This is a genomic window from Pseudomonas sp. TH21 (assembly GCF_016651025.1).
Taxonomy (GTDB): domain Bacteria; phylum Pseudomonadota; class Gammaproteobacteria; order Pseudomonadales; family Pseudomonadaceae; genus Aquipseudomonas; species Aquipseudomonas aylmerensis.
In genome coordinates, this window is record NZ_JAEKEQ010000001.1 from 2,920,689 (window position 1) to 3,036,031 (window position 115,343).

Sequence of the window (115,343 nt, forward strand, 5' to 3'; positions counted from 1 at the left end):
CCCAATAAAAAACAAGGATCGGTCCATGCTCTTCAACTTTCCACGTACCCTCCTGGCCGCCACCCTGGCCTTATCCTTCGCGATGCCGGCCTACAGTGCCGAACCTCACAAACAGATCCAGGCAGACGCCGAACAGTACAAGGCCGAGGCCCTGAAACTGCTGGAGCGCCTGGTGAACATCGACTCGGGCTCCGGCTACGAGCCGGGCTTGACCCAAGTGCGCGACATCGCCGTTGATGAACTCAAGCAACTGGGCTTCACGATTGAGCTGGTGCCGGACAAGGCCGCCAATAACAGCCATGTGATCGCCACCCTCAAGGGCACCGGCAAGGCCAGGATCCTGCTGATGGCGCACATGGACACCGTGTTCAAGGAAGGCTCGGCCGCCGAGCGCCCGTTCCATATCAAGGACGGCCGCGCCTATGGCCCCGGCGTGATGGATGACAAGGGCGGCATCGTCGCCGGCATCTATGCGCTCAAAGTCCTGAAAAACCAGGGCTTCAAGGACTACGCGCAAATCACCTTCCTGCTCGACGCCAGCGAAGAAACCGGTTCCGACGCCGCCTCGGACCTGATCCGCAAAACCGCCAAGGCCCACGACGTGACCCTCAACCTCGAACCCGGGCGCCCGGCGGATGGCCTGGTGGTATGGCGCAAAGGCAGCGCCACCGCCGTGGTCGAAGTCAAAGGCAAGGCCGCCCACGCCGGCGTCGCGCCGGAACTGGGGCGCAACGCAGCCATGGAAGCCGCGCACCAGATCCTGCAACTGGGCAAGCTGGGTGACGAAGAGAAGAAAACCACCATCAACTTCACCGTGCTCAAGGCCGGCGACCGCGTCAACGTCATCCCCGACCAGGCCACGGCCAAGGCGGATGTACGCGCGGCGCTGCCGGAAGAGTTTGATCGGATCGAAAAAGACCTCGCGCGAGTGTCGGCGAACAAGCTGATCCCCGACACCGAAGTGAAGACCAGCCTGTTGCGGGGCCTGCCACCGATGCCGCAGACGCCGGAGTCGGACAAACTGGTCGCGATTGCCCAGGGCATCTATGGGGAATTGGGCAAGAAGCTGACAATTGAAGGTAGCGGCGGCGCGGCGGATGCGAGTCTTTCCGCCGGCGTGGGCACCCCGACACTGGATGGGTTTGGGATTGTTGGCGGGAATATCCACACACCGGAGGAATACGCGGAAGTGGAAAGCGTGGCGCCGCGTATTTATCTGCTGAGCCGGATGATTATGGAGCTGTCGAAGCGCTGATTTTCCGCTGAGCGACTCTCTTTTGTGGTGAGCAGGCTTGCCCTGCGTGGGGCTGCGCAGCAGCCCCAGAATCGACAAATACTGATTTACCTGAAAGTACCCACTGCCTGCACTGGGGTCGCTTCGCGGCCCAACGTGAGCACGCGAAGGTTGGTACTAAGTTGACCGGTCTTCGAGGTTTGCTATTTGAGGTAATACTATTCATTTCCTACGTTTATTTGATTATGTGATTCTGTCTTGCTGCGGTAACTCTTGAGGCGTTCAAGCAATACTGTCATGAACGCTCTTTTGTTAGTTATGTTGTCTTCGAAGTATGTGTCAAATAGATAAAAGACAGATTCAAAATCTTCCTCTTTCGATAGGTAATGCTCAATAGTTTCTATAAACCAAACCTGCTCATCCTCCTTGTAGGAGAGGAATTCCGGCTTGGTTAAAATGTCGAATAGCTCTGAAAGTTCAGTTGTGCTATTTACATTTTTTGAAGTTATGACTTCTTCTCTTTCTAGGTTTTTGGTGTTTTCTGTGCTGTAAGTAAATAATAATCCTTGCAAGATCGCGAGGTCTGGTTTTCTTTTCATCTGTCGAATTCCGTATAGGCTGTGATCGGTTTTCCATCTGTATTTAAATGCACGACTGCTTTAGTTTGCTTTCCATATTCTAGTCCTTCTCTTTTATATCCTTCGCCGATAATTTTCCCTATGTCCATGGGTCTTGAGGTTCCTGCTCGGCCATTGAGTTTAAATATCAGAACAGCTCGCTCAATTGCATTAAATTGATCTCTGTGACTCAGAAAATGCGTGGCAGCACTTGGTGGTCTTGGTGTGCCTGCTCTTCTTCCTCTGTCAAAGGTCTCGATCTCGCCCGTAGTCGGATTTCTAGCGGTTGTTACCCGCTCAAGTTGAGACTCCAAAGTGGTTTGAGCTCCATGTTTTTCCAAAAAGTGTGCTCCTGGAATTGATGTCTCAAGCTCCGATAATCGCCGATGAATGTTTGACTCAGCCAGCTCATCAATTCTTGCTTGACGCTCAGCGTGCGTTAGTTGTGGTAAAGCAGGCTCTCCGTCATTGACGTTTGGCGCAGAACTTTGAGAAATGGCGCCTTGCTTGCAACCCTCTCCCCCAGGACATGAGCTTAACCCTAACGGATCAACCCATCCCGTAGGATTGGGCACGTATTGGTAGGCGTTAATCCCTCCCGCCAGCTTCACCGGATCCGGCGTCAGGTAGCGGCCAACATCCGGATTGTAGTAGCGATGGCGGTTGTAGTGCAGCCCGCTTTCCTGGTCAAAGTACTGGCCTTGGAAACGCAGTGGGTTGTCGACTTTTCCGACGTCTAGGCGGCTGATTTCTCCGTAGGCACGGTAATGCGCGGACCAGACGATTTCACCATCCGGGGCGGTGAGTTCCTGTGGGGTGCCCAGGTGGTCGAGTTGGTAGTGATAGGCCTTGGTTTCTTTTGGGCCGAAGCCTTCCAACAGGGCCAGCGGGCGGAAGCTGTCAGGTTCGTAGAGATAGCTGCGATGACGATCCGCGTGATGTTCGGCAATCAGCTTGTCGCCTTGCCAGAAAAACTCCGTGGTTGTCCCATCAACGGTTTTGCTGATCCGCCGCCCAAACGGGTCGTAGCGATAGCTCGCGGTTTGGCCGTTGGGTTGGGTGATTCCGATGAGGCGGTGCTGGCAGTCGTAGCGGTATTCGGTGATCAGCGCGTGCCCACGGCCACGTCGTTCGCGAATCAAGTTACCGAAGGCGTCATAGTCGTAATGGCGGTCGCCCTGGATCATCAGCCGGTTACCAGCAACGATGTCCGGCCCTGGGCGGTCTTGCATCAGCAGGTTGCTGGCCGGGTCGTGGCCGAAGCGTTCTTGCACATCTTGCGAGTGGTCGGCGCGGGTCAGGCGGGCGAGGGGGTCGTAGTGGTAGTGGTGTTCGCCTTTGCGGGTGTCGAGCAGGCGGGTGAGGTTGCCGGATTTGTCGTAGTCGTACTGGCGTTGGTAAAGGGTGTGCTGCTGTTGACTGACGGCATGGGCGTGCAGGCGCTGCTGGTCGTCGTAGTGGTAGTGACTGATCAACTGGCCTTGTTGGCGTTGGTGTTCCTGGCCAGCTTTGAATAGATGAACAGTAAGGACTTCACCGTTCAGTTCGACGGTGGACAGGTGGCCGCCCTTGGCGTGATTGAACACCACGCGATTGTTGTCGGGCAGACGCAAGTGTTGCAGCTGCCCGCAGGCATCGTAGCCGTAGCGCAAGGTGCCCCAGCCCTGGTGTTCGGCGATGAGGCGGTTTTGTGGGTCGTATTCGTAGGCGAGCGCCCAGTGGCCATCGTCGACGCTAAGGAGGTTGCCTTGGCGGTCGTAGGCATAATCGACGACGCTGGCATCGGGAAGTACTTTTCTTACGAGACGGCCAGCGTGGTCTCGCTCATAACGGGTAACCAACTGACTGCCATCGTCGCCGTGCTCGGTTTTTTCCTGCAGGTTGCCGTTGAGGTCGTAGGCATAAGCCGTACGTTGGCCGTAAAAGCCGATTTCCTGCTGGATCAGGCCATTGAGGTGATAGTCGAGTGTGTAGGTCTCGCCAACCTCGTTTTCGATCTCGGTGAGCAACAGCCGCACGTTGTCGTAACGGTATTTGACCTGGCTGCCATCGGCATTGATGCGCCGGCTGATCAGGTGCAAGCCATCGGCATATTCGTAGCGGGTGACATGCCCCAGCTCATCACGCTCGGAGGTGATCTTTCCGTAGGGGTTGTAGCTGTATTCCCGCGCCGCACCACCTGGCAACATGACACGAGTCAATCGACCGACGCTGTCCCACTGATACTCGGTCAGCGCCCCATGCTCATCCTCACGCGCCACCTGCCGCCCGAGATCGTCATAGCGGTAGCGCTTGACGCCGCCATTTGGCAGTTGTTCTTCCAGCAGATGACCACGCTCATTCCACACCAGTCGATGGCAGCTGTTGTCGGGAAACCAGACCCCGGTCAGTTGTCCCTGCTTGTCGTAGCTGTAGTCCGTTACGTTGCCGTCGGGATCAGTCTTACGAACGATATCGCCCTGGTCATTACGCTCGTATTTCCAGGCGGCGAGGCCCTGCCTTACCACCCGTACGAACCCATTGTCATGCTCGTAGGACGTCGGCTCATCGTCCCCCGGAAACACCGCCACCAAACGTCCGGCGTCGTCGTACTGATACGCCGTCACCGCCCCCAGCGGATCCTGCTCGACCGTCAACCGGCCTTTGTCGTCGTAGGATCTGAAATGCTCGGCACCATCCGGATCAATGCGCTGCACCAGCCGCGCCCGCTGGTCATGCACGTAGACTTCCTGGCTGCCATCAGCGTTAAACACCGTGACCTGCCCGTGGTCATCCCAGGCATAACGCGTATCCATCTGCGAAAAGCTCGCCCAGTGGCGGACACAGCGCGCGGCCTTGCCAGCGCGTTCCCACGCCCAAAAGAAACTCGCGCCACCGGCCAACTGCCGCTCAAGAATGACGTGCTGATCGTCGTACCGATAAACCTCGCGTTCGCCGACGGCATTGGTCGCCGAGACCAGTCGGCCAGCGTCGTCGTAGACGTAGGAAACAACGTTGTGCTCAGTCATCCACTCGAAAGGACCGTGGCCCTTGGCGCGCTGGATCTGGTAGTCCACCGCCACGATGCGACCCAACTCATAACGCAGGAACAGCGAACGCCCGACACCGTTATCCAGCCGCTCAATGCGCCCCAAAAGATCCCGGGCAATGCGCAGGCGGTTGTCATACGCATCGCTGATAGCCGTCAGCACACCGTCGCGAAAGTGGTAAAAGCGCGACGCCTGCGCCAACACCAGTTCATCCGGCAACGTCCCCAGGTAAATCGCCGCTTCGGCCAGGCTATTGGTGATTGCGGGGCGAGAAACAGATGGCAAGGGCAGGGTGGTCGAGCGGTTTTCATGATCGGTCCACACCACCGAATCACCGGAAACACTCAGCCGATGCGCCAACGAGTGACTCCAGCCAAACCCCAACCCGCAATCCATTTCCACCGCACTGGTGCGGTACACCCTTGTCCACTCAAACGGCAAGATCCCATCCAACGTGCCATCGGTGAGAGTGAGCAATTCCTCTCCGGTAACCATCGACACCGGACAGCCGTTAGTGGCGGTCTTATCCGCAGGCGCCGCCGAGTCCCCGTTTGGATTCTTGCCAGCAGCAGGCACATCGTCGACATGCTCCTGCCGAATCAACGTCGTCCGCTGCGTCTTGCCGCGAACCGCCGGCACCGGGTTGGAAATCAGCTGATCCCCAGCCTTCAACGGCACATCCGGAATCACCTTGATCGGCGTCGCCGCGCTCCTCAGCAACAACGGTGTGGCCGCCTCGACATGGCCCTGCACACGAGATTTCCCAAATTGCCTGGCCACCTGTTTGAACCACTGGCGCGCACGACGAGACTTGATGCCGTCCAGGACCTTGGCGCTCATGCCTATCGCCACGCCCATCGCACCGGTGGCGAGGGCCAGCAGCAGGTTGATCAGCACTTCGGCGCTGATTTCCCCGAGCAATTCGTTCATGTACGGCGGCGGCATCATCCGCATCCAACTGACCAATACCGACAAGTAAATGAACAGCAGCGGCTCATCGCTGAGTATCAAAATGCCTTTTGCGAGAATTTCGGCGCTGAGGTTCAGGAGCTTTTCGAGTTCGGCGCGGGACAGGTAATGCAGCAGCTTCTCGGCATTGGCAAGCGGGTCCATAAGCCACTGAAGCAGCTGCTTGAGGGAATCCCAGAGCTCATACAGCGCATTGCCAAATCCCCGGGCGTAGGCTCGGTGCAGCATCAGGTAGCGCTTGAGGAAATTGGCCTCGGAGTAGTTCGCCCACAGCGGTGCAAACGTGGCGTCCCACTCGCTGCGCAGCCAGCCCTCCAGTGGCCCGATGACCGACTGATAGGAGGCATACAGCGCCTTGAAATGCTCTTTGGAGACGTTGGGGAAGAAGCTGATGCGGTACTGCTGGTTACGATCGCACTCGGTAACTTCCAGAATGCCGCTGGGCCCGATGGTTTTATGGATGGGCGCCCCCAGCGGGCCGCCGTGTGGGTCGATACGCTGCAACATCACGGGCGTATTGCCGATGGGCACGAATCTCGAACTCTGGAACATGTGCACCAGCGTCAATGTGCCGTTGGCCTGGCACGCGGCGACGGTACTGCTGGGAAGGATCGAACGGTTGATCGGGGCGACAAGCGCCACCTCACGGCCGACCTTGAATACCTGCTCGACATCCAGCGCCGAAGAGCTGAGGACGCTTTGCGCCAAGGTTTCGTAGGAATTGAGGCAGCGCCTGAAATCGCTGAGCACGGCTTCGACGTCACGCGTCTTGGCATCCATGGCCGTCAGCAGCAGGAGGCCGATGGTTTGGCTGGTGGCGTTGATCAAGGCGCACCCACCAAAACGGCGGGGCTATCGAAAAAAAACATCTGCAATCCCTCGCACTGTGTGATCAGGCGAGGGACTTTGCAGCGGTTTTTAAGTGATATCTGTAGTGCTTATCCGGCAGTCAGGTGGGATGTTTCAGCGGCAGTTGTCTTCTCCCGGCCCAGCACCAGGCTGCAGAGTGCCGGCAGGAACAGCAGCGTCAACACCGTGCCCACCAGCACCCCACCAATCAGCACATACGCCAGGGACGACCAGAACACCGACAGCGTCAGTGGAATGAACGCCAGTGCCGCCGCCAGTGCCGTCAATATCACGGGCCGCGCACGGCGCACGGTGGCTTCGATGATCGCCTCGCGAATCGGCATGCCGTGGTCCTGGTTCTGACGAATCTGGTCGGTAAAGATCAGCGTGTTGCGCATCAGGATCCCGCCGATCCCGATCAGCCCCAGGATCGCGTTAAACCCGAACGGCTGGTTGAACAGCAGCAAGGTCGGCACCGCGCCGATCAAGCCCAGAGGGGCAGTGGCGAAGACCATGAACATCACGCCAAACGAGCGCACCTGGAACATGATCACCGTGAGGGTCAGCAGGATCATGATCGGGAACAGCGCCGCGAGCGCGACGTTGGCCTTGGCGCTTTCTTCTACCGGGCCACCGATGTCGATCTGGTAACCGGCAGGCAGCTGCGCGATCAGCGGCTGCAGGTCTTTGTACACGGCCATTTCCACGTCGGGCGGCTGCACGCCGTCGATGATGTCGGCGCGTACTTCCACGGTGGTCGCGCGGTTGCGGCGCTTGAGGATCGGTTCTTCCATCACCGCCTGGAAATGCCCGACCTGGGCCAGCGGCACCGAAGTGCCCGCGCTGTTGGTCAGGGTCATGTTGTTGAGATTGCCGAGGTTCTCGCGCTGGTTGCCCTGGGCGCGGGCGACCACCGACACCGTGCGGTTGCCTTCGCGCACCTCGGTGATCGGGTTGCCGCTGAGCAAGGCGTTGAGCTGTGATTTGACCTCGTTCGGCGTGAAGCCGAGCAGGCGCAGGCGGTCCTGATCGAGGACCAGGCGATAGCCGCTGGTGCGCTCGCCCCAATCGAGGAACGCGTCCTTGGTCAGCTTATTCGCGGCGACGACCTTGCGTACCTGCTCAGACACCCCGCGCAGTACATCCAGGTTCGGGCCGCTGACGCGAAACACCACCGGGAACGGCACCGGCGGGCCGAACAGCAGTTGCGTCACGCGCACTCGTGCCGCTGGAAACTCACCTGCGGCAATCCGCTCGCGCATGCGCAATTTCAGTGCGTCGCGGGCGTGGGAATCCGGGGTCTGCACGATCAGTTTGGCAAACGCCGGGTCCGGCAGTTCGGGGTTCAGCGAGAGGAAAAAGCGTGGCGCGCCGCCGCCCACGTAGGTGTCCACCAGGTGGGTCTGCGGCTCTTGCAGCAGCGCTTTTTCCAGCTGCGCGGCCACCGCCTCGGTGCTCTTGAAGGCACTGCCGGGCGGCATGTACACCTCAAGAATCAGCTCGGACCGATCAGAGTTGGGGAAGAACTGCTTCTTCACCACGCCCATGCCCAGCACGCACAACACAAACGCCGCGACCACCAGTCCCGTCACCAGCCAGCGCCGCTGCACGCAGGTTTGCACCAGGTTGCGCAGTGTCTGGTAGTAACGCCCGGCATAAATCGCGTCGTGGCCGCCGGGTACCGGCTTGATCTGCGGCAGCAACTTCACCCCCAGGTACGGCGTGAACACCACCGCCACCAGCCACGACGAAATCAGCGCGAAGCCGACGATCCAGAAAATATTGCCGGCATATTCCCCGGCGCCGGAACGCGCGAAACCCACGGGCAGGAAGCCGATGATGGTCACCAGCGTGCCGGTCAGCATCGGCGCGGCTGTCGAGCTCCAGGCGAAGGTGGCCGCGTGGATGCGGTCGAAGCCTTCTTCGAGTTTCACCACCATCATCTCGATGGCGATGATCGCGTCATCCACCAGCAACCCGAGGGAAATGATCAGCGCGCCGAGGGTAATGCGGTCGAACTCGCGCCCGGTAAGCAGCATGATCACAAACACCACCGACAAGGTCAGGGGCACCGCAGCGGCCACCACCAGGCCGACGCGAAAGCCCAGCGCCAACAGGCTGATCACCATGACCACCGCCAGGGCGACGAAGAATTTCAGCATGAATTCGTTCACCGCCAGGCTGATGTTTTTTGCCTGGTCGGAGACTTTGGCGAAGTTCACGCCGAGCGGCAGGTCCGCCTGGATTCTGGCTTCCTCGGCCTTGAGGCTCTTGTCCAATTCCAGGCCGTTCCAGTGTTTCTCCATGATCACGCCGAGCATCAGCGCCGGGTCGCCCTGGTGGCGGATGCGGTAACTGGGCGGGTCCTCATAGCCGCGGCTGACGGTGGCCACGTCGGCGATGCGTAGCACGCGGCCGTTGACTTCCAGGGGCACGTTTTCGATCAGCGCCAGGCTGTCGAACGCGCCGTCGATACGGATATAGGCACGCGCACCGGCGGTTTCCACAAAGCCCGACGGTGCCACGGCATTTTGCGCGGCGAGGGCAGCGAAGATCTGGTCCGGCTTGATGCCCAGGGTCGCCAGGCGTTCGTAGGAAAACTCGACAAAGATCCGCTGGGCCTGCTCGCCGAGGATATTGACCTTCTTCACGCCCGGCAGGTTGAGCAGGCCCTGGCGCAGGTCTTCGGCCATCTGCACCTGTTGCCGATGGGGCAGGTGCTCGGCTTCCAGGGCGTACAGGGCAAAGTACACATCGGAATATTCATCGTTGAAAAACGGCCCGATCACGCCCTTAGGCAGTTTCGCCGCTTCATCGCTGAGCTTTTTGCGCGTCTGGTAGAACAGGTCCTGGATTTCGCTGGGGCGCGTGGACTCCTTGTAAGTCATGCGCATCGACACAAAACCCGGCTGGGCAATGGTCTCGACGCGGTCGTAGTAATCGAGTTCCTGCAGGCGTTTTTCCAGGCGGTCAGCGACTTGCTCCTGCATTTCCTGGGCCGTGGCGCCAGGCCAGGCGGCGGTGATGGTCATGACCTTGACGGTAAACGACGGGTCTTCGGCGCGCCCCAGTTTGCCGAAGGAGAAGATCCCGGCGGCGAGGATCGCAATGATCAGAAACAGCGTGACCGCACGGTGCTTGACCGCCAGTTCGGAGAGGTTGATCCCGCGCATGCTCAGTGGTCCTGTTTGCGGTTGAGGGCCAATACCTGGGCGGGCAGCAGGCGCACGGCGTCGCCGCTGTGCAGCAGGTGCGCGCCGAGGGCGACGATGGTTTGGCCGGGGGCCACGCCGCTGTCGAGCAGGGCATCCTCCTGGCCGAGGCTGGCGACTTTCACCGGGGCGAAGCTGACCTTGTCATCAGCGCCGATCAGCCACACGCCAGTGCCTTGCCCTGCGTCTTGCAGTGCGCCGATCGGCACGCGGGTTTGCTGGGCCTGGCCGTCGCCTTGCAGGCGCACGGTGATGGTCGAGCCGAGGGCAAAGCGGTCGACAGCGCCGTGCAGCACATAGCGGGCGCGGTAGGTACGGGTCACGGGGTCGGCGCTGGCCGAGAGTTCGCGCAAGGTCGCGGTCACCGCCTGGTCGGGGGCGCCAAACGGGAAGGCCAGGGCTTTCTGCGAGGCCAGGTCGCGCTGGTTTTCCGGGAGATTGACGATGGCTTCGCGCGCGCCGTCATGGGCCAGGCGCGCGACGATTTGCCCTTCGGCGACCACTTGGCCGCGATCCACGCGCACGTCGGTGATGATGCCGTCCCCGTCAGCCTTGAGCACGGAGTAGGTGCGGCGGTTTTCAATCTGGCTGGCATCGGATTGCGCCGCGGCCAATTCGGCTTCGGCGACACGCAGGTTGGTGGCCGACTGGTCGAAGATCTGCCGCGACACCGCGCCGGTATTGGCCAGGCGCTGGTAGCGGTTTTCATCATCGCGGCGCTGGCGCAGCTGCGCCTGGGCGGCATTCACGCGGTTTTTGGCCGAGCGCAGGGCCAGCTCGAAGTCGCCGATGTCCAGCACCAGCAGGGTATCGCCACGGGACACGTGCTGGCCGGGGTCGACCTTGCGCTCGATGACCTTGCCGCTGACGCGGAAACCCAGGTCACTCTCGGTACGCGCCGCGACCACGCCGGTGTAAGCGTTCTGTTGCGTACCGGCAGCCTCGACCTTGGCGGCGAGAATCGGGCGCGGTGGGGGCACCTCGGCGGCGGTGTCGGCTTTGCTGTTACAGCCGCTGATGACGATCATCAGGGCCAGGGGCGTGAGAAGACGCAGGGGGAGAGGGTGCATGGCGGGCTCCGGGGAAAACCTGTGGGGAAAAAATTATGGACATAATTTTTTACTCATATTATGGTCGAAATATAAATTAATCCAGCCCCCGGATATTCCCCATGGCAAACGCCCCGGCACCCTCGCGAAGCCTGCTGTTTTTACTGGTGGCCCTGACGGCCCTGGGTGAAGTCTCGACCCAATTGATCATCCCGGGCCTGGGTGTGATCGAGCAGGCATTGGTCGCACCGCCGGGTTCGGCATTGATGGCGCTGTCGGCGTTTGTCGCCGCATTCGGCCTGGGCCAACTGGTGTTCGGGCCGCTGTCGGACCGCATCGGCCGCCGTCCTGTGCTGATCGGCGGGCTGGTGCTGTATGTGCTGGCAACCTTGTCGATGCTGCTGGTCAGCGACATCCAGCAATTTATCGCGGCCCGCGTGGTGCAAGGCCTTGGCGCCTGCGCTGCACTGGTATTGGCGCGCACGGTGGTGCGTGACGTGTGGAAGGCCGAAGCGGGGCCGGCCCTGGCGCTGACCATGATCGGCATGCTCTACGCCATTGTGGTGGCGCCGATGGTTGGCGGCCTGCTGATCAAACTGCTGGGCTGGCACGCACCGATCCTGCTGGCGCTGGTGATTGGCAGCGTGGTGTTGCTGCTGGCCCTGATGTTTTTTCGCGAAAGCAACCACTACCTTGACCCCAAGGCCGGCCATTGGCGCACCCTCGGGGGGCAGTACCTGGATTTGCTCAAGGGCCGCCAGTACCGCGCGTTCGCCGTGGCCCTGGCGTGCACCTATGGCGCCATGTTTGCGGTGATCGCCGGGTCGTCAGCGGTGTTTATCAACCTGCTCGGCTTCAGCAGCCTGGAGTACGGCATCAATTTCGGCCTGATCGTGTCGATGCTGATCGTCGGCTCCACTTATACCCGGCGAAACATCCTGCGCCTGGGACCGCAGCGGATTGTAGCGATGGGCGTGACGCTGGTGGCCATTGGCGGTATCGCGGCCATGGGCATTTATGCGGCGTTCGGCCTGTCTGTGCTGGGGCTGGATATTCCGATTGCCCTGGTGACCCTCGGCGGTGGCCTGGTACTGCCCGGTGCGGTCACCGGCGGGGTGATGCCCAACGCGCACCGCGCCGGCTTGGCCGCGGGGCTGATGGGCTTTGCGCAGATGTTCGGCGCGACCGGCAGCGGCCTTTTGCTGAGCCAGTGGCGCGACGGCAGTGCCACGCCGATGATCATCATCCAGGCGTGTTTTGCGTTGACGGCATTCGTGGCTTTCCACCTGCTGCGCCAACGTCCGGCCAAGGGATTGTCCTATACATAGGACGTTCAGGGCCGCTTTTGCCGGCTAGTACTCAACACTTTGTGGACTTATGGTGTACTCACTTTGGAGGTACACCATGAAAAAGTTGATCGGCATCTACACCAGCCCGCGCGCCCATTGGGTCGGCGACGGCTTTCCGGTGCGCACGCTGTTTTCCTACGATTCGATGGGCAAACACATCAGCCCATTCCTGCTGCTGGACCACGCCGGACCGGCAGATTTCACCCCGACCGAGCAACGTCGTGGCGTCGGGCAACACCCGCATCGCGGCTTTGAAACCGTGACCATCGTCTATGACGGTGAAGTCGAGCACCGTGATTCCACCGGCGCCGGCGGCAAGATCGGCCCTGGTGACGTGCAATGGATGACGGCCGCCAAGGGCATCCTGCACGAAGAGTTCCATTCCGAAGCCTTTGCCCGCAGCGGCGGGGTGATGGAGATGGTGCAACTGTGGGTCAACCTGCCGGCCAAGGACAAAATGGCCGACGCGGGCTACCAGACGATTGTCGACGGTGACATCCCGGTGCTGCCGCTGCCCGACGACGCCGGGCACCTGCGCCTGATCGCCGGTGAGTTTGCCGGCTCCCGTGGGCCTGCACGCACCTTCACCCCGATCGACGTGTGGGACCTGCGCCTCAACGCCGGCAAACCCGTGACATTGGTGCTGCACGCAGGACGTAACACCGCCCTGGTGATCCTCAGCGGCACGCTGTTGATCAACGGCGAAGAGGTTGCGCGCCCAGGCCAATTGGCGTTGTTCGAGCGTGATGGCAGCCAACTCACCCTGGAGTCCAATGACGACGCCAAGGTGCTGCTGCTCAGCGGCGAGCCCATCGACGAACCGATCGTCGGCCACGGCCCGTTCGTGATGAACACCGAGCAGGAAATCCATCAGGCATTTGCGGATTTCCACTCGGGCAAGTTCGGGCAGATGCACGCCTGACGACCCGCTGCAAAAACCTGTGGGAGCTGGCTTGCCGGCGATAGCATCAGCGCGGTGTAACGCATACACCGAGGCGCCTGCATCGCCGGCGAGCCAGCGCCCACATTTTGTTTCCAGCGTTCCGATTTCATGCGATCTTCCCGTCATTCGCCCTGGAGTCGCCTGGATGCCCTCATTTATCGCTGATCACCCGATGTTGTGCGCCGTGGCGCTGATCTTTATCGACATCGCCGTGTGGCGCCTGATCTCCGCCAATCTCGCCAACTGGAAGCTCGCCGCGCGCCTGGCGATCTTCGCGGTGTTCAGCGCCGTGCTGTTCAACGACGGCATGAACCCCATGCAACTCGCGCCCTACACCGACAACACCGCCTTGCACCTGGCCGCCACGGCCTTGCAGATCGGTTGGTGGCTGTTTGCGGCGCGCACGCTGACGGTGTTGCTGGGCACCGTGATGATGCAACGGGTCGGGCATACCGGGCGGTTGTTGCAGGATTTGATGGGCGCGGTGATTTTCCTGATCGCGATCATCGCCGCGATGGCCTACGTGCTCGACCTGCCGGTCAAGGGCGTGCTCGCCACGTCCGGGGCAGTGGCGATCATTGTCGGCCTGGCCTTGCAAAGCACCTTGAGCGATGTGTTTTCCGGGATCGTCCTCAACACCACCAAGCCCTATCAGATCGATGACTGGATCTCGATTGACGGCACCGAAGGCCGCGTCACCGATATCGACTGGCGCGCCACGCGCCTGCAAACCTCCCAGGGCAGCATGGCGGTGATCCCCAACTCGCTGGCGGCCAAGGCCAAGATCATCAATTTCTCGCGCCCGGCGGACATGTTCGGCCTCGCGGTAAGCCTGCAGGTCAGCCCCCATGCACGCCCGCAAACCGTGATCGAAGCACTCGAGCGCGCAATGCAGGGCTGCCGGCCGCTGTTGTCGACGCCCGCGCCGAGCGTCGCGTTCAAGACCTCCGCCAGTGGCGGCGTCGAGTATGAAATCAGCGGGTTCGTGCCGGCCATGGCCCTCAAGCGCGAGGTGCGCAACCAGCTCTACGACCTGGCGTTCCGGCACCTGCAGGCGGCGGGCGTGGGGTTGCTGTCGGCCACGGAAAGCGGCGCGCCACCGGCCATGTCCGCCGCGCGGGCGTTGCTGGAGCGTTCGTCGATTTTCTCGACCTTGCGCCAGGAGGAGAAAGACACCTTCAGCCAGAACATGACCCTGCACACTTACCGCGCCGGCGAGATGATCCTGCCGGCCGGGGAGGTCAGCGATCATTTGTTTATCGTCGAGTCGGGGGTGGTCTCGGTGATGCTGACCAAGGGCGGGCGCAAATTCGAAGCCGGGCGCATGGGCCCGGGCGAAGTGATTGGCGAGGCGGGGATCCTGTCGGATGAGGCCGCGTTGGCCGACTTTTCGGCGAAGACCTTTTGCACACTGTACCGCATCGAGAAGGAATACTTGAAGCCGTGCCTGGATGCGCGCCATGACATCAGCGAAGCCATGAAGGCGCTGCTGGATTTCCGCGTCCACGCCGCGCAGGCCTTGACCCAGGAGGCGCCGGTGGTGCCGGCCAAGAAGGGCTTCCTGCAGTGGCTGCGCCAACGCGGCCTGTGAGGTGTAAAACCGACTAACCTGCGTTTTTCGCACGTTACCCCGCGCAATAAATCGTTTGTCCAACGGCTGGCCGATGACAAAACTGCATGTCACTCGGATAACAACAACGTTGGGCGAACCACATGCAACTCGAGCGAAATTTTTTCAACGGTCACTTTGTCGAACCTGCCAGCGATGCCCTGATCGCCGTGTATAACCCGGCCACTGCAAGCGTGGTCGGCCATGTCAGTGCCGCCACCGCCGATGAGGCGATTGCCGCCGTCGATGCCGCCGCCGTCGCGCAGAAAACCTGGGGCAAACTCACCAGCATCGAACGCGCCGAACACCTGCGGGCATTCGCCGATGCCCTGGATGCCTGTGCCGAGGCCATCGGCACAGCGCTGGCCAGCGAGTCGGGCAAAAGCCTCAGCGACGCCAGCAACGAAGCGCGCTACGCCGCGCAGATCACCCGCTACCACGCCGAATGGGCGCGGCGCATCGAAGGCGAGATCATCCCCAGCGATACCCCGGACGAAAACCTGTTCCTGCAACGCGAGCCGATTGGCGTCGTCGCCTGCCTGATCCCGTTCAACTACCCGGTCTACACCCTGTTGCGCAAAATCGCCCCGGCGCTGATCGCCGGCAATACCGTGGTGGTGCGCCCGAGCAACAACACCCCGCTGTCGGCGTTTGCGATTGCCAGGGCAGTGGTCAAGGCCGGGATTCCAGCCGGGGTGATCAACATCCTGACCATGGACCACGCCACTGCCGCCAGCGTCTGCACGCACAAGGCGGTCGGGCTGATTACGCTCACCGGCAGTGTGAATGCCGGGCGCATCGTGCTGGACTACTGCAAGGCCAATATTGCCAAGCCGTCCCTGGAATTGGGCGGCAAGACGCCGGCGATCATTGAGGCGGACGCCGACCTTGAAACCGCCGCCAGCGCCATCGTCGCCTCCAAGACCACCCACTGCGGCCAGCTGTGTACGGCGGTTGAGCGCGTGTACGTGCACGAAGCCGTCTACGACCGCTTCCTTGCCTTGCTCAAAGTCAGGATCAGCGCGGTGAAATTCGGCGACCGCGCCCAGGACCCAAGCCTGATGGGGCCGCTGGTCAATGCCAGCGCGCAAAAGACTGTCCATGCCATGGTCGAGCGCGCCGTCGCCGCCGGTGCTGTACTGGAAAGCGGCGGTGTACTGCCAGACGGCCCGGGGCATTTCTACCCGCCGACCTTGCTCAGCGGTTGCCGCCAGGACATGGAGATCATCCAGGAGGAAATCTTCGGCCCGGTGCTGCCAGTGCTCAAGTACCGCGACATCGACGAAGCCCTGGCGATGGCCAACGACCATCAGTTCGGCCTGTCATCGGTGCTCTATACCGAGAACTACCGCACGGCAATGAAGGTGGCGAATGCCATCGAGGCCGGCGAGTTGTACGTCAATCGCACCCCGGCGGACCCGTACCAGGGCTTCCACGCCGGTTGGAAACGCTCAGGGCTGGGCGGCGATGACGGTAAGCACGGGATGCTGGAGTTCACCCAGACCCGCCTGGTGGTCATGAAGTACTAGCCAAGCAGCTACAAGTGTTGAGCTGCAAGCTCCAAGTCAAGGCGCGCAAGATTTACTGGCCGCCTGAAGCTTGAGGCTGGCAGCTGCCTCTATAAAAACAATTATCAGGGCATCCGCACAGTGGGTGCCCGAGGTCATCAAGATGTCCAAGCCTGCACCCGTTGCCCCGGGTTTCGCTGCCGTGCCCGCGGCAAAAAACAGCGACACTGCCAGTCGCTACTTCCAATTGATGTTGCTGGTTCTCGCCGCCGGAGCGATCTACCCGATCCTCTACCTGCGCCAGGTCTACCAGACCACCATGCTCGACGTATTCCAGATCAATCACAGTCAACTGGGCTACCTGTACTCGATGCTCGGCACGATCTTTCTGCTCAGCTACCTGCCCAGCGGCTGGCTGGCGGACCGACTGCCGCCGCGCTTTCTGATCTTCTTCTCACTGGTCGCCACCGGTGCGCTGGGCCTGTGGTACTCCAGCGTGCCGTCCATGACCGGCCTGATGATCATCTTCGGCTGCTGGGGCCTGACCACCGGCCTGACCTTCTGGGCCTCGGTGCTCAAGCGCGTGAAGATGATTGCCCACCACAGCGAGCAGGGCCGCTTCTTCGGCATCCTCGATGGCGGTCGCGGCCTGGTGGAAGCGCTGCTGGCGACCGTGGCCCTGGGCCTGTTCGCCTTTGCCACCGAAACCCGGGGCGAGTCGGCGGGCGAGGGCTTCAAGCAGGTGGTGTACCTGTATTCCTTCACCTGCATCGCCATCGGCTGTGTGCTGGTGCTGTTGAAAGACCCGAAATCCATGGCTGAAACGCCAGCGGTCGAGAAGGGCAAGTTCAACCTGATCGCCGACCTGGCGACCCTGGTGAAGATCCCCGAGCTGTGGCTGGTCACCGCGATTGTGTTCTGCGGCTACCACATGTTCTGGGCCACCTACAGCTTCTCGGACTACCTGCAAGGCAGCGGCATGACCGCCGTGATGGCCGGCACCATCACCACCATCAAGCTGTGGATGCGCCCCATCGGCGGCATCGGCGGCGGCTGGCTGGGTGACAAGTTCTCGAATATCTCGGTACTGATCGTCGCGCTGGCCCTGGTAACCCTGGCCATGCTCGGGCTGATCGTGTTCCCGGCCTTCAACAGCCTGGGCCTGCTGATCGGTACGGTGATCTTCATCGGCCTGATGACCTACGCGATTCGCGGCCTGTACTGGGCCATCCTCGACAGCTGCGACATTCCGCTGCGCATCACTGGCCTGGCCATCGGCATTGTCTCGGTGGTGGGGTACCTGCCGGACACCTTTATCCCGCTGATCAACGGCTACCTGACCGACACCTACCCAGGCAAGGCCGGCTACAACCTGTATTTCGGCTACATCGCCTTCATCGGCGTGCTCGGCACCCTTGCGGCCCTGACCCTGCGCGCCCGAATCAACCGTAAAAAATTCAACCAGACAGGTGCCTGAGATGAAAATCGTCGCCCTTGAAACCCATATCGTTGCTGTCCCGCCGCCGCACATCGGTGGCATGTACTGGCTGTTCGTCAAACTCAAGACCGACTGCGGCATCGAAGGTGTCGGCGAGATCTACGCCGCGACGTTCGGCCCCAAGGCCATGCTGCCGATCATCGAGGATGTGTTCGAACGCTACCTGCTCGACCATGACCCGCACCATATCGAGCGCTTCTTCCGCCAGGCCTACTCGAGCGGTTTCACCCAGCGCCCGGACCTGACCATGATGGGCGTGGTCAGCGGCCTGGAGATGGCCTGCTGGGACATCATCGGCAAGGCCGCCAACAAGCCGGTCTACGAGCTGCTGGGCGGCAAGGTCAACGAGCGCCTGCGCTCCTACACCTACCTGTACCCGGTCAATAGCAAAGGCGAGTACGACTACGACGATCCGGACCTGGCCGCCGAATGCGCCATCGACAACATGAACAAAGGCTTCACCGCCGTGAAGTTCGACCCGGCCGGCCCTTACACCGCGTACTCCGGCCACCAGATTTCGCTGGAAGTGCTGGAACGCTGCGAAACCTTCTGCCGCAAGATCCGCGAAGCGGTGGGCGACAAATGCGACCTGCTGTTCGGCACCCATGGGCAGATGGTGCCGTCGTCGGCAATCCGCCTGGCCAAGCGCCTGGAAAAATACGACCCGCTGTGGTTCGAAGAGCCGGTGCCACCCGGCCAGGAAGACGCCATGGCCCAAGTCGCGGCCAAGACCAGTATCCCGATTGCCACCGGCGAACGGCTGACCACCAAGTATGAATTCTTCAAGCTGCTGCAGGCCGGCGGCGCGTCGATCCTGCAGATGAACGTGGCGCGCTGCGGCGGGCTGCTCGAAGCCAAGAAAATCGCGAGCATGGCCGAGGCGTACTACGCGCAGATCGCACCGCACCTGTACAACGGGCCGATTGGCGCGGCGGCGAGTTTCCAGCTGGCGACCTGCACGCCGAACTTTCTGATCCAGGAAAGCATCATGACCTGGGGCGGCTTCCACGCAGAAGTGCTGACCAAGCCGCTGCAATGGGAGGACGGCTACATCATCCCGTCCACCGAGCCGGGCCTGGGCGTGGAACTGAACATGGACGTGGTGCGCAAACACACGCCGTACAGCGGTCAGCGCCTGCACCTGCAAATGGCGCCGACGCCGGCTGACGTCAAAGACACTTCGCCCGCCAAGGGCTAAAAAAACGACTTACGCGGTAACCGTGAATGACATATGACTACATCATCGCCGGCGCTGGCGCCGCAGGTTGCATCCTCGCCAACCGGCTGTCCGCCTCGGGCGAATACTCGGTGTTGCTGCTCGAAGCCGGCGGCAAGGACAGCTCCTGGTGGTTCAAGATCCCGGTCGGATTCGCCAAGATGTATTACAACCCGACCTTCAACTGGATGTACTACAGCCAGCCGCAAAAGCAGTTGGCCGGGCGCGAAATCTACGCGCCACGCGGCAAGGTGCAGGGCGGCTCGGGCTCGATCAACGCGATGATCTACGTGCGCGGCCAGGCCCATGACTTCAATGACTGGGCCGCGAACGGCAACGACGGCTGGGGCTTTGCGGACGTGTTGCCGTACTTTCGCAAACTGGAGAATCATCCGCTGGGCGACACCGAGTACCACGGCGGCAGCGGCCCCATCAGCATCACGCCGATGAAGGGCCAGACCCACCCGATCTGCGACGTATTCCTCAAGGGTTGCGAACAGCTCGGCTACGCCCACAGCGACGACTTCAACGGCCCGCACTTCGAAGGCGCTGGCCTGTATGACGTCAACACCCGCAACGGCGAACGCTGCTCCAGCAGCTTTGCGCACCTGCACCCGGCGCTCGGCCGGCCGAACCTGACGGTGGAGCTGCATGCACTGGTCGACCGCGTGCTGTTCGACGACCAGCAGCGCGCCACCGGCATTGCCGTCACCCAGCACGGCGTGGCGCGCACCTTCAGCGCGCGCAAGGAAGTGATCCTGTGCGCCGGTGCAGTGGACACGCCGAAGATCCTGCAATTGTCCGGCGTTGCCGACCGGCACCTGCTGGCCGAGCATGCGATCCCGCTGGTCAAGCACCTGCCGGCGGTGGGCGAGAACCTGCAGGACCACCTGTGCGCGAGCTACTACTACAAGGCCAATATCCCGACCCTGAACGACGAACTCAGTTCGCTGTTCGGCCAGTTGAAACTGGGCCTCAAGTACCTGCTGACCCGCAAGGGCGCGCTGGCCATGAGCGTGAACCAGGCGGGCGGATTCTTTCGCGGCAACGAGGCGCAGAAGGACCCGAACCTGCAGCTGTACTTCAATCCGCTGTCGTACCAGATCCCGAAAAACAACAAGGCCAGCCTCAAGCCCGAGCCGTATTCCGGCTTCCTGCTGTGCTTCAACCCGTGCCGGCCAACCAGCCGCGGCACCATTCGCATCGCCTCGAAAAACCCACGGGACGCGGCACTGATCGACCCCAACTACCTGAGCACCGAGAAGGACATCGACGAGGTGATCCAGGGCAGCCGGTTGATGCGCAAGATCATGCAGGCGCCCGCGCTCAAGGGCATCACCGTGGCCGAAGTATTGCCCGGCGATGCGGTGCAGACCGATGAGCAGATGCTGCAGTACTTCCGCGAAAACAGCGGCTCGATCTACCACCTGTGCGGCTCCTGCGCCATGGGCTCGGACCCGCAGGTGTCGGTGGTCGACAAACGCTTGAAAGTGCACGGCCTGCAGGGCTTGCGCATCGTCGATGCATCGATCTTCCCCAACGTGACCTCGGGCAACACCCACGCGGCGGTGCTGATGGTGGCAGAGAAGGGCGCTGACCTGATTCTCGAGGATGCTTGAGTGTGGGAGTGGCTTTGCTCGCGAAAGCGAGGTGTCAGTCGACATTTCCAGCGACTGACACACCGCCTTCGCGAGCAAGCCCGCTCCCACATTTTTGATTGGTGTGAGGCCTGGATTTTGGCGGGGTGGCTGAAATTTCCGGGCCTTGCGCCGCATCAGTGGCCGATGCATCCCCCAATGTGGGAGAGGGCTTGCTCGCGAAAGCGGTGGATCCGTCGACACTTCCAGCGACTGACACACCGCCTTCGCGGGCAAGCCCGCTCCCACATTTTTGATAGGTGTGAAGCCTGGATTATGGCGGCGCGGCTGAAATGGCCGGGCCTTGCGCCGCATTAGTGGCCGATGCATCCCCCAATGTGGGAGCGGGCTTGCTCGCGAAAGCGGTGGATCCGTCGACACTTCCAGCGACTGACACACCGCCTTCGCGAGCAAGCCCGCTCCCACATTTTTGATTGGTGTGAAGCCTGGATTATGGCGGCGTGGCTGAAATGGCCGGGCCTTGCGCCGCATCAGTGGCCGATGCATCCCCCAATGTGGGAGCGGGCTTGCTCGCGAAAGCGGTGGCTCAGTGAGCACTTCCAGCGACTGACACACCGCCTTCGCGAGCAAGCCCGCTCCCACAATTTTGATTGGTGTGAGGCGTGGATTTTAGCGGCGTGGCTGAAATTGCCGGGCCTTGCGCCGCATCAGTGGCCGATGCATTCCCGAATGTGGGAGCGGGCTTGCCCGCGAAAGCGGTGGATCAGTCAGCACTTCCAGCGATTGACACACCGCTTTCGCGAGCAAGCCCGCTCCCACACTTTTCAGGGGCAGGACAGATCAGTGCCCGACCAATTCTTCCAGCAACTGCTCCTTGTAGCCCTGCAACACCGGCGAGGCGCGGTCGCGCGGGTGCGGCAGGTCGACCTGGATTTCATGCTTGATCCGCCCCGGATGGGCATCCATCACGATCACCCGGTCGCCCAGGTACAGCGCTTCTTCGATGTCGTGGGTGACCATGATCACCGTGCAACGCTGCTGCACCCAGATGCGTTGCAACTCACGCTGCAGGTGCACGCGGGTCAGGGCATCGAGGGCGCCGAGGGGCTCGTCCAGCAGCAACACCTTGGGCTTGTTGATCCACGCCCGGGCAATGGCTGCGCGCTGGGCCATGCCGCCGGAAAGCTGGTGCGGGTAGGCGTTTTCAAAGCCGCTGAGGTTGACCAGGGCGATATGTTCGGCGACCTGGCGGTCTTTTTCGGCCGCGGGCAGCGCGTGGTTTTTCAGCGCCAGGGCGATGTTCTGGCTGACGGTCATCCACGGGAACAGTCGGTGGTCCTGGAACACGATGCCGCGCTCCAGGCTGGTGGACGCGATGCGTTTACCGTCGAGCAGGATGTCGCCTTCGTATTCGGCTTCCAGCCCGACGATCAGGCGCAGCAAGGTGGATTTGCCGCAGCCGCTGGCGCCGACGATGCTGACGAATTCACCCGGGCGTACGTCGAGGTGGATGTCCTGCAGCACCGGCAAGGCGCGGCCTTCGATTCGATAAGCTTTGTTCAAGCCGCGAATCTGCAGGGCGCCGGTCTGCACGTGTTGATGAAGGGAAGCGTGGGCGATTGCATTCATATCGAGGCCTTTCAACGGAGGTTGCGCCAGCGCAGCAGGTGGCGGCTCAGCAGGGTGAACAACAGGGTCATCAGGTAGCCGAGCAAGCCGATGCACAGCACGCTGAGCACGATGACTTCCATGCGCGAGCCGGCCTCGGCGTTCATCATCAGGTTGCCCAGGCCGGCACCCGAGGACAGGAAGAGCTCACTGCCGATCGCCGTTACCCAGGCAAACGCCAGCGCGTGCAGGACACCGGTGGCGATGCTCGGCAAGGCTGCCGGCAACAGCACCTGGGTAAATTGCTGCAGCGGGGTGAGGACCAGCACCTGGCCGACTTCGCGGTAGCGGCGCTCGACGTGGCTGAAGCCCTGGTAAGTGTTGAGCACCATCGGGTAAAACGTCGCCAGGCTGACGATCAGCACTTTGGAGAACTCGCCATTGCCGAACCACATGGCAATCAGCGGGATCCAGCCGAGCATCGGCACCTGGCGAATCGCATGGAACAACGGACCGATCAAGCGGTTGGCCACGCTGGACAGCGCCATCAGCACCCCCAGCGTCACCCCGAACAGAATGCCCAGGGCCAGGCCACTGCTGGTGCGCGCCAGGCTCGCCAGCAGGTTGACCAGCAGTTCGCCGTTGCCAAGCATCTCCAGCAGCGCCGAGCCAATTGCCGACAGTGGCACGAACGCATACGCGCCGGCGGCGTCCTGGCGAGAGGCATATTCCCAGGCGAGGATCAGCAGCAGCGGCAGCAACAGCCCACGGGCTTTTTTCAATACAGGCACCATCGGAACTCCTAGCGGGTTTGCCAGCGGAACAGGCGTTGTTCGATGCGGCGAAAGCCATAGTCGAGGGTAAAACCGATCACTCCGGTGACCACCACGCCGACCATCACCACGTCGATGCGCAGCATCTGCCGCGCCATCTCGATCATCTGGCCCAGGCCACTGTCGGCGGCCAGCAACTCAGTTGCCACCAGCACCACCCAGGCGCGGGTCAGGCTGATGCGAAAGCCGGTGATGATCGGCGGCGCCGCAGCGGGCAGGGCCACCATGCGCACAAAAGTCGGCCAGCGCAGGCGATACACGTCCGCCACTTCGAAATAGCTGCGCGGGATGCCCCGTACACCTTCGCCAGCGGCCAGTGCCACCGGGAAGAATGCGGTCTTGGCGACGATGATGATCTTGAAGGTTTCGTCAATGCCGAACAGCAGCACGAACATCGGGATCAAGGCGATGCTGGGGATCTGGCGCAGGGTATGAAACAGCGGGCCGCAATACGCCTCGACGTTTTTCGACAGCGCCATCAGCACGCCGAAGGCCAACCCGCACAGCGAGCCGATGCCAAAGCCGAGGCCCAGGCGCGACAGACTGTTGCCGAGGTGCTCGAGCAGCTCGCCACTGGCCAGCAGGTCTTCGAAGGTCTGCAGCACCTGGGCGGGCGGTACCAGCAGATTGCGCGGGAAAATCCCGAGGTGGGCCACCAGCGTCCAGACGGCCAGCAGGGCCACGGGCGAGATAAGCCAGGTGAGGTATCGAAGCAGGCGCATGGCAAGTCTTAATTCAGCTGAATACCCAGCAGCTATCGCAAGACATGTGCCACATCACCGAATCTTCCTGTAGGCGCTGGCTTGGCGGCGATGGGGCCTGCAGGTGTGCGCATTTGCGGAGACATCATCGCCGGCAAGCCGGGCTCCTACAGGGGGTGGTCGCTGGGAAATGGTGATCGGGTGCTGCTGGAGCAGCACCCATTCAGCAGTCTTCTCAGAAGTCGTAGCTCACACTGGTGTAGTAGAACGCACCCTGCGCGCCTTCCGGGCTGGTGATCGAGTACTTGGGCACGCCATACAGCTGCGCGCCGTCAGCCTTGTCCGGGTGCGAGTCGAACAGGTTGATCGCGCCCACCGAGACCTTCACGCCCTTGTGGAAGGTGTAGGACAGGTCCAGGTCAGTCACCCATTGCGGGCTGTAGGTCTGGTCGAGGTTGGGGTTGGTGGCGTTGAGGCTTTTCCACTCGCCGTAGCGGCGCTGGGCAATGGTCAGCCCCCAGTTTTCATACAGCCAGTTGGCGCTCAGGGTCAGCTTGTTTTGCGGGGTGCCATCTTCGATCAGGCCCTGGGTATTGCGCCCGATGATTTGCGAGCCCTTGATATTGCCGACGTCGCGCAAGCCGGTGATGGTGGTGTTGTTCTGCGCAAAACCACTGCTCAGGTTCAGGCGGCCCCATTGCTGCAGGTCCCACTGGTAGTTGCCGGTCAACTCGACGCCGTCCGTGCGGGTGTCGGCCACGTTGGTGTAGAACGCCGCGCTCTGGATATTCGCGTAGGGCGTGCCGGCGAAGATCGGCGAGACCACGCTGGCGGGCAATTGGTCGGAGAGGGTGATGCGGTTATTGATGTTGATCCGGTAGGCATCCACCGTCACCGAGGCATTTTCCAGTGGGCGCCACACCAGGCCAAGGGAGTAGTTGGTCGACTCCTCGGGCTTGAGCGCCTTGCCGCCGAGTGCCTGGGCCTCCGGGCTATTGGCACGCAGGGTGCGTTGCTGCACCTCGGCGTAGTTGCCGCTGCCCGGCGGTTGCTCCACCACCTGCACGCTGAATGAGGACATGCCGCTCTGCACCAGCGACGGCGCGCGGTAGCCGGTACTGGCGGTGGCCCGGGCGGCGATCTGTGGGGTGAAGTCATAGCGCAGCGACAGCTTGCCGTTGGTGGTGTCGCCAAAGTCCGAATAGTGCTCGGTGCGCACCGCCACGCCGGCCTGGAATTTCTCGGTGATCTGGCCTTCGACGTCGATGTAGGCACCGAGCACCTTGCGGTCCAGCGAGGCCGCATCGACCTGGGTGATGCCCGAGTAATAGCCCGGAATGCGCCGCCCGGTGATCGGGTCGATGGTGTTGAACAGCGGCCCGTTCTGCCAGCCGGCGGCTTCGCCCGCGCTCAACTGGTAGTTTTCCTTGCGCCAGGCCAGGCCCGCCGACAGGGTCAGCGGCTTGAACAGCAGGTCGGTGGGGAAGTCGCGCACCCAGTCCAGGGTCAGGTTGGTCTGGTCGTTTTCGCGCTTGCCGGTGTAGATCGATGATGGGCTGTTGACCCCATAGCTGGGGTTGATCGCATTGCGGTCAGCGGACTCAAGTGTGTTGTTGCCATGGTTCAGGGCCAGGTCGAACTTGCCCAGTTGGTCGTTCTCGAAGCGCAGGCCGCCGGTGACGGCGTAGTCTTCCAGACTGTAGCGGGTGATCGGCAAGCGACCGTCCGGGTAACGCTGCAACGCGGTGCTGCCGTAGTTGTTGCGCAGGGTGGTCGGCGGGTCGAAGAAGCCTTCGGCGTCGGTGTTCTTGTGGGCATAGGTGGCAAAGCCATAGGCGGTCAGGCCCTCGCCGACGCCGATTTCGCTGTTGGCGACAAAATTGTACTGGTCCGAGACATTGCCCGCGCCCCAGCGCCAGGTGCGGTAGCGGTTGTTCTGCTCGCGGGGCGTGTTGATGCTGGTGTCGCCGGGGTAAAAGATCCGGTTGTCGGGGTTGGTATCGCTGGCCGGGTCTTGGCTGCCGGCGTCGAAACTCAGGGTCAGGAAACCGTCGTTGGGCAACGCGAAACCCTTCCAGCCGCTGAGCTTGCGCTGGATGCCGTCGCCCTTGTCGTAGCCGCCGAAGCGGTAGCCGAGGTTGCCGCCGTCATCGTTTTCCTTGAGCACAATATTGATCACCCCGGCGATTGCATCCGAGCCGTACTGAGCGGCGGCGCCGTCGCGCAGGATCTCGACGCGCTGGATCGCGCTCAGTGGGATCAGGCTCAAATCCACCGCCGCTGCGCCACGCCCGTTCACCAGGCTCTGGCGGGTGATGTTGGCGCTGCTGTGACGGCGCTTGCCATTGACCAGCACCAGCACCTGGTCCGAGGCCAGGCCACGCAACGAGGCGCCCTGGGCGATGGAACCGGCGAAGGCACCCTGCGGCGACTGTGGGAAGTTGAACGATGGCGACAGGGCGGTGAGGGCACCGGACAAATCGGTGGCGCCGGTCTGTTGCAATTGCTCGCCGGAGAGCACGTCCACCGGTGCTGCGCTTTGCAGGGCGGTCAGGTCGCTGCGCCGGGTGCCGAGGACCACCACGGTGTCGAGGTGATCGTTTTTGACGGTCGGTTGGGTGTCGTCTGCCGCGACGACGGGCAGGGCAAGGCTGCCCATGACCAGCGCGATGGCGCCGGCCAACGGAGTACGTTGGAACATGGAAGTGGTCCTTTCAACAATAGAATGACTGGATAGTGGCGATGGCGGGCCGGGTGTCGTGGCTCAAGCAATGGGGGCCAGTTGTGGGCGCTGGCAAGCCAGTTCCCACATTGATCCTGCTAGGCGGATAAATACCCTCCAGCGTTTGGCTTAGAAGCGGCTGGTCACGCTCAGGCCCACGGTGCGCGGGTCGCCATAGGTGATCACGTATTGGCCGAGGCCACCGTTGGGCCGGCCATGCACTTGGTAGCGGCGATCGGTGAGGTTGTTCACGAACCCGGTGACGCTGAGTTTTTCATCCGCGCTGTACCAGGTCAGGCGGCTGTTGGCCAAGGTGTAGTGCGCTTGGCTCAAGTCCTTGTCGGCGCTGCTCTGGCGGTCGGCGAGAAAGTATTCCTTGTCACGAAAGCTCACGTCGGCACCGGCCACCAGCTTGCCGCCGATCTCCAGCGGGAAGGTGTAGTCGCCGCCCAGCGACACCACGTTGCGCGGTGAACGCACGAAGCTGTTGCCGCTGTAGTCGCCGGTGACCGCGCCCGTGGTCGGGTTGGTGTTCTTGAAGTCGGTGTACTCGGTATCGAGGAACGACACCGCCGCGCGCAGGTGCAGGTAGTCGGTCGGCTGGCCTTCGAGTTCCAGCTCGGCACCCTTGACCTTGCCCTTGGCGCCGTTGGTCAGCGCCGTGGTCAGCACGCCGTTGTTGACCGTCAGCAGGTTCACCTGAATGTCCGAGTAGTCGTAGTAGAAGATGTTCGCGTTGGCCGTGAGGCGGTGGTTGAACCACTCGGACTTGACGCCGAATTCATACGCGTCGAGTTGTTCCGGATCCACCGTGGTCAACTGCGACAGGCTGGTCGACAGCCCGGTGTTGAAGCCGCCGGACCGGAAGCCGTGGGCATAGCGCAAGAACACCCGCACGTTGTCGTTGATGCGGTATTCCGGGGTCAGATCGTAGGTCCAGGCCTCCCAGGTCTTGTTTTCCTGGCGATTGCCGTTGCTGCCGGCAGCGGCCAGCGGGATCAACGGGCCGTTGGCGGTGGCGCGGGTCAGCTGCGCGAGGTTGAGGTCGATGTCTTTCTTTTCCTGGGTCCAGCGCAGGCCACCGGTCACACTGAAGTTGTCGGTGAAGTCGTAGGTCAGGTTGCCGAACAGCGCGTAGCTGTCGGTCTTGTGGTCGTAGCTCAGGTCACGAAAGTCCGTGGCGCCGTTGATCTGGTTGGAGCCGGTGCCGTTCGGTGTCGGGCCAGGCTGGATAAACCGCCCGGCGCTGCTGTCGAGGTCTTCGTGGAAGTAATGGGCGCCGGCCAGCCAGCGCAGGGTTTCCTGCTGGGGCGAGGCCAGGCGGATTTCCTGTGAATACTGGGTGTATTTGTTGTCGGCGGTGGACGTGCCGTTGACCTCGTACGGGGTGTAGTCGGCGTCGCCGCTGGACTGGCCGCGAATGTAGTCGTAGGCCGTGATCGACGTCAGCGTGTAGTCGCCCAGGTGCCAGTTGAGCGTCAGCGAGGTGCCGTCGTGGTCGAGCTTGGAATCGTCCTTCACGTTCAGCGCGATATTGCGCCCCAGCGGGCGCTGGTAGCCGACGTTGTAGTAACGGCCCAGGGTCAGCGCACCGTTGGCACCATCGCCCTTGAACTCGCGGGCGTGGATCTTCCACAACGCGTCGAGATCGTCATTGAGCTGGGCGAAGAATTGCAGGCGCACGGCCTTTTTGTTCACGTCGCCGTAGGTGTGATCGTCCACCAGGTTCTTCTGGAAGCCGTCGCGTTCCTCGGAGTACAGCGAGATCCGCGCGGCGAGTTTTTCATCCACCAGGGCGCCGCCCAGGGCGCCGCTGAGGATGCGTTCGTTCTTGCTGCCAAAGCCGATAGTGCCGAACCCGTCGGTGTCGAAGGTCGGCTTCTTGGAGATGATGTTCACCGCACCCGCGGTGGTGTTCTTGCCGTACAGCGTGCCCTGTGGTCCGCGCAGAATCTCGATGCGCTCCAGGTCCCAGAGCGGCCCGCCGCCGGCAATCGGCGCGTTCAGGTAGACGTCATCGGCATAGATGCCCACCGGGTAGACGGTCGCCGCGCCGGTATCGCCGGTGCCCAGCCCACGGATGTACCAGCGCGGCCGCCCGTCACCGTCCGGGTTCTTCGCCGAGGCGTTGGGAATGAAGGTGGTGATGTCGCCCATATTGCGTACGCCGTCGGCGACCAGGGTAGTGCCCTGGACCGCCGACACGGCCACCGGAACCTCTTGCAGGGTTTCCTCGCGGTGCTGTGCGGTGACGGTGACGGTCTTGAGTGACGGCTCGGTTTTAGCGGTGTCTTCTTCAGCGGCGTGCGCGCCACCGGCGACCAGTAAAGCCAGCCATAAGCCCTTGGTGATTGGATTGATTTTATGCATTGCAGTCTCCCCCGGAAAAGTGTCCTTGAAGGGGCTAGAGCAGAGATCGTGCCAAGAGGATTTCAGTGTTGATACAAGCGCATAAGCTGTTGAATATAAACACTAAAAAAACAGGTTTGGGTGGAAATAAGCAGGCGAAAAAAGTCCTCGGGACAGGCCTGTGGAACAATCAGCAGAAAATGCTTGGCGGGTGCTGCTGGAGCAGCAGGAGAGGTGTTGCCAGGCCAACACAATTGGCCCTGGTTTCAGCAGATTTGTAGAAGCCCGGCTTGTCGAATCGTCGTAGCGCGGCGATGGCGTCATCGAGATCGCCATCGCCGGTGCGAGGGTTACACGGCGACGCGAGAGGTGGAACCGATGACTTTTTCCAGCACGCTGAAATCGATCCAGTCGCGCACATCAAAACGGCGTGGGATGAAGTTCCAGCGGAACAGGAAATCGGTGAAATCCTGCAGTGCTTCAATCGAACGGGAGTCGAGGGTCGTGCGCAGACGCCGATGCGCGTCCTCGCCATACGCCGCCGTGACCCAGTACTCGCTGGTATTGAGTTCCTTGGCGAGAAAACGCCGGGTTTCGTCCGGGTTGGCCCAGGCCCACTGCTCGGTGCGCAACACCGTGTCGACGATCTTCACGCTGGCATCGAAGTGTTCCTGCAGCAGGTGGATATCCACCGTGAGCGTGCGGGGCGTGCCGTTGTTGGAGCGGATCAGCGGGTCCGGGTGCGAACCGGTGTCGACCACCACATGCAGGCCGAACTCGTTGGCCAGGTGCACGGCATGCGCGCCCTTGAGGAAGATCGCGTCGATGTCGCCGCGCAGCAGGCCGATCAGTTCGTTATTGCGCCGGCTGAAACGGCTGACGCCCAGGCTGACTTCCGGCCCATAGACGTAGGAGGTCTGGTTGTCGCTGTAGGTGCCGCCGTAGGGGTAGTCCACCAGCTCCACATCCGCGACCTCCAGGCCTTCGAGCTTGAGCGCATTTTCCAGCCCGCGCAGCGCCTGGGCACGGGTGAAGTCGATTTGCACGTTGGCCCATTTCGGCAGGCCGAAGCGCCGGTTCTTCAGGTCGCGCACGCTCTTCACGCCGCTTTCGGCGGTGGTCAGGATCAACTGCACTTCATCACTCCACGACAGCCCCAGCACGCGGGTTTCGACGCCGCTGGCATAGGCCCAGATCGCCGGGATATTGCCGCCGTGGCGCACCGAATTCTGCAGGTGATGGTCATAGTGCGCTTCACGCACTTCGCGCTCGGTGGACTCGCGCAGCGATTGGATATTGGTGCCATAGGGCAGGAAGGCTTCGGCGAGTCGCCCGGACTGCACCGCAATGCCGAGCCCGGTGGGCACCGGGCTGTGGGTGTACCAGAGAGTATCGAGTGGTTTGCTCATAAAATTCTTCGTTCCAATCCATGAAGTCTTCTGTGGGCGCCTGGCTGGGTGGCGATGGCGTCCGCAAACACGCTATCGCCGGCAAGCGGGCTCCTACAGGGGTTAGCCGGCGAGTGCGGTGTTGCCTTCGAGCAGGGCATGCAACGGCCGCGCGTCAATCCATTCGCGCACATCGAAGCTTTGCGGGATAAAGCGCCACCGGTGCAGGAAGTGAGTGAAGTCCTGCAAGGCCGCAATGGCTTGTTCATCCAGCCCTGTACGCAGGCGCAGGTGGGCATCGTCGCCATAGGCGGCGGTCACCCAGTATTCGCTGCTGTTGGTTTCCCGCGCGAGGTAGCGCCGGGTGTCTTCCGGGTGGGTGTGCGCCCACTGCTCGGCACGCAGCACGGAGTCGAGAATGCCGGTGGCCACGTCAAAATGCTGGTCCAGCAGGTTCAGGTCGACCGCCAGGGTGCGCGGGGTGCCATTGTTGCTGCGGATCAGCGGGTCGGGGTGGGCGCCGGTGTCGATCACCGTGTACAGGCCGAAATCATGCGCGTGCTGCGCCGCGCTGGCGCCTTTGAGGAAGATCGCGTCAACTTCGCCGCGCAGCAGGCCGATCAGCTCCAGGTTGCGTCCAGTCGTCTGCGCAGTCACCGGTGTGCCGGCCACGTTGCGCACTGCGCTGTCGCTGAAGGTACCGCCGTATTGAAAGTTCTTCAGCTTGACGTCGCCGACCTTCAGGCCTTCCAGCGACAGGGCGTTTTCCAGGCCACGCAGGGCCTGGGCGCGGGTAAAGTCGATCTGCGCGCCGACCCAGTCCGGCAGGCCGAAGGTACGACCCTTGAGGTCCTTGACGGTCTTGATGCCGCTGTCCTGGCGGGTCAGGATCAATTGCACTTCGTCCGCCCAGGACAGGCCGATCACACGGGTTTCACGGCCTTGGGCGCGGGCCCAGATCGCCGGGATATTGCCACCGTGGCGCACGGAATTCTGCAGGGTGTGGTCGAAGTGCGACTCGCGCACCGCCTTGTCATTCGACTCGCGCAGCGACTGCACCTCGGTGCCGAGGGCACCGACAGTGTCTTGCAGCCAGCCTTTTTGCACGGCAATGCCCAGGCCGGTCGGCACAGGACAACGGGTGTACCACAGGGTGTCGAGAGGTTGCGTCATCAAAGGGGCTCCCCCAGCGTTCAGGCGCTGGCTTTCAAAGGTTGGACGGCCGGGCGTTGGTGCACCAGCGGCAAGACTTCCTGGCCAATGCGCAGGGCTTCTTCCAGGTGCGGATTGCCGGCGAGGATAAAGGTCGAGAAACCGGCGTCGCGGTATTCCACCAGGCGCTCGGCGATGTTTTCGTGGCTGCCCACCAGGCCCACGGTCGGGCCCGGCTTGGCCTTGGCAAAACCGGCCCAGAGGTTGGGACCGATGATCAGGTCATCAAAGCGGTCGACGTTCTGGTGGTAGGCGGTTTGCCGGGCGGCACCGACCGAGTCCGAGCCGCTGGTAAAGCCCTTGGCCACGGCACTGGTCTTGCCATCGAGCTTGTCGAACTGGCGGCGCAGGTCTTTCCAGGCCAGCTCTTCGGTTTCGCGGGCGAACAGGTCGACGCGCAGGCCGAAACGCACGGTACGCCCCTGTTTATCGGCCAGTTCGCGCACCCGGTCGATGTGCGGCTTGAGCTTGTCGATCGGCTCGGCCCAGTTCAGGTAGACGTCGGCATGTCGGGCGGCCACACCCAGCGCGGCCTCGGAGAACCCCGAGAAATACACCCCCGGCTTGCGTTCGTTGTGCAGGCCGGCGGGCAGCGAGCCGTTTTCCAGTTGGTAGATATCGCCGTCATAGGAGAATTTCTGGTTTTCCCAGAGGCCCTGGATGATGTCGAGGAACTCGCCGGTGCGCTTGTAGCGCAGGTCATGTTCGAGAAAGTCGCCGTTGGCGCGTTGGCTGGCCGGGTTGCCGCCGGTGATGATGTTCCACTCCAGGCGACCACGGCTGAGGTTCTGCAGGATCGCGGCTTGCTGCGCGGCATAGGCGGGCAGGGTCCAGGTGGCCTGGAAGGCGATCAGGAACTTGATGCGCCGGGTTTCCCGGGCGAGTGCCGCGGCGGCAATCCACGGCTCGGGGCCGGTGGGCAGCAGTGCGCCTTCGAAGCCTGCGAGTTCGGCGGCCTTGGCCACCTGGGCGATGTAGTCGATGTAGGTGAAGTCATCGGGCTCGCCATTCGGCAGGCGGCCGGGGGCGATATGGCCGGGGCGGTAGTCCGGGTTGCCCCGGTTGTGCTTGTCGGTGGTCAGCTGCGGGCCGTCGGTGCCCAATGGCAGGCGCCAGAAAAATTCAGTGCTCATGGGTGCTCCTGATTTCAGTCGTGCAAGGTGCGTGGACCTGATTGAGGGGATGTGTGCAACGGGCATGCCATTGGGGTTGGGGGTAATGGTTGCGGGGGTTGGGGGGATTTTGGGGGAGGGGTGTTGCTGTGGCAGCAGTCTTGCAGCAGTGGGTGTTCAGGGGGCAGCAGGGGGTGGGGGCATATCCGTTGCTGCGGTTATGGCGGCCTATGGTTCCGCCCTTACGGCGGGTCACTTTTGGAAAGGAGCCCCAAAAGTAACCAAAAGGGCTCTTGCCCCAACACTCGGCACCTCGCCTAGGCTCGGTGTGCCCGTAATCCGACATTGATTTGGGGGGCCGCCGCCACGCGCCATCCATGGCGCGGGGCGGCTAAACCGGCATCCCTGCCGGTTTACCCCCCAAATCAATATCGAATTCCGGCCAGCGTGTTTGATGGGGCGCCTAGGATCAAGATCAAGATCAAAAGCAGAAGCACGGCGGCCTGACAGCCGGCCTGAGTGGATAGATCAAAAGCAGGAACCTGTAGGAGCCGGCTCTCACAGGGGATCGGCAGTGTCGGCCTCGATACCGGCCTGTCGCAAGCAGCCTGAGTCACACCCCATAATCCGCCGCCCCAAAGACCAAATGTGGGAGCCGTCGAGCCCCAGCGAGGCCGCGAAGGCGGCGGCATTGCCGATGAATTTAGTGCCTGACCCACCGCCTTCGCGGCCTCGCCGGGGCTCGACGGCTCCCACAGGGAATCGGCGGTGTTAGCCTCGATACCGGTCTGTCGCAAGCAGCCTTGAGTCACACCCCATAATCCGCCACCCAGAAGATCAAATGTGGGAGCCGTCGAGCCCCAGCGAGGCCGCGAAGGCGGCGGCATTGCCAATGAATTTCGCGCCTGACGCACCGCTTTCGCGGCCTCGCCGGGGCTCGACGGCTCCCACAGGGAATCGGCGGTGTTGGCTTGATACCGGTCTGTCGCAAGCAGCCTTGAGTCGCACCCGCAATCCGCCGCCCCAAAGGATCAAATGTGGGAGCCGTCGAGCCCCAGCGAGGCCGCGAAGGCGGCGGCATTGCCAATGAATTTAGTGCCTGACCCACCGCTTTCGCGGCCTCGCCGGGGCTCGACGGCTCCCACAAGGGATCGGCAGTGTGGCCTCAATACCGGCCTGGCGTAAACAAACACAACCCACGATGCGAAGCGAGCCGCTTTTGATCTTGATCTTGATCCTAGGCGCCCCATTAAACACGCTGGCCGAACGCAGGCTTGAATCCGTGGGTAACCCGGCAGGACGCCGGGTTAGCCGCACTGGGCCAGGGATGGCCCATTGCGGCGGCCCACGGATTCAAGCCGGAGTGAGGGCACACCGAGCCTAGGCGAGGTGCCGAGTGTTGGGGCAAGAGCGTTTTGGTTACTTTTGCGCTGTTCAAAAGTGACCCGCCGTAAGGGCGGAACCATAGCCAGCCATCCCCCCAATAACGGATATACCTCACCTCTACAAAAGCACCACCTCCGCCCCCCCACCCGAGCACCAAGCAAATAACTCCGATACAACCCTGCATACGCCCCCTCCTGGGCAATAAGCCCCGCATGCGGCCCCAGCTCCACCACCTGCCCATGCCGGATCACCGCGATCCGGTCCGCATCGCGAATCGTCGCCAATCGATGCGCAATGATGATCGCCGTCCGCCCCTCGCACAGGCGCCGCAACGCCCACTGAATCCGCCGCTCCGTATGAATATCCACCGCCGAAGTCGCCTCATCCAGCACCAGCACCGCCGGGTCTGCCAGGTACGCACGCACCAGGCACACCAACTGCCGCTGGCCATGACTGAGGTGCGCGCCCAGCGGCCCGACTTCGGTGTGGTACTGGTGGGGCAGGCGCTCCAGCACTTCATCGGCACCGAGTTCGCGGGCGGCGGCGATCAGCGTGGCGTCGTCAGCCTGGGGCGCGGCCAGGCGCAGGTTGTCGAGGATGCTGCCGCTGAACAGCACGTTGTCCTGCAGCACTACGCCGACGTGACGGCGCAGGGTGTGTTGCGCCAGGTCGCGCACGTCAATGCCGTCGAGACGCACCGCGCCCGATTGCACGTCGTAGAAACGCGTCAGCAACTGCACCAGGGTGCTTTTGCCGTGCCCGGACGGACCGACGATCGCCAACACTTCACCGGCCGGAATGTGCAGGTCCAGGCCATTGATCACGGGCGCCTGGCCGTAACTGAAACCGACCTGGTCGAAGTGCACTTCGCCGCGAGCCCGTTCCAGCGTATGCGGCGTGGCACGGTCGATGATCTGCGGCGTGGTGTCGAGCAGCAGGAAAATCCGCTGCGCCGAGGCCGAGCCGGTGGCGTAGCGCTCAAACAGGTCGGACAGCTCCTGCAGCGGCCCGAGGAACAAAAACACGTAGAACAGGCTTTCGGCGACCTGGCCCACACTCACTTCGCCCGCCGCCAGCCCGTAGGCGCCGACCAGCAGCAACAGCGCGATGCCTGCCGAGCTGAGCAGCGCGGTAAAGGGCGCAAACCACGACGAGCGCAGGCTGCCGCGAATCAGCGCCTGGTTGAAGTCATCCAGCAGCCCGCGATAGCGCCGCAGGTTGGGGGCTTCTTGCGCGCATTGCTGCAACAGGCGCGCGCCGCTGACGCTTTCCACCAGGTGCGCGGTGAAGCGGCTGCGGTTCTCCGCGACCTTGGCCCAGTTGCGCTGCGAGATGCGCTTGAAACTCCACGTGGCCAGCACCAGCAGCGGCACCGTCGCCACCAGGCTGAGGAAAAACCGGGGGTCGATACGCCACAGCATCACCGACGCCAGGCCGCAGCGCAGCAGGGCGCCGAGCAGTTCCGGCGGGCCCTGGATCACCAGCGGCTCCAGCGCGTCGACATCGCGGTCGACCCGCGAAATGATGCGCCCGGCGCGCGTCTGGTCGAAGTAACTCACGCTCAGGCCCTGCACGTGTGCGAACACCTGCACGCGCAACGCGTTCAGCACCCGGATCGCCGCGCCGCCGGCGACGAACTGCGAGACCCCGGCCAACAGGAAGCGCGCCAGCCAACTGGCTGCCAGGCCCAGGCCGAGCCACAGCACCAGGCGCTCATCCAGCAGCCAATGGTCAGCCTGCTGGATCAGCCCGCGGTCGAGCAGTTCGCGCACAAACCAGGGGCGCAGGAACACCGTGATCACCAGCACAATTTCAATGCCGATCACCGCGGCGATCTGGCGTCGGATCGGCCGCAGCAGTGGCAGCAGCCGCTTGAACATGCTGCGATCGAGGGCCTTCTTGGCGAGCATTTCTTCGATTTCGATATCGCTCAAGGCTTTGCCTGGCAGCGGGTTAGCCATGGTCGATCCCCAGCAGGTCGCGGTAGTGCGCGTTGGTTGATTGCAGGTCGGTGTGGCGGCCCATGGCCGTGATTCTGCCGTCGGCCAGCATCAACACGCGGTCGGCCAGCAAAATGGTCGAGAGCTTGCTGGAGATCACCAGCACCGTGGTGCCACGCAGTTGCCGCAGGTTCTGCAACACCTGGCGCTCGCTGATGGCGTCGAGCGCGCTGGTGGCGTCGTCCAGGCACAGAATGTCGGGGGTGCCCAACAGCGCTCGGGCCAGGCACAGGCGTTGGCGCTGGCCACCGGACAAGGTCACGCCCCGGTCGCCCAGGGGTGTATCCAGGCCTTGGGGCAGACGCTGCACGATGTCGTCGGCGGCGGCTCTGTGCAGCGCATCGCGCAGCTGGGCGTCGGTGGCGCTGGGCGCGGTCAGGCGCAGGTTGGCGGCGAGGGTGCCGGCGAACAGGAAACTTTCCTGCGGCACCACATGCACGCGCTGGCGCAGCGGGCCGAGTTGCAGCTCGCGAATGTCCTGCCAGCCGCTGGCGTCCGAGCCGAGCAATACGCGCCCGGCAGTCACGTCGCTCAGGCGCGGCAACAAGCTGGCGAGCAGGCTTTTGCCGGTACCGGTGGCGCCGACCAGTGCGACGATTTCACCCGGCTGGATGCTCAGCGAACACGCCTGCAAAATGTCGCGACCGCCGCCCGGTGCCGTCACGCTGACGTGCTCCAACTTGAGCCCCAGCGGCGTGGCGGGCAGGGTGGCAGTACCACTGCGGATAGCGGCGGGTGCGTCGAGCAATTGCCAGATGCGCTCGGCACTGGCGCGGGCATCGGCGAAGGTCTGCATCACCCGGCCGATCCCTTCGATGCGAAACACCAGGGTGGTGGCGATCAACAGTGAGGTCACCAGTTCGCCAATGCTCAGTTGTCCGGCGGCGACCAGGTGCGCGCCGTACACCAGGATCCACACATGCCCCAACGCAACCACGGCCTGGGGCAGTGGAATGCGCGAGCTGGAATACGCCAACGCCTGGCGCGCGAGGCCGGCGAACACCGCCACCTGGTCGGCGAAGCCCTGGATACGTCGCTGCTCCAGCGCAAATGACTTGATCACGCGCACACCGCCAATGCCTTCGCTCAGGTCCTGGTTGACGCGGTCGTAGGCGCTGCCGACCGCCCGATCCAGGCCCACCAGGCGCTCGGTCTGGCGCACGAAAATCCACAGCCCGGTGACCGTCAGCAACAACGGCACCAGCCCCAGCAGCGGGTTGTACCAACTGAGCAGGCCGACCGTGGCGAGTACCACCAGCGGCGTTTCCACCAGTTGGCGCCAGAAGGTGATCAGCGCGTCGCGGACCTTGTCGGCGTCGCGGGTCGTGCGCGTGATCATCTCGCCCATGCCGTGCTGCCAGTGGTAGCCCAGGTGCAGGCTTTGCACCTGGGCGAGGATGCGTTCGCGCAGGCGCGTCAGCAGTTCCTGGCTGATCACCAGCGAGAGCACGCTGGCGATGTACTGCAGCACGCCACGGCCGAGGGCCACGGCGAGCATCAGCCCCAGCCAGTACCAGCCGAGGCCGGCCTCCAGGCTGCCATCCGCAAGGCGCACCACCGCGCGGCCGGCACTGACATCATTGACGGCATGCCCGATCAGCCATTGCTGCCAGACCAGCCCCAGGTTGATCGCCACGTACAGCGCCGCGACCAGGCTGAATCGCCAGGGTATTTCCCGGTAGATCGCCAAGCTGCGTAAAAGAGGGTGTTGTTCAATCATGAAAAGCTCATAGACATAAACGGGGGATACCGGACCTTGCAGGAGCCCGGCTTGCCGGCGATGGCGCCCTTAAAGACGCCATCGCCGGCAGGGTTTTATTTACGGGTGGCGCCCTGGGTTTCCTTGGCATTCAGGATCGCGGTGTATTCGCCTGGGTCCACGTCGTTGAGGTAGTAGTTGCCCACGTGGTGCAGGCGCCAGCGGATCGGGTCGTGGGTGGTGTGCACGCGGGCGTTGCGCCAGAAGCGGTCCAGGTTCCACTTGCTCAGCGAGGCGCTGGCGCCCAGCAGCGAGAAGATATCGCTGGAGATCTTCAGCGAGGCACTGTCGGAATGCGCGCGGGCGGTGGCGACCGACAGAATCAATTCGTCCTGCAGTTCCTTGTTCTCCGGGTCTTGCTCATGGGCATCGAACACGCGTGCGGCGTCGCGCAGCAGCGATTCGGCAGCCCGCAGCGCGACGGCGTATTCACCGATCTGCTTGATGATGTGCGGCTCTTCATTGGCGTGGTCGACGCCACTTTCCACCCATGGCCGCGCGTGGTGCTTGAGGTAGTCGACGGCGGCAGACAGGGCGCCGGCGGCGATGCCGGTGTCGATGGCCGCGTGGAGGATCTGCGGGAAGGTCAGCCCGGTGCGTTTCATCGGGCCTTTGCGGCGCGAGACGTAATCTTCGTCCAGCACGATATTGTCGAAATTCACCGTGCCGCTGACCGAGTTTTTCTGGCCAAAGGCGGCCCAGTCATCCACCAGCGTGAGGCCCGGTGCGTTGCGGTTGAGCAGTACACCGGCGCCGCCGTCGTCCGAGGCGGCGGTGAGCGAGATCCATTCGGCGAGGTAGGAGCCGGTGGAGTAGAACTTGCTGCCATTGAGTACCAGGGCGCCGTCCTCACGGCGTTCGACGCGGGTCTTCAGGGCGAACTTGTTCTTGCCGCCGACCTCGGCCAGGGCGTTGCCGAAGCGTTTGCCAGCCAACACATCGCTGACCAGCCGATCCCGCACTGCATCCGGGTAGCCGTTGAAAATCCCGCGCAGCATCACGTTGTGGATCTGCAGGAGTTGGCCGACGCCGCCATCGGCTACCGAGATAATCCGCACGGTCTCGACGATGGTCTGCACGGAAGCCCCCAGCCCGCCAAAGGCTTTCGGCACGCCGATGGCAGTGATGCCGCTTTCGGATAACAGCTGTGCCTGGCGCCACGGCAGTTGGCCGTTCTGCTCGGGGTCGGCGGCGATGGCGGCGATCTCCACCGCGATGTCCTTGGCCGCGGCGATGGCCTCGGCTTCACTGTGCAGTTGGCGTACAGGCGCCTGTTCAAACGTAGTCATGCATTCATCCTTCTGTTTGGGTTCGCTTCCCCAGGGGTTGCGGTGTTGGCAGGGGCTTGAGCAAGTTCCAAGCCAATGTGAAAAGCCCCACTGTGTGGGGGCTGCGCGGGCGGGGCTGCTGCTGGGGCAGCAGTGCTCGCAGGCGACTGCTGGCGCAGCAGCAGTGCTGTTGGCAGGTCAGCAGTCGCGTGGCCGGGTTCGTCGCGACAGCCCTGTAAACCCTGGCCCGCGTCGATTGGCACGGCCTCTGCAATACCTCCTCCACTGACTTGCCCAATTCAATGGAGCTGCCCATGACCCTTTCCGCTGTCCTGCCCACGCCTGAGCTTGAGCAGATCTGGTTTACCCGCTGCCCGGTGCCGACCGCCTCCGGCATCGCCTACAAGCTGGGGTGGTTGACCGAAGAGTTCGCGCCGGATGGTTTGCCGGTGTCGACGTTGCAGGAGGCTCGCCAACTGGGCCGTCACCATTACGATCACGACCTGCCTGGGCTGTTTCGCGAAGGCGGTAACGTGCCGGCCCTGGCGGCTCGCGCAGCCGGCGCACCGAGCCGCCTGATCGGCCTGACCTGGATCGAGGAATGGCAGACCATCCTGGTTCGCCCGGACTCCGGCATCAGCCGCCCCGAGCATCTCAAAGGCAAGCGCCTGGCCCTGCCGGCCTGGGGCGACAGCCGCCCTGGCAGCATTGCACGCGCCATGAGCCTGCACGGCTACAAGGGCGCATTGAGCCTGGCCGGCCTCGGCTTTGACGATGTCGAACTGGTGGAAGTGGCCTTGCAGGACCAGGAGCAAGCGCCGGATCCACAACAAGGCCTGCAACGCCTGTGGTCGGGCCTGGATTACCTGGTGCGTGGCGAGGTGGATGCGGTGTACGTCAAGGGCGCTTCGGCGGCCGACGCCGCACGGCGCCTGGGGCTGGTGGTGGGGATCGACCTGGACCTGATCGCCGAGCCGCGCTATCGCATCAACAACGGCACGCCACGGCCAATCACCGTGCACCAGAGCCTGCTCGACAACCACTTTGACCTGGTGGTGCGCTTCCTGGCGCAGACCCTCAGTGCGGCGGATTGGGCGGCGAACAACCGCGATGGCCTGAACGCGATTCTCGAAGAAGAAACCCGCGCCGGCAGTGCCGGTGTGGCCGAGGCTTATCGCGGTGATTTCCATACCACCCTGGCCCCGGATTTGTCGGCCCAGCGCCTGGATTTCCTCGGTGTCCAGAAAGATTTCCTGTACCTGCACGGCTTCCTGGAGCGCGATTTCTCGATCGCCGACTGGGTCGATCCGCGCCCCCTGCAAGCTGCCCATGAACTGTTGGCCAAGCGCCGCGCCTGAACCTGGAGAATGCCCCATGACTGCCATTGCTCACGCTCAACCCCTCGATCAAGCACTGCAGGCCTTTGTCGACAAGGTGCTGCTGGAGGCCGAAGAGGCTTTCACCGTATTCCGTGAAACCAACACTATCACCGCCAACGGCACCGTCGGTTTCATCGAGCGTGTACCCGGCCAGGAACTGCTGGTGTCGGTGAACTACGGCGGCCCGTGGAACTACCGCAAGCCGCTGCAAGCCACGGTCACCGACTTTGCCGGCAACGTGATTCTCGGCAAAGGCAAAGGTGGCCTGGGCCGCTACACCAAGCTGTTCCAGCAGCACCCGGACGTGACCACCGTGTCCCACGTGCATTCGCCGTACCTCGGCGCCTGGGCACAGACCCACCGCACCTTGCCATTCCACTACGTGCCGGTGCAGCGCTACCAGCTGGCGCGGGAGCTGCCGGTGTACATCGACCGTCGCCAGCAGGAAGTCGACTTCATCCTCGACAAGATCGCTGAAAACCCGTTCAACCTGGCCATCCTCGAGGCCAACGGCGGCTCCACCGTGTGGGGCAAGCAAGGGCTGCGGGCTACCGCCGAATTCATCCTGTTGCTGGAGGAGGGCGCCCAGCTGCAATTGCTCGCCGACGCCCTGGGTGGATCGCGTCCCTACGGGCCGGGCGTGTTGACCCAGCAGTGGAAAATGAGCGGCCTGTTCGAACACGCCACCGCACTGGGCCTGGTCCCGGCCATCGACCGCAAAAACTGAACATACCCTCATCACGGTGATTGAAACCACCACGACCCCTGCAGGCGACGCAAGCCGCCGCCTGCAAGGGGCGGTTCCATTCAAGGATGTCTGTCATGGCTGTAAAGATTCTCTGGTACCTCACCACGCCCGATGGGCCTTATCCGTGGGAGCCTGAAGGGCGCTGGAAAACCGACTTCCAACACCTCAAGCAATTGGCGGTCGCCAGTGATCGCCTCGGCTATTACGGCTCGCTGCTGGGCTCCAGCCCGAATGAAAGCCTGGCGGTGGCCGCGTCGTTGATCGACGCCACCGAGCGCCTGCGTTTCCTCGTGGCGCAACACCCGGGCGAGCTGTCGCCGGCGGTGTTGGCCAAATGGGCCTTGACCTTCGACCAATTCTCCAATGGCCGCCTGCTGTTCAACGTGGTCAACGGCAATGACGCCGGCCTGGCCACGTTGGGCGTGCATTACGCGCATGACGAGCGTTACGCCTTCAGCCTTGAATACTGGCGCGCGTTCCAGGGCTTCTACGCCGGTGATACGCGTGGCTATGAAGGTGAGTACGTCAAGCTCGCCCCGCGTGCGCCGGGCGCCGCCAGCCATCCACTGGGCGGTTGGCACCCGCCGTACCAGAAACCGGGTATCCCGTTGTGGGGCGCCGGCACGTCGGGGCCGGGGGTCGAGCATTCGGTGCAACTGCTCGATGTGTACCTGAGCTTCGCCAACACCCCGCCGAAACTCGGCGACAAGTTCCGCAAGGTCGCCGCCGAGGCCGCGAAGATCGGCCGCGAACTGACCTTTGGCACGCGCCTGCAAATCATCGTGCGCGAGACCGAGGAAGAAGCCTGGGCCCACGCGGAAAAACTGCTGCAGCGCACCTCGCTGCAGACCGCACGCAATGCGCTTGAGCGCCAGTTGCCGGCGGGGGTGAGCCTGGAGGATTTTCACAGCGACGACCCGCAAACCCAGCGCAATGTCGAGACGGTGCGTGCCGGGCGCCTGCCCACTGCGCGTGAGCTGGAAATCTACCCCAACGTGTGGCTCGGCCCCAGCCTGTTCGGCTTCAACATCCTCGGCCCGGCTGCCGGCACGTATCTGGTGGGCAGTGCCGAGCAGGTCGCCGAGCGCATCCGCGAATACGAGGCGCAAGGCACCTCGGCATTCATCCTCTCGGGCTTCCCGTTGATCGACGAAGCCCATCGGGTTGCCGATTTGCTGTTCCCGTTGCTGGACCTGGACCACGGCTTTGAAGTGCCGCGCCTGGGCGTCACCCACAAGGCTGTACAGCGCGAAGAGGCTTGAGTGATGAGTGACGGATTTTCCCGCCGGGTGTTTCTCGGCAACAGCCTGGTGGTCGGCGGCGGCCTGCTGCTGGGGGGCTGTGACAGCGGTGCGGCGAGCCAGGGCGCGGCGGTCCTGACGGGTAAGCCGGTGAGTGGCGGGCGCCTGCGCATCGGCATTATCGACGGCGACCAGTCGGGCAACCTGGATGCGCATAAACCGGTGGGCGGCGGGATCATCCGTGGCTGGGCGCTGTACAGCAAGTTCTGGGAATGGAACACCGATGTCAGCACGCGCCTGGCCCTGGCCGAGTTTGCCGAGCCGAATGCCGACGCCAGCGCCTGGACCATCCGCATCAAGCCCGGCCTGGAGTTTCACCATGGCAAGACCATTGGTGCCGACGACATGCTGTTTTCGCTGTTGCGCCTGACCGACCCCAAACTGGCTTCACCGTTTGCCGGCTTGGTCGGGGCGATCGATCGCAACGCGCTGCGCAAGCTGGATGAGCGCACCATCGAAATTCGTTTCAAGCAGGGCCAGAGCTTCTTCCCTCTGGATGAAACCCTGATCAGCTTTGGCGGCATCGTGCCGACCGACTATGACCCGATCACCAACCCGGTGGGCGCCGGCCCTTACAAGCTCAAGCGCTTCGTGCCCGGCCAGCGCTCGCTGTACACGCGGTTCGAGAACTACTACAAACCCGGCCAGCCGTATGCCGACGAGCTGGAAATCATCGAGTTCAAGGACCAGGTCTCGCGCGTGGCCGCATTGCGCGCCGGGCAGATCGACGTGGCCAGCGGCGTGCAGGCCGAGCACAGCGCGTTGCTCAAGGCCGATTCGCGCCTGTCGCTGTGCGTCTCACCGACGACTTCATTCACCGGTTTCAACTTGAACCTGGCCAAGCCGCCGTTCGACGATGTGCGCGTGCGCCAGGCGTTTCGTCTGCTCGCCGACCGCCAGGAGTTGGTGGACCGTGGTCTCAATGGCTTCGGGCGCATCGCCAACGACCTGTATTCGCCCCATGACCCCACCTACAACCATGCGATTGCCCAGCGCCCGTATGACCTGGAGCAGGCGCGCTCGCTGTTGCGCCAGGCCGGGCAGACTGACCTGCGCGTCGAGCTGACCACCACGCCAGGCCCTGGAGTGAATGCTGCGCTGGTGTTCGCCCAGCAAGCGAAAAAGGCCGGTGTACAGGTGCGTGTCACCCAGGTTGACGGCGCGGTGTTCAATGGCCCGCAGCGCGAGCAATGGCAGGTATCGCCGGGCTCGACCCCGGCGCGCGGTTTTCTGGCCTCGGCCCTGCACAACGACGCGCCGCTGGCGATCTACAACCGCAGCAATTTCCATGATCCACAGTTCGACAGTTTGTACCGCCAGGCCCTGGCCCAGCCCGATCTGGCATTGCGTACCGGCCTGGTCCACGAAGCCCAGCAGATCCAGCACGAACGTGGCGGCCTGCTGATCTGGGGCTTCAGTGATGTGCTCGACGCGGCGTCCGTGAAGGTCGGCGGCCTGAACCCCGAGCAGACCACCTTCGCCTCCTGGCGTTTTGACGAGTTGTGGTTGAACCATGTCTGAGTCGCACTGCAAAACCCCGCGTACGCCGGCCTGGCTGTCGTGGTTCGTCGGGCGCCTGGGCTACGGTTTGCTGACCGCCTGGGTGATCAGCCTGGTGGTGTTTATCGCCACCCAGGCGCTGCCATCGGACCCGGCGCGGGTGATCCTCGGCCCGGATGCGCCGCTGGAAAGTATCCTCACCCTGCAGCACCAACTGGGCCTCGACCAGCCGATCCTGTGGCAATACCTGCGCTGGCTGGGCGCGGCCTTGAGTGGTGATCTTGGCGTGTCGCTGGATTCCAACGCGCCGGTCAGCCACCTCCTGTGGGGCCGTTTCGGCTATACCCTGGCGCTGCTGGCCGGGGTGATCGCACTGGTGGTGCCGGCGGCGCTCGCGTTGGGCGTGGCGCTGGCGTTGCGCCGCGACAGCCGCCTGGATCGCTGGAGCCTGTCGTTGCTGATCTTTCTCAAGGCCACGCCGGGTTTCCTCTTGGCGATTGGCCTGGTGCTGCTGTTTTCCATGCCGCACATGGACTTTCTGCCGGCGGTGTCGATTCTCGACCCGGACCAGTCGCTGCTGCGCCAGCTCAAGTTCCTGATCCTGCCCGTCGTGGCCCTGAGCCTGACCGCGTTGCCCTATCTCACACGCATGGTGCGTGCGGCGATGATCGAGGCGCTGGAGTCCGACTACGTGATCGCGGCGCGGCTGCGCGGCATTCCCTACCGACGCATCGTGTGGTGCCACACGTTGCCCAACGCGCTGGTGCCGGCGATCCAAGGCGTGGCGCTGACCTTGCGCACGCTGATCGGTGGGGCGGTGCTGGCCGAAGTGATCTTCAGTTACCCCGGCATCGGCACCGCACTCAACGCGGCCATCCAGATGCGCGACCTGCCGATGATCCAGGCGATTGTGCTGGTGATCACCCTGGCGGTGGTGCTGATCAACCTGCTGGCCGACCTGCTGACCGTATTGCTCACGCCCAAGCTGCGCACGGCACGGCGCGTGAGGATGATTCAACGCAACCGCCGGGGCATCACCCCGTGGTGGCGCCGCTCCCGAGGTGAGGCATGAACGAGCCGCAAATTCGCAAAGGTGCACTGATCACCGCGCTGGTGATCGCGATTGCCGTGCTGGGCCCGTGGCTGGCGCCCCATGGCACCACCGACATGGTCGGCCCGGTGTACGGCGCGCCGATGGGCAGCGCATGGCTGGGCTATGACTTCCTTGGGCACGACGTGCTGTCGCGCCTGCTCAGCGGCGGTCTGTCGGTGCTGTGGATGTCGGTGGCGGCGGCGAGTATCGCGCTGGCGGTGGGCAGTACGCTGGGGTTGTTGGCCGGGCTCTCGCGGCGACGTCTGGACCAGCTGATCACGTGGTCGGCGGATGTATCCCTGGCGTTTCCCGACCTGATCCTGGTGCTGCTGATCGTGTCGATGCTGGGTCGCGCGCCGTGGCTGATTGTCTTGACCGTGTCCATCGCGTTCATCCCCGGCGTCATCCGCCTGGCGCGGGCCAGTGCGGTGGCGGTGGCGGGGCAGGAGTTTGTCGAGGCGGCGCAGATGATGGGGTATTCGCGGCGGCGCATTCTGTTCAAGGAGATCCTGCCGAACATCCTCACGCCGCTGCTGGTGCACTTCGGCAACATGTTGACCTGGGGCGTGGGCATGCTCTCGGGCTTGAGTTTTCTCGGCTATGGGGTCGCGCCGCCCACGGCGGACTGGGGCCTGATGATCAATGAAAACCAGGCAGGCCTGCTGGTACAGCCCTGGGCGGTGTTGGCCCCGGCGGTACTGATCGGGGTGTTTGCCTACGGTACCAATATCCTCGCCGAAGGCATCGGCCGGCGCAGCGCACGGATGGGAGAGAAACAGGCATGAACGCGATCACTGAAATCGACACGGCGGTGTTGCAGGTGCACGACCTGCGGGTGGAATTGTCGGCGCAGGTGGATGTGGTGTCGGACATTTCGTTCAGCCTGCACGCGGGCGAAATCCTCGGGCTGGTGGGGGAGTCGGGGTCGGGCAAGACCACCCTGGCCACCGCTTTGCTCGCCCACGCCCGACGCGGTGCGCGCATCGTCGCGGGCCAGGTGCAGGTCGACGGCCAGGCGTTGTTGAGCCTGGAGGGCGAGGCCTTGCGCCGGGCGCGTGGCAGCCTGATCGGTTACGTCGCCCAGGACCCGGCAACGGCGCTGAACCCGGCCCTGCGCATTGGCAACCTGTTGCGCGAGACGTTGGCGGTGCATCCGCTGCAACTGGACCGCGCTGCCCAGCAGCAACGCATCAGCGAGACCCTGCGCGATGTCGGCCTGCCGGACGATCCCGACTTTCTGCGACGCTTTCCTCATCAATTGTCCGGTGGCCAGCAGCAGCGCGTGATGCTGGCGCTGGCCTTTGTGCTGCGCCCGCGCCTGATCGTGCTGGATGAGCCGACCACCGCGCTGGATGTCAGCACCCAGGCGCATATCCTCGCGACCTTGCGCCGCTTGTGCAAAAGCCAGGGGGTGGCGGCGGTGTATGTGTCCCATGACTTGGCGGTGATCAAGGACCTGGTGGACCGGGTAATGGTCATGTACGCCGGGCGTATCGTCGAAATGGCCACGCGCGAGGTGCTGTTTCGCCGGCCATCGCACCCGTATACCCGCGGCTTGCTGGCGGCGATCCCGGATATGGCCGGTAGGCGCGAACTGCAAGCCATCGCCGGGCAGGCCCCGGCGCCGGGGCAACGGCCGCAGGGGTGCAGCTTCGGGCCACGTTGTGACCGGTTTACTTCAGCCTGCGCGGTGGCCGAGCCGCCGCTCCAGGCGCTGCCCGCCGGGCACGCGGTGGCGTGCCTGAATGCGCATGACCAGCCGTTGCAGGTACGTGGGTTGACCCCGATTGCGGCGCTCACGACGCAGACGCAGGCGCCGTTGTTGTCGATCAGCGGCTTGAACGTCGCCTATGACCGGCAGGTGTTGTTCGACATCACGTTGCAGGTGCAGCCGGGTGAATGCCTGGCGCTGGTGGGGGAGTCCGGTTCGGGCAAGACCAGCCTGGCGCGGGCCGTCGCCGGGCTTGGTGAGAATGCCGAAGGGCAGTTGAGCTACGCCGGCCGGCCTTTGCCGCTGCAGGCGCGCCAGCGCGACGCGGGCTTGCGCCACCAGATCCAATACATTTTCCAGAACCCGTACCGTGCGCTGAACCCACGGCAAACCGTGTACCAGACCTTGAGCGCGCCGCTGGAGCACTTCTTCGCGATCAAAGGCGCGGCGGCGCGCCAGCGGGTCGAGGCGGTGCTCCAGCGCGTGTCGCTGTCGGCGTCGGTGGCCGACCTGTACCCTCACAGCCTGTCGGGCGGCGAACGCCAGCGCGTGGCCATCGCCCGAGCCCTGTTGTGCGAACCGCGGCTGCTGATCTGCGACGAAATCACCTCGGCGCTGGACGTGTCGGTGCAAGCCTCGATCCTCGACCTGCTGCGCCAGTTGCAGCGCGAAGGCTTGACGTTGCTGTTCGTGACCCACGACCTGGGCGTAGTCCGCGCAATCGCCGACCGGGTGCTGGTCTTGAAAGTCGGCAGAGTGGTGGAGCAGGGCGTAGTCGACAGCGTCCTGGACCAGCCGCAGGCGGCATATACCCGCACATTACTGGAGCATTCGCCGACGCTGGGGTGACCCGACTTCGATCCATGCATGGGCGCTGGATCAGTGCTGAATCCCCCCCAGACACAGGCGCTCTCCTGTGGGAGCCGTCGAGCCCCAGCGAGGCCGCGAAGGCGGTGTGTCAGTTGATGCATCAGGTGCCTGACACACCGCTTTCGCAGGCAAGCCAGCTCCCACAGTTGGGCGGTGTCGTGGCTGAAATTCCAACCCCATAGCGAAACCCGGTGCTCACTCCAATCCCAGCCACATAGCGAATCCCGTGGTGGCTCCAATTCCAGCCACACAGCACACCCCCCTGTGGGAGCCGTCGAGCTTTAGCGAGGCCGCGAAAGCGGTGTGTCAGTAGATGCATCAGGTGCCTGACACACCGCTTTCGCAGGCAAGCCAGCTCCCACAGTTGGACGGTGTCGTGGCTGAAATTTCAACCCCATAGCGAAACCCGGCACTTGCTCAAATCCCAGCCACAGAGCGAAACCCGTGGTGGCTCCAATCCCAGCCACTCAGCACCCCTCCGTGTGGGAGCCGTCGAGCTTTAGCGAGGCCGCGAAGGCGGTGTGTCAGTAGATGCATCAGGTGCCTGACACACCGCTTTCGCAGGCAAGCCAGCTCCCACAGTTGGGCGGTGTCGTGGCTGAAATTCCAACCACATACAGCTCCCCCAAGGGTCCTAGTTCAATCCTTTCCTGCGCTGCGCTGCGCTTCCTCCCGCACCGCCGGAATGATCCACCGTCCGTAATCCACGGTGTCATACAGCGGGTCGTAGCCTCGGTTGAGGAAGGTCGTCACGCCCAAGTCGACGTAATCCAGCAACGCCTGGGCCACGGTTTCCGGGGTGCCGACCAGTGCGGTGGTGTCGCCGTAGGCGCCGACGGCCGTGGCGGTGGGCATCCACAGCGCACGGTCGTGGCGGTCGCCCAGGGCGGCGGCGGCCAGCAGGCGTTCCGAGCCGGTGCCCTTGATGCGTTTCTGCCACGGGCTGCCGGCCGCAAACTGCGGGTTGGCCTTGATCTGCTGCAGAATCTGCTCGGCGCGTTGCCAGGCCAGTTCCTCCGTGGCTCCAAGGATCAAGCGCACCGACAGACTCACCCGCGGCGCGGCAACCCCGGCCGCCGATGCAGCGGCCTTGAGCTTGGCAATCTGCTCTGCCACGCCACTCAACGGCTCGCCCCATAGCGCATACAAATCCGCATGCTTGACCGCGATCTGATAGGCGATGTCCGAAGACCCGCCGAACGAAATCGGGATGTGTGGCTGCTGCAGCGGCTTGACCGGTGAAAACGCGCCCTTGATGTTGAAGTATTGGCCCTCGAAATCGAACGGCTCCTCGGCGGTCCAGGTGCGCCGCACGATCTCCAGGTATTCATCGGTGCGTTTGTAGCGCTCGGTCTTGTCCAGCAGGAAGTCGCCTTCCTGCGGCTCGGCGGTGATGCCGGTAATCGCGTGCAGGCGGATGCGTCCGCCGCCGGTGGTGTGGTCCAGCGTGGCAAAGGCGCGTGCGGCGACCGTCGGCGCGGTGAGGCCTGGGCGGTGGGCGATCATGAAACCCAGGCGCTCGGTGTGGGCCGCCGCATAGGCGGCGATCTGCAGGCTGTCGGCGCTGCCGGGACCGCTGGCGATCAGCACGCGGTCAAAGCCCGCGTGCTCGTGGGCGCGCGCGTGGTGGCGGATGAAGTCGAGGTCGAAATCCGGGCTGCGAACGCCACGGGTTTCGGACCATTGGCGCGGGAAAATCATGCCGACAAATTCAATGGACATGGGAGGCTCCGGTGGTGGATCAGAATTGATAGTCGACCTGGGCCAGCAAGGTGCGGCCAGGCATGGGTTGTAAAAAGGTGTTGGTGGAACCGGCCAGGCCGCTGACGAAGTTCAGCTCGTTGGTCAGGTTCAATACGCGCAACGTGGTGCTCCACTGCGGCTGGCGGTAGTACAGGGCGAGGTCGAGGTTGTATTCGTCGGGGATCTTTACCGTCTTGCTCAGGTTCAGGTACCAGCTGCTGGTCCACCAGCCGGAGAGTTCGGCACCGAAGCCCGAATCGAAGCGATAGTCCACGTAGCCACTGGCGGTGTACTCGGGAATCTGCACCGCGTCGTAGCGCCCGGATGGCCGCTGGTTGAGGCTGTTGTTATCGCCAAACACCGTGCCGTTGTCGGCAATGAACCCGGCGGAGGCGAAGCCGGCCTGGGAGGTGAACTCGTTGTAGGCACTCAGCTTGGACAGGTTCAGGCCGCTGCGCAGGTGGTCATCGGGTTGATAGCGCACGGTGGCTTCCACGCCCTTGATCTGCAGGCGCGCGATGTTGTTATTGCTGTCGGGGGACTGGTCACGGGCCTGCTTGAACGCGGCCAGGGTCATGAACAGCTGGTTGGGCAGCGCCTCGACCTTCACCCCGACTTCATGCAGCACGCTCAGGCTCTGGAACGCCAGTGGGTTGAGCTGGTTGGCACCGGTGCCGCTGCCCCAGCCCAGGCCGTTGGAAAAGAACCCGGTGTTGACCGCCAGCGAGCGATCGAAGGTGTAGTACAGCGTGGTGTTCTCGGTCGGTTTCACATAGGGGCTGACCTGGAAGGCGAAGAGCCGATAGTTGTCGCTGTCCTTGCGCTTGTTACCGCCTGCGAGCACGAACGGGTTGTCGATCTCGGCGTCGATCCAGCTGCGGCTGGCGCCGATGTTCAGGCCCAAATAATCGCCGAACTTGAGGTTGTGCTGGCTGAACAGGGTCTGGGTGGACCAGGTGCTTTCAGCGGTGTAGGGCGCCACGGATTCCGCATACAGCCCGTGCCCGGCGGGGTACATCGCTGCCAGGTTGAGCCAACCGTAATAGTTGGAGTACTGCGGCACGCCGGGCTGGCCGATCCACGCGCCGTTGCCGCCGGCCGGGTTGCTGGCGTCGAGGCCGAGCAGGTCGCCGGGGTTCTTGCCCGAGGGATTTTGCGTCAAGTCATAGGCATTGATGGTCGAGCCGAAGCTGTTGTTGGCGGCAATCGACTGGTTGAATTCGCGGCGGTAGATCAGGCCGGTATTGCTCTCGTCGCGCAGGGTCCAGCCACCGAGTTGGGTTTCATTGCGCGAGCGGAATTCGAAACGGTTGTCGAAAATATTGTCTTTGGACTGCACCTGGAACGCGCCGACGGCATCGGTGATGTCCCTGGAACGCTGGTAGAACGTGCTGTTTGCCACAGTGATGGTCGGCGACAGGTCAGCCTCGATACGCAATTGCGTGGTAAAGCGCCGCGAGCTGCTTTCGTCTTCCTTGCGTTGCCCGACCTGGGACGACAGCGACTGCTCGCCATTGCCGGCCAGCGTCGGGTCATACACCCAGCCGCGCAGGCTGCCGGGGCTGGCCTGGGTGTTGGGCGAGGCGGTCTGGAAGCTGCCGTCGACCACGCTGTATTGGCCCTGGGCATTGCGCTGGCGCTGCACCCAGCCAACGGTCGGTGCGTCGGCGGCGCCGGAGGCCAGCACGGGTGACCACAGGGTGTTACCGTTCTGGAAAATTGGCGTGGCCCGGCCGGCGTAGTACTTGCCGTGATCCACCAGGTCCTGGGTCGCACGGTTCCAGCCGTGGGTGATGTTGTAGTCGTAGTAGTTGTCGTAGCTGGCGTTCCAGTCCACGCGCACGTTGTCGTTGCGCCAGGCCAGCGCGCCGTAGAATGCGTCGAAGTTGTTGTCGACGTTGTCGTAGAAATCCTGCTGGCGCTGCTTGGTGATGCTCACGCGGTACGCCAGGTTGTCACTCACCGGGCCGGTGTTGTCGATGCTGAACTTGTTGGAGCTGCGCGAGGTGCCGTCCGGAACCCACGAACCCAGTTCGCCGCTGAGCTTGGTCTTGAACTCGGTGAAGTTGGGCTTCTTGCTCAGGTAGTTGACATAGCCGCCGCTGCCGGACACCGACCCGTAGGTAACCGAGGACGGGCCGGCGACGATATCCGCGCTTTCATAGGCGTTGAAGTTTGCCGGATGACGCACGCCATAGGCGCGCTGGCCATCCTGAAAGATTTCCGAGCCCTGGGCCCGGAACTGTGGGGCAATCCCGGCGTTCTGGCCGCCGCCGCGAGTAATCCCGGGCGCGTATTTGACCAGGTCGTCGGCACTGTGGATCGAGCCGTTGGCCAATTGCTCGGCGTTCACCTGTACCACCGAGCGCGGGGTGTCGAGCACGCTGGCTTCGATGCCGCCGTACACCGAAGTCGGTGGGCGAGTGGGCAGGGCGTCGTCATCCGATTCGCTGCTACTGGCCTGCACCGTGACGGTCTGCAGTTGAGTATCAGCGGCAAAGACCTGCAGCGGCAGGCTTGCGGCCAGCAGCAGGGGTAAACGCAAGGCGATAGCATGCATGGCAGAAATGCCTCCTGTCGAAAATTGGATCAATGCGGTGTGCCCTTGCAGGCGCCCGGCTTGCCGGCGATGAGGGCTTCCCGCCTGGCCTCGGCCTGACGGACGTCATCGCCGGCAAGCCGGCGCCTACAGGGATAGGCGGTGTCAGTGATTCAGGCGGTGTCTTTGAGCCAGAGCTTCTCGAAGCGCCAGGTGCTGAACAGTGACTCTTCCGATTGCGCACCACCGACGCGGGTGGACACGCTGTCGAGCAGGTCGGCGTAGCCCCAGATCAACATGCCGCCGCGCTCGTACTGGATTTGCTGCACCTGATGCACCAGGGCCTTGCGTTTTTCCAGGTCGGGTTGGGCCATGGCGGCGAGGAACAGTTCGCTGAACTGCGGGTCGTTGAAGTGGGTCTTGTTCGACACCGCGAACGGTGCATCCGTGTGAATCGCACTGGCCAGGAACGGTGCGCCGATGCTGCCGCCGGTGCTCAGGGTCCAGTCGTTTTTCAGCGGGCCCTGGAACGTCGCCAGGTCCACCTGCTTGACCTTGAGCGTCACGCCGATGCGCTTGGCTTGTTCGGCCAGCACCAGCGCCGAACTCAAGCCGGGGCCCGGGGTGGTGATCAGCTCCACCTCGAGGTTTTCCTGGTCGGCGTCCTTGAGCAATTGCGCCGCGCGTTGCGGGTCGTGGGCGCGAGGGCCGAGGTCGTGGTTGAAGGTCGGGTCGCTGGGCGCATACAAATCGTTGGCCACGCGGCCCTGGCCGTTGAGCGCACGGCGCACCAGTTCCTCACGGTCGGCCATCAGGCGAAACGCCTCGCGCACGCGCGGGTCGTTGAACGGCGGTTTGTCCAGGTTCATGTCGAAGGACAGCCAGTTGCCGGTCACCGACTTGATCACCTGCAGGCGCGGGTCCTTTTGCAGGATCGGCAGTTGCTCGGTGGGCATCACGTTGGCCATGTCGATCTGCCCGGCGCGCAGGGCCGCGAGGCGTGAGACCTGGTCCTTGAAGTCGATGATTTCCAGCTCGTCGGCGTACGGCTTGCCGTCCTTGTAGTAGTTGTCGAAACGGGTGAACAGCGAGCGCTGGCCGGGGGTAAAGCTTTTCAGTTTGTAGGGGCCGGCGCCCACCGGGTTGGTGACCGGGTGATAGTCCACGGGCACGATGCCGCCAAAGTTGACCCAGGTTTCCGCCAGCGGCAGGTAACTGCGTCCGTCACGAAAGCCCAGGCGCACGGTGCGGTTGTCGAGCTTGACCAGGTTGTCGCGGTCCACCCAGTGCAACAGCGCTGCATACGGCGAGGCGAGTTGCGGATCGGTCAGGCGCCGGATCGAGAAGATCAGGTCATCGGCATCGATGGTCTTGCCGTTGTGGAACTCCAGGCCCGGACGCAGGCGCAGGGTCCAGGCGCTGGCGTCGGCATTCGGCTCGGCGAATTCGGCCAGCGCCAGGCGCGGCTGCATCTGCTCGTCCCATTCCCATAGCTTGCTGTACAGCGCGAAGCCGCGGACGATGCCGCTGCCAATCGGCTTGTGCGCGTCGAGGTTGCCACTCTGGTTGCCGTCAAGAATCCCCAGGCGCAGGCGTCCGCCGTAGCGTGGCTGGTCGTTACCGGCGACAGCGCCGGGTGTATCGCTGGGGCCGCAGCCCGCCAGCAGCAGGCCGCCGCCGACGGTTGCGCTGTAGCCGAGAAAGTCCCGGCGGCTGAGCAGTAAGGTCATGGCGTCAGGCCCCGCCATTGGCCGAGTGCAGTTCGCGCACTGGCTCCTGTGTGCGGCTCAGTTCGACCCGCTCGCTGCGAAAGTGCGGGAGGATATGCTCGCCGAGGCGATAGGCTTCTTCCAGGTGCGGGTAGCCGGCGAGGAAGAACAGGTCGATGCCGATGCTGTTGTACTCGCGAATCCGCGCCACCACGTTCTCGTAGCTGCCGACCAGCGCGCAGCCCGGCGGAATGCCGATATAACCGAAGCCGGTCCACACATTGGGGTGAATGAAGAAGTCGTCGAAGCCCTGGGCTTCGTTCTTCTCGGCAAAGCCATGCTCATAGCTCAGTTTGCGCGCGGTGCGCAGCCCGGCATGCGCGGCCACGGCCTTGACCGCGCCACGGGCGATGCCTTCGTCGAAGAAACGCTTGGCCTCGGTGCGGGCCAGGTCTTCGGTCTCGCGCGTGATCACGTCGATCGACAGGCCGAAGCGAATGTCGGTGCGTCCCCACTTGAGGGCGCGCTGGCGCAGGTCGGCGATCAGCGCGGCGATTTCATCCGGGTGCTCGGCGCGCATCAGGTAGAAGTCGGCGTGCTTGGCAGCGAACTCGCGGGCGGCAATCGACGAGCCGGCGGTGCAGATCAGCGGCAACTGGGCCTTCTTCAGCGGCCCGCGCAGGCCACCGCCATCGGCTTTGTAGAATTTGCCGTCGTAGTGGAAGGTCTCGTTGTGCCAATAGCCCTTGACCACGTCCATGAACTCGGTGGCGCGCGCGTAGCGTTCATCGTGGTCGCTGTAGTCGCCGACCTGGCGCTGGATCGCGTCCGAGCCGCCGTTGATGATGTTCCAGACCAGCCGGTTGCCGGTGGCGCGCTGGTAGGTGGCCGCCTGCTGCACGGCCACCCACGGGGTGTAGTGGTAGGGCTGGAACGCCGTGACGAACTGCAAGGTGCGGGTCTCGCGGGCGAGCAGCGAGCAGACCGTCCAGGGTTCTTCACCGGTCGGCGCGTTGACCATCAACGCACCGCCGAACTGGTTGATCTCGGCCGCCTTGGCGATCTGCCCCAGGTAGTCGATATAGGTGAAGTGGTCGCCCACGCTGAACCCGGACACTGCGCCAGTGCTGTTGGCGCCGCCGCGATGCCAGTCGCCACGGTTGCGTGGATCTCCGGGCAGGAACTGGGTTTCGCCGTGCAGCGGCAGGCGGGTGAAGAATTCGATGCTCATGCAAGCCTCCTGCTTATTGCGCGCTCGGGGCGCACACCGGGGTAATCGGCTGGTCGTTGATGACCTTGTGGCCAAACGGGATCGAGTCCTTGAGCGACGCATTGACCGTGGCGCTGTGGCCCAGGCCCTTGTACAGGTGGCCTTCGACGATGGAGCCGGCGTTGCAGGCGTCCTGCATCAGCTTGACCTGGGTGGCGGCAGCGGGGGTGGTGTCTTCGGCGCCGGTGCCGATGAAGATCGGCTTGGAGGTCTTCAGGGTCGGGTAGGCGATTTGCGCGAGCCACGGCGCGAGTTGCTTGCCCTTGTAGTCTTTCTTGGTGTTGGCAATGCTCAAGCCGAGGCCTTCGACGTCGCCTTCCAGGGCAAACAGGCAACTGGTGCGCGCCTGTTCGAACAGCGGCAGGGCCTTGTCGGTGTAGAAGTCGGCCGGGTTGATGCTCGGGTCGTATTGCTGGGCCGCCAGCAAGGTGTAGAAACCGTAGGCCAGGGTCGGGTCGACTTTGTTGCGCACTTCTTCACTGGGGTTCTTCGCGTAGTCGAGGGTGTAGATCACGCCGGTGCCCACACTGCCCTTGACGCCCAGGTTCGGCGCATAGGTGGCGGCATAGGCTGCGGCGGCAAAGGCCCCGGCACCGCCCTGGGACTGGCCGACGATCAAGACTTTATCCGCCAGCCCCGGCACATCGGCGACCACCGCCTTGGCGGCGTCGAGAATGCCGTAGGCCGCCATGCGGCTGTTGAGCAATGGATGGCCGCCGGGCACGCCGAGGCCTTGATAGTCGGTGGCGACCACCGCAAACCCTTCTTCCAGCCAGCGGTTGAGGTAGGTCACATCGCGGTAGGAGCGACCTTGCCAGGACGGCGCGCACACGTCCGCCACGCCTACGGTGCCGTGGCCCCAGCTGACCACGGGCCAGCCGCCGGCCGGTGCCTTGCCCTTGGGCAGGAACAGCGCACCGGAGACCACGATCGGCGTCTTGTTATCGATGCCATCGGTGGAGGTGTACAGAATGCGTTGGGCACTGGCGGCGTTTGCCAGGCTCAGGGTCTTGTCCAGCGGTTCGCTGCGCAGCAGTTTGCCGGGGGTGGCCGGAATGACTTTTTCCCAGGTGTAGAACGCCGAGACGCGGCCATCGCCTTGCAGCGGGTCGGGCTTGGGGGCGTGCACGTCGGCGGCGAAGGCGCTCATGGACAAGGCCAGTACGCTGAGACCGAAGGCGAAGGAGTGCGGCAGTTTCATCAGTCATTTCCCTATCAAGGATTAGTGCTGACCTGGCCACGCAGGGCCGGCCAGTAGTCGGTGAGTTTCAGGTCGATCAGGGCCTGGTTGGTGAAGCCGGTGGCCAGTGACGGGCCGATGTCGTAGGTGTCGCGAATCAGGTGGTTGGCCAGCGCGTAGGCGGTCAGCGCCTGGTAGTGGGCCTTGAGTTGCGCGTCGCTTTTCGGTGCCCAGCGGTCTTTCCAGGCGACCGGGTCGTTCTGGTCGTCGCGGCGCAGCACGCTCTCGGCGGTGCCGGCGCGCGAAGACAGCTGGTAATAGGCGTCCTGGTTCTGCGGCTGGGAAATCCACCACGCCGCCTTGACCCACGCGGTGGCGAGCAGTTGGGTGATGTCCGGGTTCTGTTGCACAAACGCGTCGGTGCCCCACAGGTCCGAGACCAGGCGCCAGTCGTTGCTGCCTTGCTTGGTCGACCAGATGATCTTGCCCACGCCTTTGTCTTCCAGGGCGTAGGCTTCGCTGAGCAGCACGGCCGCATCGACCTTGCCGGCCGAGACCGCTGCGGCGCCGACCTGCGGGTTGAGGTTGGCGATCTTGAAGTCGTCGAGTTTCAGGCCCTTGCTGGCCAGGAAGTTGCTGAAGGCGAACTCCCAGGGACGGCCACGGTGCAGCGCCAGGCGCTTGCCCTTGAGGTCTTCGATGGTCTTGGCGCTGGAGCCTTCGGGCACCACCAGGTAGATGTTGTTGCCGCTGCCCCCGGGCACGATCAGCTTGCCCGGCACACCGCCGGCACCGGCGATGACGGAAGGCAGGTCGCCGCGCACGGCGAAGTCCAGGCTGTTGTTGCTGAAGCCCTCGTTGATCTGTGGGCCGGCGCCGGCGTGGGGCAGGGCGATCCATTCCAGCTTGACCCCGCGCTCGCGCAGTTGCGCTTCAAGCCAGCCCTCCTCGATCACGCGCCCGGCGATGCCACCAAACACCGGTTTACCGCCTTGGGTGTAGGCGACGATGGCGATTTTCAGCGAGGTCGGAGCGGCGTGGACGGTGCTGATTGCAAGTACCCCGAACAGCGCCGCGATGGTCTTGCGCCAGAGGTTTTTCATGGGCGTTCTCCCTACCTGAATTGACAACCCCGGTAGGAGCCGGCTGGCCGGCGATGCGGCTCTTGAGCCTTGCAGCGCCTGAAAAGACGCTATCGCCAGCACGTCGGCTCCTGCACGGAGATCGTGTTGGGAGGGACAGAGCAGATTGCATGCCAGCCAGCGAAAAAAGCGCTCTAGCCCGCGTGTTGCAAGGCCTGCAGGGTTTCGTCGAAGGGTCGCTCGAAAGGCTGGTTGCTGATGGGCGAACACGCTAGTGCTGGCCGGTTGCTGCTCCAGCAGCAGTGCCAGGTGTCGCTGCTGGTATATTCGATCAGGGAATATATAAATATTAATTAATAATTAAATGGTCTAGAAAACTTCATGCACTATTGAGCACGCGCTTTTACTGCCAGGAATGCACCATGTCGCTGATCACCCATCCCAACGCCCGTGAATTGACCAAGTCGGTGCGTGCCACCGTGCTGGTCTTCAAGGACCCGCGCTCGCAGGAACTGCTGGCGCGTATCGAGCGCCTCGCGCCCAGCGAGGCCAACACCTTGATCATTGGCGAGACGGGCACCGGCAAGGAATTGGTCGCGCGGCACATTCACAATTTGAGTCGACGCGGACGCGAGCCCTTTGTCGCGGTGAACTGCGGTGCCTTCGCCGAAACCCTGGTGGAGAGCGAACTGTTCGGCCATGAAAAGGGCGCGTTCACCGGCGCTACCACGCACAAGGCTGGCTGGTTTGAAGCGGCGAACGGCGGCACATTGTTCCTCGATGAAATCGGCGACCTGCCACTGAACATGCAGGTGAAATTGCTGCGCGTGCTGCAAGAGCGCGAGGTGGTGCGCCTGGGGTCGCGAACGCCCATCCCGATCAACGTGCGGCTGGTGGCGGCGACCAACGTCAACCTCGCGGACGCGGTAGTGGCGGGGCATTTTCGTGAGGATTTATTCTACCGTCTGCACGTCGCGACGATCCGCCTGCCACCGCTGCGCGAACGCCCCGGTGACATCCTGCCGCTGGCCGAATTCTTCCTTGAAGAGCACTGCCAGCGCCTGGGCTACAACCGCGCCAGCCTGAGCCTGGAGGCCGAGCGCAAAATGCTCGAACACAGCTGGCCGGGGAATATTCGCGAGCTGGAAAACGCCATTCACCATGCCTTGCTGGTGTGCCGCAACCAGCGTGTGCAACCGGCCGATCTGCACTTGGTGGACATGCGTTCATCGGGCATTCGCCAGGACGAAGCCAACCATGCGCCGCCGGCCATCAGCGGCCCGGTCGACCTGGAAAGCGCGCTCAACGCGCTGTTCGAGCAGAACATTCCAGACCTCTACGAACACATCGAAGAGACGATCTTTCGCGCGGCGTATCGCTACTGCCACGGCAACCAGTTGCAGACCGGGCGCCTGCTCAACATCAGCCGCAATATCGTGCGTGCGCGGCTGGAGAAGATCGGCGAACTGGGCAAGCCTGCGCTGCTCGACGGCCAGTAAACCGGGTGTTAGCGTTTCGAGCTTCTCTGAACCGTAGAGGGCTCGACATTGATCCGACTGACCGATTACATCGCCGATATTTCCCGCTCCGCACTGGCCCCCTGGGCCGACCTGTCGCCCTGGGCGCTGGTGACCCAGGCACCTGCGGTGGTTCGCCAGTTGCTGGCCGACCTGCCGGCTGACGACTACAGCGTGCAAGGCGAAATTGCTATCCACCGCAGCGCCACCGTCGAACCGGGCGCCTTGCTCAAGCCGCCGCTGATCATTGGCGCCGATTGCTTTATCGCCAGCGGCGCACTGCTGCGCGGTGGGTGTTGGCTGGATGCGCACTGCATCATCGGCCCTGGCGCCGAGTTGAAAACTTCCTTCGTGTTCAGCGGCAGCAAGCTGGCGCACTTCAACTTTGTCGGCGATTCGGTGCTCGGCCACGGTATCAACCTGGAGGCGGGCAGCATCGTCGCCAACTACCGTAACGAGCGCGATGACAAGGAAGTGCAGGTGCGCGTCGCAGGCCTGTTGCAGCGCACCGGGTGCGACAAGTTCGGCGCGTTGCTCGGTGACCAATGCCGTATCGGTGCCAATGCTGTGTTGGCCCCGGGGGCGGTGTTGGCGCCTGCCAGCGTGATTGGGCGAGGGCAGGTGTTCGACGCCGAGGCGCCGATATAAACGCGAGGTTGAAAAGATCGTGGTGTCGCGGCGGGATATTAATTAGAATGAATCTCATTTGAGACATAATCGCGCCCGTGCAGGTTGCTCGCCATGAATGATGCTGTTGTCCCTACGCACGCCCCCGAACTGACCTTGTCGTGCCTGTACCGCGAGCATCGCAGTTGGCTGGAAAGCTGGCTGCGGCGGCGCCTGGGCAATGCCTGGGATGCAGCCGACCTGAGCCAGGACACGTTCCTGCGGGTGCTTGCGAGTGCCCAGCCGATCGCGCAGATGCAGGAACCGCGGGCTTACCTGGTGACCGTCGGCAAGCGCCTGCTGGTGAATTTTCATCAGCGCCGCAGCCTCGAACAGGCCTACCTGAATGCCCTGGCCACCTTGCCCGAAGCCTGTGTTCCGTCGCCCGAACAACGCTGGTTGGTGCTGGAAACCCTGCAGGCCCTGGATGAATTGCTCGATGGCTTGCCGGCCGTGGTCCGCCGCGCGTTCTTGTGGAGCCAGCTCGAAGGCCTGGGGTATCGCGAGATCGCCGAGCGCCTGGCAGTGTCCGAGCGCACCGTGAAGCGCTACATGGCCCAGGCCTATGAACATTGCCTGCTGGTGGAGCTGTGAACCGTGACGTCGCGCGTGCGGCCGCCCAGTGGCTGGCACTGCTGGAATCCGGCGCCGCCACCGAGCGTGATCACGCCGCCCTGCAGCACTGGCGCGACAGCCATCCCCAGCACGAACAGACCTGGCAGCGCGCGCAAAGCCTGCGCCAGCGCTTCAGTGAATTGCCCCAGGCACTGGCCATGGCCAGCCTCGATCGCCCGCAACCGGGGCGTCGCGCGGTGCTCAAGCGCGCATTGGGTGTGGCGGCGCTGGTGCCGGCGGCCTGGCTGATCAGCCGCCAGTTGCCCCTCGACGCCTGGCGTGCCGACCTGCGCACCGCCACCGGCGAGCGCAAGCGCCTGCCACTGGCGGACGGCGCCAGCCTGCAGCTCAACACCGCGACGGCGGTGGACGTGGACTTGGCGCAACGCCGCGTGACCCTGGTCGACGGCGAACTGGCGCTGACGGTGCCGGGTACGGCAGCGCTGACCGTGGACACCCGTTATGGCCAATTGCGCGTCAGCCAGGCCGAGGTGTGTGTGCGGCAACTGGCTTCCGGCTGCCGGGTCTCGGTGCTCAAGGGTGCGGTGCAGGTACGCGATCTGAAAGGGCAATTGGCGACGCTGCAAGGCGGTCAACAAGCGTCTCTGCACGCCAGCGGGCTGGGTGCCTGGGTGCCGTTCGATGTGCTGCAACTGGGCTGGCGCGACGGCGTGCTGACGGCACAGAACCAGGCGCTGGGGGATTTCCTGCGTGAACTGGAGCGCTATCGCCCGGGTGTATTGCGTTGGGATCCGCGCCTGGAATCGCTGCGGGTCACCGGCAGTTTCCGCCTCGACGACACCGACCGCATCCTCAGCCTGCTGGCTTCGACGCTGGGGCTGGAGCTGCACTCACGTACCCGCTATTGGGTGACCCTGGCACCGCGGGACACGACTGTTTGAGGGGTGTGGTGGTGGTTGCCACTTGGAGTTATATGGCTGCTGCGTTTTTAATTGTGGTGAGCGGGCTTGCCCCGCGTTGGGCTGCGCAGCAGCCCCAATCCAGCAGAATGCGGTGTGTCAGGCAATCCTCGGTGTCAGGTTCTGGGGCCGCTTCGCAGCCCAACGCGGGGCAAGCCCGCTCGCCACAATGAGTTCATCAGCCCCAGAAATCCCAGGGGTCACGATGAGTTCATCAGCTTCTGAAATCCCAGTGGTCACGATGAGTTCATCAGCCGCAGAAATCCCAGTGGTCACGATGAGTTCATCAGCCCCGGAAATTCCAGTGGTCACAATGAGTTCATCAGCCCCAGAAATTTCAGTGGTGACGATGAGTTCATCAGCCCCAGAAATCCCAGGGGGCACGATGAGTTCATCAGCCCCAGAAATTCCAGTGGCCACAATGAGTTCATCAGCCCCAGAAATTCCAGTGGTCACAATGAGTTCATCAGTCCCAGAAATCCCAGGGGCCACAATGAGTTCATCAGCCGCAGAAATCCCAGGGGTCACAATGAGTTCATCAGCCCCAGAAATTCCAGTGGTCACAATCAGTTCATCAGCCCCAGAAATTCCCGAAGTCACAATGAGCCCAGCAGGCACATAAAGCTCTGTGGTAACGACAGACCAGCAACTCCTCCCTCCATCGCCATCAATGTCAGATCACATGCGCCCGTTGCAGCTCAGTCAGCGACTCGACCTTGAGCCTGGCGAGCAGTGGGTCGCGTCGGTCCCGTGGGTGCGGCAGCTCCACCGTCAGTTCCTGGCGGATGCTGCTCGGGCGGTTGTCCATCACCAGCACGCGGTCACTCAGGTACAGCGCCTCGTCCACATCATGGGTCACCAGCAGCAGTGCGATGGCATGGTGCGCGGCCAGTTGCAGCAGCAAGTCCTGCAGTTTCATGCGCGTGAATGCATCCACCGCACTGAACGGCTCATCCAGCAGCAACACCTGCGGACGAGAATACAGGCCGCGTGCGATGGCCACGCGTTGCGCCATGCCGCCGGACAGCGCCTTGGGCAGCGCCTGGGCAAACCCCTTGAGGCCGACTTCCTCGATCAACTGCGCGACCCAGGCCTTGTCGTAGTGGCTGTCGTCGCTGAAGCCGATGTTCTGTTCCACGGTGAGCCAGGGCATCAGCCGAGGTTCCTGGAACACGAACGCCACTTCGCCATCGGGGCTGCGCAGTTCGCCCTGGAAGTCCTTTTCCAACCCGGCGACGATGCGCAGCAAGGTGCTCTTGCCGCAACCGCTGGGGCCCAGCAGGCTCACGGCTTCCCTAGGTCGCAAGGCCAGGCGCACGTCTTTCAACACGGTGGTGCTGGCGAAGCTTTTACGCTCCACCCGAATCTCCAATAACGGCTGGCTCATGGTTGCGCTCCTTGGCCATTGAAAGTATCGCGCCAGGCCAGGCAGCGTTTTTCCAGCGCGGCGAGCAGGCCGTCGCTGACCTTGCCCAACAGCGCGAGCACGATGATTGCCGCCAGCACGATGTCCGGCCGCGAGGTTTCGCGCCCATCGCTGAGCAGGTAACCCAGGCCCTTGGTCGCCGCGATCAGCTCGGCCGCCACCAGGAACATCCACGCCAGGCTCAGGCCACTGCGCAAGCCGGTGAACAGGCCGGGCAGGGCGGCGGGCAGCAGGATGCGCCGCACCAGCCGGCGCCGACTGAAGCCGTACATTTGCCCGACCTCCACCAGCTTGCGGTCGATATCGCGGATCGCCGCCACCCCGTTGAGGTACACCGGGAAGAACGCGCCAATCGCGATCAGCACGATTTTCGAGGTTTCATCGATGCCCAGCCACAGCAGCAACAGCGGCACCCAGGCCAGGCTCGGGATCGAGCGCAGCCCGGCGAAGGTCGGTTCCAGATAGGCCTCGGCCTCACGGCTGAGGCCGACCCAGGCGGCGAACACCAGTGCCAGGCTGGCGCCAATGGCAAAGCCCAGCAATACCCGGCCGAGGCTGGCGCTGATGTGCTTCCACAACGCGCCTTCGGCCAGGTCGGTGAGGGTCACGGCGATCTCGCTTGGCGCCGGCATCTGGTAGGAGGGCAGCCAGCCGACCCGCACGACCACTTCGAGGATCAACAGGATCGCCACCGGCAACACCAGCCCCTTGAGCCGGCGCGGCCAGGCGCTGCGCGGGTTGATCACCGGCGCAGGCAGCGGTAGTGCTTGGGTTTTGCTGGTCATCACAGACCCCTTATGGCTTGGGCAGGGTTTGGCCGAACGAGGTATCGATCAACTGGTCGATCACCTGGTCGACATTCACGCCTTTGCGGACCAACTCTTCGGACACCAGGATCGGCGCAGCGGCCTTGGACGACTGCACATCCTTGCTGCTCAGCAGCGGGGTGCTGAGGTCGGTGCGCGACAGTTGCAGCTTGGCCACTTCCAGCGGCAGGCCGGATTCGTCGGCGAGCAGCTTGGCGAATTCATCCGGGTGCTTCACTGCCCAGTCGCGGGCTTTTTCATAGGCACCGAGTACTTTGGTGATGGTTTGTGGGTGCTCCTTGGCGAATTTTTCGGTGACGCTGACTACGCCGTAGCTGTTGAAGTCTTTGTTACGGTAGAGCAGGCGCGAGCCGGCCTGGATTTCACTGGCGGCCATGTGCGGGTCGAGACCGGCCCAGGCATCGACGTCACCTTTTTCCAGCGCGGTGCGGCCATCCGGATGCTGCAGGTGGACCAACTCGACGTCGTCTTTTTTCAGCCCGGCCAATTGCAGGCTGCGCAGGGTGAACAGGTACGGGTCGGTGCCTTTGGTGGCCGCGATTTTCTTGCCTTTGAGGTCGGTCACGCTCTTGAACGGCGAGTCCTTGCGCACCACCAGGGCGGTCCACTCGGCACGGCTGTAGACGTACACCGATTTGATCGGGCTGCCATTCGCGCGGCTCAACACTGCCGAGAGGCTGGCGGAGGAGGCGAAGTCCACGCCGCCGCTGTTGAGGTACTCCAGGGAACGGTTGCTGCCCTGGCTCAGGACCCAGCCGACTTTGCTCTTGGGCAGGGCTTGTTCCAGCCAACCGAAGTGTTTGAGCACCAGGCTGACGGGGGAGTAGTAGGCGTAGTCGAGGTTGACTTCGGCGGGGTCGGTCTCGGCGGCGAAGGCCGGCGATTGCAGGCACAGGGCGAGGGCACAGGCGCCGAGTAGACGTTGGGTCAAAGGTTTCATGGAACAGCTCCGGACAAGGCGTTGAGAGAAGGCTTTTCTTATATTCAGAAAACTGAGATGGCATGTTCCATCATGCTTTATAGGAATATGCAGTCTCTGTGCCATCTTGCGCGAGGCCGGATTTGCTGGGGTTTGGACAGGTCAGGCTGTTGGTGGGTGCAGCAGATTGTTGAACCACTGTTGGCAGGCGAACAGTTGGTATATTTCTAAATCATATAAATAAAGAGTTATTTATTCCTTTTAATGTTCTCCGTGATAGCGCATTTTGAGGGCCTGCGCATTCGTGCGGATTGACCCAACAGCCAAAAGGAAACCCGACATGACCATTAAAGCGATCAACGTGCGCAACCAGTTCAAGGGCGTGATCAAGGAGATCCTGCTGGGCGAAGTGGTGTCCGAAATCGACGTGCAAACCGCGTCGGGTATCGTCACTTCGGTGATCACCACCCGCTCGGTGCGCGATCTGGAATTGAAGGTCGGCAGTGAAGTGATTGCGTTTGTGAAGTCCACCGAAGTATCCATCGCCAAATTGTGAACCCCATACAAATGTGGGAGCGGGCTTGCTCGCGAAGGCAGTGTGTCAGTCAACCCATCGTTAACTGTCCCGGTGCATTCGCGAGCAAGCCCGCTCCCACATTTTTTTTGCGTACCGTCAACGTCGCGAATCAGCCCCGGCGGTGACGCAAGGCATGCTCCATGCGTTGCAGGCCTTCTTCGAGCATCGAGCGTGGGCAGCCGAAGTTCAGGCGCACGAACTGCTGGCTGTCGTCGCCGAATTCGATCCCTGCGCTCAGGCCGACCTTGGCGTGTTCGAGGAAGAACTGCTGCGGGTCGTCCAGGCCCAGGGCGCTGCAATCCAGCCAGGCCAGGTAGGTGCCCTGCGGGGCGTGCATGACGACGCCGGGCAGGCGCGTGTTGACCGCGTCGAGCAGGTAGTCGCGGTTGGCTTGCAGGTACCCGACCAGCGCCTCCAGCCAGTCGCCACACTGGCTGTAGGCGGCGCGGGTGGCCTCCAGGCCCAGGGGGCTGACGCTGTCTACCATGCCGCAGCGCGCCTGGTTGAAGCGCTCGCGAATCTCGGCGTTCTGCACCACCGCAAAGCAGGTCTTCAGGCCGGCGACGTTATAGGCCTTGCTCGCCGACATCAGGGTGATGGTGCGCTGGGCGATCTCGGGGCTGAGGCTGGCGGTGGGGATGTGCCGGCGGCCGTCGAAGCACAGCTCGGCGTGAATCTCGTCGCTGATGATCAGCGCGCCCTGTTCCAGGCAGGCAGTGGCCACGGCCAGCAGTTCTTCGCGCGGAAAGACTTTGCCCATCGGGTTGTGCGGGTTGCTCAACAGCAGCGCGCCGGCGCCGTCGAGTGCCTGGCGCAGGGCCGGCAGCGGGGTCAGGTATTCACCGTTGATCAATTCAAACGGCACTTCGATACGCGGCAGGTTCCAATGCCCCGGCGCCAGGCGGATCGGGCGATAGTTGGGGGTCTGCAGCACCACCGGCTGGCCGGGTTGCACGAAGGCGTGCAGCGCCATATTGAAGCCCGGTTCGACGCCGGGCAAAAACAGCAGTTCTTCCGGTTGCACGCGCCAGGCGTACTTGGCCCACAGGTCGGCGACGATGGCTTCGCGCACATCCGGACCGGCCACGCTGTAGCCGAGGATCTGCTGGTCGAGGCGCGCGCGCAGCGCCTGCAGCACCGCAGGTGGCGCGGCGATATCCATGTCGGCGATCCACATCGGCAAAACGTCGGACGGATAACGGTTCCACTTGGTGCTGCCGGTGCCGAGGCGGGGGTGGATCGTGTCGAAATCAAAGCTCATGGGAGGCTCGTGTCAGGGAGGCGGGCGCAAGAATGGCGCTGATTCTAGCGCCATTATTTTTATAGGCCAGAGCTGATTGCCTCGGACAGTTGCCGGTGGGCGAGTTCCACCGCGCGGTTGACCGCTTCCGCGCCGCGCACCATCGCGCCCAGGTAGATGAAATCCACCGTGTGGATGCCCACCGTGGCCAGGATGGCGTGCATGTACGGCGTCAGGAAGTCCGGCTCATGGCCCTTGCGGGCATTGCCGGAACTGACCAGCACAAAGGTGCGGCGGTCCTTGAGCAAGCCGACTTTTTCGAACTGCGCATTCACCGTGAAGCTGCGCTGGATGCGCACCACATGGTCGATCCAGCTCTTGAGCGCCGCCGGCACGCTGAAATTATGCACGGGGGTGCAGATGACCAGCAGGTCGCAGGCCTCCAGCTCGACGATCAACTCCTCCGACCGCGCGGTGGCGCTGCCGCTCAAGCCGCCCGGGGTGGTGAGGGCGTTGGCGTATTCGCGGCTCAGCGGTGGCAGGGCCTGGCCGCCATAGTCGCGCTCCGTCACTGCGGCGTCCGGTACCAGGTCGCGCAGCAGCGCACGAGCCAGCTTGAAGGTCTGCGCCGCCTTGCCATGCGGGCTGAAACTCAGCAACAGGGCGCGGGTCATTGGCTCAGGTCCTGGGAGAAATGCATGCCCAGCGGCAACAGGCCCTGGCGGAAATAGAAACGCTGGGCCAGGGCCATGTGCATGCCGGTGTCGAGCACCAGCCAGCGATAGCCACGGGCGCGGGTTTCTTCGCGGACCCGCTCGAGCAGTTGTTCGCCCAGGCGTCGACGCTGCAGGGCGGCGTCCACGACTAAATCATCGACGTAGATAAACCGGCCATACAGGGTGTTTTCCGTCAGCCGGTAGCCGGCCAGGCCAATCACCTTGCCGTGCTCGCGCGCGGCCAACAGGTGGTAGCCGTTTTGCCGTTGCCGTTGGACCTGCGCGGCGAAGGCGCTGGCGTTGGTCAGGTGAGGGCGCAGTTGCTGCATCAGCGCAAAGCTGGCGATGCACTCGGCCTCGGTTTGCATCGCTACGAACTCGACTGAGTCATGCATGGTTGAAGTGCTCCTGGCACGCCTGGCAGGCGCAAGTGGCGAAGGCATTGTTGAGGCGAGAAGGCATGGGCAGTTCCTGGTGGCACGCAAGAGAGGCGCCATTTTCGCGGGTAGCCAGGCGAACCAACAGGGGCATGAATGGACAAGTGGCCTGGGACATGATCAGGCGTAGCGCCTGTGGGGCGGCGTTGAAGTGCAGTGCGCGAGGCGTGCGTGGCGGAGCCGGATCACCGGGCGGGGAGGCCGGTCTTAGTCGTTTATCTGCACGATCCCTTCGCGTACCGCAAACATCACCAGGCTGGCGACATCATGGATGTGCAGGCGATGCATGATCTGCGAGCGATGTGCCTCGATCGTCTTGATGCTCAGCCGCAGGCCTTGGGCAATATTGCGCGTGGTTTCGCCGCGGGCGATCAACCGGAGTATCTCCAGTTGGCGCACGGTCAGTTTCGAGTGCGAGATGGGCTTGGTTTCCTCGCGAGTCTGCTTGACGGCCTGGCTGACCACCAACGACACAACCGGCACCGACAGGTACTGGCCGCCGCTCTTGAGCGCCTCCAGCGCGAGTTCGAGCTCAAGCACGCTGGCACTTTTCAACAGATAGCCCTTGGTGCCGAGTTGCAGGCACTGCATCACGAAGCTGGAATCCTTGTGGGTCGAGATCATCAGGATGCGGCTGGCCGGCGCGCTGATCGACAGGCTCTTGAGCAGTTTCATGCAGGCAACCCGTTCGATATCCATGTCGAACACAATAATGTCCGGTTGCAGGCTCGAGGCGAGTTCGAGGGTGGTGCTCTCACTGTCGGCTTCCGCGATGACTTCGTAGGGCTCTTTTTGCTCCAGGAGTGCACGCAGGCCGGCACGTAACAGGGGATATACATTCGCTACAAGGATTCGACAACGCATAGGCTTCAGCCCAAATCGCAGAGACAAGAGGCAGCGTTGATCTCGCTGCTGTAATTTACTGTGTAGCGTCCGTGTCTACAGGGGTTAACGCGCAGGTCTTAGAGTGTGAAGACTTTTCAGCCGTGGCGCGCGTTATCGCCAAACTCCTGGATCAAGCGGGAGAATTTATTCAACGGTTCAACGGCTTGGGCCGAGCCCAGTTTGATCGCTTCCTTGGGCATGCCAAAGACCACGCAACTGGCTTCATCCTGGGCGATGGTCTGCGCGCCATTTTCACGCATTGCCAGCAGCCCGCGCGCGCCGTCGTCGCCCATGCCGGTCATGATCATGCCCAAGGCGCTGGGCGCGGCATGCCTGGCGATCGAACGAAACAGCACGTCTACCGAAGGTTTATGCCGGTTAACCGGCGGGCCGTCCACAACCTCGACCTGGTAGTGCGCACCGCTGCGCTTGAGTTGCATATGCAAGCCGCCGGGGGCCAACAATGCCAGGCCACTGTGCACCCGATCCAGATGCCTGGCCTCGCGCACTTCGATCTGGCAGAGCTTGTCCAGGCGCCGGGCAAAGTCGGCGGTGAATTTTTCCGGCATGTGTTGAACGATGACAATCCCCGGGCAGTCACGTGGCAATTGGCGCAAGACAAATTCGAGGGCTTGCGTGCCACCGGTGGAACAGCCGAGCGCGACGACTTTTTCGGTGGTGCGCAGCCGGTTGACCGGTGCAATCCGGCTGTCCTCGCCAGGCGCCGTCACCGTCGCGGGCAGGGCGCGTGGACGGGTCTTGGCGCCGTCCTCGATCTTGCGTATCAACTCGGCCGACAACGCTTCCAGGCTTTGCTTGAGCCCCAGCCGCGCCTTGGTGAATACGCCCACGGCGCCTGCCGACAGCGCCTCGACGGCGACGCTGTTGCCCTGCTCGGTCAGCGTCGAGCAGATGATGGTCGGCGTCGGCCGTTCGCGCATGAGCTGGCGCAGGAAGGTCAGGCCGTCCATGCGCGGCATTTCGATGTCGAGCACCAGCACGTCCGGCCAGTCGCGGCGCATTTTCTCGATGGCGTAGAGCGGGTCGGCCGCCTGGCCGATGACCGTGATCCGTGGGTGGCTGGCCAGGCAACTGGTGAGCACCTGGCGCACCAGCGCCGAGTCGTCGACGATAAACACCTTGATCATCGCGGCAGGCTCCGTACCGGCGGCGACGGCAGGCCGTTGCGCAGGCACTCGATTGCCCCGCTGCGGCCGTTGACCTGCAGGCGCCGGTAATGGTCGCCGTTGAGGTCCCAGGCGTCGACCGACCAATTGCGCAGGCTGAACTGTTCCCGCGCAAAAGCGCTGTTGCCGGCGCCGACCCTGCGCCGTGGGTTGCCTTCGAAGCGCACCAGGCTGCCACCGCCGAAAATGCCCTTGCGGTACTCCGTAGGTTGCGTGCCGTGGCGGGCCATGTCGGCGTGGATGCGCTTGAACACGGACTCGCCGTAACGGGTGTCCAGGCGTGTGCCTGCGCCCGGATCGTTGGGCAGCAGAAAGTGCGAGACCGCCAGCAGCCGTCGGTGTGGGTGCCACAGCACTACGGCGACGCAACTGCCGAGCAAGGTGGTGACCACGCCGTCGTGGGTCCCGAAGAAGTAATCGCCGGGGTTCAGGAATATCGAAGGTTTCATAAAAGCTCGTAGACCGAAGGGCAGGTCAGGCGCATCGGCAGATCAAAGCCGTGGATGCTTTCCGCGTGCCCGATAAACAGCAGGCCGCCGACGCGCAGCTGGGTAATCAGGCGCCGGACAATCCGCTGTTTCTCTTCGTTGTTGAAATAGATCAGTACGTTGCGCAAAAAGATCACGTCGAAAGGCCCGAGTGCCTCTGGCAGCGGTTGCGTAAGGTTGATCTCGCGCAGGGTGATGCGCTCGCGCAGCGCGGCCTGCACGCGAAATCGCCCGCTCATGTCGCCGACGCCGTTCAGGCAATAGCGCTTGAGCCAACCCTCGGGAAAATACTTGGCCTGGGCCATGTCATAGATGCCGTCGCGGGCCCGCGCGAGCATGCTTTGGCTCAGGTCGCTGGCGACGATGGACCAGTCCTGCGTGCGCGCGTTTTCGCTGGCAACCATTGCCAGGCTGTAAGGCTCTTCGCCGGAGGAACAGGCGGCACTCCAGATCTTCTGCGGTCCGCGCTGGCGGGCCAACCATTCGCCGAAGAAATCGAAGTGCGGATGCTCACGAAAAAAGTACGTTTCGTTGGTGGTGAGCAAATCCACCACCAGCCGCCGCTCCTTGATGAACAACGGGTTGTCGAGCAACTGCAAGTAATCGGCGTAGCTGCCCAGCCGATAGTGGCGCAGGCGCTTCATCAGGCGGCCGGCGACCAGCGGGCGTTTGTTGGGCGCCAACTGGATGCCCGACGCCTCGGCCATGAGTTTCTGCAAGCGGCGAAACTCGTATTCGGCGAGTTTCGGCAGGGTTAAAAGTGCAGACATTCAAAGGCCGTTCGTGACGGCAAGGCTCAATTGCGCGATGTCATCCAGCGACAATACCTGGGCGATATCGAGAATGATCGTGAAACCTTCTTCATTGCGGGCCATGCCGGCGATGAAGTCGGTGCGGATCCCGGCGCCGAACGGCGGCGGTTGGACCACCTGCTGCGGGTCGATGTCGAGCACCGCGTCGACGGCATCCACGACCAGGCCGATGGCCTGGGTGCTGTCGCTCAAGGCCAGTTCGATGATGACAATGCAGGTACGGTTGCCCGCGCGGGTCAGCTCGAAGCCAAAGCGCGCAGCCAGGTCCAGCACCGGCACGACATTGCCGCGCAGGTTGATCACGCCATGGATAAACGCCGGCATCATCGGCACGGCCGTCACTTGTGCGTATTCGATGATCTCGCGCACCAGTTCGATCGGCAGCGCATAGTCCGCGTCACGCACGCGAAACGACAAGTGCTGGATGCTCAGGGGTTCGGCCAGTGAGTCGACGGTTTGAAAACGTTGGTTGGCAAGGGAAGTCATGGGCGCGGTGCTCAATTGAAACTGACGAACTGGCCTTCATCGACCGTCGTCCTGCCCTTGGACCAGCTTGGCGACGCGCTGGGGTAGTTGTCCTGGCTGCGCGGCAGGCCACGCTTGAGTGCGGGGCCGTCCTGTTCGAAGCGGAAGAAGCCGATCAGCTCCTGCAATTGTCCGGCCTGGGCGTTCATTTCTTCGGCGGTGGCGGCAAGCTCTTCCGAGGCGGCGGCGTTTTGCTGGGTGATTTGGTTCATCTGGCCCATGGCGATATTGATCTGCCCGGCGGCGCTGCTTTGTTCCTGCGAGGCGGCAGTGATTTCCTGCACCAGGTCCGAGGTTTTCTGGATGTTCGGGACGATTTCGTTCAACAGGCGGCCAGCCTGTTCGGCCAGGTGCACGCTGCTGGAGGCAACTTGACCGATCTCCTGGGCCGCCACCTGGCTGCGTTCGGCGAGCTTGCGCACTTCGGCGGCGACCACCGCGAAGCCTTTGCCGTGATCACCGGCGCGGGCCGCTTCGATGGCGGCGTTGAGCGCCAGCAGGTTGGTCTGGTAGGCGATGTCGTCGATGATGCTGATCTTGTCGGCAATCTGCTTCATCGCCAGCACCGTGTCGCTGACCGCGCCACCGCCTTGCACCGCGTCGTTGGCGGCTTTGCCGGCAATGCCGTCGGTGATTTTCGCGCTTTCAGTGTTCTGGGCGATCGATGCCGACATTTCCTCGACCGAGGCGCTGGTCTGCTCGACGCTGGCCGCCTGTTCGTTGGCGGCCTGGCTCAGTGACTGCGAGGTGGAGCTGACTTGCTCGGAGGCCGAGGAGAGTGAATCGGCGGAGCTGCGCACATCCCCGAGGATGCTGCGCAGGCGCTCGGTCATGTTTTGCATGGCCGCGAGCAACTGGCCGGTTTCATCGCGGCTGTCTGCCTGCAGGTCCTGGCTCAGGTCGCCGGCGGCCATGCGGTTGGCGGCGGCCACCGCACCGTTGAGCGGCTTGGTGATACTGCGCGTGACCAGCACGCCAATGACCACGCCAAACAGCGTGGCAGCCAGGACCAGCGCGATCATTTGCAGGCGCGAGCGGTCGGCGATATCGGAGATTTGCTGATTGGCCTCTTTGGCGCGCTCCTGTTTGTAGCGGCTGACTTCGCCGATCAGGCGGTCGATCTGCTCGCCGCTGACCACGGCCTTGGGCAGCAGGTCGGTGACGTCGCTGGTCTCCTGCAGCTGGCTGGATTGCTGATGCAGGGTCAACACCTGGTGCACCAGGTTTTCGTAGTCCTTGAGCGGCGTTTCCAGCTGGTCGATCTGCGCCATGCCTTCCTTGGTGATAAAGCTGGCGCGTGCGCTGTTGATCAGCGTGCGGGTTTTATCCAGCGCGGCCTTGGCCTGGTTCGCCGCCTGCTCACGCGCCGCGTGGTTGGTCGACAACAGGCTCTGGCGCATCGAGCGGCCGGCGACGATCAGCTGGATATTGGCTTCCTGCAGGGTGCTCAAACCCGTGACGTCCAGCTCGTACATGCGGTCGGACAGGCCATTCACCTGTTCGAGGTTGCGGATGCCGATAAACCCGATGATCGCGGTCAACGCGACGACCACCAGGAAACCGGCGGTGAGTCGGATGCCTATCTTCATGTTGCGAACAAATTGCATGCGGTTTCTCCTGAAAAGGCTAGGCAAGGGGTTCTAAAAGGGATACGTCGAGGGCGGCAGGGGCCTGCAGCTGTCGGAACAGGCTGGGCACATCCAGGATCAGCGCCACTTGCCCGGAGCCGAGGATGGTCGAGCCACTGATGCCGCGCAGGTGCTGGAACATCTGGCCGAGTGGCTTGATCACGGTTTGCAGCTCGCCCAGCAGGTGGTCGACGATCAATCCGGCGTGCTGCCGGCCTTGGCTGACCACCACGATATTGCGGCGCCGGGCAGTGCTCGCGGGCAGCCCGAAGTGTTGATCCAGGGCTATGCACGGCAGCGGCGTGCCGCGCAGGTTGAGGTAGCCGTACTGGCTGGTGAGCGACGCGGCGCTGGCCTCCATGCATTCGGTGACCATGTCCAGCGGGATGACAAAACTGTCCTGGCCCACGCCCACGTGAAAGCCGTCAATGATCGCCAGGGTCAGCGGCAGGCGAATCCGGAAGGTGCAGCCCAGGCCTTGCTGCGACTCGATCTCGATGCTGCCGCGCAATTGCTCGATGGCGCTGCGCACCACGTCCATGCCAACGCCGCGCCCGGAGAGGTCGGACACCTGTTCGGCAGTGGAAAAGCCGGCTTCGAAAATCAGCCGGTGAATTGCGGCCTCGTTGAGCACCGCCTCGGCCTCGATCAGGCCTTTGCCGATGGCTTTTTCGCGAATCCGCGCGGTATTCAGGCCGCGCCCGTCGTCACTGATTTCCAGCACGATCATGCCGGAGTCATGGTAGGCGTTGAGCTGCAGGTTGCCCTCGGCGGGCTTGCCGGCTGCGAGGCGTTCGGCGGCCGACTCGATGCCATGGTCGATAGCGTTGCGCACCAGATGGGTGAGCGGATCGGCGATCTTGTCGATCACGGTTTTGTCCAGCTCGGTGTCGCCGCCACGGATGTCCAGCTGGATGTGCTTGCCCAGTTGCTTGCTGACATCGCGGACCACGCGGTGGAAGCGGTTGAAGGTTTCACCGACCTCGACCATGCGCAGTTTCAGCGCGCTCTCGCGGATCTGCTCGACGTGCTGGTGCACGGCCAAGGCGCTTTCGATACACGCATTGTCGCCAGTGCGCTTGGCCTGCATCTGCGCACCGGCGGTGCTGATGACCAGCTCGCCAACCAGGTTGATCAGCTCATCGAGCTTGTGCGCAGGGACCTTGACCATGCTGGTGTCTTGCGGACGGCGGTCGCGGGCCGGTAATTTTTTCTCGGCGGGCGCGGCCAGGGTGGGCGCAGGCTCGGCGCAGGGTTCGAGGGTGAGGGTGCAGAAGTCGACGATGAAGTCGAAGACGTCGACGATCTCCTCGCGGCTCGCGGCGCTGCGCAGGGTCAAGGTAAAGCCCAGGTAACAGGCTTCGGGGTCGAAGCTGTCGAGGCCCGGCAGCCGATCGGTGCGGGTGTGCAGGGTGACGATTTCGCCCAGGCGGCTGAGGTAACGCAGGAAGGCTGCCGGGTCGAACCCGTTGCGCAACAGTGCCTCGCTGAAGTCGATCGACAGTTGCCAGAGTTGCGTATTGGCACTGATAGTCGGCGCGGCCGGCACGCTGTCGACGACGGGCGTGTCGTCACTCAGGCCACGCGCCTGCGCCAGGGCGTCGAGCAACAGTGCCTGTTGGGCCAGGTCGGTGTGCATCTCGCCGGTGACGGGGTCGACGGCTTCAAGCATCCGCCGCAGTTCGTCCATGCAGCGCAGCATCAACGAGGTGAGGTTTTCATTGAGCGTGCGCTGGCCGTCGCGCACTTGCATCAGCAGGCTTTCAAGGTGATGGGTGAGATTGACCAGCGGTGTCAGCGAGAAAATACCCGCCGAGCCCTTCAACGTGTGCACGGCGCGGAACAAGCCGTTGACCGCGTCGCTGTCTTCGGGGACGGTTTCCAGTTGGAGCAGGCTGTCTTCGGCATCCTTGAGCAAGTCCCGGCCTTCGCTCAGGAAGCCCTGGAGCAATTGGTTCCACTGTTCGCCAGTGAGCATGGTCAATCCTCGATCCGAGCGTTGGGAAACAGTGATTCCAGGCGCAGCAGTGCGAGGGTTTCGCGCACGGCAGGGGCGGCATCGACCACGGTGACCGGGCTACCGCCCTGGCTGAGCGCGCGTTGGATCACCAGCAGCAATTGCAGGCCGGCGCTGTCGAAATCGCCGATACCGGCCAGGTCAAGCTGCCAGGCGTCGGCGTTGAGCGGCAACAGCGCGACAAAGGCATCCCGCGCCTCGCTGACCTGATAAATGCTCAGGTCACCGTCGATACGAATGCGCGTCGGGCCGCCGAAAGCGGAAGGGGTCAGCGTGAACATGGGCTCAGCCCATCAACTTTTCGACGGCCGCCAACAGGGTCTGCGGCTGGAACGGCTTGACGATCCAGGCCCTCGCGCCGGCTGCCTGGCCTTCGGCTTTTTTCGATTGTTCGCTTTCGGTGGTGAGCATGATGATGGGCGTGAAGCGGTATTCGTTGCGCGCCTTCACCGCTTTCACCAGGCCGATGCCGTCGAGGTTCGGCATGTTCACGTCGCTGATGATCAGGTTGATCTTCTGCCCGGTCAGCTTGCTCAGCGCATCGCGCCCGTCGCAGGCCTCCAGGACCTGGTGGCCGGCGCCGGTGAGGGTCATCTTGACCAGTTGGCGCATGGACTGCGAGTCATCGACGATTAGTATGGTCTTGGCCATGTTCGGCTCCCTCGAAAGTGAAATTAACTGGAAAGTCGTCGCCTCAGAAAAATGTCACTTCGGCGCTGGAAGGGGTCTTGGGCTGGCCATGGCGTTCTTCATCAGTGGTAAAGCGCTGACGTAGCCGGTCCAGCCAGGCAGGAGCGTCGTGCAGGCGCGGGTCGTTGGCGACGATGGCGTCGAGCAGGTCCTGCAGGTCACTCTGTACGTGTTCGAGCATCTGGTCGGTGCGGTCCTGGAACTGCAGGCTGACCATGATTGCCTGGATGTCGTGCTGGGTTTCGCGGGCATCGTGCTGCAGCGCGTGGGAGGCGTCGGACAACTGGTTGAGGTTGTCGCCCAGGCGACTCATCACGCCGCTCACCGACTGGCTGAGGAAATCCAGGTTGCTCTGTTCGCTGGTGCCCAGTTCGGCGGCCGCCTCGATGGTGGTCTGGATCGCGTGGGTGATCTCGCCGACCTTCTCATCCATGGCCAGGCCGGTCTCGGCCGACAGCGTGGAAAGCTTGCGCACCTCATCGGCGACCACCGAAAAACCGCGGCCGTACTCACCGGCCCGAGCCGCCTCGATAGCCGCATTCAGCGCCAGCAGGTTGGTTTGCTTGGCAATCTCCTGGACCCGTCGGGCCATGTGCTGCAACTGGCTGGCGTAGCTGTCCAGGTGGCTGATGGTGTCGAGCAGTGCATGCTGGCGCTGGCTGCTGGCGCGAAACGATTCGGTGACTTCGTGCAGGCGCTGGTTGGCATCGCGCAGGCTTTCGCCGACGCCGCCGTTGCCGAGCACGTCGTTGGAGTTGTCGAGGCTCTGTTCGAGGCGTTGGGCGATGTTGTGGAAACGCTGGAACAGCTCGCCGATATTGCTTTGCAGCAATGCCCGCGTTTGCCCCAGGCTGTCGCGCCAGCTCGGGGCGACGCCCTCGATCAGTTGCCAGTCGCCAGCGCTGGCGTGCGTCACGACCGATTCAACCGTCGTCTGGGAATGACTGGTAGCAGCGGCTCTGGCAGTTTTTCTCGGGCGCAGGGCGAGCAGGGCGAGGCTGCTCAGCAGCAGTCCGGCGTGGGGTAGCAGGTGGACGGGTACAACCAATCCGATGGTTGCCAATGCGAGGCCGAGCCAGGCCCCAAGGTAAATGCGCATCGCCAGCTTCCGTTGCAGGGTGTCAGATCGGCGGATGATAGCGATGGCGTAATGATGTCAGTATAAGGACAACCCTTAATCCTTAGGTTATGTCCTACAAAATCAAGCGGGCTTTGGGCGGGTAACAAGTCGACCGGTCGATCAGGTAAAAAGCGTTGCACCCAAGGGTTGCAAGAGCAGCGTCGATTGCGGGGTGCAGGCAGGGCAGGGAGTTTGGAGTAGGGTTTCGGCGTAAGGGTCGCTCACGCCGAGCCAGGCCTCCCTCACAGGCCTTGGCTGCCGCGGATCAGGTCATACGCTTTGCGCGCAATCGGGTTTGCCGTATTCGGCCGGATCCACAGGTAGTAGGTGACTTCCGGCAAGCGCGGCAATCCATCCGTTTCCCCGAGCACGCGCATGTCCGGCCCGAGCATCTCCATGCTCCGTGGCGTCACGCCCAGGCCCGCGCGAGTGGCGGCCTTGATGCCGATCAAGTTCGACGCCAGGTACGCCTGGCGCCAGGGGATGTTCGCCCGCTCCAAGGCCTCCAGCGCATAGCGTCGATAGATGCTCGGCTCATCCACCAGGATCAGCGGCAACGGCTCGCTGGGCGAATGAATGTATTGCGCCGAACAGATCCACCACACCGGCGAAGTGCGCAGGGCGAAGCCTTCCAGGTTGGGGTCGGAGCGGGTGGAAATCACCATGTCGACCTTGCCGCGGTGCAGGTCATCCATCAGGAACGGGCTGCGGCCCACATCGATTTCCAGGCGCAGGCGCGGCGCGGAACGGGCGATATGGCTGAGGATCGGCGGCAGGATGGTGTCGGCGATATCGTGCGGCGAGCCAATGCGCAGCACGCCGCTCAGGCTGCTCTCGCGCAGCGAATTCAGCGCGTCGTCATTCAGCGACAGCATCTGCCGCGCATGCCGCAGCAGCTGCAGGCCCGGCTCGGTCAGCTGTTTCTGCCGGCCGCGCTTCTCGAACAGGCTGACCCCCACTTGCTGCTCCAGGCGCTGCATGTGCTGGGTCACGGACGATTGGGTGCGAGACAGGTGCGTGCCGGCTTCGGCGAAGCTGTGGTGGTCGACCACGGCGATAAAGGTGCGCAGGAGTTCAAGGTCGAGGGTCGACATGGCCGGTTCCAGGGGCGGTTTTACATCAAGGGTGTGAAGTTAAACATTACAGATATTTATGTATGCGTGAAGCAGATTTTTACCGCGCCCAGTAAATCATGGGTTATGCCGAAACTGCAGGTCCTGCCGATACGGCAAGTTATAACGATATGAGATATTTGCATTTCCGTTGCCCCTGCACACTCCCTAGCATGCCCCTCCATCAGGTCGGGGTACGCCGATCATTAGCCAGGGGGAAGTCCAATGATGTTGAAGAAATGGTTGCCGGTGGCCCTTGGGTCGATGATCGCCCTGGGCGGCAGTGTGGCGGCGCAGGCCGATGCGACCCTGGACAAGATCGAGCAGCGCCATGTGCTGGTGGTCGGCGTGCTGTTGTCCGGTGGGCCGTTCGGCAGCATCGACCCGACCACGCAACAGCCCAAGGGCTTGAACGTCGACCTGGCCAACGAGCTGGGGCGTCAACTCAAGGCCCAGGTGCAACTGGTGCCGGTGTTGCCGGCCAACCGCGTGCAGTTCCTGCAACAGGGCAAGGTCGACCTGCTGATCGCCAACATGGAGTGGACCGCCGAGCGCGGTGAAATCCTCGGGTTTGTCCCGACCCCGTTCTACCGCATCGGCGGCACCGCCGCAGTGCTCAAGGACAGCAAGATCACCCGTTGGGAAGACCTCAAGGACCAGCCCGTCTGCACCTCCCAGGGCAGCAGCTATGTGAAGCCGCTGACCGAGTTCGGCGCGCAGATCAAGGCGTTCAAGAGCTCCTCCGAATCGCTGCTGGCGCTGCGTGGCAACAACTGCGTGGCGGCGGTGCATGACTCCACGCTGATCAACCCGCTGATCAACGACAGCGCCGAATGGAAGGATTACCGCGCGATCAGCCCGGAACTCAACCCGGCACCGTCGGTGATCTGGACCCGTCGCGGCGAAAACGATACCCAGGCCAAGCTCGACCCGATCGTCAAGGAACTGCACCGCAGTGGCTGGCTGATCGACGCCCAGACCCGCAACCGCATCAGCCCGGCGTCGCCGGCCCTGGTGGAATTGCAAAACCAGTTCAAGGGCGCCTGAGCATGCAGATCAAAACCCTGGCCGCACTCGGCCTGGCCCTGTGCGCCGGCTTCGCACACGCCGACGCTACCCTCGACAAGATCCAGCAGCGCCACGCCATCAGCGTCGGTGTGATTCTCAGTGGTCCGCCGTTCGGCACCCTCGACCCGAAGACCGGCGAGCACCTGGGCTACAACGTCGAACTGGCCAAGGGCATCGGCCAGGCGCTGGGCGTCGAGACCCGGACAGTCTCGGTGCTGGCGCCCAACCGCGTGCAGTTCCTGCAGCAGGGCAAGGTCGACATCCTGATCGCCAATATGCAGTTCACCGAAGAGCGCGCCGAGATTCTCGACTACGTGCCGACGCCGTATGAAGAAGTCGGCGGCGCGGCCTTGATTCGCAAGGGCGCGGGCATTACCCAGTGGGCCGACCTCAAGGACAAGCCGGTGTGCGTGTCCCAGGGCAGCAACTTCATCAAGCCACTGCAGGAGACCTACGGCGCGCAGATCAAGGCGTTCCGCAGCCAGTCCGAATCGCTGTTGTCGCTGCGCGGCAATGGCTGCGTGGCGGCGGTGCACGTCAGCCCGACCATGCACGCATTGCTCAGCGATGCCGAGTGGGCCGGTTATGAGATCCCGTTGCCGGGCGACCTGATCCCGTCCAAATCGGTGATCTGGATTCGCAAGGGCGAACACGACACCCAGGCCAAGCTCGATGCCATTGTGCGCGATTGGCACAAGAGCGGCTTCCTGATCGCCCTCGGCGAGCGTACCGGCATGGCGCCGTCCCAGGCCCTGCGCGACCTGCACGAGCACTACAGCCATGAGTGATGCGTTGTTCGCCACCTTGCAACAACTGCTCGGCGCGGCCCATGTACACTGCAATGACGAGGCGGCGCAGTACCTCACCGACAAGCAGGGGCGCTACACCGGGCAGGTGATTGCGGCGGTGCACCCGGCGAACGTTGAGGAAGTGGCGGCGGTGGTGCGCGCCTGCGTGGCGTTGAAGGCACCGATCGTGGTGCAGGGTGGCAACACCGGCCTGATGGCCGGTGCCACGCCGGATGCCAGCGGGCGTTCGGTGTTGCTGCTGCTCGACCGCATGAACCGCGTGCGCCAGGTCGATACCGACAATGACACCCTCACGGTGGAAGCTGGCTGCATCCTGCAACACGTGCAGGACGTGGCCCGCGCTGCCGGTCGCCTGTTTCCCCTGAGCCTCGGTGCCGAGGGCAGTTGCACGATTGGCGGCAACCTCGGCACGAATGCCGGCGGCACGGCCGTGCTGCGTTACGGCAACACCCGTGAGTTGACCCTGGGCCTGGAAGTGGTGACCGCCGAAGGCGAGATCTGGCACGGCCTGCGCGGTCTGCGCAAGGACAACACCGGCTACGACCTGCGCGATTTGTACATTGGCAGCGAGGGCACGCTCGGTATTATTACCGCGGCCACCCTGAAGCTGTTCCCGCAGCCCTTGGCCCAGGCCACCGCGTTGCTGGCCTTTGATCAACTGGCCCAGGCCGTGGCGTTCCTGTCCCACGCCCGCGCCGGTTTTGGCGCCAATCTCACGGCCTTCGAATTGCTCAGCGCCGATTGCCTGGCGTTGCTGCGCGAGCAGTTCCCGGACGGCCCGCAGCCGTTCAAGGGCGCGAGCCAGCCGTGGTTTGCCTTGATCGAACTCTCCGACAACCACGGCGAACAGCATGCCCGCGAAGCCTTTGAACGTGTGCTCGGTGAAGCCTTCGAGCAGGCCTTGATCGCAGACGCGCTGATTGCCGAAAGCCTGGCGCAAAGCGAAGCGCTGTGGCTGCTGCGCGAGAACATGAGCGAGGCGCAAAAGCGCGCCGGGCGCAATATGAAGCACGATATCTCGGTACCGATTTCCCAGGTGGTAGCCTTCGTTGCGCACACGGATGCCGTGCTCCAGCAGCATTTCCCCGGCGTGCGCAACTTCACCTTCGGCCACCTCGGCGACGGCAACCTGCATTACAACGTGGCGCATCCACTCGATTCGACGGTGGAGGCGCATATGGCGCAGTACGCCGAGTTGAGCGCGATGGTGCACGACAGCGCCCACGCGCATGGCGGCTCGATCAGTGCCGAGCACGGCATCGGCCAGCGCAAGGTGGGCATGCTCGGTCGCTATAAAAGCGCGGTGGAACTGGACCTGATGCGCCGCATCAAGCAGGCGCTGGATCCGCACAACCTGCTCAATCCCGGCAAAGTCCTCGAGGTGCAGCCATGACCGTACGCCTGTCCCGGCGCGTGCAGCAGGTGTCGCTGTCCGCCAATGCCGCCGCCAAGTCCCGCGCCACCGAACTGCGGGAGGCCGGTCGTGACATCCTCGATCTCACCACCGGCGAGCCGGACTTCGACACCCCGGAGCACATCAAGCAGGCCGCCTATGCGGCCATCGCTGGCGGTGCCACCAAGTACACGCCGACGCCGGGCGTAAAGGCCTTGCGGGTGGCGGTGCAGCGCAAGCTGGCCGCAGAAAACCACCTGGATTATCCGCTGGCGTCGATTGTGATCGCCAACGGCGCCAAGCAGATCATCTTCAATGCTTTCGCCGCCACCCTGGATGACGGCGATGAAGTGCTGGTGCCGACGCCGTACTGGCCGTCATTTCCCGACAGCGTGCGCTTCAACGGGGGCGAGCCGGTCTTGATCGAATGCGGGCTGGAGCAGGGCTGCAAGCTGCTGCCGGCCCAGTTGGAACAGCACATAAGTGCGCACACGCGCTGGCTGATTCTCAACGGCCCGGGCAACCCCAGCGGCGCGGTGTACAGCACCACCGAGCTGCAGGCGTTGGCCGCGGTGCTGCGTCGCCATCCCCAGGTGCTGGTGCTGCTGGATGAACTGTATGAACACATCCGCTTCGACGGTCGCCCGGCCCAGAGCCTGTTGAACGTCGCCCCGGACCTGCAGGACCGGTGCCTGCTGGTGGGCGGCGTGTCCAAGACCTACGCCATGACCGGCTGGCGCATCGGCTTTGGCGCGGGGCCGAAAACCCTCACCGACGCCATGGCGGTGGTGCAATCGCAATCGACCTCCGGTGCTTCTTCGGTCGGCCAGGCGGCGGCGTTGGCGGCGTACACCGGCGGGCTGGATTTTCTCGCCGAGCAGGTTGCAGCGTATCAATTGCGCCGGGACATCCTGGTCGCCGCGCTGGAAAACGTCGACGGTCTGCAAGTGCTGGAACCCCAGGGCGGCTTCTTCGTCTTCGTGCGTTGCGCCGGGCTGCTGGGGCGTTCTCGTCCCGACGGCCAGCGCATCGACAACGACGGCGACGTGGTCGCCTGGTTGCTGGAGGAGGGCGTGGCCGGGGTGGCAGGCAGCGCCTATGGGTTGTCACCGTGGTTTCGCCTGTCGATTGCCACCGCGACCGAGAGTGTCGCCGAAGCAGGGCGGCGGATCGCGACCGCCTGCGGGAAGTTGCAATGATGGAGCTGTTTGTCCACTGGGCTGCCGGTATCGGCCTGAACTACAACTTTCTGCTCGATGCCTATCAGCGAGGCACGCTGGTGCAGGGCGCGCTGACCACGGGGCTGCTGTGCCTGTTCACCATTATCGGCAGCCTGCTCGCGGGCATCAGCCTGGCGGCGATGCTGACGTCCGGCAACCCGTGGCTGGCCAAGCCGGCACGGGTGTTTATCGAGGTCACGCGCAACACGCCGACCCTGGTGCAGCTGTACTGCGCGTTCCTGGTGCTGAACATGCTGCTGACCCAGGCGGTCGGCGCGGCCAACCCGCTCACGCCGTTCGCCTGGGTGGTGATCGTCATCTCCCTGCACAAGGGCGCATTCCATGCCGAGGCCCTGCGCGCCGGCATCGAGGCGGTGCCCGCCGTGACTCTCGAAGCCGCCAGTTCGCTGGCCTTCAGCAGCCGTCAATTATTGTGGAATGTGCAGTTGCCGCTGGCCCTGCGTTTTGCCTTGCCGTCGCTGATCAACAACCTGATCGACCTGGTGAAGATGACCGCCGTGGCCTCGGCGATTGCGGTAGGTGATATCACCTACGCCGCGATCATGATCTGGACCCAGAGCGACAACGTGCTGGAACTGATGATCCTGATCCTGAGCTTCTTCGGCCTGCTGAGTTTTATCGTCAATTGTGTGGGGCGCTGGCTCGAAGCGCGCCTGAGGATGCCCGGCTATGGCCATTGATTCATTCCCGGTGCTGTCGGCCTTGCTGCAATGGTCGCCGGCGCTGGTTGCAGGCTTTGGCCAGAACATCCTCATCAGCCTGTTGGCGATTGGCATTGGTTCGGTGCTGGGCCTGTTGATCGGCGCGCTGGCGCTATCGCCATTGGCGGCAGTTGCGCGGCTGTGGGTGCAGGTATTTCGCAATGCGCCGTGGCTGGTACTGATCTATTTCACCACCTACGTGTTTCCGTTCGAGATTCATATCGGCAGCAGCTACGTGTCGTTTCCCGACTGGATCAAGGTCACGATAGGCCTGGCCCTGCCGGCCAGCGCCAACGTCGCGGAAATCTTTCGCGGCGCCATCGGCTCGATCCCCAGCACCCAGTGGGAAGCCGCGCGTTCGCTGGCGTTCACCCGTGGCCAGCTGTTCCGTTCGATCATCCTGCCGCAGTGCTTCAAGCGCATGCTGCCGCCGTGGATGAACCTCTACGCGGTGGTCACCATGGGCACCGCGCTGGCGTCGCTGGTGGGCGTGCATGACGTGATCGACACCGCGCAGATTGCCAGCAACACCGTGAACATGACCGGTTTTACCGTGGTGATCTACCTCAGCCTGCTGGTGCTGTTCTTTGCCTATTGCTACCCGATTTCCCGTCTCACCCAACACCTGGAGCGCCGCTATGCCTTCTATTGAACCCCTGGTGAGCCTGCGGGATGTCCACCTGTCGTTCGGCGCCAACCCGGTGCTCAAGGGCATCGATCTTGAGGTGCTGCGCGGCCAGGCGGTGTCGATCATCGGCCCGTCGGGCTCGGGCAAGTCCACGATCCTACGCTGCATCACCGGGCTGTTGCAGCCCCAGCGCGGCAGCATCCGCGTCGGCCAGACCCAGGTCGACACGCTGGCCCAGGAGGCTCAGCGCATCGAGTTGCGCAAGCGCGTCGGCTTTGTGTTCCAGCAATACAACCTGTTCCCGCACTTGTCGGTGCTGGAGAACCTGGTGATCGCCCCGCGCAAGGTGCTCGGGCGCAATCGTGCCGATGCAGAAAAAGACGCGCGGGCGCTGTTGGCCAAGGTGCGCATGGAGCACAAGGCCGATGCCTATCCCGGCCAACTCTCCGGTGGCCAGCAGCAGCGCGTGGCGATTGCCCGTGCCCTGGCGATGCGCCCGGAACTGATCCTGTTCGACGAAGTGACCTCGGCACTCGACCCGGAAACCGTCGGCGAAGTGCTGACGGTGATCCGCGAGCTGACCGAGGAGGGCATGACCTGCGTGTTGGTCACCCACGAAATGCGCTTCGCCGAAGAGATCAGCGACGTCGTGTATTTCACCGAAAACGGCGTGATTGTCGAGCATGGCAGCGCTGCGCAGATTTTCCAGAACCCGGCCAGCGAACGCACCCAGACGTTCCTGCGCCATGCCCTGGGCGACTCCGGGCGCCGTGGCCCGATCGCCCATGATCCGTACCTGTTGACCAATTTGAGCCGTTACAGCCTGTCAGTCTGATAAGAGGAAAACCGTCATGAGTAGCGAAAACCGTGCTGCTGTTATCGAAGCGTTCCTGCAGCAAATCCGCGTCATCAACCAGCGCGGCGTAGACCGCGCGGCCCTGGTGGAAATCGTCGGCCTGCTGGAAAACCTCGCCGAGCGGCGCGACCTGTTCAACTTCGATGAATTCCCCGCGCCAGTGCCGGGGCAGGGCAGTACCGCTTTCCGCTATCGCCTGAATGACGATGGCGACACCCCGACGCTGTACCTCAACTCGCTGTTGCCGGGCAAAAGCACAATCGCGCATAACCACGAGACGTGGGCAATCATCAGTGCGGTGGAAGGCCAGGAAATCAACTACGTCTACGCCCGCAGTGATGAGGGCCGTGAGCCGGGCTTCACCACCCTGACGCTTGAGAAAGAAGTGATCGTGCAACCAGGCACCTCGATTTCGTTCCTCGGTGAAGACCTGCACGGCATCAAGGTTGAAGGCGAGCAGGCGACGTTGCACTTCCATCTCTACGGCTTGCCGCTGGAGTCGCTGAACGGCCGGTATGGCGTGGAAGCGGACGGCCGCATCCTCAACTACAACGCCTCGCAGATGGCGCCTTCCATCAAGGCGTATTTGTAAGCACTCCTGAGGACCGTTCCCACGCTCTGCGTGGGAACGCAGGTTGTGACGCTCTGCGTCACGCCAGACACCGGGACGCAGAGCGTCCCAAACGACATTCCCACGCAGAGCGTGGGAATGATCAAAGGGCGGGGTTTTTATGATTGATCTGTACTACTGGCCCACCGGCAACGGCCTCAAGGTCGGGATCCTGCTCGAAGAGCTGGGCCTGGATTACCGCCTGGTGCCGGTAAATATCCGTGAAGGCCAGCAAAAGCACGCCGACTTCCAGCGCATCAGCGCCAACGGGCGTATCCCGGCGATTGTCGACCACCGTCCCGAGGTGCCGTTGAGCCTGTTCGAGTCCGGCGCGATCCTCAATTACCTGGCCGACAGCGCCGGGCAATTCCTGCCACCGGCCGGCACTGCCGAGCGGCAGAAGGTCCAGGAATGGCTGTTCTGGCAGGTCGGGCATATCACCCCGTATCTCAGCCAGTTGCAGCTGTTCAAGGAGAAGGCCCCCGAGCCGATTGCCTTCGCCCTCGACCTGTTGAATGCCGAAGCCACGCGCCTGTACCGGGTGCTGGAGCAGCGCCTGGCCGAAGTGCCGTATGTGGCCGGCGAGTACTCGGTGGCAGACATGGCGATTTTTCCGTGGATCCAGCCGTTGCGCCAGGGCCAGCAGTTGGCGGACTACCCGCATATCCAGGCCTGGCGCTTGCGCATCCAGGCGCGGCCGGCGGTGCAGCGTGCCTATGCCAAGGGGCGCGAAGTGGCACCGGGCGAACGTTCGTTGGCGTTGCAGTAACTCTTTTCTTACTTTGTTGGGACTTCCATGAGCCAGACCATCACCCCGAGTCAACTGCAGCAATGGCTGTTCGACGGGCAGGAAATCGCCGTATTCGACGTGCGCGAACACGGGCAATACGGCGAGGCCCACCTGTTCCATGGGGTGAACCTGCCCTATAGCCGCCTGGAGCTGGAGGTACGCCGCCTGGCGCCCAACCCGCAGGTGCGCCTGGTGATCTACGACCAGGATGGCGGTGAAGTCGCGGCACTGGCGGCGGCGCGGCTGCAGGCGCTGGGCTACCGCCGCGTGCATGTGCTTGAGGGTGGCGCGCAGGGTTGGCAGGCCGCCGGTTTGCAGCTGTTTGCCGGGGTGCATGTGCCGTCCAAGGCCTTTGGCGAACTGGTCGAGGAGGCCAGCCACACGCCGCACGTCACCGCGCGGCAACTGACCGAGTGGCAGGCGCGTGGCGAGCCGCTGGTGGTGCTCGACGGGCGGCCGTTCGAGGAGTACCGCAAGATGACCATCCCCGGTTCGATCTGCTGCCCCAACGGCGAACTCGGCTATCGCGTGCATGACCTGGTGCCGGATGACCGCACGCCGATCGTGGTCAACTGCGCCGGGCGTACGCGCAGCATTATCGGTGCGCAGACGCTGATCAACCTGGGCTTGAAAAACCCGATCTACGCCCTGGAAAACGGCACCCAGGGCTGGTACCTGGAAGACTTCCAGCTGGAGCATGGCAGCACCCGGCGCTACGCCGAGCAGGTCAACGGCGACCTGGCCTCCCAGCGCCAGGCTGCACGGCAACTGGCTGAGCGGGCAGGGGTGACGACGGTGTCGGCGGATCAGGTTCGCCAATGGGCCGATGACGCGCAACGCAGCCTGTTCCTGTGTGATGTGCGCACTGGCGAAGAGTTTGCCCTGGGCACGTTGCCCGGCGCGCAACATACGCCGGGCGGGCAGTTGATCCAGTCCACCGACCTGTACATCGGCGTGCGCCAGGCGCGCGTTGTGCTGGTGGACAGCGATGGCGTGCGCGCACCGATTGTCGCCAGCTGGCTGCGGCAGTTGGGGCATGAGGCCTACGTGCTGAGCGGCGGTATCGACAGTGGCCTGGCCCTGCCGGTGTTGCAGCCGGTGGCGTATGAGCCGTTGCCGTTGATCAGCCCCGAGGCGCTGGCGGCGCAATTGAGTGAAGTAAACCTGGTCGATCTGCGCCCGAGCATGGTGTATCGCAAGGGGCATATTGCCGGTTCCACCTGGTCGATTCGTGCGCAGCTTAAAACCGATCAGCGTCCGCTGGTGCTGGTGGCGGATGACCCTGCAGTAGCGGCCTTCGCAGCCCAAGGGCTGTCGGCTCGATTGCTCGACGGCGGCCTCACTGCCTGGGCAGCGGCTGGCCTGCCGGTCAACGAAGACCCGCAAAACCCGCCCGACGCGCAGTGCATCGACTTCCTGTTCTTCACCCACGACCGCCATAGCGGCAACAAGGACGCCGCCCGCCAGTACCTGGCCTGGGAAATCGGCCTGCTGGCGCAAATGAGTGAGGCGGAAATCGCCAGCCTCAAACCCCTGGCGCCGCCGTCACGCGTGCGCACGCGGTTGATCCACGCCGCACGTACCGAAAAGGGCCACGGCGGCCGCGCGGTCAATGTGCCGATCACCCGCCTGAGCACGGTGCTGTTCGACAACCTGGCGCAAATGCGCGACGCCCGTGCCCGCCGCGACAGCGAGCGCGTGCTGACCTACGGCGCGCGCGGCAACCCGACCTCCCACGCGCTGGAAGATCTGGTGAGCGAACTCGAAGGTGGCTATCGCACGCGTCTCTACGGCACGGGCCTGGCGGCAGCGGCCCAGGTGTTCCTGGCCTATCTGCGCCCCGGCGATCATGTGCTGATCACCGATGCGGTGTACTCGCCGGTGCGCAAACTGGCCTGCGAGTTTCTCCAGCCCTTCGGCATCGAGGTGAGTTACTTCTCGCCGGATGGCAAGGATTTGGAGGCGCAACTGCAAGCCAATACCCGGCTGGTCTACGCCGAAGTGCCGGGCTCGCTGCTGTATGAGCTGTGCGATTTGCCTGCGCTTGCGGCACTGTGCAAGCCGCGCAACATTCTGCTGGCCGTCGACAACACCTGGGGCTCAGGCTACCTGTACCGGCCGCTGGCATTGGGCGCGGACATCTCGATCATGGCCCTGACCAAATACCTCGGCGGGCACAGTGACGTGATGATGGGCAGCGTGTGCACCACCGAGGCCGCATGGCCGGCGCTGGGCAAAATGAGTGACACCTTCGGCAATTCGGTGAGTGCCGACGATGCCTACCTGATCCTGCGCGGTGCCCGTACCCTGGCGTCGCGCCTGGATGTGCACGAACGCCAGGCCGTGGACATTGCCCTGTGGTTGCAGGCGCAGCCGCAGGTCAAGCGCGTGTTCCACCCGGCGCTGCCCGAGCATCCGGGGCATGCGCTGTGGCGTCGCGACTTCACTGGCAGCAATGGGTTGTTGTCGTTTGAGTTGGCCAGTGCCGATGCCGGCTACGTCGAACGCTTTATCGACGGCTTGCAGCTGTTTGGCCTGGGGGCTTCGTGGGGCGGCTATGAAAGCCTGGTTACCGTGGCCGACACCCAGGACCGCGACAGCGCAACCGACCGGGCGTTGAACCCGGTGGTGCGTTTGCATATCGGCCTGGAAGATGTGGCGGCGCTGATCGAGGACCTGCAGCGCGGGTTTGCGCTGGCAGGTTGAGGCCTGCGCGCTCCCATGCAAGGTGGGAGCGCGCAGCCGGTCAGTGCTTGACCGGTGTCGGCAGGGTCACGAGGTTGACGTAGCCGTCCCAGAATGTCTTCTGATCGACGCCGAACACTACCTTGGCCTTTTGCGTGCCTACCGGGGCGCCTTTCTTGTAGCCCAGTGCGCGGCCGTAGTCGGCGCCAAAGGTGGCGTCCACATCCACCCACAACTCGCGTGACTCGGTCACGATCTGCGGGTTGACCAGATACAGCGCCGGCAGGCTGTCCCAGGTGAAGCTGTGGTAGCTGGGGTCCTTGTCGAACAACGGGCCGAACTCATGCTTGTACAGGTCGGCAATCGCGCCTTTCTGCGCAATCACGCGCTGGTACACCGACTTGTCGAAGGTGACCTTCTCGCACACGTCGTTGGGGAAAATCACGTGCTCGATGGGAGCGCGCAACACGATCTTCGCCGCCTCCGGGTCGAACCACCAGTTGAACTCCGCTGCCGGCGTGGTATTGCCCGGAATCTCCAGGGCGCCGCCCATGTACACGATGCGCTTGATCAGCGGCACGATGTCCGGCGCCGAGCGGATCGCCAGGGCGACGTTGGTCAGCGGGCCGACTGCCAGGATCGTCACCTGATGCGGGTTGGCCCTTACGCTGTCGACGATGAATTGCGCGGCGGTTTCCTTGCGCAGCTGGGTGTGGGTCGCCAGGCCATCCGGTGGCGCGACCAGTTGGGAGGGCGAGGTCGGTCGCGGGTTCTTGAAGGCTCCCGGCCAGCCCGAGCCGAACAGGGTTTTTTCCGCCTCGTAGGTGGCGTAGTCATGCAGCAGCGGGTAGGCGGCGCCGGAATACACGCCGACCTCTTTCTCCACGCCCATGCGCTCCACGGCCTTGAGGGCGTCGACCTGTTCCTGGTCGACCCAGGCGTTGCCGCTGACCAAGGTCATGCCCAGCAGGTCGATGCGTTTTTGCGCGTGCAGTTGGGCGAGCATGATGAAGGCCTGGCCGTCATCGTTGAGCACATTGAAGTCAGTGTCGAAGATGACTTTTTCCGCTGCCTGCGCGGTGCCGGCACACAGGCCGACCGCGACAAGCAGGGCACAGCGTTTCAGAAAGCCTTGCATGGTGGTTCATCCGAAAGAGTGGGTGTGATCAACGGTTCACCAGTTTCGCCGGCAAGGCGATGACCAGGAAGCTGCTGAGAATCAGGCAGCCGGCGAAAAACCACAAGGCACCCGCGCTGCTGCCTGTGACGTCGATCGCCACCCCCATCAACGAGTTGCTCACCAGGCCGGCGATATTCGCCAGCGAGCAGGCCAGGGCGAAGCCGGTAGCCGCGGCGGTGCCTTTGAGAAAGGTCGCCGGCAGGCTGAAGAATACCGGCACCGCGCCGATGATCGCCGCCGAGGCAATCGCGAACAAGGCGACGGTGGCCGCGACGTTATGGGTAAAGAACGTGCTGGTGGCCATCGCGGCGGCGCCGATGAAAAACGGCACGATGATGTGCCAGCGGCGTTCGCGGTGTTTGTCCGAACTGGCACCGATCAGCAGCATGCCCAGCAGTGCAGCGACGCTTGGCAGCGCGGTGAGGATGCCGATATGGAAGGTGTCGGTGACCCCGGCGTTGCGAATGAAGGTCGGCATCCAGAAGCCCATGGCGTAGGCGCTGAGCAGGATCGAGAAGTCGATACCGCCGAGCATCCACACTTTGAGGTTGAAGAAACCGTCACGGAAGCTGTGCTTGCTGCCGTTGCTGTCGGCGTCGTCCTTGCGCAGCTCGGTTTCCAGCAGGGCCTTTTCTTCGTCCGACAGCCACTTGGCCTGTTGGTAGGTGTTGGGCAGTGCCCAGAACGTCAGTACGCCGAGCAGCACGCTGGGCACGGCTTCGATCAGGAACAGCCATTGCCAGCCGCGCAGGCCGGCCATGTGGTCGAAGTGGCCCATGATCCAGCCGGACAACGGCCCGCCGATCACGCTGGACAGCGGCAGGCCGATCATGAACAGCGCGATGATGCGCCCGCGCCGGTAGGTGGGGAACCAGGTGGTCAGGTAGTACAGCACGCCCGGCAGGAAGCCGGCTTCGGCGGCGCCGAGCAGAAAGCGCAGGATGTAGAACTGGGTGGTGGAGGTGACCAGCATGGTGCAGGCCGACAGCAGGCCCCAGGTGATCATGATGCGCGCGATCCAGATCTTCGCACCGACCCGTTCCAGCACCAGGTTGCTCGGGACTTCAAACAGGATATAGCCGACAAAGAACAGGCCGGCGCCAAGGCCGAACGCGGTTTCGCTGAACTGCAACTGGTCGAGCATCTGCAGTTTGGCGAAACCGATGTTGATTCGGTCGAGGTACGCGGCCAGATAACAGAAACACAGGAACGGGATCAGCTTCCAGGTGATCTTGTGGTAAAGCGTGTTGACCGGGTCGGCGACCGTGGTCGCGGGCGCTGCATTCGCAATGGGCATCGGGGTGTCTCCTGGCGGTGACTTATGGTTTTTATACAGCCGCTTTTCTTTCAGCACTTCGGAGTGCTGTAGAAGCGACTTCCAAAGGCAGTGTCAGAAGACTGAGGGGGCCTGGAGGCGATCACGGGTGGGAACCGGCTTGGGTGGGCGCAGACTTGCCTGCGATGACATCGACGCGGTGTAGCTGATACACCGCAGCGTCTGCATCGCGGGCAAGCCCGGCTCCCACAGGGATCGGTTCCCACAGGGGACTGCATTCCAAGGCCTGGGCCTCAGTTTTTCAAGACCGCGCTCTATGGCGCGGTTCTCGGTACCGTCTTATTGCTCCCTGAATTTGCTCATGGCCTCCTGTTTGCTCACCACGTCGCCGTACTTGCTGTCGATATCGAACAGGTTGGCTTCGTGGGGCGCGGGGTGTCGGTCGCCGACGCACTCGCGCACGACGATGGTGCGGAACCCGTGTTGCACCGCGTCCACCGCCGTTGCACGAATGCAGCCGCTGGTGGAGCAGCCGGCGAGGACCACCGTGTCGATACCCTGGGCGTGCAGCATCGGGGCCAGGCTGCTGCCGAAAAACGCACTGGCGTATTGTTTGGTGATCACCACTTCATCGGCCTGGGGCAGCACCTCGACGCAGAACGCCGCGAGCGGGTTGCCTTCGACCATGTCTTTCATCACCGGGGCCTTCTTGACCCAGATGCCGCCGTCGGCGAAATGGCCGGGATGGTAACGGATATTGGTGTGTACCACCGCAATCCCGTGCCGGCGTGCGGTGGCCAGCAGCTCGACGCTTTCCGCCACGGCGATCACCACTTCGGGGGCATAGAGCGGCGCGCCTTCGGTGGTGTAGCCCTGCATGAAGTCGATCATCAGCAATGCGGCTTTTTTGCCGAAGCCGATACGGTTGCCCCAGACGCCTTGATAGTTGGCGTTGGCGGATTGTTCAGTCATGTTCGACCCTCATTGATGGGTGGTGCACAGGCTCTGTTTTTGTGGTGAGCGAGCTTTTTATGGTGAGCAGGTTGTTGTGGTCAGTGGCTTGTTGTGGAGTGCAGGCTTTTTCGTGGTGACTGGGTGTTTTGTGGTGAGCGGGCTTGCCCCGCGTTGGGTGGCGAAGCCGCCCCAATAGGGCCCTGAAGTCTTTCAGGCAGTCCGCAGTGCCTGGTTTCAGGGCGGCTTCGCCCCCAGCGCGGGGCAAGCCCGCTCACCACAACAAGCCCGCTCACCACAACAAGCCTGCTCACCACAAAAAGCCCGCTCACCACAAAAAACCAGTCACCACAACAAGCCGACAGTCCACAACCAGCCCGCTCACACCACGACAAGCGCGCCTACCACAAAAGTCTCAGCCACTCCCTCGCTCCCTCAATAAGCACCAGACAGCAGGGCGCCCGCGCCGGGGACGATGGGTTCCAGGTCCAGGGCCTTGAGCATGGCGTAGGTGGTAGCGATGGCGGCGGTAAGCACTGGTTTGCCGGTTTGCGCCTCGACCTTGGCCACCACTGGCAACGACTGCATCTGCACGCAGGCCGATAGCACGATCACGTCGACGCCTTCCAGGTTCATCCCGGCGACGATGGCCGGCAGGTTGGCCGGGTCGTGGCGGGCCACTTCGAGGTTGTCGGGAATCTCCAGCGCGCGCCAGTCCACCACCTCGAAGCCTTCTTCACGGATGTAGTTCACCACCAGTTCGGTCAGCGGCTTCATGTACGGCGCGACAATCGCGATGCGCTTGGCACCCATCACCTTGAGGCCTTCGATCAGCGCGCCGGCACTGGTGATGACCGGGGCGTTGGCGTCGTTGTCAGCAGTGGCCTTGCGCAGGCGCTGTTCGGAATTGCGGTGGTAACCCAGGCCCATGGCCATGATCGCCACCAGGCACGCGTAGCCCAGCACGTCGACCTTGGCGTCGGACAGCTCGACGGCGCAACGGTCGGACTCGCCGTCCATGGCCGCCAGTTCTTCCTTGCGCACTTGCTTCATGCGCATGCGGCTGGAGTGAAAGGTAAAACGCTCGGGCCGGATCGCCTGGCGGGCGGTGAGCATCGCCGGGATCTCGGTTTCCATGGTTGTATTGGAACTCGGCACGATCTGGCCGATGCGGTAAGGCTTCTGCATGGTGGTCTCCATGGTTATTGTTCGAGGAAGTCGCCGAGGGCGTGGAAGAAACCGTCGAGGTCATCCCAGGGAATCATGTGTCCGGCATTCGGCACGCGGGCGACCTGGATGCCGGGTTGCAGGTCCTGGATTTCGGTAATGTCGTCATCGAGGATCACGCCGCCACGCCCGGCCACCATCAACAGGGCAGGGGCCTTCAGATGGGGCAGGTGCTGGTGGAAATCGACGGTGTGGAAGTCATTGAAGGCACGCACGATGGCGGGCTCGTAGCAGGTGTGCAGCCATTCAGCGCGCAGCTGCAGCTGCTCGTCGGTCCAGGTGGCGCAGAAGGCGCGCATCGCCTCCGCATCCATGCCAACCTGCGATTGGCGGATCGAATCGACATACCACGGCAGCTTGCTCGGGTATTCGCGGCGACCCGGGCCGGAGACGGGCGGATCGATCAGCACCACGCGGTTGACGCCCTGGGGATGCAGCACGGCGCTGCGAACAGCAAAGCGCGCGCCCATCGAGTGGCCCATCAGGTGGTAGCTCTCGAGGCCGAGTGCGTCGGCAAAGGCACCGATGTCCTCGGCGCAGGTGTCGGCGCTGTAGTCCAGTTCGGGCCCGGTCGACGACAAGCCGCGACCGCGTACATCCAGCACGTAGGTGTCGAACTGCGCGCCAAGACGCTCGGCGACGAAGCCCCAGGTGATCGCCGGGCTGGTGATGCCGGGGATCAGGATCAGCGCCGGGCCTTTGCCGCCGTAGCGCAGGTAGTGCTGGCGAATACCGTTGGCCTGGACGTTGCCGCCGTAGAGGTAGGTGCTCACGCGGCCACCCCCGACTTCAGTTCCTGGGCATACAGGTCATAGCCGTAGACCCAGGCCGGGTCTTCCTGGGTCCGCAGCCAGGTATTGGCGTTGGACACGGCCTGCACGCGGGAGGCGCGCTCCTTGCGGTTGGCTTCGTAGAGCTGGAACGCGGTGCGGTAGTCACTGATCCCGGTTTCCTGCAGGCAGCGGGTAAGCATCGCCGCGTCTTCGATGGCCATGCCGGCGCCTTGGGCCATGTGGGGTTTCATCGGGTGGCAGGCGTCGCCCAGCAGCACCAGGCGACCACGGCTCCACAGTGGCAACGGGTTGCGGTTGCGCAGCGGCCATTTGGTCACGCTTTCGGTGGATTCGATCAGCGCCTGCACGGTGGGGTGGTAGCCCTTGAACGCATCGAACATCTCTTCGCGGCTACTGTCGACGAACGCGCCCTGGAAGTCCCATTCGGCATGCGGCACGCCCGTCACGTAGTAGTACTCGTCGCGCTTGCCGGTGGTGTAATACACCATCATGTGGCGGTCTTCGGTCCACCACTTGATGCAGTCTTCGAACTTGAGGTCGTACTTGGCCAGCTGGTCGCCACGGATCAGCGCGCGGTGCGCAACCCAGCCGCTGTACAGCGGTTTTTCCACGCCGAGCAGTTCTTCGCGGATCTTCGAATTGATGCCATCGGCGCCGATCACGATGTCAGCGTAGGTCACTTCGCCGTCGGCGAAGGTCAGGCGCACCTGGGTGTCGGTTTCTTCGAGGGTTTCCAGGCGCTTGTTGAAGTGCAGGGTGCCGGGCTTGAGGGTGGACATCTGCAGCGCGTGCAGGTCGCCACGGTGCACGGTGATGTAGGACGCGCCGTAGCCGGTGAGTGGAATGCGCGAGAGGTAGTCACCACTTTCGCCGCAGCGGCTGAACCAGTGCTCGGGGTGCGAGCCCATCAGGTCCAGCTGCTTTTCGATGCCCATGCGGCGGAAGATTTTCATGATGTTGGGGCCCATGTGGATCCCCGCGCCCAGTCGGGAAAATTCCGGTGCCTGCTCGTACACGTCCACATCGAAACCGGCCTGCTGCAACAGGGTGGCTGCAGCCGCGCCGCCCAGGCCGGCACCGACGATGGCGATTTTTTGTGTGCTTCCCATGGGGCGTGATCCTCTCTCTTGTTGATTGTCGGCGGCGTCTGTCCGCAAGGTTTTTAAAGTGTATACGCTCATTTTTTGAAATGGGAAGCCCACCTTTAAAAATTTATTTTCCAGCCGTGATTTTCATCTGTAACGCTTTTTATCCTTTATCTGTTGGGTTTGTGTGGAAAGGTAACGTTTTGTTGTGGTGCTTGCAGTTCGCCTTCAATTCAGGTCTTATCGTTATTAAATGGCGTATACGCTATAAAAATGCACCAGAGTGAAGCGCAGTGCCTGAACGTGGTGCAGCCCCACAGGAGACAGGAAAATGCCGGTAAGCGATTGCGAACTGACCCAGATGTTTGAACACGTGCTGACGCTGTCGAAGGTCGACCCGACGCAGAGCGTCGCGGTGCTCAAGAGCCATTACTCCGACCCGCGCACCGTGCGCGCGGCAATGGACGCGGCGCAGCGCCTGGGGGCCAAGGTGTATGCGGTGGAGTTGCCATCGTTCAATCACCCACGGGCGATGGGGAATGACATGACCGCCTACTGCGGCGACACGGCGCTGACCGGCAATATCGCCGCGCAACGCGCGCTGGAAGCGGCCGACCTGATTGTCGACACGATGATGTTGCTGCATTCGCCGGAGCAGGAGCAGATCCTCAAGACCGGCACACGTATCCTGCTGGCCGTGGAGCCGCCGGAAGTGCTGGCGCGGATGCTGCCTACCGAGGAAGACAAGGTGCGTGTGCTGGCTGCCGAGCAGCTGTTGAAGCAGGCGCGCTCGATTCATGTGAAGTCGCGTGCCGGCAGCGATTTTCGCGCTGCGCTGGGGCAATACCCGTCGGTGACCGAGTACGGATTTGCCGACGAGCCTGGGCGCTGGGACCACTGGCCCAGCGGCTTCCTGTTCTCCTGGCCCAACGAAGAAACCGCCGAGGGCGTGCTGGTGCTGGACATCGGCGACATCCTGCTGCCGTTCAAGACCTACACCCGCGAGAAAATCACCCTGGAGATCGAAAAGGGCTTTATCACAAGTATCCATGGGGGATTCGAGGCCGAGTACCTGCGCGACTACATGAAGTACTTCAACGACCCCGAGGTGTACGGCATCTCCCACATCGGCTGGGGCCTGCAGCCTCGGGCGCAGTGGACCGCCATGGGCCTGCACGACAAGAACGACGGCATGTGCATGGACGCGCGGGCGTTCTACGGCAATTTCCTCTTCTCCACCGGGCCGAACACTGAAGTGGGCGGGACGCGCAAGACGCCGTGCCACATGGATATTCCGCTGCGCAATTGCGATGTGTACCTGGATGACCAGGCCGTCGTCATCGCCGGCGATGTGGTCGCACCGCCAGCCTCCCTGGCACGCTGAATCCCCACTGTGGGAGCGGGCTTGCTCGCGAATGCGCTACGTCAGTCAACAATGCGCCACCTGACACACTGCATTCGCGAGCAAGCCCGCTCCCACATTTCGACTGCGTTCCGGCAATGAGATCCTTGAGTCATTGCGACAACCTCGCCATCATGCTTCCCCATCGCTAGCCACCCACCGAGCTTCGCCGTGCCTGATTCCTACGTTTTTTCTGAGCAAGTTGGCCACCTGTTGCGCAAGGCTTACCAGCGTCACCTGGCGATTTTTCAGCAGAATGTCGGCGACTCCCAACTCACCGCCGTGCAGTTCGTCACCCTGTGTGCGCTGCGCGATCACGGTGCAAGTTCGCTGACTGAACTGGTCAAGGCCACGGCAGTGGACCAGGCGACCATTCGCGGTATCGTCGAGCGGCTCAAGGCCAAGGAATTGATCACGCTTGAGCCCGACCCGCAGGACAAGCGCAAAGTCGTGGTCGACCTGTCCCCGGCCGGCGCCGAACTGGTCGCGCAAACCGCGCCGCGTGCTGCACAGATCAGCGAGCTGACCATGAGCAACCTCAACCCCGCCGAACGCGTGGCAGTGCTGTTTCTGTTGCGCAAGATGATCGAGGATCCGCAGGAGTAGGGCGGCAGGGTTGTGAGCTGGCCAGCGGTGCTCAGCAGACTTCCCTGTGGTGAGCGGGCTTGCTTGTGTTGAGCAGGCTTGCTTATGTTGAGCAGGCTTGCCTGTGGTGAGCGGGCTTGCCCCGCGTTGGGGCGCGAAGCGGCCCCTTTCAAGCATGCTGAGTTATTGCTGAAGAATTGCGGTGTTTGGTTTTTGGGGCTGCTACGCAGCCCAACGCGGGGCAAGCCCGCTCGCCACAAAAGAAGGCTGCTCACTACAGGCAGTCTGTTCACCACAAAGAAGGCTGCTCACTACAGGAAGTCTGTTCACCACAAAGAAGGCTGCTCACCACAGGCAGTCTGTTCACCACAATAAGTCAGTTCACCACAGTTAGTTCGTTAACCACTTCCCCCCATTGGCACCGTTTTTGCTCCAGGTTGATGTAGCAGTCACTTCATCAGTCAAGTGTGTCGTGAGACCCCAGGTCCGCGGCGCTTTTTTTTGACTGTTTAGTGTAGTGACTACTTCACCAACTGTTACGGGCGAAGCGAATGATCAGCCAGCACATCACGGTAACGCTTGAGGTCAACGGGCAGCAAAGCGACGTCAGCGCCATGGCGGATACGCCGCTGTTGCTGGTGTTGCGCAATGACCTGCAGCTCAACGGCCCCAAGTACGGCTGCGGCCTGGGCGAGTGCGGTGCGTGCACGGTGATCATCGATGGCGTGGCGGCGCGTTCCTGTGTGTTCCCGCTGTCCGGCGCGGTGGGGCGCGAGATTGTCACCCTGGAAGGCCTCGGCACGCGCCAGGCGCCGCATCCGGTGCAGCAGGCCTTTATCGATGAGCAGGCCGCGCAATGCGGCTACTGCCTCAACGGCATGATCATGACCACCAAGGCCTTGCTCGACCGTAACCCCAACCCCAGCGAAGCCCAGGTGCGCAACGAGCTGTCGGGCAACCTCTGTCGCTGCGGCACCCATATCGAAATCCTCCGCGCGGTGCTGCGTGCCGCTCGCCTCATGACCGTGGATTGATGACCATGACCGACACTCCGCTTTCCCGTGACCAGTGGCTGGCCAAGGCCGGCGTCCTGTTGATCGTCGATGACGTGCTGCCGCCTTCGGGCCCGGTGGCCAAGGGCGGTACGCCGACCGTGAAGCCCAAGGAACTGGGGCTGTTTATCGCCGTCAACGACGACGGCCTGGTGTACGCATTCAACGGCCATGTGGATTTGGGCACCGGCATCCGCACTTCGCTGGCGCAGATCGTCGCCGAAGAACTGGACCTGGGCATGGACCAGGTGAAGATGGTGCTTGGCGACACCGAGCGCGTGCCGAACCAGGGCGCGACGATTGCCAGCGCGACCTTGCAGATTTCCGCCGTGCCCTTGCGCAATGCGGCCGCCGAAGCGCGGCGCTTCTTGCTGGCGCGGGCGGCGGGGCGCTGGGGAGTAAGCACCGCCAGCCTCAAGGTCGACGCCGGTGTGATTCAAGCGGCGGACGGGCGCACCACCACCTACGGCGAACTGGTCAGCGGCCAGCACGACCAGTTGCGCATCAGCGGCGACGCACCGCTCAAGGCCGTCGAGGATTACCGCCTGGTAGGCAAGGGCGCTGCGCGGGTGGATATCCCCGGCAAGGCCACCGGCGAACTGACCTATGTGCACGACATGCGCGTGCCCGACATGCTCCATGGGCGGGTGATCCGCCCGCCGTACGCCGGCCTGGATTGCGGCGAGTTTGTCGGCAACAGCCTGCTGCGCGTGGACGAGGCCTCCATCGCGCATATCCCCGGCATCGTCGCAGTCGTGGTGATCCGCGATTTTGTCGGCGTGGTGGCGTTGCGTGAGGAGCAGGCGATCAAGGCCGCCGAAGCGCTGCAGGTGCACTGGAAACCTTGGAACAATGGGTTGCCGGACATGAGCGATGTGGAACAGGCCATCCGTGACAATCCACGGGTGCGCCGCACCGTCCTCGACCAGGGCAATGTCGATGAAGCGCTGGCGGGTGCCAGCCAGCGCCTGTCGCGCAGTTATTTGTGGCCTTACCAGATGCACGGTTCGATCGGCCCGTCCTGTGGCGTGGCGGACTATCAAGCCAGCGGCAGTCGCGTCTGGTCCGGCAGCCAGAACCCGCACCTGTTGCGCGCTGACCTCGCGTGGCTGCTCGAATGCGATGAGGCGCTGATCGACGTGATCCGCATGGAAGCCTCCGGCTGCTACGGGCGTAACTGCGCTGACGATGTCTGCGCCGACGCCTTGCTGCTGTCGCGCGCGGTGGGCAAGCCGGTGCGCGTGCAATTAACCCGCGAGCAGGAACACCTGTGGGAACCCAAGGGCACCGGGCAGTTGATGGACGTCGACGGTGGCCTCAACGCCGACGGCAGCATCGCCGCCTATGACTTCGAAACCAGCTACCCGTCCAACGGCGCGCCAACCCTGGCATTGCTGCTGACGGGGCGCGTGGAACCGGTGGCGGCGATGTTCGAGATGGGCGACCGCACCTCGATCCCGCCGTACGACATTGACAACATGCGTGTGACCATCAACGACATGGCGCCCATCGTGCGTGCGTCGTGGATGCGCGGCGTGTCGGCGTTGCCCAATACCTTCGCGCATGAATCCTATATCGATGAACTGGCGTTTGCCGCTGGCGTCGACCCGGTGGAATACCGCCTGCGCTACCTCAAGGACGAGCGCGCCATCGACCTGGTGAAATCCACCGCCGAACGCGCCAACTGGTCGCCGCGCACCGAGCCGATGCAGACCGCCAATCCAGACCACCTGCTGCGTGGCCGTGGCTTTGCCTATGCGCGCTACATCCACAGCAAGTTTCCCGGCTTCGGCGCGGCATGGGCGGCCTGGGTCGCGGACGTGGCGATCGACAAGCAGACCGGCGATGTGTCGGTGACGCGGGTGGTGATCGGTCATGATTCGGGGATGATGATCAACCCGGCGGGGGTGCAGCATCAGATCCACGGCAATGTGATCCAGTCCACCAGTCGCGTGCTCAAGGAGCGCGTGACCTTTGAAGAGTCGACGGTGGCGAGCAAAGAGTGGGGCGGTTACCCGATCCTGACGTTCCCGCAGGTGCCGCAGATCGACGTGCTGATGATGCCGCGCCAGGACCAGCCACCGATGGGCGCCGGTGAGTCCGCCTCGGTGCCCAGCGCGGCGGCGATAGCCAACGCGATCTACGATGCCACCGGGATTCGCTTTCGCGAGTTGCCGATCACCCCGGAGCGCGTATTGGCGGCGCTGAACGCCGGCACCTTGGGTGAGCCGGCCAAGTCGCCGCAAAAACGCCGTAAATGGTGGTTCGGTGCGCTGTTCGCGAGCTTGGGCGCGCTGCTGGCCACGGCCTGGCCGTTTCACCCCGAGATCGCGCCGATAGCGCCGCCCAGCGCCGGCACCTGGTCCAAGGCCACCCTGGAACGCGGGCGCCTGCTGGCGGCCGTCGGCGATTGCGCGGTGTGCCACACGGCGCCCGGTGGCGCGACCAATGCCGGTGGGCTGGCAATGCAAACGCCGTTCGGCACGCTGTACAGCAGCAACATCACCCCGGATGTCAAAACCGGCATCGGCGCCTGGTCGTACCCGGCGTTCGAGCGAGCGATGCGCGACGGCATTGGCCGTGATGGGCGCAACCTCTACCCGGCGTTTCCCTACACCGCGTTTCGCAATATCGACGATGCCGACATGCAGGCGCTGTATGCCTACCTGATGTCCCAGGCCCCGGTCAGCCAGGCGCCGACACCGAATGCCATGCGCTTTCCGTTCAACATCCGGCCGTTGATGGCGGGCTGGAATGCGCTGAACCTGCGGCGCGGTGAGATCACGCCACAGCCTGAACGCGGTGAGCAGTGGAACCGTGGCAACTATCTGGTCAATGGCCTGGGGCACTGCGCCGCCTGCCATTCGCCGCGTAACCTGATGGGCGCGGAGAAGGGCGGCCAGTCGTTCCTGGCGGGGGGCATAGTGGATGGCTGGGAAGCGCCGGCATTGACGGGGTTGTCCAAGGCGCCGACGCCGTGGACCGAAGAGCAGTTGTTCACCTATTTGAGCACCGGCTATTCCGAGGCGCACGGGGTGGCGGCCGGCCCGATGGGCCCGGTGGTGAGTGAGTTGGCGAAGTTGCCCAAGGCGGAAATCCGCGCGATGGCGGTGTACCTGGCGTCGCTGAATGGCGAGGCGGCGGCCGAGGCCAAGGTCGCCGCCGCAGTGACGGTGCCGAATCCGAATGGCCGACGCGTGTTCGAGGGCTCGTGCAAGGCCTGCCATGCCGACGGCCTGGGGCCGAAGTTGTTTGGGGTCAGCCCCTCATTGGCGACCAATACCAATGTGCACAGTGATCAGCCGGATAATTTGATCAAGGTGATTTTGCAAGGCATCAGCAACCCTGCGACCAAGGACCTGGGATACATGCCGGGTTTCAAGGACAGCCTGTCGAACACGCAGGTGGCGGAACTGGTCGGCTATCTGCGCGGGCAGTTTGCGCCGAACGCGCCGGCATGGAATGGCCTGGAGCAGAAGGTCGCTCACTTGCGTGCGAACCCAGGTACGCACTAAATAGCCCGGGCGATAAGCCGATCAACCGTGGGCGCCGGGCAAGCCCGGTTTCCACAGTTGGAATGGGTTTCTACACGGCGACCGGGGTGACGCCCCGCACCACCAAGTCACTGATAAACCCCAGCCAATCCTGCTGCTGTTGCTTGTTCGACAAGTCCTCGCCGAGGAATGAGCTGAGGGTGTGGCGGTTGGAGTTATAGAAGTAGCAGAGCGAGGCGATCATCAGGTACACGTGCTTGAGGTCGACATCCTCGCGGAACACGCCCTGGGCCTGGCCGGCCTCGATGATCGGGCGCAGCACGCCGACTGCTTCCCGGACAACCGGCGCAATTCGCCGGACTGCTGCGCGTGTTTGCCCTGGTGCAGGTTCTCGATGCTCAGGATCGCCACGAACTCCGGGTGCTTGACGTAGTAGTTCCAGATAAACGCCACCAGTTCACGCAGGGCCTGCACCGGCGTATCGAGGTCCAGCTTGAGCGTGCTTTCGGCTTTGTTGAACTGCTCGTAGGTGTGTTCCAGCACGCAGACGAACAGGTGCTCCTTGCTGCCGAAATAGTAATAAAGCATGCGGTCGTTGGAGTCCGCTTCCTTGGAAATGCTGTCGACACGCCCGCCGGAATAGCCGTCGCGGGTAAACACCTTGATCGCCGCCTGCAAGATGCGCGCGCGCGTCTGGTCCGCCTGTTGGGCTCGGATCCCGGTCTTCTTGATTGCCATGCCAGCGCGCCTTCGACGACAGTTTGGCGCGAAATATAGCATGGGCATTTTGCCGGCCGTTCTGTGACCGACAAGTTCTGTAATAAAAACGCCATTGCACTGGGGATTAAACCCGCGACGGGCTATTTTGGTGCGTCTCAATAACTAGAGTAGCCATGGATGAAATACCAACCCTTCAGCCGTACCTTGATTGCCACTGCACTGGTGTTGACGGTCAGTGGCGTTCACGCCGCGTCCCAGGCCCCGGTGGCCGGTGAAAACGGCATGGTGGTGACGGCCCAGCATTTGGCCACTCATGTCGGTGTGGATGTACTCAAGGCCGGCGGCAACGCGGTCGATGCGGCCGTGGCAGTCGGCTATGCGCTGGCCGTGGTGTACCCGGCGGCCGGCAACCTCGGTGGCGGCGGTTTCATGACCGTGCAGCTGGCCGACGGACGCAAGACCTTCCTCGACTTCCGCGAAAAAGCCCCGTTGGCGGCCACCGCCGACATGTACCTGGACAAGGCCGGCAATGTCGTCGAAGGCCTCAGTGCCAAAGGCCACCTGGCCGTCGGCGTGCCCGGCACCGTGTCTGGCATGGAACTGGCCCTGAGCAAATACGGCACCCTCAAGCGCGCCCAGGTGATTGCCCCGGCGATCAAGCTGGCGGAAAACGGTTTCGAGCTGGAGCAGGGTGATATCGACCTGCTGCACACCGCCACCGGCGAGTTCGAAAAAGACCAGGACATGCGCGGGATCTTCCTGCACAACGGCCAGCCGATGCAGGTCGGCCAGAAACTGGTGCAGAAAGACCTGGCCAAGACCCTCAAGGAAATTTCCGCCAAGGGCAGCGACGGCTTCTATAAAGGCTGGGTCGCCAAGGCGCTGGTAGATTCCAGCCAGGCCGGCAAGGGCATCATCACCCAGGCCGACCTCGACAAGTACAAGACCCGTGAACTGGCGCCCATCGAGTGCGACTACCGTGGCTACCACGTGGTCTCGGCACCGCCTCCGAGCTCCGGTGGCGTGGTGATCTGCCAGATCATGAACATCCTCGAAGGCTACCCGATGGCTGACCTCGGCTATCACTCGGCCCAGGGCCTGCACTACCAGATCGAAGCGATGCGCCACGCCTACGTGGACCGCAACAGCTACCTCGGTGACCCGGATTTCGTGAAGAATCCGATCGCCCATCTGCTGGACAAGGACTACGCCGCCAAGCTGCGCGCCGCCATCGAACCGCAGAAGGCCGGGGACTCCCAGGCAATCAAGCCGGGCGTGTCGCCGCATGAAGGCAACAACACCACTCACTATTCGATCGTCGACAAGTGGGGCAACGCGGTGTCGGTGACCTACACCCTCAACGACTGGTTCGGTGCGGGCGTGATGGCGAGCAAGACCGGGGTGATCCTCAACGATGAAATGGACGACTTCACCGTCAAGGTCGGCGTGCCGAACATGTACGGCCTGGTCCAGGGTGAAGCCAACGCCATCGCGCCGGGCAAGGCGCCGCTGTCGTCGATGAGCCCGACCATCGTGACCAAGGATGGCAAGGCCGTGATGGTGGTGGGCACGCCAGGCGGCAGCCGCATCATCACCGCGACGTTGCTGACCATCCTCAATGTCATCGACTACAAGATGAACATTCAGGAAGCCGTGGACGCGCCGCGTTTCCACCAGCAGTGGATGCCGGACACCACCAACCTCGAGACCTTCGCGGTCAGCCCGGACACCCAGAAGATCCTGGAAAGCTGGGGCCACAAGTTTGCCGGTCCGCAGGATGCCAACCACCTGGCCGCTATCCTGGTCGGCGCGCCATCCCTGGACGGCAAGCCGGTGGGTAACAACCGCTTCTACGGTGCCAACGACCCGCGTCGCAATACCGGTCTGTCCCTGGGCTACTGAGGCCTGAGGTGCTGATGCCGGTGAGCCAGGGACAGCGCAAGGCTGCCCCTGGCTGTCGGTATCACGCGCTGGACCGACCTGGATTGAACATCTGCACGCCTTGCAGGCTCTACCCCAAGAGCCCTGCAAGGATCCGCTGCGATGAAAGCCCTGAAAATCGCCACGTTCAATATCAACGGTATTCGTGCCCGCCTGCCCAACCTGCTGCAATGGCTGGCGCGCGATCAGCCCGACATCGTCTGCCTGCAGGAACTCAAGGCGCCCGACAGCCTGTTCCCTTATGCCGACTTCGAAGCCGCCGGCTACGGGGCGATCTGCCTGGGCCAGGCGTCGTGGAATGGCGTGGCGATACTGGCGCGCGATGCCCAGCCGCTGGAGAGCCGGCGCGGATTGCCCGGTGACGAGCACGACACGCAAAGCCGTTATCTCGAAGCCGCCGTGCACGGTGTGCTGGTCGGCTGCCTGTACCTGCCCAATGGCAACCCGCAGCCTGGGCCGAAATTCGAGTACAAGCTGGCCTGGTTCGAACGGCTGATTGCCTATGCCCAAGCGTTGCAGGCCAGTGAGCATCCGGTGCTGCTGGCTGGCGATTTCAACGTGGTGCCCACCGACCTGGACATCTACAACCCGCGCTCCTGGCTCAAGGATGCCTTGCTGCAACCGGAAAGCCGCGCCGCGTACCAGCGCCTGCTGGAGCAGGGCTGGACTGATTCCGTGCGCCATCTGTATCCCGAGGCACGGGTGTATACCTTCTGGGATTACTTTCGCCAGCACTGGCAGAAAAACGCCGGCCTGCGCATCGACCACCTGCTGCTCAACCCCGCGCTCACGCCGTACCTCAAGGATGCCGGCGTGGATGCCTGGGTGCGCAACGAGCCGCACGCCAGCGACCATGCGCCGACGTGGATTCAACTGGGCACGCGCAAAAAGCGTTAACGGCGGCGGATGATGTCCAAGGCTTCGGCTTTGCCCAGGGGCTGCTGCATGCGCTGTGAGAGGTCGGCCATGGCCTGCTGGTGTTCGCAGGCGATCACCGCTTCAACCTGGTCGTCATGGCAGAGCAGGGCGATGAAGTCATGGTGTTGCAGGTCGCCTTCCAGGTGCAGGCGGTTCCAGTGTCGCGGGTGGCCGAGCAGCTCGAAGGTCTTGTCGAAGTGGTAGGTCCAGAAGAACGGCACGTCGGCATACGTTTGGGCTTCACCGAGCATGTTGCGCGCCGCCAGCACCCCCAGTTGCTGGGCCACGCGCCAGTGCTCGATGCGCGTGGGATGCTGTTGCCAGGTAAAGGTCACGTTGTCGCCGGCGGCCCACAGGCCCGGGGCAGCCTGCAAGTGCGCATCGACCTGCAGTGAGTGGTCCTCGGCTTTTTGCACCCCGTCGATAAAGGCGGTGGCCGGTTGTACGCCGACGCCGATGAGCACCAGGTCGGCGGCCAGGCGGTTGCCATTTTTCAACAGCACCGTACTGACGGCGCCATGCCCGTCCAGGCGTTCGGGCTCGGTATTGCTGTGGAAGATTACCCCGTGGTCTTCATGCAACTGGCGGATGGCGGCGCCAATGCGCGGCCCCAATTGCGCGGCCAGCGGGATGGCGTGGCGGCTGACCACCTGCACCACTAGACCACGCTGACGCAGGGCCGACGCTGCCTCCAGGCCGATAAAACTGTCACCGATGATCACTGCACACGTCGCCGAGGCCGCCGCCGCGCTGATCCGTGCAGCATCGTCGCGGCTGCGCAGCACGAACACGTTATTCAGCACGGCGCCGGGGATGTCCAGGCGCTGGGCGTCGCCGCCGGTGGCCACGAGCGCGGCGTCGTAGTCGAAGTGGCGGCCGTCGACCAGTTCGATGCGTTTGGCCGCGGCGTCGAGGCGCTGCACCTCGCCGTGAATCACCACGGCCTCGTCCAGCAGGGCAGGCGTGTCATCGGCAGCCATCTGGCCGGCAATCACGAACTTGCTCAGGGCGGTGCGATCGTAGGCAGGGTTCGGTTCGCGGTCGATCCACAGCAGGCGCCCGGCAAACCCGTCGCGTTGCAGGCTGGCCACGGCCGCTGCACCTGCCGCGCCGGCACCGATCACCGCAAAGCAGCGTGAATCGTGGGGCAGTGGCGTGGGCTCGGCGCACAGAGCGGTATCGCCGACGCTGACCACGCCATCATGCACTTGCACCGGGTATTGCTTGAGCCCGACCAGTGCCGGGGGTTCCCGCACCGCGCCACTGTCCACGGCAAAGGCCGCCTTGTGCCACGGGCACACGATATGCCCGTTGCAAATCACGCCTTGTTCGAGCGGCGCGCCAGCGTGCGGGCAGTCCGCCTCGAACGCCCGCACCTGGTCACCGACGCGCACCAGCAGCACGGGGTGGGCAGCGGTTTCGACACGAACACCACGGTTTTCGGGCAGGTTGATCAGGCGGGCAACGATGCGCATGTTCATGGGCCAATCTCCTTTAGAGGATTGACTGGCGAGCAGGACGATGGACTGCGTTGACCCGATGGTCGGTCGTTATTCCAACACTAGCCCCACGGCGGCGACGGCTTTGGCGCGGCGTTCCTGCCAATTGCCGCCGATCACCAGGGCGGGCTGCTGGTGCTGCTCGATCCAGTCGAGGCTGGCCTGGAAAAACGCCTGTCGGTCGGCCAGTTGCGGTTGGCAGCGTTGCCCGTCCGCCGTCCACTCGACGTCGTCGGGAGACAGCAGCAGGTGCAGGTCGTAATGCCGCGCCAGCAACTCATCGTCGAGCCATGCCGGGTAGTCACCGAACAGCGTCTGGCTCCAGAGTTTGTTGGTCAGCAGGTGCGTGTCGAGAATCAGCAGGCGCGGCTGCTGGGCGCGGGAGGCATCTTCCCAGGCCAGCTGGCCACGGGCGATGGCGGGGATGTCCGCGAGGGTGGTGTCACGTTGGTGATGGTCGATGAAATAGCGCACGTATTCACCGACCATCAGCCCGCCGAAGTGCGCCTGCAACTCCGCCGCCAGCCAGCTTTTGCCGCTGGACTCGGGGCCGGCGAGTACGACCACTTTCATGCGTGTAACGCCGGATCGGCGCGCCATTCACGCCAACCCTGCACGGCGATCACGGTGAACAGCGCATACAGCGCGGCGGTGAGGTACAAGCCTTTGTAGAGAAACAGCCCGACGAAGATCACATCCACGGCAATCCACAGCGGCCAGCACTGCACGCGTTTTTGCGCCATCCACATTTGCGCCACCAGGCTGAAACCGGTGAGGGCGGCGTCCAGCCAGGGTTGGGCGGCGTCGGTCCAGTGGGCCATGGCGGCGCCGAGCAACAGGCTGCCGACCGCGCCCACTGCGAGGCTGGCGATGATCGCCGGCACGCCCAGGCTGGTGACCTGGCGCCCCTGCTTGACCTCGCCGGCGCGGGTCCACTGCCACCAGCCGTAGACTTGCAGGGCCGCGTAGACGACTTGCAGGAGCATGTCGGAATACAGCTTCACGTCGAAGAATACCCAGGTGTAGAGCAACACCATGATCAGCCCGATCGGCCAGCACCAAGGGTTCTGCTTGACCGTCAGCCACACGGCAATCACCCCCAGGGCAGCGGCGAACAGTTCAAGCGCGGACATGGTGGTTCCTTGGGCGAATGGCAGAGGGCGGGGATTGTAACCAAAGATCAACCATTGTAGGAGCTGGCTTGCCGGCGATGGCGCCCTTGAGTCTCGCATGGATCCCAAGGGCCTCATCGCCGGCCAGCCGGCACTTACAGTCAGACTTTGAATTGGCGCAGCAGGCCGTCGAGTTGTTCGCTCAAGCCGCGCAACTGCACACTGGCGGCGCTCGACTGTTCCGCCGCCAGCGCCGTGCTGTGGGACAAGCCAGCCGCCTGGGTTACGTTCTGGTTGATGTCTTCGACTACGTGCGCCTGTTGCAGGGTGGCGCTGGCAATCGAGGCATTCAGGCCGTTGAGGTTGCGCAGCGCCTGGCCGATGGCATTGAGGCTGGCCCCCGCCTGGCCGGCCTGTTCGATGGTCAGCTGCGATGCGCTGTGGCTGTCGCTGATGACCTTGACCGCCGCTTCCGAATGCCCCTGCAAACGCTCGATCATCAGTTGGATCTCGGCAGTCGACTTCTGTGTGCGCTGGGCCAGCAGGCGCACTTCGTCGGCTACCACCGCAAAGCCACGGCCTTGTTCACCGGCGCGCGCCGCTTCAATCGCGGCGTTCAGCGCGAGCAGGTTGGTCTGGTCGGCGATCGAGCGGATCACCTCCAGCACGCCGCCAATCTGCGTGCTTTCGCTGGACAGGGTGCGGATCACTTCGACGGCCTGGCGGATGGTGCCGGAGAGGTGGTCGATCTGCTGCAGGCTGCCGTCGATATTGACCTGGCCTTGCTGGGCCTGGACCTGGGCGTCGCGCATTTCGCTGGCGGCGTGTTCGGCGTTCTTGGCCACGTCCTGCACGCCATAGGTGACTTCATTGATCGCGGTGGCCACCAGTTCCATCTGCTGGGACTGCTGCTGGCTGCGAGCATGGGCCTGGGTGGCGTTGGTGCCCAGCTCCCTGGACGACTCGCCGAGCGCATTGGCGCACACCTGCAACTGGCTGACCACCTGGCGCAGCTTGGCGGTGAAGCTGTTGAAGTGCCGGGACAGTTGGGTGACTTCGTCGTCGCCGTGGGTGTCGAGGCTGCGCGTGAGGTCGCTTTCGCCGCTGGCGATGTTGCCCATGGCGTTCACCGCTGCCTGCAACGGCTGCACGATGCTGCGGGCGATCAGCGTGACCAGCAGGGCCATGACCAGCGCGATGCCCAGGCCGATCACCGAGGCTTTCCACACCTGGCCGCTGAACTCGGCCTGCACATCATCCACGTATACGCCGGAGCCGATGATCCAGCCCCATGGCTCGAACAGCTGGATATACGAGGTTTTCGCCACCGGCGCTTCGGCGCCGGGTTTCGGCCAGCGGTAGTTGACGATGCCGGCGCCCTTGGCCTTGGCCAGGATCACGAATTCGTTGAACACCCCGAACCCATCGGGGTCACGGATGGCCGAGAGGTTCTGGCCGTCCAGCTTGGGGTTGGCCGGGTGCATGATCATCACGGGGGTGAGGTCGTTAATCCAGAAGTAGTCGTCATGGTCGTAGCGCAAGCCGCGCACCGCGCTCAAGGCCTGCTTCTGCGCAGCGTCACGGGTCATCACGCCAGTGGTTTCGAGGCTGTGATAAAACGTCAGGATGCCGCTGGCGGTCTGGACCACGTGCTGGGTCTGCTGGCGCTTGGCCTGGTACAGGTCGTCATGAATCTGCCTGAGCATCAATAAACCCAGGGCAAACAGCATCAGCACGGCGACTATCAGGATCAGCCAGAGGCGCCGACTGATCGACATATTGCGCAAACTGTTCATCGTCCTGTCACTCCGTGCTTTTTATAATTGTGGGTGCTGCATCGACTTTTACGCCTTGTCTGATAGGCTTTCGGCCTGCAATCGCAAAACCTGAGTACTGCCTGATTTTTCACGGAATTTTTGCAGGCCGGCGTTGAGAATCAACGCCGGGCCTTGGGTGTGCCCGTCAGTGAACATTAAAAGATAAACCAGGCATGCGATTGAGCATGACCTTTGGGGGAAGTATGGATTTGTGGACCGCCGCACAGGCATTGATTCTCGGCGTGGTGGAGGGGCTGACGGAGTTCTTGCCGATCTCCAGCACCGGCCACCAGATTATCGTCGCCGACCTGCTCGACTTCGGCGGCGAACGCGCCATGGCGTTCAACATCATCATCCAGCTCGGCGCGATCCTCGCGGTGGTCTGGGAATTTCGCCGCAAGATCCTCGACGTGGTCACCGGCCTGCCGACCCAGCGCAACGCCCAGCGCTTCACGATCAACCTGTTGATCGCGTTTCTGCCGGCGGTGGTGCTCGGGGTGATCTTTGCCGACTTGATCCACCACTACCTGTTCAACCCGATCACCGTGGCCACGGCCCTGGTGGTGGGCGGCGTCATCATGTTGTGGGCCGAACGGCGCCAGCATGAAGTGCACGCCGAAAGCGTGGACGAGATCACCTGGAAAGACGCGCTGAAGGTTGGGTTTGCGCAGTGCCTGGCGATGATTCCGGGCACCTCGCGCTCGGGCTCGACCATCATCGGTGGGTTGCTGTTCGGCCTGTCGCGCAAGACCGCCACCGAGTTCTCGTTCTTCCTGGCGATGCCGACCATGGTCGGTGCGGCGGTGTATTCGGGCTATAAGTACCGCGACCTGTTCCAGCCGGCTGACCTGCCGGTGTTTGCCATCGGCTTTGTCACCTCGTTCATCTTCGCGATGATCGCGGTCAAGGGCCTGCTCAAGTTCATCGCCAGCCACAGTTATGCGGCGTTTGCCTGGTACCGCATTGCGTTCGGCCTGCTGATCCTGGCGACCTGGCAGTTCGGCTGGATCGACTGGGCGGCCGCCAAGGCATGATGATCCAGCACCCGCGCCTGAAGGCGCTGATCTTCGTGCTGCTGTGCGCGGCGCCCGGGTTGGGCTCGGTACTGGTGTGGCTGCGCGGTGAAACGCTGATCCCGCTGGTGGCGTATGGCGTGGTCAGCGTGGTCGCGTTTTTCCTCTACTGGAGCGACAAGCGCAAGGCGCGTACCGACGGCTGGCGCACCCCGGAAAACATCCTGCACGCGGTGGAACTGGCGGGCGGCTGGCCGGGGGCGCTGATCGCGCAGCAGGTGTTTCGCCACAAGACCCGCAAGGTGTCGTACCAGGTGCTGTTCTGGGTGATCGTGTTGCTGCACCAGGTGTTCTGGCTCGACCAGTTGTTCCTCGGCGGCACGCTGGTTTCAGTCCTCTAGCAACAAACCGATCTGCGTGCGCTTGGGCAGCTTGCTCACCACCAACTGGTGGGAACGCTGCAACAAACCGCGCAGTTCCTCGGCGCCCAGTGGGTAGGGCGTGTTCATGATGATCCACTGCGCCCGCGCCAAATACGGCGCCGGGTGAATGCCCGGGCGGTCGACATGGCCAAGGAACAGCTCCTTGTCGACCTTGAACGCCAACGAGTCACCGCGCAGGTTCTGCAGGGCAAACATCTTGTTGCCGGCAATCGAGAACACCCGCACGCCACCCCATTTGTAGTCTTCCCGCGCGCCGGGCAGGCTCAGGCAGAAGTCTGCGACGTGGGCTTCGGTCATCTTCATAGCAGGCGATCTCCACAGCCTTTGAACCCTTCCTCGAGGTAATCGATCCAGGCGCGAATGGCCGGCAGCACGCCGCGTCGATGCGGGTACACGGCTTGCAGCCAGCCACCCGGCAGGGACCATTGCGGCAGCAGTTGCACCAGGCGGCCGCTGGCCAGTTCTTCTTCGCAGTACATCATCGGCAGCACGGTAAAGCCCAGGCCCATGATCGCGCTGGCTTTGCGCACAATGAAGTCGTCGATGCCCAGCCGGGCTTCCATCGCCAGCTCGTGCGGGTTGCCCTGGGGGTCGAGGATGCGCTGGTGTACCAGGCGATCCGCCTCCAGCGCGCCGAGTATCGGCAACTGCTTGAGGTCGTCGAGGGTACTGACCTGGCGCCCGAGCATCAGGGCGGGGCTGGCGACCAGCACGGTCTGGGCCTGGCGCAGGCGCTTGGTCACCAGCAGCGGGTCCTCGTCACCGAGTTCGCGCACGCGCAGGGCCACGTCGATGCCTTCGGCGACCAGGTCGACGCGGCGGTTGACCAGGGTCATTTCCAGCTGGACCAGCGGGTGGGCGGCCAGAAACCCGGCCACCAGTTCCGGCAGAATGTGCTGGGCCATGCCCACCGGGCAACTCACCCGCAAGCGCCCGCGCGGTTCGCTGGACATGCTGGCGACGGCTTCATCGGCCATTTCCGCTTCCAGCAGCATGGCCTGGCAATGGCGCAGGTAGCGCTCGCCGACGGCGGTCAGGGTCAATTGGCGGGTGGTGCGCTGCAGCAGGCGCGCGCCGAGGCGCTCTTCCAGCTCGGCAATGCGCCGGGACAGGCGCGACTTGGGAATCCCCAACAGCCGCCCGGCGGCCGCAAAGCCACCGGCTTCGACGACTTTGGCGAAATAGTAGAGGTCGTTGAGGTCTTGCATGGTCGGCCTGTTGTCCTGTCGATGGGACGAATCATCCGCGTCTGCGCGAGGCAAATCCACCCCGAAAAAAGCCAGCAGCAGTTGAACGCTGGTTTTTTTGCACGGATCCACTGTACTGATTGCCTATTCCTATCAGGGCGTAGCGTCAGCCGGTCTGGCGCGATACCGTGTGTTTTTGCTCTGGAGCCAGCCAGCATGGGCCGCACCGAAAGAATCATCGAGTTGATGGGCCGCCTGGCGCCTGTCGAAGGCTATAACCTGACCGCACTCGATGACGTGCGCTTCCTGCGTTCCAACCGCCCGTTGCACCGCGTGCCGGTGCTCTACGATCCGGGCATCGTGATCGTGTGCCAAGGGCGCAAGCGCGGTTACCTCGGCGAGGACATCTACGTGTACGACGCCCAGCACTACCTGGTGGTGTCAGTGCCGGTGCCGTTCACCATGGAAACCGAGGCCACTGAGCAAGCGCCAATGCTCGCGGTATACCTGCGCCTGGATTTCACCCTGGCGGCGGAGTTGATGCTGGCGCTGGATGACTTCCCGGCGCAGGGCGAAGCCGAGCCCAGGGGCATGTACTCCTCGCCGATGGATGAGCCGCTCAGCGCGTCTCTGCTGCGCTTTCTCGAGGCCATGAGTGTGCCGATGGAGGCGCATATCCTTGGGCCCGCGCTGGTGCGCGAGATCTATTACCGGATCCTCACGGGGGAGCAGGGCGGTTCGATGCGCGCCGCGCTGAATCGCCAGGGGCAGTTCGGCAAGGTCGCGCGGGCGATTCGCAAGATCCATGGGTGTTATCACCAGCACCTGGACGTGGAGGCGCTGGCCAGGGAAGCGATGATGAGCGTGCCGAGTTTTCACGCGCATTTTCGCACCGTCACCGACACTTCGCCGATGCAGTACCTCAAGTCCACGCGCTTGCACCAGGCGCGCCTGCTGATGCTGCGCAGCGATATCACCGCGGCCACGGCCAGCACCCAGGTCGGCTATGAAAGCGCCTCGCAGTTCAGTCGCGAGTTCAAGCGCTTCTTCGGCCGCACGCCGCAGGAGGAGATCCAGTGGATGAAGCGGACCTATGCGCTCCCCGCGCCTGCGTCGGGGTCGATTTACGTGTCGTCCCATTGAGTGTGAAGCGGGCTTGAGACAGTGCACTGTCCCGCTGACGAGACGAACAGTCGCATTTCAACCCTCTAATCGATCATTGGCTTCACCTGTAGGATCAACCTCACTTGATCGCCCTGTCGCGATCCTCACTTGGAGATCCCGCATGAAACTGTTGCATATCGATTCCAGCATCCTCGGCGACAACTCGGCTTCCCGTCAGCTCAGCGCTGGTGTGGTCAAGGCCTGGCAAGCGGCCGAGCCCGGTGTGGAAGTGACCTACCGCGACCTGGCCAGCGAAGGCATCAACCACTTCTCCGGCGCGACCCTGGGCGCCCTGGGCACCGCCGCCGAATTGCGCGACGCCGCGCAAAAGCACGAGGCCGAACTGAGCGCCTCGTCGCTGGCCGAGTTCCTCGCCGCCGACGCCGTGGTGATCGGTGCGCCGATGTACAACTTCACCATTCCAACCCAGTTGAAAGCCTGGATCGACCGTATCGCGGTCGCCGGCCAGACCTTCCGCTACACCGAAGCCGGCCCGGAAGGCCTGTGCGGCAACAAGAAAGTCATCATCGTGTCCACCGCTGGCGGCCTGCATGCTGGCCAGGCGTCGGGCGCCGCCCATGAAGGCTACCTGAAATTGCTGTTTGGCTTCCTCGGCATCACTGACATCGAAATCGTGCGCGCCGAAGGCCTGGCCTACGGTGACGAAGTGCGCAGCAAGTCCTTGAGCGACGCCAACGCACAGATCAACCAACAGTTGTTCGCCGCCGCGTAAGGCTTGTGTAAATTTCGTCTCTGCCCCGTTTCAATCTGAAGCGGGGCGCCTAAACTCTGTATTCTGGCCGCCTGAAAACGACCGGAGTACGGAGTTTTTTCGTTTGCCCGCTGTCTTTACTTTGGCCCAGGTTATGCACACATGGGTTTACCACCCGGTGCGAGTACCTTGAACCATGGACTTTTCAATCAGACATGCCGGTTTTAATGCAGCAAAGGTGGACATCCTCATGATGCGTCTTTGTGCTGTTATGGTTCTTTTCCTGCTGGGCGGCCTGATTTCAGTGCACGCCGCGCCTGCGCCGCACCCGCACTGGAGTGTGGGCTTCCACCGCATGACGTTTCTCGACCCGCTCGACCTGCAGCCGATGAAAGCCGTCGCCTTCTACCCCTCCACCGGGCTTGAGCACACCACGCAGTTGGGCGCCTACCATGTCGCGGCCACTGAAGATGCGAAGATCGCCATCGGGCGTTTCCCGATGCTGATGCTGTCCCATGGCAACACCGGTACGCCACTGGCCCTGCATGACCTGGCCACCTCGCTGGCGCGTAAAGGCTTTGTAGTGGTGGCGGTGCTGCACCCGGGTGACAACTACAAGGACCACAGCCGCCTTGGCACCGTGAGCAACCTGTATGGCCGGCCGATCCAGATTTCCGAAGCCATCACCGCCACCCTGGGCGACCCGATGCTGTCGCCGTTCGTCAACGTCAATCAGGTCGGGGTCATCGGCTATTCGGCCGGGGGTGAAACCGCGTTGATCCTGGCGGGGGCCAAGCCGGATTTCGACCGCCTGCGCCGCTATTGCCAGGAGCGCCCGGAAGACCGCGACGCCTGCACCACCAAAGGTGAGCTGGTGGTTGACCGTGACGACCTGCAACCGCAATCCGACCCGCGTATCCATGCCTTGATGCTGATGGCGCCGCTGAGCTTGATGTTCGGCCGTCAGACATTGGCTGATGTGCATGTGCCGGTGTTGCTCTACAGCGGCGACGGCGACAAGCTGGTAGCCGTGGACAAGAACGCCGCGGCCCTGGCGCGCAAGTTGCCGGAGCCGCCGGACTTCAAGCTGCTGGCAGGGGCCGGGCATTTTGTGTTCATGGCGCCGTGCGACAGCGATCAATTGGCGGCGATGCCGGCGATCTGCACCGATGCCGATGGCGTCGACCGCGAAGGCATCCACCGTGACCTGATCTCCGAGGCCGGGCGCTTTTTCGGCCACACCCTCGGCCAATCCACTCGCGCCGGGTTGCAGACTGCCGATCAGTAAGCGCGACGCTTGAGCGACACCGTCAAGCCCAGGGCGGTGACCGACAGCAGCGCTGCGCAGAAGAAAATCCAGCCGTAGCCGAGGTTCAGCGCCACGGCGCCCATCAGTGGCCCGGCAATCGCCAGGGCCAGGTCGAAAAACACCGCATAGGCACTCAAACCCGCGCCCCGGCTGCTGTTGGGCACTTGCTTGATGGCTTCCACGCCGAGCGCCGGGTACACCAGCGACAAGCCGA

At 63.3% G+C, this 115,343-nt stretch carries 93 protein-coding genes and 2 pseudogenes (1 of these 95 only partly in view); 41 read left to right on the forward strand and 54 right to left on the reverse strand.

Annotation, left to right across the window (positions count from 1 at the left end; genetic code table 11):
• The first annotated feature begins 25 nt into the window (after positions 1–25).
• Complete coding sequence (locus tag JFU04_RS12845; protein ID WP_106804088.1) at positions 26–1,255, forward strand: M20/M25/M40 family metallo-hydrolase; 1,230 nt, start codon at positions 26–28, stop codon at positions 1,253–1,255.
• A 197-nt stretch (positions 1,256–1,452) separates the two neighbouring features.
• Here the strand turns inward: JFU04_RS12845 and JFU04_RS12850 are convergent, their stop codons facing one another.
• From JFU04_RS12850 to JFU04_RS12865, 4 genes are all read right to left on the reverse strand, one after another.
• Entirely contained in the window at positions 1,453–1,833 is a 381-nt protein-coding gene (locus JFU04_RS12850) for a hypothetical protein (RefSeq protein WP_201144225.1), read from the reverse strand.
• On the reverse strand, positions 1,830–6,629 hold the full coding sequence (locus JFU04_RS12855; RefSeq protein WP_201146385.1) for an RHS repeat-associated core domain-containing protein: 4,800 nt from the start codon (positions 6,627–6,629) through the stop codon (positions 1,830–1,832). Before JFU04_RS12855 ends, JFU04_RS12850 begins: the two co-directional genes overlap by 4 nt.
• Positions 6,630–6,787: 158 nt before the next feature.
• Positions 6,788–9,871, reverse strand: coding sequence for an efflux RND transporter permease subunit (locus tag JFU04_RS12860; protein ID WP_201144226.1), 3,084 nt, complete (start codon positions 9,869–9,871; stop codon positions 6,788–6,790).
• Between the two features lie 2 nt (positions 9,872–9,873).
• On the reverse strand, positions 9,874–10,980 hold the full coding sequence (locus JFU04_RS12865; protein WP_201144227.1) for an efflux RND transporter periplasmic adaptor subunit: 1,107 nt from the start codon (positions 10,978–10,980) through the stop codon (positions 9,874–9,876).
• Between the two features lie 101 nt (positions 10,981–11,081).
• Between JFU04_RS12865 and JFU04_RS12870 the strand changes: the two genes are divergently transcribed.
• From JFU04_RS12870 to JFU04_RS12900, 7 genes are all read left to right on the forward strand, one after another.
• Positions 11,082–12,287: a multidrug effflux MFS transporter gene (locus tag JFU04_RS12870; RefSeq protein ID WP_201144228.1), complete on the forward strand. Its 1,206-nt coding sequence runs from the start codon at positions 11,082–11,084 to the stop codon at positions 12,285–12,287.
• 76 nt (positions 12,288–12,363) lie between these two features.
• Positions 12,364–13,230 (forward strand): pirin family protein, encoded by an 867-nt coding sequence (locus JFU04_RS12875; protein ID WP_120448444.1) that lies wholly within the window; start codon positions 12,364–12,366, stop codon positions 13,228–13,230.
• A 166-nt stretch (positions 13,231–13,396) separates the two neighbouring features.
• Positions 13,397–14,842 (forward strand): mechanosensitive ion channel family protein, encoded by a 1,446-nt coding sequence (locus tag JFU04_RS12880; RefSeq protein WP_201144229.1) that lies wholly within the window; start codon positions 13,397–13,399, stop codon positions 14,840–14,842.
• Between the two features lie 122 nt (positions 14,843–14,964).
• Positions 14,965–16,389 carry an aldehyde dehydrogenase gene (gene aldA, locus JFU04_RS12885; protein WP_201144230.1) on the forward strand — a complete coding sequence of 475 codons (1,425 nt, stop codon included), beginning with the start codon at positions 14,965–14,967 and terminating at the stop codon, positions 16,387–16,389.
• 142 nt (positions 16,390–16,531) lie between these two features.
• Positions 16,532–17,845 (forward strand): MFS transporter, encoded by a 1,314-nt coding sequence (locus JFU04_RS12890; RefSeq protein ID WP_201144231.1) that lies wholly within the window; start codon positions 16,532–16,534, stop codon positions 17,843–17,845.
• 1 nt (position 17,846) lies between these two features.
• Positions 17,847–19,064 (forward strand): mandelate racemase/muconate lactonizing enzyme family protein, encoded by a 1,218-nt coding sequence (locus tag JFU04_RS12895; protein WP_065909902.1) that lies wholly within the window; start codon positions 17,847–17,849, stop codon positions 19,062–19,064.
• A gap of 26 nt (positions 19,065–19,090) precedes the next feature.
• Positions 19,091–20,701: a GMC family oxidoreductase gene (locus JFU04_RS12900; protein ID WP_106804080.1), complete on the forward strand. Its 1,611-nt coding sequence runs from the start codon at positions 19,091–19,093 to the stop codon at positions 20,699–20,701.
• An 819-nt stretch (positions 20,702–21,520) separates the two neighbouring features.
• Here JFU04_RS12900 and JFU04_RS12905 read toward each other — a convergent pair.
• From JFU04_RS12905 to JFU04_RS12955, 11 genes are all read right to left on the reverse strand, one after another.
• On the reverse strand, positions 21,521–22,309 hold the full coding sequence (locus JFU04_RS12905) for an ABC transporter ATP-binding protein (protein WP_201144232.1): 789 nt from the start codon (positions 22,307–22,309) through the stop codon (positions 21,521–21,523).
• Positions 22,310–22,320: 11 nt separating this feature from the next.
• Positions 22,321–23,082, reverse strand: a complete 762-nt coding sequence (locus JFU04_RS12910) for an ABC transporter permease (protein WP_201144233.1) — start codon at positions 23,080–23,082, stop codon at positions 22,321–22,323.
• A gap of 8 nt (positions 23,083–23,090) precedes the next feature.
• On the reverse strand, positions 23,091–23,843 hold the full coding sequence (locus JFU04_RS12915) for an ABC transporter permease (RefSeq protein WP_201144234.1): 753 nt from the start codon (positions 23,841–23,843) through the stop codon (positions 23,091–23,093).
• 214 nt (positions 23,844–24,057) lie between these two features.
• Positions 24,058–26,523 carry a TonB-dependent receptor plug domain-containing protein gene (locus tag JFU04_RS12920; protein ID WP_201144235.1) on the reverse strand — a complete coding sequence of 822 codons (2,466 nt, stop codon included), beginning with the start codon at positions 26,521–26,523 and terminating at the stop codon, positions 24,058–24,060.
• Positions 26,524–26,673: 150 nt separating this feature from the next.
• Positions 26,674–28,914 carry a TonB-dependent receptor gene (locus JFU04_RS12925; RefSeq protein ID WP_201144236.1) on the reverse strand — a complete coding sequence of 747 codons (2,241 nt, stop codon included), beginning with the start codon at positions 28,912–28,914 and terminating at the stop codon, positions 26,674–26,676.
• Between the two features lie 329 nt (positions 28,915–29,243).
• Complete coding sequence (locus JFU04_RS12930; RefSeq protein WP_201144237.1) at positions 29,244–30,302, reverse strand: ABC transporter substrate-binding protein; 1,059 nt, start codon at positions 30,300–30,302, stop codon at positions 29,244–29,246.
• 102 nt (positions 30,303–30,404) lie between these two features.
• On the reverse strand, positions 30,405–31,454 hold the full coding sequence (locus JFU04_RS12935; RefSeq protein WP_201144238.1) for an ABC transporter substrate-binding protein: 1,050 nt from the start codon (positions 31,452–31,454) through the stop codon (positions 30,405–30,407).
• A 20-nt stretch (positions 31,455–31,474) separates the two neighbouring features.
• Complete coding sequence (locus JFU04_RS12940; RefSeq protein ID WP_065909883.1) at positions 31,475–32,626, reverse strand: LLM class flavin-dependent oxidoreductase; 1,152 nt, start codon at positions 32,624–32,626, stop codon at positions 31,475–31,477.
• A gap of 1,286 nt (positions 32,627–33,912) precedes the next feature.
• On the reverse strand, positions 33,913–35,952 hold the full coding sequence (locus tag JFU04_RS12945; RefSeq protein WP_242485892.1) for an ABC transporter ATP-binding protein: 2,040 nt from the start codon (positions 35,950–35,952) through the stop codon (positions 33,913–33,915).
• Complete coding sequence (locus JFU04_RS12950; RefSeq protein WP_201144239.1) at positions 35,945–37,711, reverse strand: ABC transporter ATP-binding protein; 1,767 nt, start codon at positions 37,709–37,711, stop codon at positions 35,945–35,947. Before JFU04_RS12950 ends, JFU04_RS12945 begins: the two co-directional genes overlap by 8 nt.
• Before the next feature lie 95 nt (positions 37,712–37,806).
• Positions 37,807–39,039 carry an acyl-CoA dehydrogenase family protein gene (locus JFU04_RS12955; RefSeq protein WP_201144240.1) on the reverse strand — a complete coding sequence of 411 codons (1,233 nt, stop codon included), beginning with the start codon at positions 39,037–39,039 and terminating at the stop codon, positions 37,807–37,809.
• Between the two features lie 293 nt (positions 39,040–39,332).
• Here JFU04_RS12955 and JFU04_RS12960 point away from each other — a divergent pair, with 293 nt between their 5' ends.
• The 7 genes from JFU04_RS12960 (at position 39,333) to JFU04_RS12990 (ending at position 47,599) form a co-directional block, all read left to right on the forward strand.
• Entirely contained in the window at positions 39,333–40,376 is a 1,044-nt protein-coding gene (locus tag JFU04_RS12960; protein ID WP_106804067.1) for an ABC transporter substrate-binding protein, read from the forward strand.
• 16 nt (positions 40,377–40,392) lie between these two features.
• Complete coding sequence (locus JFU04_RS12965; RefSeq protein WP_065901227.1) at positions 40,393–41,124, forward strand: class II aldolase/adducin family protein; 732 nt, start codon at positions 40,393–40,395, stop codon at positions 41,122–41,124.
• Between the two features lie 95 nt (positions 41,125–41,219).
• Complete coding sequence (locus JFU04_RS12970; RefSeq protein ID WP_201144241.1) at positions 41,220–42,407, forward strand: LLM class flavin-dependent oxidoreductase; 1,188 nt, start codon at positions 41,220–41,222, stop codon at positions 42,405–42,407.
• Positions 42,408–42,410: 3 nt separating this feature from the next.
• Positions 42,411–43,967 (forward strand): ABC transporter substrate-binding protein, encoded by a 1,557-nt coding sequence (locus JFU04_RS12975; RefSeq protein ID WP_201144242.1) that lies wholly within the window; start codon positions 42,411–42,413, stop codon positions 43,965–43,967.
• Entirely contained in the window at positions 43,960–45,018 is a 1,059-nt protein-coding gene (locus tag JFU04_RS12980; protein ID WP_201144243.1) for an ABC transporter permease, read from the forward strand. Before JFU04_RS12975 ends, JFU04_RS12980 begins: the two co-directional genes overlap by 8 nt.
• The gene (locus JFU04_RS12985; protein WP_065901234.1) at positions 45,015–45,824 is read left to right on the forward strand and encodes an ABC transporter permease; all 810 of its coding nucleotides are present in this window, start codon (positions 45,015–45,017) and stop codon (positions 45,822–45,824) included. The genes JFU04_RS12980 and JFU04_RS12985 overlap by 4 nt, the downstream gene beginning before the upstream one ends.
• A complete protein-coding gene (locus JFU04_RS12990) occupies positions 45,821–47,599 on the forward strand; it encodes a dipeptide ABC transporter ATP-binding protein (protein WP_201144244.1) in 1,779 nt (592 codons plus the stop codon). Before JFU04_RS12985 ends, JFU04_RS12990 begins: the two co-directional genes overlap by 4 nt.
• Before the next feature lie 660 nt (positions 47,600–48,259).
• Here the strand turns inward: JFU04_RS12990 and JFU04_RS12995 are convergent.
• From JFU04_RS12995 to JFU04_RS13020, 6 genes are all read right to left on the reverse strand, one after another.
• Positions 48,260–49,342, reverse strand: coding sequence for an LLM class flavin-dependent oxidoreductase (locus JFU04_RS12995; protein ID WP_201144245.1), 1,083 nt, complete (start codon positions 49,340–49,342; stop codon positions 48,260–48,262).
• Positions 49,343–49,361: 19 nt separating this feature from the next.
• A complete protein-coding gene (locus JFU04_RS13000; protein WP_201144246.1) occupies positions 49,362–51,923 on the reverse strand; it encodes a TonB-dependent receptor in 2,562 nt (853 codons plus the stop codon).
• A gap of 152 nt (positions 51,924–52,075) precedes the next feature.
• Positions 52,076–53,632 (reverse strand): ABC transporter substrate-binding protein, encoded by a 1,557-nt coding sequence (locus JFU04_RS13005; RefSeq protein ID WP_201144247.1) that lies wholly within the window; start codon positions 53,630–53,632, stop codon positions 52,076–52,078.
• Positions 53,633–53,636: 4 nt separating this feature from the next.
• A complete protein-coding gene (locus JFU04_RS13010) occupies positions 53,637–54,842 on the reverse strand; it encodes an LLM class flavin-dependent oxidoreductase (RefSeq protein ID WP_065901242.1) in 1,206 nt (401 codons plus the stop codon).
• Positions 54,843–54,855: 13 nt separating this feature from the next.
• Positions 54,856–56,082, reverse strand: a complete 1,227-nt coding sequence (locus tag JFU04_RS13015) for an alpha/beta hydrolase (RefSeq protein ID WP_201144248.1) — start codon at positions 56,080–56,082, stop codon at positions 54,856–54,858.
• A gap of 14 nt (positions 56,083–56,096) precedes the next feature.
• A complete protein-coding gene (locus JFU04_RS13020; RefSeq protein ID WP_201144249.1) occupies positions 56,097–57,164 on the reverse strand; it encodes an ABC transporter substrate-binding protein in 1,068 nt (355 codons plus the stop codon).
• Positions 57,165–57,565: 401 nt separating this feature from the next.
• Between JFU04_RS13020 and JFU04_RS13025 the strand changes: the two genes are divergently transcribed.
• From JFU04_RS13025 to JFU04_RS13040, 4 genes are all read left to right on the forward strand, one after another.
• Complete coding sequence (locus JFU04_RS13025) at positions 57,566–58,642, forward strand: sigma-54 interaction domain-containing protein (RefSeq protein WP_065901248.1); 1,077 nt, start codon at positions 57,566–57,568, stop codon at positions 58,640–58,642.
• A 48-nt stretch (positions 58,643–58,690) separates the two neighbouring features.
• Entirely contained in the window at positions 58,691–59,308 is a 618-nt protein-coding gene (locus JFU04_RS13030) for an LpxA family transferase (protein WP_201144250.1), read from the forward strand.
• 93 nt (positions 59,309–59,401) lie between these two features.
• Positions 59,402–59,920, forward strand: a complete 519-nt coding sequence (locus tag JFU04_RS13035) for a sigma-70 family RNA polymerase sigma factor (RefSeq protein ID WP_106804057.1) — start codon at positions 59,402–59,404, stop codon at positions 59,918–59,920.
• A complete protein-coding gene (locus JFU04_RS13040) occupies positions 59,917–60,843 on the forward strand; it encodes a FecR domain-containing protein (protein ID WP_201144251.1) in 927 nt (308 codons plus the stop codon). Before JFU04_RS13035 ends, JFU04_RS13040 begins: the two co-directional genes overlap by 4 nt.
• 117 nt (positions 60,844–60,960) lie before the next feature.
• Here the strand turns inward: JFU04_RS13040 and JFU04_RS13045 are convergent, their stop codons facing one another.
• The 4 genes from JFU04_RS13045 to JFU04_RS13060 form a co-directional block, all read right to left on the reverse strand.
• Positions 60,961–61,461 (reverse strand): hypothetical protein, encoded by a 501-nt coding sequence (locus JFU04_RS13045; protein ID WP_201144252.1) that lies wholly within the window; start codon positions 61,459–61,461, stop codon positions 60,961–60,963.
• Between the two features lie 73 nt (positions 61,462–61,534).
• Positions 61,535–62,248: an ABC transporter ATP-binding protein gene (locus tag JFU04_RS13050; protein WP_065904912.1), complete on the reverse strand. Its 714-nt coding sequence runs from the start codon at positions 62,246–62,248 to the stop codon at positions 61,535–61,537.
• On the reverse strand, positions 62,245–63,072 hold the full coding sequence (locus tag JFU04_RS13055; RefSeq protein WP_201144253.1) for an ABC transporter permease: 828 nt from the start codon (positions 63,070–63,072) through the stop codon (positions 62,245–62,247). The genes JFU04_RS13050 and JFU04_RS13055 overlap by 4 nt, the downstream gene beginning before the upstream one ends.
• Before the next feature lie 10 nt (positions 63,073–63,082).
• Complete coding sequence (locus tag JFU04_RS13060) at positions 63,083–64,054, reverse strand: aliphatic sulfonate ABC transporter substrate-binding protein (protein ID WP_201144254.1); 972 nt, start codon at positions 64,052–64,054, stop codon at positions 63,083–63,085.
• A gap of 319 nt (positions 64,055–64,373) precedes the next feature.
• Between JFU04_RS13060 and JFU04_RS13065 the strand changes: the two genes are divergently transcribed.
• Entirely contained in the window at positions 64,374–64,589 is a 216-nt protein-coding gene (locus JFU04_RS13065) for a TOBE domain-containing protein (protein WP_003173733.1), read from the forward strand.
• A gap of 130 nt (positions 64,590–64,719) precedes the next feature.
• On the opposite strand, the gene JFU04_RS13070 is transcribed toward JFU04_RS13065, so the two are convergent.
• The 15 genes and pseudogenes from JFU04_RS13070 to JFU04_RS13135 all read right to left on the reverse strand — a co-directional run bounded on the left by JFU04_RS13070 (position 64,720) and on the right by JFU04_RS13135 (position 77,449).
• Entirely contained in the window at positions 64,720–65,871 is a 1,152-nt protein-coding gene (locus tag JFU04_RS13070; RefSeq protein WP_201144255.1) for a MalY/PatB family protein, read from the reverse strand.
• 59 nt (positions 65,872–65,930) lie between these two features.
• Positions 65,931–66,524: an FMN-dependent NADH-azoreductase gene (locus JFU04_RS13075; RefSeq protein ID WP_106804052.1), complete on the reverse strand. Its 594-nt coding sequence runs from the start codon at positions 66,522–66,524 to the stop codon at positions 65,931–65,933.
• The gene (locus tag JFU04_RS13080) at positions 66,521–66,961 is read right to left on the reverse strand and encodes a GNAT family N-acetyltransferase (protein WP_120448479.1); all 441 of its coding nucleotides are present in this window, start codon (positions 66,959–66,961) and stop codon (positions 66,521–66,523) included. The genes JFU04_RS13075 and JFU04_RS13080 overlap by 4 nt, the downstream gene beginning before the upstream one ends.
• 249 nt (positions 66,962–67,210) lie before the next feature.
• Positions 67,211–67,867, reverse strand: coding sequence for a response regulator (locus JFU04_RS13085; RefSeq protein ID WP_106804050.1), 657 nt, complete (start codon positions 67,865–67,867; stop codon positions 67,211–67,213).
• A gap of 116 nt (positions 67,868–67,983) precedes the next feature.
• Complete coding sequence (locus tag JFU04_RS13090; RefSeq protein WP_201144256.1) at positions 67,984–69,036, reverse strand: protein-glutamate methylesterase/protein-glutamine glutaminase; 1,053 nt, start codon at positions 69,034–69,036, stop codon at positions 67,984–67,986.
• Positions 69,033–69,524 carry a chemotaxis protein CheD gene (locus JFU04_RS13095; protein ID WP_201144257.1) on the reverse strand — a complete coding sequence of 164 codons (492 nt, stop codon included), beginning with the start codon at positions 69,522–69,524 and terminating at the stop codon, positions 69,033–69,035. The genes JFU04_RS13090 and JFU04_RS13095 overlap by 4 nt, the downstream gene beginning before the upstream one ends.
• Positions 69,521–70,333: a CheR family methyltransferase gene (locus JFU04_RS13100; RefSeq protein WP_201144258.1), complete on the reverse strand. Its 813-nt coding sequence runs from the start codon at positions 70,331–70,333 to the stop codon at positions 69,521–69,523. The genes JFU04_RS13095 and JFU04_RS13100 overlap by 4 nt, the downstream gene beginning before the upstream one ends.
• Positions 70,334–70,861, reverse strand: coding sequence for a chemotaxis protein CheW (locus JFU04_RS13105; RefSeq protein WP_201144259.1), 528 nt, complete (start codon positions 70,859–70,861; stop codon positions 70,334–70,336).
• Positions 70,862–70,872: 11 nt separating this feature from the next.
• A complete protein-coding gene (locus tag JFU04_RS13110; RefSeq protein ID WP_404940341.1) occupies positions 70,873–72,021 on the reverse strand; it encodes a methyl-accepting chemotaxis protein in 1,149 nt (382 codons plus the stop codon).
• A pseudogene (locus tag JFU04_RS30640) lies at positions 72,007–72,507 on the reverse strand (MCP four helix bundle domain-containing protein); the annotation flags it as partial. The gene JFU04_RS13110 and the pseudogene JFU04_RS30640, both read right to left, overlap by 15 nt.
• A 19-nt stretch (positions 72,508–72,526) precedes the next feature.
• Entirely contained in the window at positions 72,527–74,506 is a 1,980-nt protein-coding gene (locus JFU04_RS13115) for a chemotaxis protein CheA (RefSeq protein WP_201144260.1), read from the reverse strand.
• Positions 74,507–74,508: 2 nt separating this feature from the next.
• Positions 74,509–74,826: an STAS domain-containing protein gene (locus JFU04_RS13120; protein WP_201144261.1), complete on the reverse strand. Its 318-nt coding sequence runs from the start codon at positions 74,824–74,826 to the stop codon at positions 74,509–74,511.
• A 4-nt stretch (positions 74,827–74,830) separates the two neighbouring features.
• The gene (locus tag JFU04_RS13125) at positions 74,831–75,196 is read right to left on the reverse strand and encodes a response regulator (protein WP_201144262.1); all 366 of its coding nucleotides are present in this window, start codon (positions 75,194–75,196) and stop codon (positions 74,831–74,833) included.
• Between the two features lie 43 nt (positions 75,197–75,239).
• Complete coding sequence (locus JFU04_RS13130; RefSeq protein WP_201144263.1) at positions 75,240–76,334, reverse strand: methyl-accepting chemotaxis protein; 1,095 nt, start codon at positions 76,332–76,334, stop codon at positions 75,240–75,242.
• Between the two features lie 263 nt (positions 76,335–76,597).
• A complete protein-coding gene (locus tag JFU04_RS13135) occupies positions 76,598–77,449 on the reverse strand; it encodes a LysR substrate-binding domain-containing protein (RefSeq protein ID WP_106804040.1) in 852 nt (283 codons plus the stop codon).
• 243 nt (positions 77,450–77,692) lie between these two features.
• On the opposite strand from JFU04_RS13135, the gene JFU04_RS13140 reads away from it, so the two are divergent.
• From JFU04_RS13140 to metC, 10 genes are all read left to right on the forward strand, one after another.
• Entirely contained in the window at positions 77,693–78,514 is an 822-nt protein-coding gene (locus tag JFU04_RS13140) for a transporter substrate-binding domain-containing protein (protein WP_201144264.1), read from the forward strand.
• 2 nt (positions 78,515–78,516) lie between these two features.
• Positions 78,517–79,323: a transporter substrate-binding domain-containing protein gene (locus JFU04_RS13145; protein WP_106804038.1), complete on the forward strand. Its 807-nt coding sequence runs from the start codon at positions 78,517–78,519 to the stop codon at positions 79,321–79,323.
• Positions 79,316–80,737, forward strand: coding sequence for an FAD-binding oxidoreductase (locus JFU04_RS13150; protein WP_201144265.1), 1,422 nt, complete (start codon positions 79,316–79,318; stop codon positions 80,735–80,737). Before JFU04_RS13145 ends, JFU04_RS13150 begins: the two co-directional genes overlap by 8 nt.
• Entirely contained in the window at positions 80,734–81,936 is a 1,203-nt protein-coding gene (locus tag JFU04_RS13155) for an aminotransferase class I/II-fold pyridoxal phosphate-dependent enzyme (RefSeq protein ID WP_201144266.1), read from the forward strand. Before JFU04_RS13150 ends, JFU04_RS13155 begins: the two co-directional genes overlap by 4 nt.
• Entirely contained in the window at positions 81,933–82,658 is a 726-nt protein-coding gene (locus JFU04_RS13160; RefSeq protein WP_106804036.1) for an amino acid ABC transporter permease, read from the forward strand. The genes JFU04_RS13155 and JFU04_RS13160 overlap by 4 nt, the downstream gene beginning before the upstream one ends.
• Complete coding sequence (locus JFU04_RS13165) at positions 82,648–83,331, forward strand: amino acid ABC transporter permease (protein ID WP_065904948.1); 684 nt, start codon at positions 82,648–82,650, stop codon at positions 83,329–83,331. Before JFU04_RS13160 ends, JFU04_RS13165 begins: the two co-directional genes overlap by 11 nt.
• On the forward strand, positions 83,318–84,142 hold the full coding sequence (locus JFU04_RS13170) for an amino acid ABC transporter ATP-binding protein (protein ID WP_065904950.1): 825 nt from the start codon (positions 83,318–83,320) through the stop codon (positions 84,140–84,142). The genes JFU04_RS13165 and JFU04_RS13170 overlap by 14 nt, the downstream gene beginning before the upstream one ends.
• A 16-nt stretch (positions 84,143–84,158) precedes the next feature.
• Positions 84,159–84,755, forward strand: a complete 597-nt coding sequence (locus JFU04_RS13175; RefSeq protein WP_065904952.1) for a cysteine dioxygenase family protein — start codon at positions 84,159–84,161, stop codon at positions 84,753–84,755.
• A 139-nt stretch (positions 84,756–84,894) separates the two neighbouring features.
• On the forward strand, positions 84,895–85,542 hold the full coding sequence (locus JFU04_RS13180) for a glutathione S-transferase family protein (protein WP_065904955.1): 648 nt from the start codon (positions 84,895–84,897) through the stop codon (positions 85,540–85,542).
• Positions 85,543–85,569: 27 nt separating this feature from the next.
• A complete protein-coding gene (gene metC, locus JFU04_RS13185) occupies positions 85,570–88,269 on the forward strand; it encodes a cystathionine beta-lyase (protein ID WP_201144268.1) in 2,700 nt (899 codons plus the stop codon).
• Positions 88,270–88,309: 40 nt separating this feature from the next.
• On the opposite strand, the gene JFU04_RS13190 is transcribed toward metC, so the two are convergent.
• The 6 genes from JFU04_RS13190 to JFU04_RS13215 form a co-directional block, all read right to left on the reverse strand.
• Entirely contained in the window at positions 88,310–89,386 is a 1,077-nt protein-coding gene (locus JFU04_RS13190) for a nucleoside hydrolase (RefSeq protein WP_120448492.1), read from the reverse strand.
• Positions 89,387–89,414: 28 nt separating this feature from the next.
• The gene (locus JFU04_RS13195; protein ID WP_106804030.1) at positions 89,415–90,725 is read right to left on the reverse strand and encodes an MFS transporter; all 1,311 of its coding nucleotides are present in this window, start codon (positions 90,723–90,725) and stop codon (positions 89,415–89,417) included.
• 318 nt (positions 90,726–91,043) lie between these two features.
• The gene (locus tag JFU04_RS13200; RefSeq protein WP_065904959.1) at positions 91,044–91,676 is read right to left on the reverse strand and encodes an N-carbamoylsarcosine amidohydrolase; all 633 of its coding nucleotides are present in this window, start codon (positions 91,674–91,676) and stop codon (positions 91,044–91,046) included.
• A gap of 414 nt (positions 91,677–92,090) precedes the next feature.
• On the reverse strand, positions 92,091–92,843 hold the full coding sequence (locus tag JFU04_RS13205) for a maleate cis-trans isomerase family protein (RefSeq protein ID WP_010210656.1): 753 nt from the start codon (positions 92,841–92,843) through the stop codon (positions 92,091–92,093).
• Positions 92,844–92,857: 14 nt separating this feature from the next.
• Positions 92,858–93,655 carry an alpha/beta fold hydrolase gene (locus tag JFU04_RS13210; protein ID WP_201144270.1) on the reverse strand — a complete coding sequence of 266 codons (798 nt, stop codon included), beginning with the start codon at positions 93,653–93,655 and terminating at the stop codon, positions 92,858–92,860.
• Positions 93,652–94,785: an FAD-dependent monooxygenase gene (locus JFU04_RS13215; protein ID WP_065904961.1), complete on the reverse strand. Its 1,134-nt coding sequence runs from the start codon at positions 94,783–94,785 to the stop codon at positions 93,652–93,654. The genes JFU04_RS13210 and JFU04_RS13215 overlap by 4 nt, the downstream gene beginning before the upstream one ends.
• 307 nt (positions 94,786–95,092) lie before the next feature.
• Between JFU04_RS13215 and JFU04_RS13220 the strand changes: the two genes are divergently transcribed.
• The 4 genes from JFU04_RS13220 to JFU04_RS13235 all read left to right on the forward strand — a co-directional run bounded on the left by JFU04_RS13220 (position 95,093) and on the right by JFU04_RS13235 (position 101,315).
• On the forward strand, positions 95,093–96,145 hold the full coding sequence (locus tag JFU04_RS13220; protein WP_201144272.1) for a 2,5-dihydroxypyridine 5,6-dioxygenase: 1,053 nt from the start codon (positions 95,093–95,095) through the stop codon (positions 96,143–96,145).
• A 189-nt stretch (positions 96,146–96,334) separates the two neighbouring features.
• The gene (locus tag JFU04_RS13225; RefSeq protein WP_065904969.1) at positions 96,335–96,769 is read left to right on the forward strand and encodes a MarR family winged helix-turn-helix transcriptional regulator; all 435 of its coding nucleotides are present in this window, start codon (positions 96,335–96,337) and stop codon (positions 96,767–96,769) included.
• A gap of 530 nt (positions 96,770–97,299) precedes the next feature.
• Positions 97,300–97,782, forward strand: a complete 483-nt coding sequence (locus JFU04_RS13230) for a (2Fe-2S)-binding protein (protein ID WP_106804026.1) — start codon at positions 97,300–97,302, stop codon at positions 97,780–97,782.
• A gap of 5 nt (positions 97,783–97,787) precedes the next feature.
• Positions 97,788–101,315 carry a molybdopterin cofactor-binding domain-containing protein gene (locus JFU04_RS13235; RefSeq protein WP_201144274.1) on the forward strand — a complete coding sequence of 1,176 codons (3,528 nt, stop codon included), beginning with the start codon at positions 97,788–97,790 and terminating at the stop codon, positions 101,313–101,315.
• Between the two features lie 70 nt (positions 101,316–101,385).
• On the opposite strand, the pseudogene JFU04_RS13240 reads toward JFU04_RS13235, so the two are convergent.
• Positions 101,386–102,032, reverse strand: a pseudogene (locus JFU04_RS13240) (TetR/AcrR family transcriptional regulator).
• Positions 102,033–102,191: 159 nt separating this feature from the next.
• Here JFU04_RS13240 and ggt point away from each other — a divergent pair.
• On the forward strand, positions 102,192–103,916 hold the full coding sequence (gene ggt, locus JFU04_RS13245; protein ID WP_065904974.1) for a gamma-glutamyltransferase: 1,725 nt from the start codon (positions 102,192–102,194) through the stop codon (positions 103,914–103,916).
• Between the two features lie 141 nt (positions 103,917–104,057).
• On the forward strand, positions 104,058–104,852 hold the full coding sequence (locus JFU04_RS13250) for an exodeoxyribonuclease III (RefSeq protein WP_065904976.1): 795 nt from the start codon (positions 104,058–104,060) through the stop codon (positions 104,850–104,852).
• Here JFU04_RS13250 and JFU04_RS13255 read toward each other — a convergent pair.
• From JFU04_RS13255 to JFU04_RS13270, 4 genes are all read right to left on the reverse strand, one after another.
• Complete coding sequence (locus tag JFU04_RS13255; protein WP_201144276.1) at positions 104,849–106,354, reverse strand: FAD-dependent oxidoreductase; 1,506 nt, start codon at positions 106,352–106,354, stop codon at positions 104,849–104,851. The two genes, JFU04_RS13250 and JFU04_RS13255, sit on opposite strands and share 4 nt — an antisense overlap.
• 69 nt (positions 106,355–106,423) lie before the next feature.
• Positions 106,424–106,945, reverse strand: coding sequence for an AAA family ATPase (locus JFU04_RS13260; protein ID WP_201144278.1), 522 nt, complete (start codon positions 106,943–106,945; stop codon positions 106,424–106,426).
• Entirely contained in the window at positions 106,942–107,505 is a 564-nt protein-coding gene (gene pnuC, locus JFU04_RS13265) for a nicotinamide riboside transporter PnuC (RefSeq protein WP_065904985.1), read from the reverse strand. Before pnuC ends, JFU04_RS13260 begins: the two co-directional genes overlap by 4 nt.
• 140 nt (positions 107,506–107,645) lie before the next feature.
• Positions 107,646–109,280: a methyl-accepting chemotaxis protein gene (locus JFU04_RS13270; protein ID WP_201144280.1), complete on the reverse strand. Its 1,635-nt coding sequence runs from the start codon at positions 109,278–109,280 to the stop codon at positions 107,646–107,648.
• A 224-nt stretch (positions 109,281–109,504) separates the two neighbouring features.
• On the opposite strand from JFU04_RS13270, the gene JFU04_RS13275 reads away from it, so the two are divergent.
• Entirely contained in the window at positions 109,505–110,335 is an 831-nt protein-coding gene (locus tag JFU04_RS13275; protein ID WP_120448498.1) for an undecaprenyl-diphosphate phosphatase, read from the forward strand.
• Positions 110,332–110,715 carry a DUF1294 domain-containing protein gene (locus JFU04_RS13280; RefSeq protein WP_201144282.1) on the forward strand — a complete coding sequence of 128 codons (384 nt, stop codon included), beginning with the start codon at positions 110,332–110,334 and terminating at the stop codon, positions 110,713–110,715. The genes JFU04_RS13275 and JFU04_RS13280 overlap by 4 nt, the downstream gene beginning before the upstream one ends.
• Here the strand turns inward: JFU04_RS13280 and JFU04_RS13285 are convergent.
• Complete coding sequence (locus tag JFU04_RS13285; protein WP_065904991.1) at positions 110,704–111,060, reverse strand: MmcQ/YjbR family DNA-binding protein; 357 nt, start codon at positions 111,058–111,060, stop codon at positions 110,704–110,706. The two genes, JFU04_RS13280 and JFU04_RS13285, sit on opposite strands and share 12 nt — an antisense overlap.
• Positions 111,057–111,965, reverse strand: coding sequence for a LysR substrate-binding domain-containing protein (locus tag JFU04_RS13290; RefSeq protein ID WP_106804018.1), 909 nt, complete (start codon positions 111,963–111,965; stop codon positions 111,057–111,059). The genes JFU04_RS13285 and JFU04_RS13290 overlap by 4 nt, the downstream gene beginning before the upstream one ends.
• Before the next feature lie 195 nt (positions 111,966–112,160).
• Between JFU04_RS13290 and JFU04_RS13295 the strand changes: the two genes are divergently transcribed.
• The 3 genes from JFU04_RS13295 (at position 112,161) to JFU04_RS13305 (ending at position 115,108) form a co-directional block, all read left to right on the forward strand.
• The gene (locus JFU04_RS13295) at positions 112,161–113,087 is read left to right on the forward strand and encodes an AraC family transcriptional regulator (RefSeq protein ID WP_201144284.1); all 927 of its coding nucleotides are present in this window, start codon (positions 112,161–112,163) and stop codon (positions 113,085–113,087) included.
• A gap of 142 nt (positions 113,088–113,229) precedes the next feature.
• Positions 113,230–113,841, forward strand: a complete 612-nt coding sequence (locus JFU04_RS13300) for an FMN-dependent NADH-azoreductase (RefSeq protein ID WP_201144286.1) — start codon at positions 113,230–113,232, stop codon at positions 113,839–113,841.
• 229 nt (positions 113,842–114,070) lie between these two features.
• The gene (locus tag JFU04_RS13305) at positions 114,071–115,108 is read left to right on the forward strand and encodes an alpha/beta hydrolase family protein (protein WP_065904995.1); all 1,038 of its coding nucleotides are present in this window, start codon (positions 114,071–114,073) and stop codon (positions 115,106–115,108) included.
• On the opposite strand, the gene JFU04_RS13310 is transcribed toward JFU04_RS13305, so the two are convergent.
• Positions 115,102–115,343: the final stretch of an MFS transporter gene (locus tag JFU04_RS13310; RefSeq protein WP_120448501.1), read on the reverse strand. It continues 934 nt past the right edge of the window; the window shows 242 of its 1,176 coding nt (coding positions 935–1,176); the start codon falls outside the window, past its right edge; the stop codon is at positions 115,102–115,104. The two genes, JFU04_RS13305 and JFU04_RS13310, sit on opposite strands and share 7 nt — an antisense overlap.

What these genes read in the sequence shown, in the direction of transcription:
- JFU04_RS12955 (WP_201144240.1), bottom strand. Translation starts at nt 39,039, where the DNA reads ATGACTACGTTTGAACAGGCGCCTGTACGCCAACTGCACAGTGAAGCC.
- JFU04_RS12945 (WP_242485892.1), bottom strand. Translation starts at nt 35,952, where the DNA reads ATGGCTAACCCGCTGCCAGGCAAAGCCTTGAGCGATATCGAAATCGAA.
- JFU04_RS12850 (WP_201144225.1), bottom strand. Translation starts at nt 1,833, where the DNA reads ATGAAAAGAAAACCAGACCTCGCGATCTTGCAAGGATTATTATTTACT.
- JFU04_RS12860 (WP_201144226.1), bottom strand. Translation starts at nt 9,871, where the DNA reads ATGCGCGGGATCAACCTCTCCGAACTGGCGGTCAAGCACCGTGCGGTC.
- JFU04_RS13065 (WP_003173733.1), top strand. Translation starts at nt 64,374, where the DNA reads ATGACCATTAAAGCGATCAACGTGCGCAACCAGTTCAAGGGCGTGATC.
- JFU04_RS12995 (WP_201144245.1), bottom strand. Translation starts at nt 49,342, where the DNA reads ATGTCCATTGAATTTGTCGGCATGATTTTCCCGCGCCAATGGTCCGAA.
- JFU04_RS13295 (WP_201144284.1), top strand. Translation starts at nt 112,161, where the DNA reads ATGGGCCGCACCGAAAGAATCATCGAGTTGATGGGCCGCCTGGCGCCT.
- JFU04_RS13125 (WP_201144262.1), bottom strand. Translation starts at nt 75,196, where the DNA reads ATGGCCAAGACCATACTAATCGTCGATGACTCGCAGTCCATGCGCCAA.
- JFU04_RS13165 (WP_065904948.1), top strand. Translation starts at nt 82,648, where the DNA reads ATGGCCATTGATTCATTCCCGGTGCTGTCGGCCTTGCTGCAATGGTCG.
- JFU04_RS13085 (WP_106804050.1), bottom strand. Translation starts at nt 67,867, where the DNA reads ATGCGTTGTCGAATCCTTGTAGCGAATGTATATCCCCTGTTACGTGCC.
- JFU04_RS12890 (WP_201144231.1), top strand. Translation starts at nt 16,532, where the DNA reads ATGTCCAAGCCTGCACCCGTTGCCCCGGGTTTCGCTGCCGTGCCCGCG.
- JFU04_RS13200 (WP_065904959.1), bottom strand. Translation starts at nt 91,676, where the DNA reads ATGACTGAACAATCCGCCAACGCCAACTATCAAGGCGTCTGGGGCAAC.
- JFU04_RS13005 (WP_201144247.1), bottom strand. Translation starts at nt 53,632, where the DNA reads ATGACCTTACTGCTCAGCCGCCGGGACTTTCTCGGCTACAGCGCAACC.
- JFU04_RS12920 (WP_201144235.1), bottom strand. Translation starts at nt 26,523, where the DNA reads ATGTTCCAACGTACTCCGTTGGCCGGCGCCATCGCGCTGGTCATGGGC.
- JFU04_RS12900 (WP_106804080.1), top strand. Translation starts at nt 19,091, where the DNA reads ATGACATATGACTACATCATCGCCGGCGCTGGCGCCGCAGGTTGCATC.
- JFU04_RS13230 (WP_106804026.1), top strand. Translation starts at nt 97,300, where the DNA reads ATGATCAGCCAGCACATCACGGTAACGCTTGAGGTCAACGGGCAGCAA.
- JFU04_RS13190 (WP_120448492.1), bottom strand. Translation starts at nt 89,386, where the DNA reads ATGCAAGGCTTTCTGAAACGCTGTGCCCTGCTTGTCGCGGTCGGCCTG.
- JFU04_RS12985 (WP_065901234.1), top strand. Translation starts at nt 45,015, where the DNA reads ATGAACGAGCCGCAAATTCGCAAAGGTGCACTGATCACCGCGCTGGTG.
- JFU04_RS12925 (WP_201144236.1), bottom strand. Translation starts at nt 28,914, where the DNA reads ATGCATAAAATCAATCCAATCACCAAGGGCTTATGGCTGGCTTTACTG.
- JFU04_RS13215 (WP_065904961.1), bottom strand. Translation starts at nt 94,785, where the DNA reads ATGGGAAGCACACAAAAAATCGCCATCGTCGGTGCCGGCCTGGGCGGC.
- JFU04_RS12980 (WP_201144243.1), top strand. Translation starts at nt 43,960, where the DNA reads ATGTCTGAGTCGCACTGCAAAACCCCGCGTACGCCGGCCTGGCTGTCG.
- JFU04_RS13285 (WP_065904991.1), bottom strand. Translation starts at nt 111,060, where the DNA reads ATGAAGATGACCGAAGCCCACGTCGCAGACTTCTGCCTGAGCCTGCCC.
- JFU04_RS12880 (WP_201144229.1), top strand. Translation starts at nt 13,397, where the DNA reads ATGCCCTCATTTATCGCTGATCACCCGATGTTGTGCGCCGTGGCGCTG.
- JFU04_RS13195 (WP_106804030.1), bottom strand. Translation starts at nt 90,725, where the DNA reads ATGCCCATTGCGAATGCAGCGCCCGCGACCACGGTCGCCGACCCGGTC.
- JFU04_RS13300 (WP_201144286.1), top strand. Translation starts at nt 113,230, where the DNA reads ATGAAACTGTTGCATATCGATTCCAGCATCCTCGGCGACAACTCGGCT.
- JFU04_RS12855 (WP_201146385.1), bottom strand. Translation starts at nt 6,629, where the DNA reads ATGGATGCCAAGACGCGTGACGTCGAAGCCGTGCTCAGCGATTTCAGG.
- JFU04_RS13160 (WP_106804036.1), top strand. Translation starts at nt 81,933, where the DNA reads ATGATGGAGCTGTTTGTCCACTGGGCTGCCGGTATCGGCCTGAACTAC.
- JFU04_RS12965 (WP_065901227.1), top strand. Translation starts at nt 40,393, where the DNA reads ATGACTGCCATTGCTCACGCTCAACCCCTCGATCAAGCACTGCAGGCC.
- JFU04_RS13145 (WP_106804038.1), top strand. Translation starts at nt 78,517, where the DNA reads ATGCAGATCAAAACCCTGGCCGCACTCGGCCTGGCCCTGTGCGCCGGC.
- pnuC (WP_065904985.1), bottom strand. Translation starts at nt 107,505, where the DNA reads ATGTCCGCGCTTGAACTGTTCGCCGCTGCCCTGGGGGTGATTGCCGTG.
- JFU04_RS13180 (WP_065904955.1), top strand. Translation starts at nt 84,895, where the DNA reads ATGATTGATCTGTACTACTGGCCCACCGGCAACGGCCTCAAGGTCGGG.
- JFU04_RS13075 (WP_106804052.1), bottom strand. Translation starts at nt 66,524, where the DNA reads ATGACCCGCGCCCTGTTGCTGAGTTTCAGCCCGCATGGCAAGGCGGCG.
- JFU04_RS13290 (WP_106804018.1), bottom strand. Translation starts at nt 111,965, where the DNA reads ATGCAAGACCTCAACGACCTCTACTATTTCGCCAAAGTCGTCGAAGCC.
- JFU04_RS12870 (WP_201144228.1), top strand. Translation starts at nt 11,082, where the DNA reads ATGGCAAACGCCCCGGCACCCTCGCGAAGCCTGCTGTTTTTACTGGTG.
- JFU04_RS12905 (WP_201144232.1), bottom strand. Translation starts at nt 22,309, where the DNA reads ATGAATGCAATCGCCCACGCTTCCCTTCATCAACACGTGCAGACCGGC.
- JFU04_RS12960 (WP_106804067.1), top strand. Translation starts at nt 39,333, where the DNA reads ATGACCCTTTCCGCTGTCCTGCCCACGCCTGAGCTTGAGCAGATCTGG.
- metC (WP_201144268.1), top strand. Translation starts at nt 85,570, where the DNA reads ATGAGCCAGACCATCACCCCGAGTCAACTGCAGCAATGGCTGTTCGAC.
- JFU04_RS13280 (WP_201144282.1), top strand. Translation starts at nt 110,332, where the DNA reads ATGATGATCCAGCACCCGCGCCTGAAGGCGCTGATCTTCGTGCTGCTG.
- JFU04_RS13095 (WP_201144257.1), bottom strand. Translation starts at nt 69,524, where the DNA reads ATGAAACCTTCGATATTCCTGAACCCCGGCGATTACTTCTTCGGGACC.
- JFU04_RS13150 (WP_201144265.1), top strand. Translation starts at nt 79,316, where the DNA reads ATGAGTGATGCGTTGTTCGCCACCTTGCAACAACTGCTCGGCGCGGCC.
- JFU04_RS13130 (WP_201144263.1), bottom strand. Translation starts at nt 76,334, where the DNA reads ATGCGCATTTACCTTGGGGCCTGGCTCGGCCTCGCATTGGCAACCATC.
- JFU04_RS13270 (WP_201144280.1), bottom strand. Translation starts at nt 109,280, where the DNA reads ATGAACAGTTTGCGCAATATGTCGATCAGTCGGCGCCTCTGGCTGATC.
- JFU04_RS13140 (WP_201144264.1), top strand. Translation starts at nt 77,693, where the DNA reads ATGATGTTGAAGAAATGGTTGCCGGTGGCCCTTGGGTCGATGATCGCC.
- JFU04_RS13025 (WP_065901248.1), top strand. Translation starts at nt 57,566, where the DNA reads ATGTCGCTGATCACCCATCCCAACGCCCGTGAATTGACCAAGTCGGTG.
- JFU04_RS13250 (WP_065904976.1), top strand. Translation starts at nt 104,058, where the DNA reads ATGAAAGCCCTGAAAATCGCCACGTTCAATATCAACGGTATTCGTGCC.
- JFU04_RS12940 (WP_065909883.1), bottom strand. Translation starts at nt 32,626, where the DNA reads ATGAGCACTGAATTTTTCTGGCGCCTGCCATTGGGCACCGACGGCCCG.
- JFU04_RS13035 (WP_106804057.1), top strand. Translation starts at nt 59,402, where the DNA reads ATGAATGATGCTGTTGTCCCTACGCACGCCCCCGAACTGACCTTGTCG.
- JFU04_RS13305 (WP_065904995.1), top strand. Translation starts at nt 114,071, where the DNA reads ATGATGCGTCTTTGTGCTGTTATGGTTCTTTTCCTGCTGGGCGGCCTG.
- JFU04_RS13115 (WP_201144260.1), bottom strand. Translation starts at nt 74,506, where the DNA reads ATGCTCACTGGCGAACAGTGGAACCAATTGCTCCAGGGCTTCCTGAGC.
- JFU04_RS12970 (WP_201144241.1), top strand. Translation starts at nt 41,220, where the DNA reads ATGGCTGTAAAGATTCTCTGGTACCTCACCACGCCCGATGGGCCTTAT.
- JFU04_RS13175 (WP_065904952.1), top strand. Translation starts at nt 84,159, where the DNA reads ATGAGTAGCGAAAACCGTGCTGCTGTTATCGAAGCGTTCCTGCAGCAA.
- JFU04_RS13275 (WP_120448498.1), top strand. Translation starts at nt 109,505, where the DNA reads ATGGATTTGTGGACCGCCGCACAGGCATTGATTCTCGGCGTGGTGGAG.
- JFU04_RS13060 (WP_201144254.1), bottom strand. Translation starts at nt 64,054, where the DNA reads ATGAAACCTTTGACCCAACGTCTACTCGGCGCCTGTGCCCTCGCCCTG.
- JFU04_RS13105 (WP_201144259.1), bottom strand. Translation starts at nt 70,861, where the DNA reads ATGACTTCCCTTGCCAACCAACGTTTTCAAACCGTCGACTCACTGGCC.
- JFU04_RS13135 (WP_106804040.1), bottom strand. Translation starts at nt 77,449, where the DNA reads ATGTCGACCCTCGACCTTGAACTCCTGCGCACCTTTATCGCCGTGGTC.
- ggt (WP_065904974.1), top strand. Translation starts at nt 102,192, where the DNA reads ATGAAATACCAACCCTTCAGCCGTACCTTGATTGCCACTGCACTGGTG.
- JFU04_RS12975 (WP_201144242.1), top strand. Translation starts at nt 42,411, where the DNA reads ATGAGTGACGGATTTTCCCGCCGGGTGTTTCTCGGCAACAGCCTGGTG.
- JFU04_RS13120 (WP_201144261.1), bottom strand. Translation starts at nt 74,826, where the DNA reads ATGTTCACGCTGACCCCTTCCGCTTTCGGCGGCCCGACGCGCATTCGT.
- JFU04_RS13205 (WP_010210656.1), bottom strand. Translation starts at nt 92,843, where the DNA reads ATGCAGAAGCCTTACCGCATCGGCCAGATCGTGCCGAGTTCCAATACA.
- JFU04_RS13070 (WP_201144255.1), bottom strand. Translation starts at nt 65,871, where the DNA reads ATGAGCTTTGATTTCGACACGATCCACCCCCGCCTCGGCACCGGCAGC.
- JFU04_RS12845 (WP_106804088.1), top strand. Translation starts at nt 26, where the DNA reads ATGCTCTTCAACTTTCCACGTACCCTCCTGGCCGCCACCCTGGCCTTA.
- JFU04_RS12950 (WP_201144239.1), bottom strand. Translation starts at nt 37,711, where the DNA reads ATGATTGAACAACACCCTCTTTTACGCAGCTTGGCGATCTACCGGGAA.
- JFU04_RS12915 (WP_201144234.1), bottom strand. Translation starts at nt 23,843, where the DNA reads ATGCGCCTGCTTCGATACCTCACCTGGCTTATCTCGCCCGTGGCCCTG.
- JFU04_RS13170 (WP_065904950.1), top strand. Translation starts at nt 83,318, where the DNA reads ATGCCTTCTATTGAACCCCTGGTGAGCCTGCGGGATGTCCACCTGTCG.
- JFU04_RS13050 (WP_065904912.1), bottom strand. Translation starts at nt 62,248, where the DNA reads ATGAGCCAGCCGTTATTGGAGATTCGGGTGGAGCGTAAAAGCTTCGCC.
- JFU04_RS12910 (WP_201144233.1), bottom strand. Translation starts at nt 23,082, where the DNA reads ATGGTGCCTGTATTGAAAAAAGCCCGTGGGCTGTTGCTGCCGCTGCTG.
- JFU04_RS12875 (WP_120448444.1), top strand. Translation starts at nt 12,364, where the DNA reads ATGAAAAAGTTGATCGGCATCTACACCAGCCCGCGCGCCCATTGGGTC.
- JFU04_RS13220 (WP_201144272.1), top strand. Translation starts at nt 95,093, where the DNA reads ATGCCGGTAAGCGATTGCGAACTGACCCAGATGTTTGAACACGTGCTG.
- JFU04_RS13015 (WP_201144248.1), bottom strand. Translation starts at nt 56,082, where the DNA reads ATGAAACTGCCGCACTCCTTCGCCTTCGGTCTCAGCGTACTGGCCTTG.
- JFU04_RS13080 (WP_120448479.1), bottom strand. Translation starts at nt 66,961, where the DNA reads ATGCATGACTCAGTCGAGTTCGTAGCGATGCAAACCGAGGCCGAGTGC.
- JFU04_RS12865 (WP_201144227.1), bottom strand. Translation starts at nt 10,980, where the DNA reads ATGCACCCTCTCCCCCTGCGTCTTCTCACGCCCCTGGCCCTGATGATC.
- JFU04_RS12935 (WP_201144238.1), bottom strand. Translation starts at nt 31,454, where the DNA reads ATGACGCAACCTCTCGACACCCTGTGGTACACCCGTTGTCCTGTGCCG.
- JFU04_RS13020 (WP_201144249.1), bottom strand. Translation starts at nt 57,164, where the DNA reads ATGAAAAACCTCTGGCGCAAGACCATCGCGGCGCTGTTCGGGGTACTT.
- JFU04_RS13235 (WP_201144274.1), top strand. Translation starts at nt 97,788, where the DNA reads ATGACCGACACTCCGCTTTCCCGTGACCAGTGGCTGGCCAAGGCCGGC.
- JFU04_RS13100 (WP_201144258.1), bottom strand. Translation starts at nt 70,333, where the DNA reads ATGTCTGCACTTTTAACCCTGCCGAAACTCGCCGAATACGAGTTTCGC.
- JFU04_RS12930 (WP_201144237.1), bottom strand. Translation starts at nt 30,302, where the DNA reads ATGAGCAAACCACTCGATACTCTCTGGTACACCCACAGCCCGGTGCCC.
- JFU04_RS13155 (WP_201144266.1), top strand. Translation starts at nt 80,734, where the DNA reads ATGACCGTACGCCTGTCCCGGCGCGTGCAGCAGGTGTCGCTGTCCGCC.
- JFU04_RS13090 (WP_201144256.1), bottom strand. Translation starts at nt 69,036, where the DNA reads ATGATCAAGGTGTTTATCGTCGACGACTCGGCGCTGGTGCGCCAGGTG.
- JFU04_RS13260 (WP_201144278.1), bottom strand. Translation starts at nt 106,945, where the DNA reads ATGAAAGTGGTCGTACTCGCCGGCCCCGAGTCCAGCGGCAAAAGCTGG.
- JFU04_RS13010 (WP_065901242.1), bottom strand. Translation starts at nt 54,842, where the DNA reads ATGAGCATCGAATTCTTCACCCGCCTGCCGCTGCACGGCGAAACCCAG.
- JFU04_RS13255 (WP_201144276.1), bottom strand. Translation starts at nt 106,354, where the DNA reads ATGAACATGCGCATCGTTGCCCGCCTGATCAACCTGCCCGAAAACCGT.
- JFU04_RS12895 (WP_065909902.1), top strand. Translation starts at nt 17,847, where the DNA reads ATGAAAATCGTCGCCCTTGAAACCCATATCGTTGCTGTCCCGCCGCCG.
- JFU04_RS12990 (WP_201144244.1), top strand. Translation starts at nt 45,821, where the DNA reads ATGAACGCGATCACTGAAATCGACACGGCGGTGTTGCAGGTGCACGAC.
- JFU04_RS13000 (WP_201144246.1), bottom strand. Translation starts at nt 51,923, where the DNA reads ATGCATGCTATCGCCTTGCGTTTACCCCTGCTGCTGGCCGCAAGCCTG.
- JFU04_RS13055 (WP_201144253.1), bottom strand. Translation starts at nt 63,072, where the DNA reads ATGACCAGCAAAACCCAAGCACTACCGCTGCCTGCGCCGGTGATCAAC.
- aldA (WP_201144230.1), top strand. Translation starts at nt 14,965, where the DNA reads ATGCAACTCGAGCGAAATTTTTTCAACGGTCACTTTGTCGAACCTGCC.